This window comes from Caballeronia jiangsuensis (assembly GCF_046030135.1).
In the GTDB taxonomy this organism is placed as follows: domain Bacteria; phylum Pseudomonadota; class Gammaproteobacteria; order Burkholderiales; family Burkholderiaceae; genus Caballeronia; species Caballeronia jiangsuensis.
This window is the reverse complement of record NZ_JAQQDB010000008.1, coordinates 57,672-173,014: the sequence shown is the minus strand read 5'-3', so window position 1 is coordinate 173,014 and position 115,343 is coordinate 57,672. Positions and strand designations below refer to the sequence as shown.

93 protein-coding genes, 3 pseudogenes and 1 riboswitch (1 of these 97 only partly in view) are annotated in these 115,343 nt (G+C 62.6%); of the genes and pseudogenes, 41 read left to right on the top strand and 55 right to left on the bottom strand.

The annotated features are described in order from the left end of the window. Positions 1–202: 202 nt before the first annotated feature. Both PQR08_RS11090 and PQR08_RS11085 read left to right on the top strand, forming a co-directional pair. Positions 203–1,312: an alkene reductase gene (locus tag PQR08_RS11090; protein WP_408161285.1), complete on the top strand. Its 1,110-nt coding sequence runs from the start codon at positions 203–205 to the stop codon at positions 1,310–1,312. A 19-nt stretch (positions 1,313–1,331) separates the two neighbouring features. Continuing rightward, complete coding sequence (locus tag PQR08_RS11085; protein ID WP_250486482.1) at positions 1,332–2,522, top strand: MFS transporter; 1,191 nt, start codon at positions 1,332–1,334, stop codon at positions 2,520–2,522. A gap of 4 nt (positions 2,523–2,526) precedes the next feature. Here the strand turns inward: PQR08_RS11085 and atzF are convergent, their stop codons facing one another. The 7 genes from atzF to PQR08_RS11050 form a co-directional block, all read right to left on the bottom strand. Next, positions 2,527–4,326 carry an allophanate hydrolase gene (gene atzF / locus PQR08_RS11080; RefSeq protein ID WP_250486481.1) on the bottom strand — a complete coding sequence of 600 codons (1,800 nt, stop codon included), beginning with the start codon at positions 4,324–4,326 and terminating at the stop codon, positions 2,527–2,529. A 36-nt stretch (positions 4,327–4,362) separates the two neighbouring features. After that, positions 4,363–7,917: an urea carboxylase gene (gene uca / locus PQR08_RS11075; RefSeq protein WP_250486480.1), complete on the bottom strand. Its 3,555-nt coding sequence runs from the start codon at positions 7,915–7,917 to the stop codon at positions 4,363–4,365. Between the two features lie 164 nt (positions 7,918–8,081). After that, positions 8,082–8,726 carry an urea amidolyase associated protein UAAP2 gene (locus PQR08_RS11070; RefSeq protein WP_035511453.1) on the bottom strand — a complete coding sequence of 215 codons (645 nt, stop codon included), beginning with the start codon at positions 8,724–8,726 and terminating at the stop codon, positions 8,082–8,084. 13 nt (positions 8,727–8,739) lie between these two features. After that, a complete protein-coding gene (locus PQR08_RS11065) occupies positions 8,740–9,447 on the bottom strand; it encodes an urea amidolyase associated protein UAAP1 (protein ID WP_250486479.1) in 708 nt (235 codons plus the stop codon). A gap of 17 nt (positions 9,448–9,464) precedes the next feature. Then, complete coding sequence (locus PQR08_RS11060) at positions 9,465–10,238, bottom strand: ABC transporter ATP-binding protein (protein WP_187606896.1); 774 nt, start codon at positions 10,236–10,238, stop codon at positions 9,465–9,467. After that, positions 10,235–11,059, bottom strand: a complete 825-nt coding sequence (locus tag PQR08_RS11055; RefSeq protein ID WP_250486478.1) for an ABC transporter permease — start codon at positions 11,057–11,059, stop codon at positions 10,235–10,237. The genes PQR08_RS11060 and PQR08_RS11055 overlap by 4 nt, the downstream gene beginning before the upstream one ends. 30 nt (positions 11,060–11,089) lie before the next feature. After that, positions 11,090–12,154: a putative urea ABC transporter substrate-binding protein gene (locus PQR08_RS11050; RefSeq protein ID WP_035511463.1), complete on the bottom strand. Its 1,065-nt coding sequence runs from the start codon at positions 12,152–12,154 to the stop codon at positions 11,090–11,092. A gap of 58 nt (positions 12,155–12,212) precedes the next feature. After that, a riboswitch (guanidine-I (ykkC/yxkD leader) is annotated at positions 12,213–12,320 on the bottom strand. A gap of 264 nt (positions 12,321–12,584) precedes the next feature. Between PQR08_RS11050 and glyA the strand changes: the two genes are divergently transcribed. The 6 genes from glyA (at position 12,585) to PQR08_RS11020 (ending at position 18,822) form a co-directional block, all read left to right on the top strand. Continuing rightward, the gene (glyA, locus tag PQR08_RS11045) at positions 12,585–13,832 is read left to right on the top strand and encodes a serine hydroxymethyltransferase (RefSeq protein ID WP_250486477.1); all 1,248 of its coding nucleotides are present in this window, start codon (positions 12,585–12,587) and stop codon (positions 13,830–13,832) included. A 706-nt stretch (positions 13,833–14,538) separates the two neighbouring features. Continuing rightward, positions 14,539–15,147 (top strand): helix-turn-helix domain-containing protein, encoded by a 609-nt coding sequence (locus PQR08_RS11040; protein ID WP_250486495.1) that lies wholly within the window; start codon positions 14,539–14,541, stop codon positions 15,145–15,147. A gap of 27 nt (positions 15,148–15,174) precedes the next feature. Beyond that, complete coding sequence (locus PQR08_RS11035) at positions 15,175–15,723, top strand: GNAT family N-acetyltransferase (RefSeq protein WP_250486476.1); 549 nt, start codon at positions 15,175–15,177, stop codon at positions 15,721–15,723. Positions 15,724–15,847: 124 nt separating this feature from the next. Further along, positions 15,848–16,972, top strand: coding sequence for an FAD-binding oxidoreductase (locus PQR08_RS11030; RefSeq protein WP_250486475.1), 1,125 nt, complete (start codon positions 15,848–15,850; stop codon positions 16,970–16,972). Positions 16,973–16,985: 13 nt separating this feature from the next. After that, positions 16,986–18,182 (top strand): M24 family metallopeptidase, encoded by a 1,197-nt coding sequence (locus PQR08_RS11025; RefSeq protein WP_250486474.1) that lies wholly within the window; start codon positions 16,986–16,988, stop codon positions 18,180–18,182. Between the two features lie 37 nt (positions 18,183–18,219). Beyond that, positions 18,220–18,822 (top strand): dimethylsulfoniopropionate lyase, encoded by a 603-nt coding sequence (locus PQR08_RS11020; protein ID WP_250486473.1) that lies wholly within the window; start codon positions 18,220–18,222, stop codon positions 18,820–18,822. On the opposite strand, the gene PQR08_RS11015 is transcribed toward PQR08_RS11020, so the two are convergent. From PQR08_RS11015 to PQR08_RS10955, 13 genes are all read right to left on the bottom strand, one after another. Beyond that, positions 18,819–20,624, bottom strand: a complete 1,806-nt coding sequence (locus PQR08_RS11015) for a sigma-54 interaction domain-containing protein (RefSeq protein ID WP_250486472.1) — start codon at positions 20,622–20,624, stop codon at positions 18,819–18,821. The genes PQR08_RS11020 and PQR08_RS11015 overlap by 4 nt on opposite strands. Before the next feature lie 76 nt (positions 20,625–20,700). Beyond that, complete coding sequence (locus PQR08_RS11010) at positions 20,701–21,834, bottom strand: branched-chain amino acid ABC transporter substrate-binding protein (RefSeq protein WP_238212380.1); 1,134 nt, start codon at positions 21,832–21,834, stop codon at positions 20,701–20,703. Further along, a complete protein-coding gene (locus tag PQR08_RS11005) occupies positions 21,831–22,550 on the bottom strand; it encodes an HAD family hydrolase (protein WP_250486471.1) in 720 nt (239 codons plus the stop codon). Before PQR08_RS11005 ends, PQR08_RS11010 begins: the two co-directional genes overlap by 4 nt. Further along, entirely contained in the window at positions 22,547–23,317 is a 771-nt protein-coding gene (locus PQR08_RS11000; protein WP_250486470.1) for an enoyl-CoA hydratase/isomerase family protein, read from the bottom strand. The genes PQR08_RS11005 and PQR08_RS11000 overlap by 4 nt, the downstream gene beginning before the upstream one ends. Next, positions 23,314–24,657 (bottom strand): phenylacetate--CoA ligase family protein, encoded by a 1,344-nt coding sequence (locus PQR08_RS10995; RefSeq protein WP_250486469.1) that lies wholly within the window; start codon positions 24,655–24,657, stop codon positions 23,314–23,316. Before PQR08_RS10995 ends, PQR08_RS11000 begins: the two co-directional genes overlap by 4 nt. A gap of 27 nt (positions 24,658–24,684) precedes the next feature. After that, positions 24,685–25,089, bottom strand: a complete 405-nt coding sequence (locus tag PQR08_RS10990; protein ID WP_250486468.1) for a thioesterase family protein — start codon at positions 25,087–25,089, stop codon at positions 24,685–24,687. A gap of 172 nt (positions 25,090–25,261) precedes the next feature. Beyond that, positions 25,262–26,281 carry an alcohol dehydrogenase gene (locus PQR08_RS10985; protein WP_187606909.1) on the bottom strand — a complete coding sequence of 340 codons (1,020 nt, stop codon included), beginning with the start codon at positions 26,279–26,281 and terminating at the stop codon, positions 25,262–25,264. 203 nt (positions 26,282–26,484) lie between these two features. Continuing rightward, positions 26,485–27,816 carry an epoxide hydrolase family protein gene (locus tag PQR08_RS10980; protein WP_408161284.1) on the bottom strand — a complete coding sequence of 444 codons (1,332 nt, stop codon included), beginning with the start codon at positions 27,814–27,816 and terminating at the stop codon, positions 26,485–26,487. 196 nt (positions 27,817–28,012) lie between these two features. Next, positions 28,013–29,434 carry a purine-cytosine permease family protein gene (locus tag PQR08_RS10975; protein ID WP_250486466.1) on the bottom strand — a complete coding sequence of 474 codons (1,422 nt, stop codon included), beginning with the start codon at positions 29,432–29,434 and terminating at the stop codon, positions 28,013–28,015. A gap of 77 nt (positions 29,435–29,511) precedes the next feature. Beyond that, entirely contained in the window at positions 29,512–30,675 is a 1,164-nt protein-coding gene (gene argE, locus PQR08_RS10970) for an acetylornithine deacetylase (RefSeq protein WP_408161283.1), read from the bottom strand. After that, the gene (locus PQR08_RS10965) at positions 30,668–31,345 is read right to left on the bottom strand and encodes a DUF1028 domain-containing protein (protein ID WP_250486464.1); all 678 of its coding nucleotides are present in this window, start codon (positions 31,343–31,345) and stop codon (positions 30,668–30,670) included. The genes argE and PQR08_RS10965 overlap by 8 nt, the downstream gene beginning before the upstream one ends. A 20-nt stretch (positions 31,346–31,365) precedes the next feature. Next, entirely contained in the window at positions 31,366–31,800 is a 435-nt protein-coding gene (locus PQR08_RS10960) for a RidA family protein (RefSeq protein WP_035500367.1), read from the bottom strand. Between the two features lie 31 nt (positions 31,801–31,831). Further along, positions 31,832–33,181, bottom strand: coding sequence for a flavin-containing monooxygenase (locus PQR08_RS10955; protein WP_408161282.1), 1,350 nt, complete (start codon positions 33,179–33,181; stop codon positions 31,832–31,834). Between the two features lie 175 nt (positions 33,182–33,356). Between PQR08_RS10955 and PQR08_RS10950 the strand changes: the two genes are divergently transcribed. The 6 genes from PQR08_RS10950 (at position 33,357) to PQR08_RS10925 (ending at position 39,967) form a co-directional block, all read left to right on the top strand. Next, positions 33,357–34,283: a LysR family transcriptional regulator gene (locus PQR08_RS10950; protein WP_029672430.1), complete on the top strand. Its 927-nt coding sequence runs from the start codon at positions 33,357–33,359 to the stop codon at positions 34,281–34,283. Positions 34,284–34,456: 173 nt separating this feature from the next. Further along, on the top strand, positions 34,457–35,596 hold the full coding sequence (locus PQR08_RS10945) for an SRPBCC family protein (RefSeq protein ID WP_250486462.1): 1,140 nt from the start codon (positions 34,457–34,459) through the stop codon (positions 35,594–35,596). Between the two features lie 19 nt (positions 35,597–35,615). Beyond that, entirely contained in the window at positions 35,616–36,797 is a 1,182-nt protein-coding gene (locus PQR08_RS10940; protein ID WP_238212394.1) for an ABC transporter ATP-binding protein, read from the top strand. A gap of 1 nt (position 36,798) precedes the next feature. Beyond that, the gene (locus tag PQR08_RS10935) at positions 36,799–37,845 is read left to right on the top strand and encodes an ABC transporter substrate-binding protein (RefSeq protein ID WP_029672433.1); all 1,047 of its coding nucleotides are present in this window, start codon (positions 36,799–36,801) and stop codon (positions 37,843–37,845) included. A 26-nt stretch (positions 37,846–37,871) separates the two neighbouring features. Beyond that, positions 37,872–39,125, top strand: a complete 1,254-nt coding sequence (locus tag PQR08_RS10930; RefSeq protein WP_238294892.1) for an ABC transporter permease — start codon at positions 37,872–37,874, stop codon at positions 39,123–39,125. 14 nt (positions 39,126–39,139) lie between these two features. Next, the gene (locus PQR08_RS10925) at positions 39,140–39,967 is read left to right on the top strand and encodes an ABC transporter permease (protein ID WP_238212398.1); all 828 of its coding nucleotides are present in this window, start codon (positions 39,140–39,142) and stop codon (positions 39,965–39,967) included. Between the two features lie 632 nt (positions 39,968–40,599). Here the strand turns inward: PQR08_RS10925 and PQR08_RS10920 are convergent. Then, positions 40,600–41,328 (bottom strand): Crp/Fnr family transcriptional regulator, encoded by a 729-nt coding sequence (locus PQR08_RS10920; RefSeq protein WP_029672391.1) that lies wholly within the window; start codon positions 41,326–41,328, stop codon positions 40,600–40,602. Positions 41,329–42,107: 779 nt separating this feature from the next. Between PQR08_RS10920 and PQR08_RS10915 the strand changes: the two genes are divergently transcribed. Beyond that, the gene (locus PQR08_RS10915; RefSeq protein ID WP_250486461.1) at positions 42,108–42,959 is read left to right on the top strand and encodes a class II aldolase/adducin family protein; all 852 of its coding nucleotides are present in this window, start codon (positions 42,108–42,110) and stop codon (positions 42,957–42,959) included. A 76-nt stretch (positions 42,960–43,035) separates the two neighbouring features. Next, positions 43,036–43,290, top strand: a pseudogene (locus tag PQR08_RS10910) (MFS transporter); the annotation flags it as partial. A 160-nt stretch (positions 43,291–43,450) separates the two neighbouring features. Here the strand turns inward: PQR08_RS10910 and PQR08_RS10905 are convergent. The 5 genes and pseudogenes from PQR08_RS10905 to PQR08_RS10885 all read right to left on the bottom strand — a co-directional run bounded on the left by PQR08_RS10905 (position 43,451) and on the right by PQR08_RS10885 (position 50,627). After that, the gene (locus tag PQR08_RS10905) at positions 43,451–45,031 is read right to left on the bottom strand and encodes a hypothetical protein (RefSeq protein WP_250486460.1); all 1,581 of its coding nucleotides are present in this window, start codon (positions 45,029–45,031) and stop codon (positions 43,451–43,453) included. 82 nt (positions 45,032–45,113) lie between these two features. After that, positions 45,114–45,473, bottom strand: coding sequence for a hypothetical protein (locus tag PQR08_RS10900; RefSeq protein WP_238212401.1), 360 nt, complete (start codon positions 45,471–45,473; stop codon positions 45,114–45,116). 9 nt (positions 45,474–45,482) lie between these two features. Then, positions 45,483–46,496, bottom strand: a pseudogene (locus tag PQR08_RS10895) (ShlB/FhaC/HecB family hemolysin secretion/activation protein); the annotation flags it as partial. A 25-nt stretch (positions 46,497–46,521) separates the two neighbouring features. Continuing rightward, positions 46,522–49,200: pseudogene (locus PQR08_RS10890) on the bottom strand (two-partner secretion domain-containing protein); the annotation flags it as partial. Between the two features lie 467 nt (positions 49,201–49,667). Continuing rightward, complete coding sequence (locus PQR08_RS10885; RefSeq protein ID WP_238212409.1) at positions 49,668–50,627, bottom strand: hypothetical protein; 960 nt, start codon at positions 50,625–50,627, stop codon at positions 49,668–49,670. Between the two features lie 48 nt (positions 50,628–50,675). Here PQR08_RS10885 and PQR08_RS10880 point away from each other — a divergent pair, with 48 nt between their 5' ends. Together PQR08_RS10880 and PQR08_RS10875 are read left to right on the top strand one after the other, a co-directional pair. Beyond that, positions 50,676–51,140 (top strand): hypothetical protein, encoded by a 465-nt coding sequence (locus PQR08_RS10880; RefSeq protein ID WP_250486459.1) that lies wholly within the window; start codon positions 50,676–50,678, stop codon positions 51,138–51,140. 96 nt (positions 51,141–51,236) lie between these two features. Further along, positions 51,237–51,569: a hypothetical protein gene (locus PQR08_RS10875; protein ID WP_238212411.1), complete on the top strand. Its 333-nt coding sequence runs from the start codon at positions 51,237–51,239 to the stop codon at positions 51,567–51,569. A gap of 1 nt (position 51,570) precedes the next feature. Here the strand turns inward: PQR08_RS10875 and PQR08_RS10870 are convergent, their stop codons facing one another. Further along, positions 51,571–53,355: a recombinase family protein gene (locus PQR08_RS10870; RefSeq protein WP_408161281.1), complete on the bottom strand. Its 1,785-nt coding sequence runs from the start codon at positions 53,353–53,355 to the stop codon at positions 51,571–51,573. Between PQR08_RS10870 and PQR08_RS10865 the strand changes: the two genes are divergently transcribed. From PQR08_RS10865 to PQR08_RS10850, 4 genes are all read left to right on the top strand, one after another. Continuing rightward, positions 53,282–54,355: an MFS transporter gene (locus PQR08_RS10865; RefSeq protein WP_313761200.1), complete on the top strand. Its 1,074-nt coding sequence runs from the start codon at positions 53,282–53,284 to the stop codon at positions 54,353–54,355. The two genes, PQR08_RS10870 and PQR08_RS10865, sit on opposite strands and share 74 nt — an antisense overlap. A gap of 103 nt (positions 54,356–54,458) precedes the next feature. Continuing rightward, entirely contained in the window at positions 54,459–54,779 is a 321-nt protein-coding gene (gene ppnP / locus PQR08_RS10860) for a pyrimidine/purine nucleoside phosphorylase (protein WP_250486458.1), read from the top strand. Between the two features lie 82 nt (positions 54,780–54,861). Then, positions 54,862–55,881 carry a type IV toxin-antitoxin system AbiEi family antitoxin gene (locus PQR08_RS10855; protein WP_250486457.1) on the top strand — a complete coding sequence of 340 codons (1,020 nt, stop codon included), beginning with the start codon at positions 54,862–54,864 and terminating at the stop codon, positions 55,879–55,881. Beyond that, the gene (locus PQR08_RS10850; RefSeq protein ID WP_250486456.1) at positions 55,859–56,731 is read left to right on the top strand and encodes a nucleotidyl transferase AbiEii/AbiGii toxin family protein; all 873 of its coding nucleotides are present in this window, start codon (positions 55,859–55,861) and stop codon (positions 56,729–56,731) included. Before PQR08_RS10855 ends, PQR08_RS10850 begins: the two co-directional genes overlap by 23 nt. A 3-nt stretch (positions 56,732–56,734) precedes the next feature. On the opposite strand, the gene PQR08_RS10845 is transcribed toward PQR08_RS10850, so the two are convergent. Beyond that, complete coding sequence (locus tag PQR08_RS10845) at positions 56,735–57,751, bottom strand: 1-aminocyclopropane-1-carboxylate deaminase (RefSeq protein WP_238212418.1); 1,017 nt, start codon at positions 57,749–57,751, stop codon at positions 56,735–56,737. A 144-nt stretch (positions 57,752–57,895) separates the two neighbouring features. On the opposite strand from PQR08_RS10845, the gene PQR08_RS10840 reads away from it, so the two are divergent. Together PQR08_RS10840 and PQR08_RS10835 are read left to right on the top strand one after the other, a co-directional pair. Then, on the top strand, positions 57,896–58,438 hold the full coding sequence (locus PQR08_RS10840) for an Lrp/AsnC family transcriptional regulator (RefSeq protein ID WP_250486455.1): 543 nt from the start codon (positions 57,896–57,898) through the stop codon (positions 58,436–58,438). A gap of 89 nt (positions 58,439–58,527) precedes the next feature. Then, positions 58,528–59,355: a cupin domain-containing protein gene (locus tag PQR08_RS10835; RefSeq protein WP_238212422.1), complete on the top strand. Its 828-nt coding sequence runs from the start codon at positions 58,528–58,530 to the stop codon at positions 59,353–59,355. On the opposite strand, the gene PQR08_RS10830 is transcribed toward PQR08_RS10835, so the two are convergent. The 3 genes from PQR08_RS10830 to PQR08_RS10820 all read right to left on the bottom strand — a co-directional run bounded on the left by PQR08_RS10830 (position 59,333) and on the right by PQR08_RS10820 (position 62,532). Then, positions 59,333–60,682 carry an amino acid permease gene (locus PQR08_RS10830; RefSeq protein WP_250486454.1) on the bottom strand — a complete coding sequence of 450 codons (1,350 nt, stop codon included), beginning with the start codon at positions 60,680–60,682 and terminating at the stop codon, positions 59,333–59,335. The two genes, PQR08_RS10835 and PQR08_RS10830, sit on opposite strands and share 23 nt — an antisense overlap. 123 nt (positions 60,683–60,805) lie before the next feature. Next, a complete protein-coding gene (locus PQR08_RS10825; RefSeq protein WP_250486453.1) occupies positions 60,806–61,153 on the bottom strand; it encodes a cupin domain-containing protein in 348 nt (115 codons plus the stop codon). A 14-nt stretch (positions 61,154–61,167) separates the two neighbouring features. Then, on the bottom strand, positions 61,168–62,532 hold the full coding sequence (locus PQR08_RS10820; RefSeq protein WP_250486452.1) for an NAD(P)/FAD-dependent oxidoreductase: 1,365 nt from the start codon (positions 62,530–62,532) through the stop codon (positions 61,168–61,170). A gap of 332 nt (positions 62,533–62,864) precedes the next feature. On the opposite strand from PQR08_RS10820, the gene PQR08_RS10815 reads away from it, so the two are divergent. Beyond that, positions 62,865–65,231: a penicillin-binding protein 1A gene (locus PQR08_RS10815; RefSeq protein ID WP_408161280.1), complete on the top strand. Its 2,367-nt coding sequence runs from the start codon at positions 62,865–62,867 to the stop codon at positions 65,229–65,231. Positions 65,232–65,517: 286 nt separating this feature from the next. After that, a complete protein-coding gene (locus tag PQR08_RS10810) occupies positions 65,518–66,729 on the top strand; it encodes a GDSL-type esterase/lipase family protein (protein ID WP_250486450.1) in 1,212 nt (403 codons plus the stop codon). 70 nt (positions 66,730–66,799) lie between these two features. On the opposite strand, the gene PQR08_RS10805 is transcribed toward PQR08_RS10810, so the two are convergent. Then, on the bottom strand, positions 66,800–68,008 hold the full coding sequence (locus tag PQR08_RS10805; protein WP_250486449.1) for a hypothetical protein: 1,209 nt from the start codon (positions 68,006–68,008) through the stop codon (positions 66,800–66,802). Positions 68,009–69,100: 1,092 nt separating this feature from the next. On the opposite strand from PQR08_RS10805, the gene PQR08_RS10800 reads away from it, so the two are divergent. Next, positions 69,101–69,664 carry a serine O-acetyltransferase gene (locus PQR08_RS10800; RefSeq protein ID WP_187606933.1) on the top strand — a complete coding sequence of 188 codons (564 nt, stop codon included), beginning with the start codon at positions 69,101–69,103 and terminating at the stop codon, positions 69,662–69,664. 209 nt (positions 69,665–69,873) lie between these two features. Further along, positions 69,874–71,259 carry a murein biosynthesis integral membrane protein MurJ gene (gene murJ / locus PQR08_RS10795; RefSeq protein WP_250486448.1) on the top strand — a complete coding sequence of 462 codons (1,386 nt, stop codon included), beginning with the start codon at positions 69,874–69,876 and terminating at the stop codon, positions 71,257–71,259. A 49-nt stretch (positions 71,260–71,308) separates the two neighbouring features. Here murJ and PQR08_RS10790 read toward each other — a convergent pair whose 3' ends face one another. The 10 genes from PQR08_RS10790 to PQR08_RS10745 all read right to left on the bottom strand — a co-directional run bounded on the left by PQR08_RS10790 (position 71,309) and on the right by PQR08_RS10745 (position 84,874). Continuing rightward, positions 71,309–73,243, bottom strand: coding sequence for an acyltransferase family protein (locus PQR08_RS10790; RefSeq protein ID WP_250486447.1), 1,935 nt, complete (start codon positions 73,241–73,243; stop codon positions 71,309–71,311). Between the two features lie 123 nt (positions 73,244–73,366). Then, positions 73,367–74,377, bottom strand: coding sequence for a polysaccharide deacetylase family protein (locus tag PQR08_RS10785; RefSeq protein ID WP_250486446.1), 1,011 nt, complete (start codon positions 74,375–74,377; stop codon positions 73,367–73,369). Between the two features lie 5 nt (positions 74,378–74,382). Further along, positions 74,383–75,465 (bottom strand): hypothetical protein, encoded by a 1,083-nt coding sequence (locus PQR08_RS10780; RefSeq protein WP_250486445.1) that lies wholly within the window; start codon positions 75,463–75,465, stop codon positions 74,383–74,385. Between the two features lie 47 nt (positions 75,466–75,512). After that, on the bottom strand, positions 75,513–76,532 hold the full coding sequence (locus PQR08_RS10775; RefSeq protein ID WP_250486444.1) for a hypothetical protein: 1,020 nt from the start codon (positions 76,530–76,532) through the stop codon (positions 75,513–75,515). Continuing rightward, a complete protein-coding gene (locus PQR08_RS10770) occupies positions 76,532–77,695 on the bottom strand; it encodes a glycosyltransferase family 4 protein (protein ID WP_250486443.1) in 1,164 nt (387 codons plus the stop codon). The genes PQR08_RS10775 and PQR08_RS10770 overlap by 1 nt, the downstream gene beginning before the upstream one ends. A gap of 10 nt (positions 77,696–77,705) precedes the next feature. Next, the gene (locus tag PQR08_RS10765) at positions 77,706–78,872 is read right to left on the bottom strand and encodes a glycosyltransferase family 4 protein (RefSeq protein ID WP_250486442.1); all 1,167 of its coding nucleotides are present in this window, start codon (positions 78,870–78,872) and stop codon (positions 77,706–77,708) included. Then, entirely contained in the window at positions 78,869–79,942 is a 1,074-nt protein-coding gene (locus PQR08_RS10760; protein WP_250486441.1) for an SDR family oxidoreductase, read from the bottom strand. The genes PQR08_RS10765 and PQR08_RS10760 overlap by 4 nt, the downstream gene beginning before the upstream one ends. Continuing rightward, entirely contained in the window at positions 79,935–81,146 is a 1,212-nt protein-coding gene (locus tag PQR08_RS10755; protein ID WP_250486440.1) for a glycosyltransferase family 4 protein, read from the bottom strand. Before PQR08_RS10755 ends, PQR08_RS10760 begins: the two co-directional genes overlap by 8 nt. 115 nt (positions 81,147–81,261) lie before the next feature. Further along, positions 81,262–82,539, bottom strand: coding sequence for a Vi polysaccharide biosynthesis UDP-N-acetylglucosamine C-6 dehydrogenase TviB (tviB, locus tag PQR08_RS10750; protein WP_187606941.1), 1,278 nt, complete (start codon positions 82,537–82,539; stop codon positions 81,262–81,264). A 94-nt stretch (positions 82,540–82,633) separates the two neighbouring features. After that, positions 82,634–84,874 carry a polysaccharide biosynthesis tyrosine autokinase gene (locus PQR08_RS10745; RefSeq protein ID WP_187606942.1) on the bottom strand — a complete coding sequence of 747 codons (2,241 nt, stop codon included), beginning with the start codon at positions 84,872–84,874 and terminating at the stop codon, positions 82,634–82,636. A 782-nt stretch (positions 84,875–85,656) separates the two neighbouring features. On the opposite strand from PQR08_RS10745, the gene PQR08_RS10740 reads away from it, so the two are divergent. Then, positions 85,657–86,787 carry an MraY family glycosyltransferase gene (locus tag PQR08_RS10740; RefSeq protein WP_187606943.1) on the top strand — a complete coding sequence of 377 codons (1,131 nt, stop codon included), beginning with the start codon at positions 85,657–85,659 and terminating at the stop codon, positions 86,785–86,787. A 368-nt stretch (positions 86,788–87,155) separates the two neighbouring features. On the opposite strand, the gene asnB is transcribed toward PQR08_RS10740, so the two are convergent. The 8 genes from asnB to PQR08_RS10700 form a co-directional block, all read right to left on the bottom strand. Then, the gene (gene asnB, locus PQR08_RS10735) at positions 87,156–89,177 is read right to left on the bottom strand and encodes an asparagine synthase (glutamine-hydrolyzing) (protein WP_250486439.1); all 2,022 of its coding nucleotides are present in this window, start codon (positions 89,175–89,177) and stop codon (positions 87,156–87,158) included. Between the two features lie 46 nt (positions 89,178–89,223). Continuing rightward, positions 89,224–90,357 carry a glycosyltransferase family 4 protein gene (locus PQR08_RS10730; protein ID WP_250486438.1) on the bottom strand — a complete coding sequence of 378 codons (1,134 nt, stop codon included), beginning with the start codon at positions 90,355–90,357 and terminating at the stop codon, positions 89,224–89,226. A gap of 271 nt (positions 90,358–90,628) precedes the next feature. After that, positions 90,629–91,969, bottom strand: coding sequence for a glucosamine inositolphosphorylceramide transferase family protein (locus PQR08_RS10725; RefSeq protein WP_250486437.1), 1,341 nt, complete (start codon positions 91,967–91,969; stop codon positions 90,629–90,631). A 331-nt stretch (positions 91,970–92,300) separates the two neighbouring features. Beyond that, entirely contained in the window at positions 92,301–92,489 is a 189-nt protein-coding gene (locus tag PQR08_RS10720) for a hypothetical protein (protein WP_187606947.1), read from the bottom strand. Positions 92,490–92,948: 459 nt separating this feature from the next. Next, positions 92,949–93,077 (bottom strand): hypothetical protein, encoded by a 129-nt coding sequence (locus tag PQR08_RS10715; RefSeq protein ID WP_255503871.1) that lies wholly within the window; start codon positions 93,075–93,077, stop codon positions 92,949–92,951. 208 nt (positions 93,078–93,285) lie between these two features. Then, the gene (locus PQR08_RS10710) at positions 93,286–93,801 is read right to left on the bottom strand and encodes an NUDIX domain-containing protein (protein ID WP_238216915.1); all 516 of its coding nucleotides are present in this window, start codon (positions 93,799–93,801) and stop codon (positions 93,286–93,288) included. 264 nt (positions 93,802–94,065) lie between these two features. Then, positions 94,066–96,171 carry a phosphocholine-specific phospholipase C gene (locus PQR08_RS10705; protein ID WP_250486436.1) on the bottom strand — a complete coding sequence of 702 codons (2,106 nt, stop codon included), beginning with the start codon at positions 96,169–96,171 and terminating at the stop codon, positions 94,066–94,068. A 30-nt stretch (positions 96,172–96,201) separates the two neighbouring features. Next, positions 96,202–96,471 (bottom strand): hypothetical protein, encoded by a 270-nt coding sequence (locus PQR08_RS10700; RefSeq protein WP_408161279.1) that lies wholly within the window; start codon positions 96,469–96,471, stop codon positions 96,202–96,204. Between the two features lie 197 nt (positions 96,472–96,668). Here PQR08_RS10700 and PQR08_RS10695 point away from each other — a divergent pair, with 197 nt between their 5' ends. Further along, complete coding sequence (locus tag PQR08_RS10695; protein ID WP_250486492.1) at positions 96,669–97,874, top strand: YbfB/YjiJ family MFS transporter; 1,206 nt, start codon at positions 96,669–96,671, stop codon at positions 97,872–97,874. Between the two features lie 49 nt (positions 97,875–97,923). Here PQR08_RS10695 and PQR08_RS10690 read toward each other — a convergent pair whose 3' ends face one another. After that, positions 97,924–99,330 carry a replication initiation protein gene (locus PQR08_RS10690; RefSeq protein WP_238294866.1) on the bottom strand — a complete coding sequence of 469 codons (1,407 nt, stop codon included), beginning with the start codon at positions 99,328–99,330 and terminating at the stop codon, positions 97,924–97,926. Between the two features lie 645 nt (positions 99,331–99,975). Between PQR08_RS10690 and PQR08_RS10685 the strand changes: the two genes are divergently transcribed. The 3 genes from PQR08_RS10685 to PQR08_RS10675 all read left to right on the top strand — a co-directional run bounded on the left by PQR08_RS10685 (position 99,976) and on the right by PQR08_RS10675 (position 105,594). Next, the gene (locus PQR08_RS10685) at positions 99,976–101,187 is read left to right on the top strand and encodes an AAA family ATPase (RefSeq protein WP_187606952.1); all 1,212 of its coding nucleotides are present in this window, start codon (positions 99,976–99,978) and stop codon (positions 101,185–101,187) included. Continuing rightward, positions 101,184–102,161 (top strand): ParB/RepB/Spo0J family partition protein, encoded by a 978-nt coding sequence (locus PQR08_RS10680; protein WP_250486434.1) that lies wholly within the window; start codon positions 101,184–101,186, stop codon positions 102,159–102,161. The genes PQR08_RS10685 and PQR08_RS10680 overlap by 4 nt, the downstream gene beginning before the upstream one ends. 1,354 nt (positions 102,162–103,515) lie before the next feature. Further along, positions 103,516–105,594, top strand: coding sequence for a TonB-dependent receptor (locus PQR08_RS10675; RefSeq protein WP_250486433.1), 2,079 nt, complete (start codon positions 103,516–103,518; stop codon positions 105,592–105,594). Positions 105,595–105,615: 21 nt separating this feature from the next. On the opposite strand, the gene PQR08_RS10670 is transcribed toward PQR08_RS10675, so the two are convergent. Next, positions 105,616–106,089 (bottom strand): hypothetical protein, encoded by a 474-nt coding sequence (locus PQR08_RS10670; RefSeq protein WP_250486432.1) that lies wholly within the window; start codon positions 106,087–106,089, stop codon positions 105,616–105,618. 28 nt (positions 106,090–106,117) lie between these two features. Then, the gene (locus PQR08_RS10665) at positions 106,118–106,585 is read right to left on the bottom strand and encodes a zinc-finger-containing protein (protein WP_187607133.1); all 468 of its coding nucleotides are present in this window, start codon (positions 106,583–106,585) and stop codon (positions 106,118–106,120) included. Positions 106,586–107,011: 426 nt separating this feature from the next. Between PQR08_RS10665 and PQR08_RS10660 the strand changes: the two genes are divergently transcribed. The 5 genes from PQR08_RS10660 (at position 107,012) to PQR08_RS10640 (ending at position 110,538) form a co-directional block, all read left to right on the top strand. Further along, a complete protein-coding gene (locus tag PQR08_RS10660; RefSeq protein WP_250486431.1) occupies positions 107,012–107,233 on the top strand; it encodes a hypothetical protein in 222 nt (73 codons plus the stop codon). Positions 107,234–107,609: 376 nt separating this feature from the next. Further along, positions 107,610–108,014: a hypothetical protein gene (locus tag PQR08_RS10655; protein ID WP_187606956.1), complete on the top strand. Its 405-nt coding sequence runs from the start codon at positions 107,610–107,612 to the stop codon at positions 108,012–108,014. Between the two features lie 33 nt (positions 108,015–108,047). Next, a complete protein-coding gene (locus PQR08_RS10650; RefSeq protein WP_250486430.1) occupies positions 108,048–108,389 on the top strand; it encodes a c-type cytochrome in 342 nt (113 codons plus the stop codon). Between the two features lie 59 nt (positions 108,390–108,448). Further along, a complete protein-coding gene (locus PQR08_RS10645; RefSeq protein WP_250486429.1) occupies positions 108,449–109,498 on the top strand; it encodes a catalase in 1,050 nt (349 codons plus the stop codon). A 119-nt stretch (positions 109,499–109,617) separates the two neighbouring features. Further along, positions 109,618–110,538 (top strand): AEC family transporter, encoded by a 921-nt coding sequence (locus PQR08_RS10640; protein ID WP_250486428.1) that lies wholly within the window; start codon positions 109,618–109,620, stop codon positions 110,536–110,538. A 7-nt stretch (positions 110,539–110,545) separates the two neighbouring features. On the opposite strand, the gene PQR08_RS10635 is transcribed toward PQR08_RS10640, so the two are convergent. Further along, a complete protein-coding gene (locus PQR08_RS10635) occupies positions 110,546–111,511 on the bottom strand; it encodes a LysR family transcriptional regulator (RefSeq protein WP_035500298.1) in 966 nt (321 codons plus the stop codon). Positions 111,512–111,531: 20 nt separating this feature from the next. Next, entirely contained in the window at positions 111,532–112,377 is an 846-nt protein-coding gene (locus tag PQR08_RS10630; protein WP_250486427.1) for a helix-turn-helix domain-containing protein, read from the bottom strand. 334 nt (positions 112,378–112,711) lie between these two features. Here PQR08_RS10630 and PQR08_RS10625 point away from each other — a divergent pair, with 334 nt between their 5' ends. The 3 genes in view from PQR08_RS10625 to PQR08_RS10615 are tightly spaced (at most 25 nt apart) and all read left to right on the top strand, a layout consistent with a single transcriptional unit that may run on beyond the window. Continuing rightward, on the top strand, positions 112,712–113,566 hold the full coding sequence (locus tag PQR08_RS10625; RefSeq protein ID WP_250486426.1) for a transporter: 855 nt from the start codon (positions 112,712–112,714) through the stop codon (positions 113,564–113,566). Between the two features lie 25 nt (positions 113,567–113,591). Beyond that, on the top strand, positions 113,592–115,316 hold the full coding sequence (locus tag PQR08_RS10620) for an FAD-dependent oxidoreductase (RefSeq protein ID WP_250486425.1): 1,725 nt from the start codon (positions 113,592–113,594) through the stop codon (positions 115,314–115,316). Continuing rightward, on the top strand, positions 115,313–115,343 hold the 5' portion of the coding sequence (locus PQR08_RS10615) for a c-type cytochrome (RefSeq protein WP_250486424.1). The gene runs 347 nt beyond the window's last position; 31 of the gene's 378 nt are visible here — the first part of the coding sequence; it begins with the start codon at positions 115,313–115,315; the stop codon falls past the right edge of the window. Before PQR08_RS10620 ends, PQR08_RS10615 begins: the two co-directional genes overlap by 4 nt.

The following is a 115,343-nucleotide window of genomic DNA, read 5'->3' as shown; positions in this document are numbered from 1 at the left end:
ACAGCGACATGACTGTTCTGCTCACCCAAACAATCGCCGCTTCGCCGCCACGGCTGGGCGAGGCGCGATTGCGGACACGCGTGTCCGGGGTGCCTGAACTCGCGGGCGGTTTTTCTCGGGGCGCGCCGCGTCTACAGTCCGGGTCAAGCGTCGCCGGTCGTCGGCGTCACGCAACAGCTACCCGGAATTGTGGAGAAACGAAATGTCCAGACTGTTTTCGCACGTCAAAGTCGGCTCGTATGAATTCGGCCATCGCGTCGTCCTCGCCCCGCTCACCCGCATGCGTGCCGAATCGGGCGCCCGTCCCGGCCCGCTGATGGCCGAATATTACGCACAGCGCACTTCGCCCGGCGCGCTCCTGATCGGCGAAGCGACCATCGCCGCGCCGGAAGGCAATGGCTATCTCGGCGCGCCCGGCCTCTACGACGACAGCCAGATCGCCGGATGGCAAGCCGTCACCGATGCCGTACACGCCAGGGGCGGCCGCATCTTTCTTCAGCTTTATCACGCAGGGCGTCAGTCGAACGCGCAGTTGCAGCCCGATGGCGGCCGCCCGGTCGGGCCGTCGGAAGTGCCGCACGGCGGCGTCGCGTACACCGAGGCCGGCTGGGTGCCGAACACGCCGAATCGCGCGCTCGAAACATCGGAGATCGCGGGCATCGTCGAGAGTTTTCGCGCGGCGGCGGCACGCGGCGTCGCGGCGGGCTTCGATGGCGTCGAACTGCATGCGGCCAACGGCTATCTCTTCGACCAGTTCCTTCAGGACGGCAGCAACCGTCGCACCGACGCATACGGCGGCACGATCGAAAATCGCGCGCGCCTGCTGCTCGATACGGCGCGCGCCGTGATCGGCGTGTGGGGCGCGGACAAGGTCGCGGTGCGACTCGGGCCGAGCGGCTCGTGGGGCGATATGTCCGACAGCGATCCGCAGGCGCTCTTCGCCTACGTCGCGACGGAACTCGACAAGCTCGGCATCGCGTATCTGCATCTGATCGAGCCGCGCATCGCGGGCAATGTCGAGGATGAGACGCGCGATCAGACGCCGCTGGCAGCGAAGTCGCTGCGCGCGCATTTCCGTGGCCCGATCATTGTCGCGGGCGGCTTCGACGGCGCCAGCGCCGAATCGATCCTCCAGTCCGGCGACGCCGATCTGGTCGCGTTCGGCCGCCACTTCATCGCCAATCCCGATCTGCCGGAGCGCCTGCGCAAGCACCTGCCGCTCAATCGCTACGATCGCGCGACCTTCTTCGGCGGCACGGATGCGGGCTACACCGACTATCCGTTCCTCGACGAGCAAGCCATCGCCGCGTGATATCGCCGGAGTTCCCAATATGACTACGTCTTCGTCCAGCGCCAGCCGGCGCTGGCTCGCGGTGCTTTCCATCGCGCTCGGCTCGTTCGCTTTCGTGACGACCGAATACATGCCCGTCGGCGTGCTGCCGGCGATCGCTTCGGACCTCGGCGTCACGCCCGGCACGGCTGGCCTGATGACCACGACGCCGGGCATCATCGCCGCGATCTCGGCGCCCGTTCTGCTGCTCGTCGCGGGACGCCTGAACCGGCGGCTGATCCTGCTTCTGCTGTCGATCGCGCTCGTCGCATCGAACGTCGTCTCGGCATTCGCGACCGACTTCACGACGATGCTCGCCGGCCGCGCCCTGCTCGGCATCAGCCTCGGCGGATTCTGGACCGTCGCGCTCGGCGTCTCGGGGCAGATCGTCGCGGAAGAAAACAGCGCCCGCGCGAGCGCGACCATCTTCATGGGCATCACGCTCGCGACCGTCATCGGCGTGCCGCTCGGGACGTTCATCGCGGGGTTGTCGTCATGGCGCGTGTCGTTCTTCGCGACGGCCGCGCTCGCGCTCGCCGCGCTGCTCCTTCAGGCGATGCTGCTGCCCGACCTGCCGCCGCGCGCCGCCGCACGCATCGGCGATTTCGGCCGCATGCTCGCGCGCACGACCGTGTTGCGCAGCCTGCTGCTCGTCGCGTTGCTGTTCGGCGCGCACTTTTGCGCCTACACGTATATCGCGCCGTTTCTCGAAGTCGACGCCGTGCTCGGCGCGGCCTGGGTCACCGCGTTGCTGCTCGGTTTCGGGATCGTCGGTTTCCTGTCGAACTTCGTCGCGTCGGCGTTCGTGAAGTCGCATCCGCGTCTCGCGCTCGCTGCGACGACTGCGCTCGTCATCGCTTCGCTGCTCGCGCTGCCGGCCTTCGCGCACGTTGCGGGCGCGGTCGTGGCGGGCGTGCTCGCGTGGGGCGTCGCGTATGGCGCGATTCCGCTGTGCCTGAGTGTGTGGATGCAACTGACAGCGCCGAAGCAGCCGGAAGCGGCATCGGCGCTCTTCGTCAGCGCGGTGCAGACCGCGATCGCGGCGGGCTCGCTCGCGGGCGGCATCGCGGTCGATCACGCGGGCGCGACCGGCGCGATGCATCTCGGCGTGCTGCTCTCGGCGCTGGGGCTGGCCGTGCTCGCATCGTTCGGCACGAAGCGGCACACGCTCGCCGCCGTGCTCGGCCGATGATCGCTCACACGGCGCGCTCGAGCCAGGCGCGCCAGCCGCCGTATCGTGTGATGTCGACGGCGCCTTCGAGCGCATGCGCCTCGCACACGAAGCCGGTTTCCCAGCGGCCGTCCGCGAGTTCGACCTTGCCGAGCGCGAGCGGCGCGGGAATGCCCGCGAGGAAGGAGCCGACCTCCGCGCTCGGCAACGTCCACACTTCGACCGCGATCGCCGCGCCGTTCGCTTCGTCGCGTGTCATGCCGGGCCGCTGAACCGCACCGCCCGCGAGCGCGTACAGGCGGTAACGCGGCGCGCTCGATGTCGCTTGGACGAGGCGCGCGCCGCGTGCGGTCAGTTGTCCGTTCAGCGGCAAGCCCGCGAGATGCGCGCCGCACACGACGAGCTTCATCGTGTCGTCACGCGCGGCGCGCGCGGGCGCATCGGTGTCCTGGCGCGCGCCGCCGACGATCAGCACGTCGAGCTTGCGATGCAATGCATCGGCGACGCTCAGCAGATATTGATCGGTGAAGGCGCGGCCAAAAAGCGTCACGCCCCACGGCAGGCCATTGCGCATGAAACCCGCGGGCGTCGCGATGGCGGCGTAATCGAGCAGATTCATGAAGTTCGTGTAATGCCCGAGCAGCGAGTTCGCACCGATCGGATCGCGCTCCAGCTCGGCGAGCGTGACCGCGCGCGGAATCGATGGCGTCAGCACGCAATCGAGATCCGCGAGCACGGCGTCGCAACGCTGCTTCAGTGCCTGAAGCTTGTATTGCGCGCGAAACGCATCGACGGCGGTGGCGCCCGGCGCCTTCGCGAGCACGTCGCGGATCACGGGCAACACGGCGTCGGGCTGCGACTCCATCAGCGCGCCGGCGACGCTATAGCGCTCCGCGACCCACGGCCCTTCATAGAGCAGACGCGCGGCTTCGAGGAAAGGCGCGAAGTCGATGTCGATCGCCTCGCCGCCGAGCGCTTCGAGCGCCGCGCGTGCGTCGGCGAAGAGCGCGGGACTTTCATCGCAACCCGCGAATTCGAGTTGACGCGGCACGCCGAAGCGAAAGCGCGCGACCTTGCCGAACGCCGCCGCATCGTTCCATTGCGGATTCGCGCGACTGTATGCATCGGCGGGATCGTGGGCGGCCGTGAGCGCGAGCAGCGTGCTCGCCTCGCTCGCGGTCGCGGTGAAATACGTCACGCAGTCGAGCGTGCGGCACGCGGGCACGACGCCCGCCGTCGACAACAGACCCTTCGTCCCCTTCGTGCCGACGAGATTGTTCAACGCGGCGGGCACGCGGCCCGAGCCGGCCGTATCGGTGCCGAGCGCGAAGCTCGCGACGCCCAGCGCGACAGCCAGCGAAGACCCCGCGCTCGATCCGCCCGACGGATAGTCCGCCAGCACGCTATTGCGGCACTTGCCGTAGGGCGAGCGCGTGCCGTTCAGGCCGGTCGCGAACTGGTCGAGATTGGTCTTGCCGATGGGCACCGCGCCGAGCGCGATCAGCTGCGCGACGAGCGTCGCCGACTGCTCCGGCGTGTATGCGAACGCGGGGCACGCGGCCGTCGTCGGCACGCGCGCGAGATCGATGTTGTCCTTGATCGCGAACGGCACGCCGTAGAGCGGCAGCGAATCGATATCGCGTGCATCGAGCGCAGCGAGATACGGCTCGATTTCGTCATCGTTCAGCAGATGAATGAAGAGCCGATAGTCGGCGTTCAAGTTAGCCGCACGCGTGCGCAACGCGCCGATCAGCGCGCGCGGCGTCGTGCGGCCTTCGCGATATGCGGCGCGCAGTGCGGGAAGACGCAGGTCGAATGAATCCATGTGCGATGTTTCCTTTGGTATGAAGTGCGTCAAGCGTCAAGCGCGCTGTTCGATCACGGCGACGCGCTGCCCCGCGCGAACGGACGAACCCGGCGCGACATGAATCTCGCCGATGATGCCCGCGCACGGCGCGATCACCGATATCTCCATCTTCATCGATTCGATGACGACGAGCACGTCGCCCGCTTCGACGCTCGCGCCGGCCTCGACGCGCACCTGCCACAGATTGCCCGCGATCTCGCTATCGACGGCGATCTGGCCATCGGCGAGCGGCGCGATCTCCGCATCGACGGCGACGGGTGCATCGAGCGCCGTTTCGTCGCTGCCCGCTTCGTGCCAGCGTTGCCGCTCGTCCTGAAACGCCGCTTGCTGATGCGCGCGAAACTGCGCGATGCCGTCTGCTTCGCGATCGAGAAAGGCCTGATAGTCGGCGAGAGACAGCTCTGTCTCCTCGATCTTCAAAGGATAACGCCCGAGCGGAAACGTCTCGCGTATGCGCAGCAGTTCGTCGCTGGAGACTTCGTAGAAGCGGATCTGATCGAAGAAGCGCAACAGATACGGACGCCCCGCGAAATCCGCGACTTCGCGATAGCGGTTCCACATCTGCAACGTGCGCCCGACGAACTGATACCCGCCCGGCCCTTCCATGCCGTAGACGCACAGATACGCGCCGCCGATGCCGACCGAGTTCTCCGCCGTCCACGTGCGCGCCGGGTTGTATTTCGTCGTTACGAGCCGATGACGCGGATCGAGCGGCGTCGCGACCGGCGCGCCGAGATAGACATCGCCGAGGCCCATCACGAGATAGCGCGCATCGAAGACGACGCGCTTCACGTCATCGATCGAATCGAGCCCGTTGATGCGGCGAATGAACTCCAGGTTGCTCGGGCACCACGGCGCGTCCTTGCGCACGGTGGTCATGTACTTGTCGATGGCGAGCTGGCACGCGGGATCGTCCCACGACAGCGGCAGATGTACGACACGCGACGGCACGCGCAGGTCCTTTTGCAGCAGCACGCTGCGCCATGCCGACGCGACGTGTTCCAGCAGCGTGTCGAGCGCCAATCGTTCCGGCTGATAATGAACTTGCAGCGAGCGGATGCCCGGCGTCAGATCGACGACGCCCGGCAACCGCGATGCTTCGAGCGATTGCATCAACGCATGGCCGCGAAAGCGCAACACGAGATCGAGTTCGGGCGGACCGAGTTCGAGCAGCAGATGCGTGTCGCCGGAGAGCCGCGCGACGAGCCGTTCATCGCCTTCACCGATGTCGAGCACGACCGGCGATTGCAATGTCGTTTGCGGCACAGGGTCCGTGCGTGCGGTCGCGATATCCACAGGAACGAAGCGCACTTTGTCGCCCGCCTTCAACTGGCCGATCTGCCACAGGTCCGCCTCGATCACCGTGACCGGACACACGAAACCGCCGAGACTCGGGCCATCGGGACCGAGAATCACGGGCATGTCGCCGGTGAAATCGATCGCGCCGACAGCATACGGATTGTCGTGAATGTTCGACGGATGCAGCCCCGCTTCGCCGCCATCGGCGCGCGCCCATTCGGGCTTCGGACCGATGAGACGCACACCTGTGCGGCTCGAATTGAAATGGACTTCCCAGTCGGTGTCGAGGAAGCGGTCGATATAGGACGCCGTGAAGTACTCCGGCGCGCCGTGCGGACCGTAGATCACGCGCAGCACGCGCACATCGTCGAGACGATGCACGAGTGAATCGGACAACGTCGCGCCTGCTTCGCGGTTCGTGAGCCCATGAACATGCAGCACGTCGCCCGCACGCAATGCACGCCCGCCATGCCCGCCGAACTGGCCGAGCGTGAACGTGCTGCGGCTGCCGAGATAGCGCGCGACATCGAGCCCGCCGCGCACGCACAGATACGCACGCGCGCCCGCGCCGCGGATCGTGCCGAGCGCGAGCGTCGAGCCGGCCGCGACGAGGAATGTCGTGTTCATCGGCTGCGCGATGTCGTCGAGCATGACGGGCAGCGTTGCGCCCGTCACCGCCACGATCGCATTCGTGTTGAAGCGCAGCGTCGGACCGCTCATCGTGATTTCGAGCGCGGCAGCATCGTCGTCGTTGGCGAGCAGGCGATTGCCGAGGCGCAGCGCGCGATCGTCCATCGGACCGGAAGGCGGCACGCCCACCGCCCAATAGCCCGGCCTTCCCGGATAATCCTGCACGGTCGTTTGCGTGCCGCCGCTCAGCACTTCGAATGTCGATGCGCGATAGCGCAAGCCTTCGAGACAACGCGTCCACGGATGGCCGCTTGCGAACGGCGTATCCGCGAGAATCTGCCGCAGATAGCCGCGATTCGTTTCGACGCCGTAGATGCGCGTCGCGTCGAGCGCGGCATCGAGCGCGTGACGCGCCGCCTCGCGCGTAGGTTGCCATGCGATCAGCTTCGCGAGCATCGGATCGAACCACGGCGGCACCTCGCAGCCGGCTTCGATCCATGTGTCGATGCGAAGCGCTCGGCCATCGGATGATGGAAACGACACATCGGTGAGCAATCCCGGACAGGGCTTGAAATCGCGGCCCGGATCTTCGGCATAAAGACGCGCCTGGATCGCATGGCCGCGCGGTTCGAGATCGCGAGCGAGCGTGTCGAGCGAGGGCAAGGTGCCCGCTGCGAGCTCGATCATCCAGCGCACCAGATCGACGCCCCACACCTGCTCCGTCACGCCATGCTCCACCTGCAGGCGCGTGTTCACTTCGAGGAAATAAAAGCGCGCCGCCTCGCTGTCGTAGACGAATTCGACCGTGCCCGCCGAACGATACGACACTGCACGCGCAAGCCGGATCGCGGCTTCGCAGAGCGCGGCTGCCATGCCTTCGGGGAGATTCGGCGCGGGCGTTTCTTCGAGCACTTTCTGGTTGCGCCGCTGCACCGAACAGTCGCGCACGCCGAGCGCGATGGCATCGCCCTTGCCGTCGCCGAAAACCTGCACTTCGAGATGCCGCGCGCGTTCGATGTACTTCTCCAGGAACACGCCCGCATCGCTGAAATTGTTCTGACCCAGTCGCTTGACGATATCGAACTGCGCGGCGAGCTCGTCGGCGCTACGGCACACGCGCATGCCGATGCCGCCGCCGCCCGCCGTGCTCTTCAGCATCACCGGATAACCGACGCGTTGCGCCGCTTCGAGCGCGGCGTCGATGTCATCGAGGAGGCCCGTGCCTTCGAGCATCGGGACGCCTTCTTCAGCGGCGATCGCGCGCGCGGTGTGCTTGAGGCCGAAGGCGCGCAACTGCGCGGGCGTCGGTCCGATGAACGCGACGCCGGCCGCTTCGCATGCTTCTGCAAACGACGCGTTCTCCGACAGAAAGCCGTAGCCCGGATGAATCGCCTGCACGCCTTCTTCGCGCGCGATAGCGAGAATCTTCGCGATGTCGAGATAGGTGATGCTCGCGGCGCCATCGCCGAGACTGCATGCGGTATCGGCGAGACTGACATGGCGGCTCGCGCGATCCGCTTCGCTATAGACGGCGACACCAGTTACATTCAGCTCGCGCAGCGTGCGCAAAATGCGGCACGCGATCGCGCCGCGATTCGCGATGAGGACTTTGTCGAACATGAGTGGATGTTCAATGCGTGGGCGGGCCGTCCCGCCACGTGAGCATGCATGCCGGGGTCGTCCCCGGCAGGTCGGCGTTCATCAGCGCCTGGCGCGGCCTTCGAACTGCAGCAGACGCTGCGCGCGCGCTTTCATCACCGTGTAGAGCCAGCGACGCAAGGTGCTCAGTTCCATATCGTCAGCTCCGCCGGCGTCGGGTTATACGCGTTGCACGGGTTGTTCAGTTGCGGGCAGTTCGAGATCAGCACGATCACGTCCATCTCGGCGCGCAGCTCGACGTACTTGCCCGCGCCCGAAATGCCGTCCTCGAACGTGAGGCCGCCTTCGGCCGTCACCGGCACGTTCATGAAGAAGTTGATGTTCGCGGCGATGTCGCGCTTCGAGAGCCTGCCATCGTGCGCGCAGGCCCGCAGATAGTTATCCCTGCAACTGTGCATGTAGCGTTTCTCCAGCGCATAGCGCACGGTGTTGCTTTCCTGCGCGCACGCGCCGCCGAGCGTGTCGTGCCGCCCGCATGTGTCAGCGATGATCGTCAGCATCGGATTGCCGAGGTTCGAATAGAGCACGGTGCCCGTCGTCAGATAGAGGCTTTGCTGACGGCGCAGCGTGCGTTGCGCGTCGTAGCGCTCGCGCGGATCAGCCGCGCTGTAGAAGAGCGTATCGATGGCCTGATTGCCTTCGACGTCGCGGATGCGCAGCGTCTGCCCCGCTTTCAGCTCCTTGAGCCACGGTTCGCCCGCGGGCAAGGTCTCGCGAAAGATCGCGTTGACTGGATCGAGCGTGCTCGCCGTGAGATTGGATGTCGTCATGCGCGTCTCTCGCTCAGAGAAAGAATCGTTCGGTATTGATGAAGCCGCGCGCGTTTTCATCGCACGATGTACGGCAGATTTCCGCGACTTGAGCATCCGCATTGCTCAGCGCGAGCTTCACGGGCTTGGGCGCGTATTCGGGATTCGGATCGAGCGGATGCTGGACCGCCGTCAGCACGACGAGCGTGTTCATCGGCGCATACAGTTCGATATAGTCGCCCGCCTGCGAATTGCCCTGCACGAAGTGCAACGCGCCCGCATCGGTCACGTCGACGCGGCTGAATAGATTCAGCGTCATCAGCAAGTCCGCGATGCCGAGGCCCCATTTGCCCATTTCGACGAGCAGGTTGTCCGTGCCGTTGCGATAGAACGCGTTGCACAGTTCCTGATAGCGGCCTTCGCCGTACTTCTCCAATACTTCCGCCGCATTCGATACACCGGCGAGGCTGTCGTGCCATCCGCACGTATCCGCGACAATCGCCGCGAGCACGCGCCCCATGTCGGAATAGAGGCAATGGCCTTTGGTCAGCTTCGCGGTGTGCTGGCATTTGAGCGTATCGGGCAGGTTCAGACGCTCGCTCTTTTCTGCGGCATTGAAAAGCAGCATCGCGACGTTCGCGCCGCCGCGCACGTCCGTGATGCGCAGCAACTGGCCGCGCTTCATGATCAGCGACGCGTGGCCGCCACCGGGAATCGTTTCTTCGAGCAGGATTTCGTTCATGTGTTATGTCCTTTCGATCATGCGGGCACGGCGAGCAGCGGCGGAACTTCCATCGCCGGTTGCGCTTCGCGCACGCCGTTGCGTTCGAGCGGAATGTCGTAAGTGATGCGCGCGCCGTATGCCTGCGGCGCTTGCGGGTCGATGCGCACCTTGTCGAATACCAGCACGCGGCTGCCGAGCGTGAAGCCTTCCTTCAGGTCGTGCGTGACCATGAAGACGGTCAGCTTCGCTTCGCGCCAGAGGCTCGTCAGCAGTTCGTGCATGTCGCGGCGGATGCCCGGATCGAGCGCGCCGAAGGGTTCGTCGAGCAGCAGCACGCGCGGCTTCATCACGAGCGCCTGCGCAAGCGCGAGGCGTTGCTGCATGCCGCCCGAGAGTTGATGCGGGTATTTGTCGAGCGAATCGGCAAGGCCGACGCGCGCGAGCATCGCGACGGCTTCATCGCGTGCGAGACGGCGGCGCGCGCCGAACAGACGTCCCGTGAAACGCGCATGCGGCAGTTCGAGCCCGAGCATCACGTTGCGCAACACGGTCAGATGCGGGAACACCGAATAGCGTTGATACACGACGCCGCGATGCGGGTCCGGCTCGCTCGGCAAGGGCTCGCCATCGAGCAGGATCTCGCCGCGCGTCGGACGTTCCTGGCCTAGCAGCATGCGCAGAAACGTCGACTTGCCGCAGCCCGACGCACCGACCATCGAGCAGAATTCGCCTTCCGCGATGCGCAGATTGAGCCGCTCCAGCACGACCTGATCGTCGTACTGCTTCCACAGGTTGCGGATTTCGATCATGCGCGGCCTCCGCGACCTTCCTGATACCAGGGGAACGCCCATTGCGTGAGACGGCGCAGCGCTTCGTCGATGAGCCATGCGAGCAGCGTGATCCACGCGACATACGGCAGGATCACGTCCATCGCGAGATAGCGGCGCACGAGGAAGATGCGATAGCCGAGACCATCCGTCGATGCAATCGCTTCTGCCGCGATCAGAAAGAGCCACGCGGAACACAACGCGAGCCGCAGCGCGATCAACAGACGCGGCAGCAGTTGCGGCACGATCACGCGCAGGATCAGCGTCCAGCTCGATGCGCCGAGCGTCTGCGCCTTGATCCACAATTCCTCGGGAATATCGCGCGTGCGCTGTTGCAGATCGCGGATCATCATCGGCGTGATGCCGATCACGATCAGCACGACCTTCGACAGTTCATCGAGGCCGAACACGATGAACAGAATCGGCAGGACGGCGAGCGGCGGGATCATCGATATCACCGTGATGAACGGCGACAGCGTCGCGCCAACAAGCGGAATGCTGCCCGTCACGATGCCGAACACGAGCGCGATGGCCGCACTCGAGACGAGCCCGATGCCGAGCCGCTTCATGCTCGATACCGTGTCGCTCAGCATCAGATGCTCGCCCGTGCGCTTGTCCTCCGTGAACGCGTACTCGTTGAGCGCGGCCTTCATCTGCGTGGCGGACGGCAGCAGCTTGTCGTCGGGATTCGCCTGCAGGCGAATCGACGAGCCCGTGAAATACACCGCGACGAGCACGATGAACGGCAGCAGCAACAGCATCAGACTGGCGGTGCGGCCGGGGTGTCGGTTGATGAGCCGCATGGGCCTCTCCTCTTCAGAACGCCGCGCCGCTCACAGCTTGCCTTGCGCGGCCATGCGCACGTAGGTCGGATCGAAACGCAGCTTCAGATTGCTCTTGCTGCCGACGACCACGTTGTTCTCGAACGCCATGCCGACCGCGCCCGCGTTCGGCGCGCCCTTGCCGAGCAGACCGTGATCGAAGGAGAACTGCGCAACGCGCGTCATGATCTTCGGCATGTTCGGGCTCGTCGCGAAGTCGAGCGCCTGTTGCGGCGTGTAGAACAGCGCGGTGGTCGAGAGCTGCGACTTGTAGCCGGCGAGATCGGTGCCCGACGCCTTGGCCATCGATGTAAGCGCGGCCTCGCTATCCGGCGACGTTCCGTGCATCGTCTGCATGATCTCGAACCATGCGCCCGTGAGCGCCTTGCCGAGCGCGGGGTTGTCGTGCAGCGTCTTCGTGTTGACGACCATCATGTCCATGATTTCGCCGGGAATACGGCTCGAATCGAACACTTCGGTGACGTTGGGCTTCGCCTTGAGATCGGCGAGCATCGGGTTCCATGTGACCGCGTTGTGCACGTCGGCGGTTGCGAATGCGCCGGAGATATCGGCATCGGACGTGTTGACGGTCTTGATGTCGCGCTCGCTCATCCCTGCCGATTCGAGCGCGCGCGCGAGCAGATAGTGCGACACCGAAAGCTCGACGAGATTGACCGGCTGGCCCTTGAGATCGGCGACCTTCTTGCCCGCACCCTTGATGAGCACGCCGTCGTTGCCGTTGGAGTAATCGCTGACGATCAGCGCGGTGCTGTCCACGCCGCCCGTCGCCGGGATGGTCAGCGCGTCCATGTTGGTCATCGCGCAGCCGTCGAACTTGCCGGCGGTGTATTGATTGATCGATTCGATGTAGTCGTTGAGCTGCACGACATCGACATTGATGCCGTACTTCTTCGCCCACTTGGACATGATGCCCTGAGTCTTCGCGTAGCCCCACGGCATCCAGCCGGCGTAGATGGTCCAGCAGACCTTGAAGTCCTTGCGGGCCTGAGCGAATGAGGGCGTGGAGAAGCAGACGGAGAGAGCGACGGCGGCAGCGGCGAGAAAACGGACGCGCATGAGGTTGACCTCGCATTGAACGGTTATCGACGGCAGGAGCGGCGCGACGCATCGCGTTCTCTCCCGGGCTTTTGTCCCGCCGTGTAACCTCGTTCGAGGTCGACAACTCTCGGACCAGCATCGCGCATCGACATCGATGCGGACCGGAACCCTAGTCATCCATTGCCAGATTGTGACTGCCACTCCTGAAGCTCTTTATGCGATAAGCGTGCCAAGGCTGAAAGTACGTGGCTTCGGCGTCAATCGCGCGGATTCGTGCACAGATACGAAGCGCATCCGCGATGTGCCCGACGCACGGGCGCACCAAACGGGTGCCCGCATTCCAGCGTAATGTCGGAATTCTTCTATCCGGATGCGCCGGCTTTCGATGGAATACGGGACAGTCGGAGTTCCCGCAGCAACCCGTTCTCTTCTCACATGGGTAACCATCATGTTCAGTCGCGCAGCCAGCACCGTTGAAAACGTCGATCCGGAACTCTGGGCCGCCATTAACGATGAAAATCGTCGTCAGGAAGATCACATCGAACTGATCGCGTCGGAAAACTATACGAGCCCGGCCGTGATGGCCGCGCAGGGCTCGCAACTCACGAACAAGTACGCCGAGGGTTATCCGGGCAAGCGCTATTACGGCGGCTGCGAATATGTCGATGTGGTCGAGCTGCTCGCGATCGATCGCGTGAAGCAGCTCTTCGGCGCCGAAGCCGCGAACGTGCAGCCGAACTCCGGCTCGCAGGCCAACCAGGGCGTGTTCTTCGCGATGCTCAAGCCCGGCGACACGATCATGGGCCTGAGTCTCGCGCACGGCGGCCACCTCACGCACGGCTCGCCGGTCAACATGTCGGGCAAGTGGTTCAACGTGGTGAGCTACGGGCTGAACGAAGCCGAGGACATCGATTACGAAGCGGCCGAGCAGCTCGCCAACGAGCATAAGCCGAAGCTGATCGTCGCGGGGGCGTCGGCGTTTGCGTTGAAGATCGACTTCGAGCGTCTGTCGAAGATCGCGAAGAACGTCGGCGCGTATCTGATGGTCGATATGGCGCACTATGCCGGCCTGATCGCGGCGGGTGTGTATCCGAATCCGGTGCCGCACGCGGACTTCGTCACCACAACCACGCACAAGAGCCTGCGCGGACCGCGCGGTGGTGTGATCCTGATGAAGGCCGAGTATGAGAAGCAGATCAATTCTGCGATTTTCCCGGGCATTCAGGGCGGGCCGCTGATGCACGTGATTGCCGCGAAGGCTGTCGCGTTCAAGGAAGCCTTGTCGCCGGAATTCAAGGAGTATCAGCAACGCGTCGTCGATAATGCGCGGGTGCTGGCCGAAACGCTGGTGAAACGCGGTCTGCGTATCGTGTCGGGCCGCACGGAAAGTCATGTGATGCTCGTCGATTTGCGTGCCAAGAAGATCACTGGGAAGGCTGCCGAAGCTGCGCTCGGCGCTGCGCACATCACGGTCAACAAGAACGCCATTCCTAACGATCCGGAAAAGCCGTTCGTCACGAGCGGCGTGCGACTCGGCTCGCCGGCGATGACCACGCGTGGATTTGGTACGAAGGAAGCGGAGATCGTTGGGAATCTCATCGCCGATGTGCTGGAAAGCCCGGAAGATGCGGGTAACCTCGAACGCGTGCGCGCGCAGGTCGCTGAGTTGACGAAGCGGTTTCCTGTGTACGGTTGAGGTTGGGGGTCGGGGTCTTGGCGGGAGCTTGTGGCACGCTGCAGGCTTTTGCCGGATCCCGGTTTCGCGGTGGTCTATTAGCACTGCCCCTCCCCGGGGCGGGGGTCACTTTCTTTGCTGCTGCAAAGAAAGTAACCAAAGAAACAGCTATCCCCAGCCTAAGCACTTCACGCCGGCCGCGGCACAGGCGATTGGCCTAATGGCACGGCAGTAGCGAGTGCCCCCACAAGCAGATAAGGGCTTGGACCGCGCACGGTCTGCGCCACCAAATGTTTTTCCTCACTGGTTCAGCACCAAATAGCTCCGGCCCGCTTCGCGGCCGACGGGTCAATCGGGTCCGTGCGCGCTTCTTCTTCGATGCTTTCCTTCGCATACCCAACGGCAGCGCGTAGCGCTGTGCCGAAGCTATTTCGTGCTGAACCAACACGCCAAAACATTTGGTGCGGCAGACCGTGCGCGAGCCAAGCCCGATTGGGCCTGTGAGGACGACACTTAGGCGAGTGCCACGGGCGGCTGGCAAGCATAGCCAACGTGCGTGTGACCGCGGGCCTGAGCGAGCTGCTTTCTTTGGTTACTTTCTTTGCTGCTGCAAAGAAAGTGACTGCCGCCCCGCACAGGGGCAGAGCTAATAGACCACAAAGAAACCGGGATCCGGCAACGACGAACCTTGACAACAACATCTAGTTTACTGGACACTACATCCACTATGCTAGACACAACGCCCGAAGAACCCCCCGCCAGCGGCGACATAAACCAACGCATCGCCGATCGCATCCGCGAGTTGCGCGCCGCCCGCGCCTACACCCTCGACGCGCTAGCGGCCCGCTGCGGCGTAAGCCGCTCCATGATTTCGATGATCGAACGCGGCGCCGCCAGCCCGACGGCGGTGGTACTCGACAAGCTCGCCGCCGGCCTAGGCGTATCCCTCGCCAGCCTCTTCGGCGGCGAACAGGAAGGCACGCCAGCGGAACCACTCGCCCGCCGCCGCCAGCAACTGAAATGGCGCGATCCCGAATCCGGCTACACGCGCCGAAACCTTTCTCCACCCGGCTGGCCGTCCCCATTCCAACTCGTCGAGGTGGATTTCCCGCCCGGCGCGCGCGTCGCCTACGAACGGAGCGGACGCGAATCGACGATGCATCAGCAAGTCTGGGTGATGAGCGGACGCATCGACATCGTGATCGGCGACGAGCTTCACGCGCTCCAGCAAGGCGACTGCCTCGCGATGCGGCTGGACCGCCCGCTGATCTTCAGCAACCCCGCTTCGAAAGCAGCGCGCTACATCCTCGCCATCGGCGACGCGCCCGCGACCTGATTCATCCTCAGCCTGAACGGATACCGAATGAACACCATCGCCCCGCACGACGACGTGCGCCTGATCGACTGCAACGAAGCCGAGCACGCGCTCGCCATTCTCGAGATCCTGAACGAAGCCATCGTCAATTCGACCGCGCTGTACGACTACAAGCCGCGCCCCGTCGAAGCCATGACGACATGGTTCGCGGCGAAACGCGCAGGCGGCTTCCCGGTCGTCGGCGCATTCGATACATCGGGCAAGCTGATGGGCTTCGCGAGCTGGGGCACGTTCCGCGCATTTCCCGCGTTCAAGTACACGGTGGAGCACAGCGTCTACGTGCATCGCGATTGCCGTGGACTCGGGCTCGGCGAGCGGCTGTTGCGCGAACTAATCCATCGCGCGAGGCAAGCTCAGGTGCATGTGCTCGTCGGGTGCGTGGACGCGTCGAATGAAGGGAGCATCCGCCTCCATACGCGGCTGGGCTTCACGCATTCCGGAACCGTCAGGGAAGCCGGATTCAAGTTCGGCCGCTGGCTGGACGCGGCGTTCTATCAGCTCAATCTGGAGACGCCCGCGCAACCCGTGGACGGCTGAACGGACCAGCCAGCGTCCCGGAACTACGCATAATTTGAAGTAATGGAAAACGGAAAATAAAGCGCGTTGACGGTGTTTTTGCGCGCTCCAATACTGCGCTCATCGCAAACGCACTTTGAGCGCCATGAACTCCGTAGACAGAAACTTCGCTCCTGCTCTCGATCTCACCGACCGCCTCGCCGATGCCATCACCTGGGAACACGGCGGCCGGCTCTGGCCGAGCGGCGAGCAGCAGACGCTGACATGCTGCCGCGTCATCGATGAAACGCACGACGTCAGAAGCTTCGAATTCCGCACGGAAGACGGATTGCCCGTGCGGTTCGAGCCGGGTCAGTTCATGACGATATCGGCGAACGTGCAGGGACAATCGGTCGAGCGCTGCTACACGATTTCATCCGCGCCGACGCGTCCGTTTCTGCTGTCCATCACGGTCAAGCGCGTTCCGGGCGGGACCGTGTCGAACTGGCTGCACGACAACATGAAGCCCGGCAGCACCTTACGCGCGTATGGTCCTTCCGGCGCCTTCACGCCGACCGCCGCGCCCGCGACGAAATCTCTCTACCTGTCCGCAGGCTCCGGCGTCACGCCGCTGATGTCGATGACGCGCGCGAGCATCGATCTCGGTCTGGACCGCGACATTGTCTTCATCCATAGCACGCGCACGCCCGCTGATATCGTGTTCCGCGATGAACTCGCGCGGCTCGCGAAGCTTTCGCCACGACTGCGCGTGTTTTTCGTGTGCGAAGGCATCGGCGACGAAGCGGACTGGAATGGTCCGACAGGCCGCCTCAGTCTTCAGTTGCTGTCGCAGTGGGCGCCGGACTATCTGGAACGCGAAGTCTTCACCTGCGGCCCGGCCGGATATATGAACGCGGTGCGCACGATGCTTCGGGAAGGCGGTCACAATCCGGCGCGCTATCACCAGGAAAGCTTCGATATCGGCGCGGGTGTCGCGGCGGAGCCTGAAGCCGCGCCCGCCGCGTCGGACACGTTCACGGTCAGGCTCTCGCGGTCGTCAAAGTCATTCACGATGAACGCGTCGCAGACCGTGCTGTCGGCGGCGAAGAAGGCGGGCGTCACCGTCGCGTCGTCGTGCAGTCAGGGCGTGTGCGGCACGTGCAAGACCCGCGTGCTGGAAGGCACCGTCGACATGAAACACAACGGCGGCATCCGCGACAGGGAAGTCCAGAAAGGCTTTCGCCTGTTGTGCTGCAGCCGTCCCACTTCGGACCTCGTGCTGGAACTGTGAGGAGACAGGCAGCGTGATCGAAACCGAAGACAAGGCGCAAACCCTGCGCGACGTGAGGACATACCGTCTCGCGCGCGTGCTGGAGCAGTTGAGGCAGCATCGATGCCCCGCGATCCTGCTGTACGACCCCGTCAACATCCGCTACGCGACGGACACGTCGAACATGCAGATATGGACGGCGCGCAATCCGTCGCGCTACGTCATGGTGTTCGCCGATGGCCGTATCGTCGCGTGGGAGTTCCATAGTTGCGAGCATGTGTGGGACGCGCTCGACTTGGGTGTCGAATTGCGCGGCGCGGTGAGCTGGATCTACTTCAACGCGGGCCACGAAGCCGAAAGCCGCGCCGAACTCTGGGCGAACGAAATCATCGACGTGTTCCGCGCCCACGCGCGCGGTGAATGCCGGCTCGCGGTCGACCGGCTCGATCCCATCGGCACTGCGCTTCTCGTCAAAGGCGGCCTCACGCTGCTCGACGGACAAGCGATGATGGAAGACGCCCGCGCGATCAAGTCGGCGGGCGAGCTCGTGCTGATCGGCGAATCGCTGCGCGCATGCGAGAAAGGCATAGAGCGCATGCGACGCGAGCTGCGGCCCGGCATGACCGAGCAGGAGCTATGGGCGCATCTTCACTTCGAGAACATCCGTCACGGCGGCGAGTGGATCGAGACGCGGCTGCTCGCTTCCGGCGATCGCACCAACCCGTGGATGCACGAATGCTCGTCGCGCGTGCTGCAAAACGGCGAGCTGCTCGCGTTCGATACCGACATGGTCGGACCGCACGGCTACTGCTCGGATATTTCGCGCACGTGGATCGTGGGCGACGCGCGGCCATCGGACGAGCAGCGCAGGTTGTACGAACTCGCCTGGTCGCAAGTCCACTTCAACATGGATCTGTTGCGTCCCGGCATGACGTTTCGCGAATTCAGCGAGAAAGCGTGGAAGATTCCCGAGTTGTATCTGAAGAACCGGTATAGCTGCGTGGCGCATGGAATCGGCATGGTCGATGAATATCCGTCGATCGCTCATCGGGTGGACTGGGACAGCGCAGGTTATGACGGCCGTTTCGAAACCGGAATGACGCTATGCGTGGAAAGTTATATCGGCGCGGAAGGCGGCAGCCAGGGCGTCAAGCTGGAACAGCAAGTCGTGCTCACGCAGCACGGCTGCGTGCCGCTCACGACATGCAGCTTTGAAACGGACTGGTTGTGACGGAGAATCGAAGCACCAGGTTACGAGGGAGCCTCTTATGAATCGTCGTCCGGATACCGTGGCGGCTTTCATCGCCATTGCGGAGAAGCTGTTCCAGTCGGAGAAACTGCCGGAAGGTGGACGCCGCGTCGCCGCGCGCGTGTTCGAGCGGCTGCAGACCCCATCCGACGACGGCGTGCGGCACCACACGCGCTATCCCGCGTGCGAGTGGCTCGACGCCACGCTTGCGCCTTTCATCGACGACGACTCCGCCTTCGGCGCCGCCGCACGCGCGATCAAATCGCTCGAACCCGATCTCGGATGGTCTCGACGCTCATCGGGCGTGAATGGCAGCGACGATTACATCGACGCGCACGTGCACGGCATGATCTGCGGGCCCGGTGGCGCGGAAAGCCGCTATGACGTGCAACTGGGTTTCTCGCTGATGCTGCCGCACACGCGCTATCCCGACCACAGCCATCCGCCCGAGGAAGCCTATGTGCTTTTCACGCCCGGTGAATTCCGGCAGGACGGCGGCGAATGGATCGATCCGGGTATCGGCGGGGGCATTCATAACGTTCGCAACAATCTGCACGCGATGCGATCCGGTTCCGTGCCTTTTCTCGCCGTCTGGTCGCTGCTGACGAAAGACGGCGACTAGCCAGGCTGCCGTATCGACCTCTCGATACGAATCCCATGCCGCTTCATCTTCGCGTACAGCGCCGGCTTCGACACCTGCAACAGCTTCGCGCAGTTCGTCACATTGAAGCCGCACGCTTCGAGCGCGGCCTGTATCGCGATGCGTTCCGCTTCCTTCAGCGAAACCGGCGCGCCAAGATGCGCCGCCGACGCGCCGCCCGTCTGCGCGACAGACGCACCGCCAAGCAACGACGACACATCCGCGATCCGCTCGCCTTCATTGAAATTCACGATCTTCTCGACGAGATTCTCGATCTCGCGCACATTGCCCGGCCAATTGTGCGCTTCGAGTTGCCGCAATGCATCTTCCGCGATCTCGGGCGTCGGCTTGTGCATGCGCGTGCAGTATCGATCGAGAAAAAATGCCGCCATCGCACGGATATCCTCGCGACGCTCGCGAAGCGGCGGGATCGTGATTTCGATCACATTGCAGCGGTAGTACAAGTCTTCGCGGAAGGTCTTCGCGAGCACCATCGACGCGAGATCGCGATTGCTCGCGCAGATGATGCGCACATCGACGGGAATGCCGCGCGTATCGCCGATGCGCGTGACTTCGCGCTCCTGCAGCACGCGCAGCAGCTTCGCCTGCACGTCGATGGGCAGCTCCGATATCTCGTCGAGAAACACCGTGCCGCCATCGGCGGATTCGAACTTGCCGGGACGGCCATCGCGCGCCGCGCCGGTGAAACTGCCGGGCGCATGGCCGAACAGCTCGCTTTCGATCAGCGCATGGGGCAACGCCGCGCAGTTGATCGCGATGAACGGCTGCGCGGCGCGCGCGCTCGCGTTGTGGATCGCCTGCGCGAAGACTTCCTTGCCGACGCCGCTCTCGCCCGACAACAGCACGTTCGATGCACCGCGCGCCGCCTTCTTCGCGGCATCGACGGCGCGCTTCAGACCCGCGCTCGATCCGATCACGCTGCCGAACGTGAAGCGCGCGTGATTGCCCGCGTAGCGCCCGGCCATCTTGCGCACGCGGCGCATCTCGCGAAACGTGTTGACGACCGACACCACTTCGCCGCAACGGTTCTTGATCGGAATGGCGGTGTCGAGCAGATGCAGATGCCGCGCCGGCGAATCGATGATCAGCTCGCGATCGACATAGCCCACGCCCGTGCGATAAATCGGTCCGACGATCGGCTCGAAGTCGATCACCTCGTTGAGCGTCTTGCCGATGCTCGTCTTCGGATCGATGCCGAGGATGCGCCCCGCGACCGAATTGACGTGCCTCAGCACCTGGCCTCGCCCGATGACCATCAGACCATCGCCGATATGATCGATGATCGCGCGCTGTTCCTCGACGAGCGTGTCGTAGGCGGCGAGATCGAAGGCGCTGTGCAAAAGGACGTCGAGCGTCGCGCCGAGCAATGCGATCCACGGCGCGGGCGTCGGATCGTCGGATGAAGGCGAACGCAGCGCGACGAGAAAGACACGCCGCCCGTGCGCATCGACGCGCAGCGCGAACGCCTGCGCCACCGACGCGGCCGCGCCTTGCAGCGAAAGCATCACGCAGCGGCCGTCCGATGTCGCCGTCGCCGCTTCCGCGAGCGCTGCCAGCCGCTCGGACGGACACTGCGCGAAGAACGCATCGAGCGTGGCATCGGCGATATGCGCCGCGCCTTCGAGCACATGGCCGCCGCGATCCAGCGTGCAGATGCATGCTTTCGCTTCACGCGCCGCGAGACGGCGGGCTTCACGCCAACGGGGAGACGCGAGCGCACTCTCCAGCGTGGCGATGTCGGGATCGAGCGCGACGGTGGCCATGTCTCCCTGCGAACGGTCGGGCAACGGCTTCGAATATATCAGGACAAAATGCCGCCGCCCGGCGTCGCGTGGCGCATCAGTCCTTCTGCGCGATCGCGGTCAGCGCGCCGCCGTTCAGCCGATACACCGTGACCGGCGCATCGATCCAGTCGCCGTTCGCATCGAACTTCACGGGGCCGAGGATGCTCGCGAACGACTGATCGCGCAAGGTCTTCACGAACACCTCGGGTTTCGCCGATCCCGCCTTCTGCATCGCGTCGGCGACCACGAGCGTCGCTGCGTAGAACGCGGGCGCGTAGGTATCGACATCGGCGCTGAACGCGCTCTTGAACTTCGCGCGGAAGGTCTTGCCGTCGGGCAGCGTGTCGAGCGGCGCGCCGCCCTGCGCGCAAAACATGCGCTTGTCCGCGACGCCCGCCGAGAGCTTGTCGAACTCGGGCGAACAGATGCCGTCGCCGCCGACGAGCGTCGCGTTCACGCCGAGTTCGCCCATCTGCCGCGCGAGCGTCGCGGCCTGCGCGTAGTAGCCGCCGTAGAACACGACCTGCGGATTGCGCGACTTGATCTGCGTGAGGATCGCCTTGAAGTCGGTCGACTTGTCGGTGCTGTATTCGCGCGCGACGATCTGCAAGCCCTCTTTCTGCGCGGTCTTGATGAACACATCGGCGACGCCCGTGCCGTATGCGGTGCGGTCATCGATCACGGCGGCGCGCTGCGCGCCCAGCACCTTCGACGCATAGACCGCCATGCGCCCGCCCATCACGTTGTCGTTGGTGGCGAGGCGAAACACGTAGGGATAGCCGAGATGCGTGAGATCCGGATTCGACGATGCGCCCGTCATCATCACGACATGCGCATCGTTATAGATGCGCGCCGCCGGAATGCTCACGCCCGAGTTGTAATGGCCGATCACCGCCGACACGCCATCGTCGACGAGCTTCTGCGCGACGTTCACGCCGACTTTCGGATCGCCCTGATCGTCCATCGAGATCAGCTCGAATTTCACGGGCTTGCCGGCGATCGTGAAGCCTTTCGCGTTCAGCTCGTCGATGGCGAGGCGCACGCCGCGCTCGTCGTCCTTGCCGCTTTGCGCCGCGCTGCCCGTGAGCGGCCCCGCCACGCCGATCCTGACCACTTGCTGCGCCTGTGCAACGTTGCATAGCATCGCAGCGGACGCGACGCACGCCATCGCCATCTTCATCGGTTTCATATCGTTTCCCCAGTCGCTGTGAATGACAGACTATCCAGAACGTCCCGTACCGGCGACAACGTGTCGAACTCGAAATCCGGGCGCGGCTGCCACGTGCCGAGCGTATCGCCGCCGCGATTGATCCACGCGACCGCCATGCCGAGCGGCTTCGCGCCGTCGATATCGGCCCAGCTCGCGAGCGAGCAATGCAGCACGTCCTGCGCGGGCAGCGCGAGGCGGTCGAGTGCGAGCGCGAAGATTGCCTGCGACGGCTTGTACGCCTGCGCCATCTCCGCCGTCGTCACGTGCTCGAAGTAGCGCGTGAGTTGCGTGCGTCGCCACAGGTCGCTGTCCATGTTGGTGATCGGCATGAGCGGATAGCGCGACGCGGCCCAGTCGAGAAACGGCGCCGCGTCCTCGTGCGCGGGCGATGCCTCGACGAGATGCGTGAGGAACACGTCGGTCAGCGCATCCATCGTGTGACCGCGGCGCGCGCCGGGCCAGCGCGCATCGAGCACGGCCGCGAGCGCCTGCTGCGCGACATCGCGATAACGCGCGTACGCCTGGCCGCGATAGAGCCGCACATTGCGGATGTCCCAGTCGAGATAGATGTCGAACGGCGCGTCATCGGTTTCGACGGACAGCCGCCGCAGCACTTCCGCCATGCCGAGCGTGCCGCCGCGATCGACATCGACGAGCGTGCCGAAGTAGTCGAAGGTCAGGGCTTTCGGGTTCATCGTGCATTCTCCTTGCGTGTCGCGAACGCCTTCACGCGCTCGGCGGCGTCGGGGTCCGCGAAGGCGTCGATGGTCGCCGCGAATTCGAGTTCGAGACTGCGCGAAAGCGTGTCCGATAGTTCCGCGGTGACGAGCCGCTTGAGGCGCGCAATCGACGTGTGCGACTTCTCCGCGATGCGCGCCGCGAGCGCCATCGCCGTGTCGAGCATCGCGCTGCGCGGCACGACGCGATTGACGAGGCCCATCGACATAAGCGACTGCGCGCTCTGCCGTTCGCCGAGCAGCCACAGCTCCATCGCGCGTTGATGACCGGTCGCCTGCGGCAGCAGATGCGTGACGCCGCCCGTGACGAACTGCCCCCACTCCATCTCCGGAAAGAACGCGACGAGATCGTCGGACGCGACGACCATGTCGCAATTGAGCATCCATTCGAAACCGCCGCCGACGGCGAAGCCATGCACCGCGCCGACGACCGGTTTCGCGTTGAACATCAGATCGCGCGTGATGCGCTGAATCCGTTCGATATGGCTGCGGATGCTTTCATCGCTCGCGCTCTGCTCGCCGAATTCCTTCAGGTCGTCGCCCGCGCAGAACGCGCGTCCTTCGCCCGTCAGCACGATCACGCGGCAGGCGGCGTCATCGTTCGCGCGTTGCAGTGCGTCGTGCAGGTCGTCGAGCAGCGGCCCGCTGATCGCGTTCATGCGCTCGGGACGATCGAGGGTCACGATGCAAACGGGTCCATCCATGCGTGTCGTCACGTAGCTCATGCGGGCTCCTTGTCGATCCAGCGTGTCTTGCCTTCGGTGCGCGGAAAATGTTCGAACGGGACCATGGTGACGCTTGCACTCGCGCCGATGCGTTCGCGCACGGCCGCTTCGATGCGCGTCGCGGCATCGTCCCAGCGTGGCACGGGCAAGCCGTTCGCGGCCTCGACCGTCATCGCGATGCGGTCGTACGGACCCGGCCCTTTCAGCACGATGCGGAACATGCCCGACGCCCATTGCGGCAGCGACTCGACCGCGAGCCGCACCGCGCCCGGGAACACGTTCACGCCGCGCACGTTGAACATGTCGTCGGTGCGGCCCGTCACGCGAAAGCGCCACGCGCTGCGGCCGTCCGGGCCGGGATCGGTGGCGGTCACCGTGACGACATCACGGGTGCGATAGCGCACGAGCGGCTGACATTGCTTGCGCAAGTGCGTGCAGACGAGTTCGCCCGTCGTGCCCGCTTCGACAGGCAAACGCGCGAGCGTCTGCGGATCGATGATCTCGGCGAACACGACATCGCCCGCGTGATAGAGCAGATCGTTGGTCCAGCCGGTCTGTCCGCCGAGAATGCTCAGCACTTCCGAGAGACCGAAGTTCGCGTTGCGCACCTTGAAACCCCACTTCTCTTCCATCGCCGCGCGCAGCTCGGGATTGTCGAGGCCCGCTTCGCCGCCGAACAGGCCGAGCTTCAGCCCGAGATCGCGCGGCGCGGGGCCGCCGGTCTCGCGCAACACCTGCTCGATCAGCGCGGGATAAGACGGCGTGCAGGAAATCGCGTTGATGCCGAGGTTCAGGATCGAGTCGATCAAAAGCCGCGTATTGCCGACGCCGAACGGCACGACCGTCGCGCCGGTGGCTTCGAGGATCGTGTGATCGGTGAAGCCGCCGGTCCACATGCAGTAGTTGAGGCAATGCACGACGCGATCGTCCGGGCGCAGGCCGGCGGCCCACATCGAGCGCGCGCCGACGCGAGCGATATCCGCGGCATCGCGCGCGCTGTTCGCGAGAATCAGCGGCCGGCCGGTCGTGCCCGACGTGCGATGCAGCCGCGCGATTCCGCTTTCCGCGCACGCGGCGTAATCGCCGTAGGGCGACGCGTTTTCCTGGCTCACGCGCAGTTCGTCCTTCTCGGTGAAGGGCATCTCCTGAAGCGTGTCGAGCGTGACGTCGTCGCGGCCGATCCAGTGCGCGAGCCTCGTCCGGTAGAACGCGGACATCGCGCGCAGATACGGCCAGTGCGACGCCCAGAGCGCGTCCTGATGACGGCGCACGTCGGCGGGCGGGAGCGTTTCGAACGCTTCATCAAAAAAGACGCCGTGCGTCGGGGAATGGTCAGCCATGTGTTTTTCTCTCGTCGTGTGGATGCGTCATTCGGTGCGGCGGCGTTTCGCGGCGCGCGCTTCGATCGCGGATCGCTCGACGATGGCGCGCGCGTGGCTCGCCGTGCCGACCGGGCCACCGGCATCGGAAGCGACGATGTCGAACCAGTACAGCGCGCCTTCGAGATCGCGGAAAGTCGCGGTCGCGGAGACTTCGGCGCCGAGCGGCGTCGGCGCGAGATGATTGAGATGCGTCGTCACGCCGACGGACAGTTGCCCATCGCCGACGGCATCAAGCAGCGTTTCGGCGCATGCGCGCTCGATCAGCGACAGCAGCGCGGGCGTGGACAGCACGTCGGGATAGCGCTCGCCCGCGCCTTGCGCGTGAGCGGATGCGAGATCGGCGGATGTGACGGTGTGGGTGAGCGTGGCGGCTCGGCCTCGTTCGATCATGTGCGGCTCCGGGTTGTCTGGAGCGCAATCAACGCAAGGCGCGGGCCATATGCGTCAAAGCCCCGGCTGGCGGGGCTTTGCGGGTTTTGCGGATGCCGTGGACCGGCGTAGTGGAAAGATTCTTAACGTTGCGATTCGAAACGGTCGTCGGGTTGCTTTACGTTGATGCGCTTCACTTCCCCGGCGTCAACACCACCCTGAACCGCGCCTTGCCGCTCATCATCCGCGCGTACGCTTCGGCCGCGCGCGAGAGCGGGAACTCCTCGATCATCGGCTTCACGCCCGACAGCGCGCTGAATGCCAGCGTTTCCTGCGAATCCGCCGCCGTGCCGGACGGCCAGCCCTGCACCGAGTTGCGGCCCATGATGAACTGGGTGATCGGCACCTCGACCGGCTCTTCCGATATCCCGACCATGATCAGCTTGCCGTTGAGCCCCAGACCGCCGATGGCCGCGTTCATCGCCTTGCCGCTCGTGGCCGTCGCCAGAATGACGCGCGCGCCGCCGAGCGCCTTGAGCGCGTCGGCTACGTTCTGCGATTCGCTGTCGATGTAGTGATGCGCGCCGAGCTGCTTCGCGAGCGGCTCCTTGTCCTTGCCTCGCGCGATCGCCGCCGTCACGAAGCCCATCTTGCGCGCGAACTGCACGCCCAGATGACCGAGCCCGCCGATGCCGAGAATCGCGACGACATCGCCCGCGCGCGCCCCGCTGTTGCGCAGCGCATTGAAGGTGGTGATGCCCGCGCAAAGAAGCGGCGCGGCATCGACGTCGGAGAGATCGTCAGGCATGCGCGCGAGCGCTTCCTGCGGCGCGACCATATAGTCCGCGTAGCCGCCGTCGTAGCTGATGCCCGGCACCAGCGCGCGCTGGCAAAGCACGAAGTCGCCGTGACGGCAATGCTCGCAATGTCCGCAATGCCCGCCGTGCCAGCCCACGCCGATGCGCTGCCCCTTCTCCCATCCTTCGACGCCCGCGCCGAGCTTCTCGATCACGCCCGCGATCTCATGGCCCGGCACGCGCGGAAACTGAAGGCCGGGCCACAGACCCTCGACGGTCAGGGAATCGCTGTGGCAGATCCCGCAGGCCTGCACCTTGATCAACACGTGTCCGTCGGGCGGCTCGGGCACGTCGCGCTCGACGACTTCCAGCGGACCGTTCGCTTTCGCTACCTGCACTGCCTGCATCGTTGGCATCGCTTGCTCCTTGTCATGGGAGAAACACGCGCGGCGCGGCTGGCACGCCGCAATCGGATGACACGGCCCGGCAAAATCGCAATCCCGACCGCATCGTCGAGGAACGTCGGAGATTGCGATTGTGACAGGTCTCGCGCCGATGCATGCGCCGCGCGGCCAGACCAACGAAAGCACGCGATGCCGCGAAGGCATCGCGCATTGCCTTACGCCGAACGCAGCGAACGGAAGCTCGCACGAACCTCGTCCGAGAACGCTTGCGGCTGCTCCCACGCCGCGAAGTGCCCGCCTTTCGGCAGACGGTTGTAGTGAATCAGCTTCGGATACGCCTTCTCCGTCCAGCTTTTCGGCGCGGCATAGATCTCGTCCGGGAACACGCTCACCGCGACCGGAATCGCGATGTGCTTCGGCGCGAAGAAATTGAGCTTGTTCTCCCAGTACAGACGCGCCGAGGAAATCCCCGTGTTCGTGAACCAGTAGAGCGAGATGTTATCGATGATGTCGTCGCGCGAGAGTCCTTCGGTCTGCCCGTCGAACACGCGTGCGATAAGCGCCTGGCTCGCCGCGTCGTGATCGATCATCCATGCGGCGAGGCCGATCGGCGAATCCTCGATGGCGTACAGCGTCTGCGGCCGATTCGCCATTTCCTGCGCGTAACCGAGGCCGTGCTTGTAGAAGAAGTCGAGTTGCTCGAACGCGTGGGCCTCGTCCGCCGAAAGACCCGCGGGCGCGGGATCGCCGAACTTGAGCGCATGCGCGATATCGTCGGGAACCGTGGCCGGCATGTTGGTATGAATGCCGACGAGTTCCGGCGGCGCGATGAGCGCCATCTGCTCGGTCACCGCGTTGCCCCAGTCGCCGCCCTGCGCGACATAGCGCGTATAGCCGAGACGCTTCATCAACGCGATCCACGCGCGTGCGATGCGCTGCGGGTCCCAGCCGGTCGCCGCCGGCTTGCCGGAAAAACCGTAGCCGGGTAGCGACGGAATCACCACATCGAACGCGTCGGATGCCTGGCCGCCGTGTGCCGTCGGATTGGTCAGCGGATCGATGATCTTCAGTTGCTCGATGATCGATCCGGGCCAGCCATGCGTGACGATAACCGGCAACGCGTTCGCATGTTTCGAGCGAACGTGGATGAAGTGGATGTCGAGACCGTCGATCTCGGTGACGAAATTCGGCACCGCGTTCAGCCGCGCTTCGACCTTGCGCCAGTCGTAATCCGTCACCCAGTGGCGCGCGAGCTTTTGCATCGTCGCGAGTTGCACGCCTTGCGATGCATCGGTGACGGTTTCGCGCTCGGGCCAGCGCGTGGACTTGACGCGCCGCTTCAGATCGGCGATTTGCGCATCCGGCACATGCACGCGAAGCGGGCGAATGGCGGTCTGGTCGCCGCCCTTCACCTGCACGATTTCCGCGTTGCCTGGCGCCGGTTCGGCGAAGGCGAGGCTGCTCAATGCGCCTGCGGCGAGCGTCGCCGCCGCGATGCCGATGAAATGACGGCGCGACGGCGTTTCGAGAGAAATATCGTTCGACATACAAACCTCCTGGATACTTGAGCGAGGAGGGGCGATGCATGCCGACAAGCCTTATCGTCACCGCCTCGATGCGCCGCGAAGGGTTTTCGCAGCAGGTGACGCGATTATGTGCATATGCACATGACGCGTAAACGCAGGCGGACGTACAACACTTTTGTCGGGCGGGAAAAAGTCCCGCCCGGCATGGCTTCATTTGTTACCGCGACGCACCGGACGCCACCTGCGCGCCGTTCTGCCGACGCCGATAAACCGTATCGCGCGACGCAAGCCAGTAATAAACCGGCGACGTCAGCAGCAATCCGACGACCCATGACAGATCCGCGCCGTCAAGATACTTCGGCACCGGGCCCGCGTACATCGGCGTATTCATGAACGGAATCTGCACGGCGATGCCGATCGCGTAAGCAATCAGCGCCTGCGGATTGAAGCGTCCATAGATGCCGCCGTCCACCTGAAAGATCGACTGGATATCGTACTTGCCTTTGTGGATCACATAGAAGTCAATAAGATTGATCGCGGTCCACGGCACCAGCACGACGAGCAGCGCGAGCACGAGATCGACGAGATTCGCGACGAAGTTCGTCGATGCGCCAATCGCGAAGTAGCAGCACGCGACCAGAATCACGCCCGACAACACCGCGCGCGCCTTCGCCGTCGGAATCCAGCGATACGCGAAGGTTTGCAGCGACGTGATCGACGCGAGCACCGCGCCGTAGAGATTCAGCGCGTTGTGGCTGATCACGCTCAACAGGAACAACACGAGCATCGGCAGGCCGAGCGGTCCGGTGGCGAGCTTCACGGCATCCATCGCATCGGCGCCGGGCGGCACCGCCAGCACCGCGACCGCGCCGAACACGAACGCGAGCGTCGAGCCGATCGTGCAGCCGAGATACGTCGCCCAGAACGTCGATGCGACGCGCACGTTCGCCGGAAGGTAGCGCGAATAATCGGAGACGTAGGGCGCGAACGCGATCTGCCACAGCGCCGAGAGGGAAACGGTCGCGAGCCAGCCGGCGAAGTCGAAGCCGCCGCGCGTGAGGAAATCGTTCGTCGAGATATGCGTGAGGATGTAGCCGAAGCCGACGCAAATACCGATGCCGAGCACCCATGTCCCGATGCGGTTCAGGATATGAATGAACTTGTATCCGATGATGCCGATCAATCCCGATCCCACCGCGCCGATCACGATGCCGACAGGCACCGACACCGACGACTCGATCCCATGCAGCGATTTTCCCGCGAGCACGATATTCGACGCGAAGAAACCCACGTACATCACGCCTGCTATGACGGTCACGAGCAGCGCGCCCCACGAGCCGAACTGCGCGCGGCTCTGGATCATCTGCGGGATGCCCATTTGCGGCCCCTGCGCCGAATGCAGCGCCATCAGCACGCCGCCGACCGCCTGACCGACGATGATCGCGACGATGCCCCACAACAGGTTCAGATGAAAGATCTGCACGCCGAGCGCGCCGGTCACGATCGGCAGGGGCGCGATATTTCCGCCGAACCATAGCGTGAAGAGATCGCGCACCTTGCCGTGACGATCCTCGGGCGGCACGTAGCCGATGGTGTGCTTCTCGATCAGCGGAGCAGCATTGCGTTGCGCGTTAGTCAAAGTCGTCTCCTTAATGCGCGCGGCAAAGCGATGCCCTGACGCTCAGGGCGTCGGGGTCGCTTCAGGCGCTTGAGTAATCAGGCTATGGTCGAGAGATGGTCCGCGAGCCGTATCAGCATCGCGTCGCAATCGCGGAGTTGTTCGACGGTCACGAACTCGTCGGGCTTGTGTCCCTGATCCATGCTGCCGGGACCGCATACGACCGTCGGAATGCCGGCATGATCGAAGAGTCCGCCTTCCGTGCCGAACGCCACCGTGCCGAAATCCGATGAACCGCTCAGCAACGCGAGCAGACGCGCGGCTTCGCTGTCGGGCGGCGTCGCGAGTCCGGGATAGGCGGACAGCGCTTCGAGCGTGATGTCGGTGTCGGACTTCACGGCGCGCATCTTCGGCAGCAGTTCGGCTTGCGCGTATGTCTCTAAATCATCGGCAACCGTGCTGGCATCGAAGCCCGGCAGCGCGCGCACTTCGAAGTCGAATTCGCATTCCGCCGGCACGATATTGAGCGCGCGGCCGCCCTTGATCGTGCCCGTCTGCACGGTGGAATACGGAGGATCGAAACGCGCGTCGTGATGCTCGGGTTGCGCGAGCTTCTCGCCGATCTCTTCCAGACGATTGATGAGGCGTGCCGCGTACTGAATGGCATTGACGCCATACGGAGCGTATGCGGAATGACAAGGCGCGCCCTTCACCTGACATCGCATCGCGAGCTTGCCCTTGTGCCCGAGCACCGGTTTCAACGACGTCGGCTCGCCGATCAGACACAGCACGGGCTTGTGCGCGCGTTGCGCCAGTTGCGCGAGCATCGGCCGCACGCCGAGGCATCCGACTTCCTCGTCGTAGGAGAAGGCGAGATGCACCGGCAACCTCAGTTCGCGCTTCAGCAGCATCGGCACCGCGGCCAGCACCGACGCGAGAAAGCCCTTCATATCCGCTGCGCCGCGGCCATACAGGCGACCATCCTTCTCGGTGAGGCGGAATGCATCGACGGTCCACGGCTGGCCATCGACCGGCACCACATCCGTATGTCCCGACAGCACGATGCCGCCGCGATCGCGCGGTCCGATCGTCGCGAACAGATTCGCCTTCGTGCGCTCCGCGTTGTAGAACAGCTCGCTTTCGACGTCATGCTGCGCGAGGTAGTCACGAATAAATTCGATCAACTCGAGATTCGAATCGCGGCTGACGGTCGCGAAGCCGATCAGCCGTTCGAGCAGATCGCGGCTCGTCATGTCATTCATCGCCCGGCACTCCGTAGCTCGGCGCGGCGGTCGGATTCAATGCACGGGTCACGTAGTCCTGCATCTGCGGCTTGTACGCCTGCCAGAGACCATCGAGCTTGCCGATAGGATCTTCATCCGCCCAGTCCACGCGCAGATCGACGAGCGGCCAGCTTTGCTCGCCCGCGATCTTCAGCGCCGCCGAATGCACGGGGCCCGCTTCTCCGCCCGCTGCGATCGCCGCATGCATCGCGGCGAGAAGCCGGTCCGCGAGATGGCCGGAGGCGTTCTCGAACGCGGGAATCATCGCTTCGATCACGTGAACGCCCGCGAGCATGTTGCCCGCCGCGACGCATTGCGAACCCGCGACGGCGTGATATGTGCCGAGCGCCTGCTTGCCGCTGAAGAACGCGGTGCGGCCCTGCGCATCGACCACCGTCACTTGCCGATACTCACTCCATTCGTTCGCGGCCAGCGCCCGCTCCAGCGCCGCCGAGGGATCGAGCTTCGCGCTTTCCATGTGGTCGAGAATCTGCGAACCGAGCGCGGGCAGCGTGATGTTCTGCGTCGCGACCGCACCGACGCCCGCGCGCACCCACGGACAACGCGCACCCACCGCGATGCTCGATGAACTGATCGCGATGCCGAGTTGCCCTGTCTCTTCACATCGTCCGACGATAGAAAAAGTCATGTGCCCTCCTTTTGCGTCGCTCAGGCCTGAGGCGTCCATCCATCGGGAATGACGGCGATCACGTCGATCTCCATCAGCCATTCGGGCTGACCGAGCGCCACGACGGTGAGGCCCGTCGAAATCGGAAACACGCCCTTCAGCCACTTGCCGACTTCGCGATACACCGGCTCGCGATAGCGCACATCGGTGAGATAGGTCGTCGTCTTGACGATGTGCGAGAGATCGCTGCCCGCCTCTTCGAGCAATTGCTTCACGTTTTTCATCGCCTGCTCGGCCTGCGCGCGCGGGTCGCCGAGACCGATCAGATTGCCATCGAAATCCGTGCCGATCTGACCGCGCACATAAACGGTATTGCCCGCGCGCACGGCCTGGCAAAGATCGTTATCGAGCGTCTGATTCGGATACGTATCCTTGGTGTTGAACATGCGGATACGGGTATGCGTGGGTTGGCTCATCGAATGCACCTTGATACGGGATTGTTTGAAATCAGTTGACGCCCATCTCGCTGACCTTGTGCACGCGCGATTCGTCCGGTGCGGCCTCGACGCTTTCGACGCGCGTCTCGTCTTCGTGATGTTGCGGCGCGTCGTAATACGCGAGGTATTTGCGCTGCGTGACAATGTGATCGGCGATATGTTTCGCGTCGTGCCACACGCCCCAGATGAACGCGGAGCCACGACGCGACAGCCACGGCAAGCCGAGAAAATAGATGCCCGGCTCTTTCGCGACGCCGCGCTGATGTTTCGGCTTGCCTTTGTCGTCGAATGCATCGACTTGCAGCCAGGTGAAATCGACGGCATAACCTGTCGCCCAGATGATGGACGTCACGCCTTCCTTCGCCAGATCGAGCTCGAAAAGCGGATGCGTCATGCACTCCGGATCGCCGGGAATGTTGCGGGCTTCGGGCTCTTCGGGAAGATCGAGTCCGTTGCGTCTTGCATAGGCGTCGGCGGCATCGAGCAGCGACAGATAGTTCTCGTCGCCACGGCGGATGTTGTCCGCGAGATCGGCTTCGAACGTGACGCGGGTATCGTCGAATGATTTCGTCAGGCCGACGAGCGTGATGCCTTGATGCGCGAGACGCCTGAAGTCCACCGTATGACCGCCGCGCGCACCGCTCACCGCGATCGTCACGTGCTCGCGGCCAGGCTTCATCACTTCCGCGTCCCATTCGCCGAGCACACCGAGCCACCAGCAGAAGTCGCGTCCGCGATAGCCGCGCGGCGGACGATCGTGCGCGCCGACCGACAGATACACGCGGCGGCCCGCGCGCTGCAATTCATCGGCAATCTGCACGCCCGACGATCCCGCGCCCACGACCAGCACGCCGCCTTCGGGCAATTGCTGCGGATTGCGATAGTCGGCGGAATGGATCTGCGTGAGCGAAGCGCTCGTCGGCGCGATCGGCGGAATCACGGGGCGCTGGAACGGCCCTGTCGCCACGACGACGCGATTCGCTTCGATCGTTCCTTCAGATGTATCGACGGTAAAGCCCGGCCGACCTGCATTGCGCACGACCTTTTTCACTTCGACGCCCGTGCGAATGGGCGCATCGAACTTCTTCGCATAGTCGACGAAGTATTCCGCGACCTGCTCTTTCGATGCGAACGCGTTGGGATCGAAATTCGCGAATTCCAGATTAGGGAAACGATCGTGCCATGCGGGACCATTGGCGACGAGCGAATCCCATCGGCCCGTGCGCCAGCGCTCCGCGATGCGATCGCGTTCCAGCACGAGATGCGGCACGCCGAGCTTGCTCAGATGTTCGCTCATCGCGACGCCCGCTTGTCCTGCGCCGACCACGAGCGTGTCGATTGATTTCCTTTCCACTGTCATGGCTATGTCCTTCCGAAAGGCCGTTGTATCCGTGATGTCTTGGTGAAAATCTACGCGCCCCGTCCAAATCTGAAAAATATATTTAAAAAATGCATAGCATCGGATTTGGCTATGCAGTGAATTTTGAGCGCTTCACAATGCGGCCCATCGAAGCATGATCTCTGGAGCATCGTCGATGGAAATTCATCCCCTGCGCTACTCGCTGCGGCAGCTGCGCTACTTTGTCGTCACGGCGGAAGCGTTGTCGTTCACCGCGGCGGCGAAAAGACTGCATATTTCGCAGCCGTCGATATCGACCGCCCTCGCCGATCTCGAAGAATCTTTCGGCGTGCAGCTATTCATCCGACGTCACGCGAGCGGTCTGTCGCTCACGCAGGCGGGCCGCGATCTGCTCGGCCAAGCGCGCAATCTGCTGAAGATCGCGGAAGAACTGCAAATGGCCGCGAAGGAAATGGATGGCGGCATGACCGGCTCCATCGCGCTCGGCTGCCTCGTTTCGCTCGCGCCGCCGTTGATGCCGGGTCTCATCAGCCATTTCACGGCCGGGCACGCGGGCATTTCGTTTCGCACGGTCGAGGCGCATCAGGATGGTTTGCTGCGCGGTCTGCATGACGGTTCGCTCGATATCGCGCTGACCTATAGCCTGGACCTAACCGAAGACATCGCCTTCACGCCGCTGATTTCCTTGCCGCCGTATGCGATCCTGCCGAAGACGCATCGCCTTGCCCGGGCGCGCAAGGTATCGCTCGCCGACTTGCTGCCGGAGCCTTATGTGATGCTGGATCTGCCGCATAGCCGCGAGTATTTCGCCGCGCTCTTCGATGCGGTCGGCAGCCGCCCTGTGCCCGCCTTTCGTTCATCGCAGCCGGAGGTCGTGCGCGGCATGGTGGCGAACGGTCTCGGCTATAGCATCCTCAATTTTCCGCTCAAATCGAATCGCACGGTGGACGGCGAAGACTTCGTGATTAAGCGCTTCAAGGACAACGTCAACGCGACGACGCTGGGCATCGCGCAATCGCGCACGATGCGCCCGAGGCAGGTCGTGCATCGCTTCTCGTCCTTTTGCGAGACTTATATCCGGCGGCTGCATATCGATACATGATGCGCGCATCGAATGGAGAAGTTATCCGCGCTGCATAGGCAAAAGCTTTGCTTTGTATCCGAAAACAATATTTTGGCTGGCAATTTGGCTTGATAGATTGATGTCCATGTCGTGCGCAACGCCTTGAAACCTCGCGTTGGCGCGCTTCCACGGGAAGGCACATGGAGAGCCTCATGACAAGGACGATCGCGGTGCAAACGCTCATCGACCAGTTGCGGTCGAATTGCGAACGACCATTCAGCGATGCGCGCGCCATGCCGCCCGGTGTTTATACATCGCCCGAGTTTCTGTCGCTCGAAGAGAGTGAAATCTTCGCGCGCGAATGGCAGTGTGTCGGCCGCGCAAGCGCGTTGAAAGAGCCCGGCGACTATTTGACGGCGCAAATCGGCGAACAACCGATCGCCGTGTTGCGCGACGAGCAGATGCAGCTCAAGGCGATGTCGAACGTGTGCCTGCATCGCATGTCGGTGCTGCTCGAAGGGCGCGGCAACAAGCGCCGTATCGTGTGTCCGTATCACGCGTGGAGCTATGGGCTCGACGGCGAATTGAAGGGTGCGCCGCTCATGGACCGGCAAGAAGGCTTCTGCAAGGAAAGCTATACATTGCCCGCTATTCGCTGCGAGGAATGGCAAGGCTGGATCTATGTGACGCTCGATGAAAACGCGCCGCCCGTTCAAAAACAACTGGCCGAATTGAGCGAACTCATCGGCGCGTACGGCATGACGGACTACATCGAAACTTTCTATGAAGAGCACGTGTGGGACACGAACTGGAAAATCCTCGCGGAAAATTTCATGGAAAGCTATCACTTGCCGATGCTGCATCGCGCAACCGTAGGGCCGCATTCCAGACTCGAAGAAATGGAATGTCCGCCAGGCTATCCCGCGTTCAACTATCACTGGATCACGAAAGAAGCGAGCTTGCCGATCGGCAATGCGCATCCGGACAACACGCGCTTGTCGGGTCACTGGCGCAAGACGACCGCGCTGCTCGCGATCTACCCGACGCATCTCGTGACGCTCACGCCCGGCTACTTTTGGTATCTCGTGCTGCAACCGCGCGGCGTCGGGCAAGTGCATATCCGCTTCGGCGGCGGGCTTGCGCCTGAATTCATCGCCGATCCGGAAGCGAACGCGCACATGACGACATTGAAGAAGCTGCTCGACGAAGTGAACGCGGAAGACAGGCGCGGCGTGCAGGCAGTGTTTCGCGGCGTACATGCGCCGCTCGCAAAGCCCGGCAACCTGAGTCATCTCGAACGGCCCAATTACGACTTCGCGCGCTATATCGCGTCGAAGCTCGCACAGCACTGAAAGACAGGACGCGATCACGATGTCAGACCCTTCCTTCATCTCCTTCTCGGGCGTGAGCAAATCGTACGACGGCGCGCACTATGTCGTGGAGGACCTGAACCTCGACGTGCGCAAGGGAGAGTTTCTTTCGCTGCTCGGACCGTCGGGATCGGGCAAGACGACCACGCTCATGATGCTCGCGGGCTTCGAAACGCCGACGCAAGGCGAGATTCGCCTCGATGGCAGGCGTCTCGACGACAAGCCGCCGCATCAGCGCGACATCGGCATGGTGTTTCAGAACTACGCGCTCTTTCCGCATCTGACGATTGCGGAGAACGTCGCGTTTCCCCTTTCCGTGCGGCACGTGAGCCGCGCGGAGCAGAAGACGCGCGTCAAACGCGCGCTGGAGATGATCGAGCTGCCGCATCTCGCGAACCGGCGTCCCTCGCAACTTTCCGGCGGCCAGCAACAGCGCGTCGCGCTTGCACGCGCACTCGTGTTCGAGCCGAGCGTCGTGCTGATGGACGAGCCGCTCGGCGCGCTGGATAAACGCCTGCGCGAAACGATGCAATACGAAATCATGCGGCTGCATCGCGAGCTCTCGCTGACGATCGTCTACGTGACGCACGATCAGGCCGAAGCACTGACGATGTCCGACCGCGTCGCCGTCTTTTCCGATGGCCGCATCCAGCAGGCCGCCACGCCGAGCGAGCTTTACGAGAACGCGCAGAACGCATTTGTCGCGAACTTCGTCGGCGAGAACAACGGACTCACGGGGCACGTCACCAGCGTGAACGACGAATGGGCGACGCTCGCGCTGTCGGACGGCAGCGTCATTCGCGGGCGCTGCGAACACGGCCTGCGCGCCGGCGACGAAGCGATGCTCGCGTTGCGTCCCGAACGCGCGCATATTCCGGGCGCGGACGGCGCACAAGCCGACGAGCACAGCAACGTCGTGCGCGCCTGCGTCGAGGAACTCGTGTATTGCGGCGATCATCATCGCGTGCATCTGAAGCTGGGCTCGCGCGATTCTCTCGTCGTGAAAGTGCCCAACACGCAGCGTCATGCGTTGCCCGCAGCCGGCAGCACGATCGAAATTGCATGGCGTCACGACGACTGCAAGATTCTCGCGATGATGGCGCCGAAGAGCGCCCCCGCGATTGCCCCAACCACACCGCCGTCACCTTCCCTCATCTCGACCGCACCCGCAGGAGCCAACTGACATGCGCACTCACATCAAAGCACAATGCGCCGCACTCGCAGTATTTGCGTTTGCAACCATCCCGACACACGCGGCGGAGACGCTCTCTGTCGTGACTTTCGGCGGCGCGTACGAAGCCGCTGCAAAGAAGGCCTGGTTCGAGCCGTTCACACAGGCTACGGGCGTGAACTTCTCGACCGAATCGTACGACGGCGGCCTCGCCAAGCTATCCGCGATGGAGCAGGCGAAGAACACGACGTGGGATCTGATCGATCTCGAAACCAACGACGCGATCACCGCATGCGATGAAGGCCTGCTGCAGAAGTTCGACAAGAAGTCGATCGGCAAGACGAGCGATTTCATCCCCGGCTCGATCAGCGATTGCGCGGTCGCGAGCATGGTGTGGTCCACCGTCTATGCCTACGACGCGAGCAAGCTGAAGACCGCGCCGAGCACCGTCAACGATTTCTTCGATTTGCAGAAATACCCCGGCAAGCGCGGGCTGCGCAAGTCGCCGAAGGTGTCGATGGAATGGGCGTTGATCGCCGATGGCGTCGATCCGAAAGACGTCTACAAGGTGCTCGGCACGCCCGCCGGCGTCGATCGCGCCTTCAAGAAGCTCGACACGATCAAGAAGAACATCGTGTGGTGGGAGTCGGGCGCGCAGGCGCCGCAACTGCTCGCCGATGGCGCGGTCGTGATGGTGCAAGCCTATAACGGTCGCATCGACGATGCCGCGAAGAAGGACAACAAGCCGTTCAAGGCGGTCTGGGACGCGCAGGTCTACGACTTCGAATGGTGGGCGATTCCGACGGGCGCGAAGCACGCCGACACCGCCGCGAAGTTCATCGTGTCGCAAGCGCAGCCGAAGGCATCGGCGGATCTGTCGAAGTACATCGCTTATGCGCCGCCGCGCAAGGATGCGGTTGCGCTCGTCGACAAGCAGCGTCTCGCCGACATGCCGACCGCGCCGGATAACTTCAAGCGCGCCGTGCAGATCAACGCGAATTTCTGGGCCGATAACGCCGACCAGATCAACAAGCGCTTCCAGGTGTGGCTGACGCAGTAACGCCGTTCAAGGACCAGAGAGACCTCATGCCTGCATCGATCCACGCGCCCGCCTCCGGTTCTCCGACGAGAGCCGATGGCCGCGCCTCGTTTCAAAGAGCGCGCCGTCGCGCATCGGTGCAGGCGTTGTTGCTTGCATTGCCGCTGATCGTTTTTCTGCTGTCGACGTTCATCGCACCGATCGCGCTCTTGCTCGCGCGCAGTGTCGAGAACAGGGAAGTGCCGGGCAGCATGCCCGCGCTCACCCGCGCGCTCGATGCGTGGGACGGGCGCGGCGTGCCCGATGAACATGTGTTCGCGCTGCTCGCGGCCGGGCTCAAGGACGCGCAGCAGAGCGGACAGCTCGGCACCGTTGCGCGCAGGCTCAACTTCGCGCAGCCGGAATTTCGCAGCCTGTTGATGCGCACCGCGCGCAGCGTCCGCGACGAGACGCCGCCCGCGTGGAAGCCCGCGTTGATCGAGATGGACGAACGCTGGAATTCCCCTGAAATATGGCGTCTTTTGAAGCGCGCGGCCACATCGCCGACGCCCGACTATCTGCTCGCCGCCGTCGATGCGCAAGTGACGCCGCAAGGCAACCTCGCCTTCGTGCCGGATAACTCGTCGGTGTATCGGCAGGCGTTTCTTCGCACGATATCGATCAGCGCATCCGTCACGCTCCTGTGCCTCGTGCTTGGTTATCCGGTCGCGTGGCTGCTCGCCAATCTTCCGGCGCAGAGCAGCAACCGCCTCATGCTCTTCGTGATCGTGCCGTTCTGGACGTCGCTGCTCGTGCGCACGACGGCGTGGTATGTGCTGCTGCAACCGGGTGGCGTCATCAACGGTTTGTTGGCGGGTCTCGGCCTCGCGACGCATCCGGTGCCGCTCATCTTCAATCGCACGGGCGTGTTGATCGGCATGACGCATGTGCTTCTGCCGTACATGATTCTCGCGATCTATTCGGTGATGAAAGGTGTATCGCCCGTGTACGTGCGCGCGGCGCAATCGCTCGGCGCGCATCCGTTCACCGCGTTCGTGCGCGTCTATATTCCGCAGACGCTGCCGGGCGTCGGCGCGGGTTGCTTTCTCGTCTTCGTGCTCGCGCTTGGTTACTACATCACGCCCGCGCTGCTCGGCGGCGCTGGCGATGAAATGATCAGTCAGCTCATCGCATTGCAAACGAACACGCAGCTCAACTGGGGACTCGCGGGCGCGCTATCGGCGTATCTCGTGATCTTCACGGCGATCTTCTATTTTCTGTTCAACCGCATCGTCGGCATCGACCGGTTGCGCTTCGGTTAAGGAGTCTTTCTTCCATGACAGAGCAACGCAACAAGGTGCTGACCGAACGCATCGCATCGCGCTGGGTGCGCGTGCATACCGCGATCGTGCTGTTCTTTCTCGTCGCGCCGATTCTCGCGATCATCCCGCTTTCGTTCAACTCGGGATCGTATTTTTCGTACCCGTTGCAGGGCTTTTCGCTGCGCTGGTACGAGCAGGCGTTGACGAGTTCAGACTGGCAGCGCTCGCTATTGAACAGCATCGGCATTGGCGCGGCATCGACGTTGATCGCCACGTGCCTGGGCACGCTCGCGGCGCTCGGTCTTTCGCGTTCACAGTTTCCGCTGCGCTCGGTGATCATGCCGATCATCATCTCGCCGATGATCGTGCCGATCGTCGTCGTCGCGGCGGGCTTCTATCTGATCTTCGCGCCGCTCGGGCTCGTGAATTCGTATCCCGGCGTGATTTTCGCGCACGCGGCGCTGGGTACGCCGTTCGTCGTGATTACGGTGACGGCTTCGTTGTTGTCGTTCGATCAGAGTCTCTTGCGCGCGGCTTCCGGTCTCGGTGCGAAGCCTTGGACTGCGTTCCGACGCGTGACCTTGCCGCTCATTACGCCGGCGGTCGCCACGGGCAGTGTGTTCGCTTTCGCGACTTCGTTCGATGAAGTGATCGTGATTCTGTTTATCGGCGGGCCGGATCAGCGGACCGTGCCGCGGCAGATGTGGAGCGGTATCCGCGATTCGATCGATCCGTCGATTCTCGCGGTCGCGACGATGTTGATCGTGTTTGCTGTGGTGCTTTTTGCTAGCATTAATTGGTTGCGAGGGAGGGCGGCTGCGGCCAGTCGTGGGGTTGTTTGATGGGCTTTTTTGCCGCCGGATCCCGATTGCTTTTTGGTCTATTAGCTCTGCCCCTGTGCGGGGCGGCAGTCACTTTCTTTGCTGCTGCAAAGAAAGTAACCAAAGAAACAGCTATCCCCAGCCTAAGCACTTCACACCGGCCGCGGCACAGGCGATTGGCCTAATGGCCCGGCAATAGCGAGTGCCCCCACAAGCAGATAACAGCTTGGATCGCGCACGGTCTGCGCCACCAAATGTTTTGCCTCACTGGTTCAGCACCAAATAGCTCCGGCCCGCTTCGCGGCCGATGGGTCAATCGGGTTCGTGCGCGCTTCTACTTCGGTTTCCCTTGCATACCCAACGGCAGCGCGTAGCGCTGTGCCGAAGCTATTTCGTGCTGAACCAGCGCCCTAAGCCTTCTAGCTTGTCAGACCGTGCGCGAGCCAAGCCCGATTGGGCCTTTGAGGGCGACACTTAGGCGAGTGCCACTCGCGGCTGGCAAGCATGGCCAAACTGCGTGTGACCGCGGGCTTAAACGAGCTGCTTTCTTTGGTTACTTTCTTTGCAGCAGCAAAGAAAGTGACTGCCGCCCCGCACAGGGGCAGCGCTAATAGACCGACACGAATACGGGACCCGCGGCGAAAGAGACATCCTTAAACCACCGCTTCAGCCCGCCGCGGCAACATCCGATCAAACTCCCGCTTGACGATGCCATAACACTCGCAAGCACGCTCCTCGAGCCCCGCACGATCCAAAATCTTGATACAGCCACGGCTGTGATGAATAAGCCCTGCATCATGCAGCTTGCCAGCGGCCTCAGTCACACCTTCACGGCGCACGCCCAACATATCGGCGATCATCTGCTGCGTAACGCGCAGTTGATCCGACGGCGTGCGATCCGTCTGGATCAGCAGCCAGCGGCACAGTTGCTTCGACAGCGAGTGATGACGATTGCATGCCGCCGTCTGCGCGACTTGCGTCAGCAGGGCTTGCATGTACAGCAACATCACGCGACGCAGGAAGTCCGAGCGGCCGAAGTGCTCGCGCAACGCGCCCGCGCTCATGCGATACGCGAAGCCCGCGCATTGCACTTGTACGCGCGTCGGCATGGTGTCGCCGCCCGTCAGCACCGGAACACCCGACATCCCTTCGCGTCCGACCGCCGCGACCTCGACGGAGCCGCCGTCTTCCATCGTATGCAGAAGCGAGATGATCGCCGTGGTCGGGAAATACACGTGGTGAATGCGCTGGCCCGAATCGCACAGCAACTGCTCCGTGCGCAATTGAACGAGTTCGAGATGAGGCGCGATGGCTTGCCATTCCTGTGCCGGAAGCGCGCCCAACAGATGATTGCCGTGCAGGTCTGATTGAAGAGTCAACATTTTATTAGTCTCGTGCGTGTGCGCTTCGCGCTTTTGATTTCTTCTGGCTCGCAACAGGATTCGTGTATGCATCTGTCGGCGTACATCGAACCCTGTTGCGACCAGCCCCGTAGCACGAATTCACCGCTCTTATCTGTTGTTGAAGGATCGCGGTGACCTTCGTGCGTGGTCATACATTAGCGAGAGGTGTGCCAGCGCACGCCAATCCTTATACCAACTGGGGTTTGCGCGAGTCCGCACGTAGCGCGCGGCAACGTGCGCTCAAGTACGAACAAAATTGATTCAATCGTGAAAGGCGTCCTTCATACGGATCGCACAGGAAGCTCAACTGACGCCAAACGTTTTCGTCTGGCTAATACCTTGTCGCAACGGGCTTCCGGCTAAGCGGCTGTCGTCAAAACGCTGCCGATTGCACCCCTCAAAGCCTTGTCGCGGTGGAAACGCGCTCCGCTCCCAAAATGTTGCAAACGTGGTTAACGGCTTTGCGCGCCGCTTTTGAAGGCCTTGCGTTGCGTTGGCGCCGAGCCTTATGTGGCGGGCCTCTGCGGGATTCGCCCAAGTATTGGTCCCGGGGCTCGCGTGATCGGGGGCGGATTTGCGGCGACGCGAAAAACGTTGCATTGCTTATACCTAAGGGCATTGGCAACTCCGCAGAGGCTTCAAAAAAGCCCAAGCATGAATGTGGCTCATGTTTCCTTGAACAACCTTCGTTTGTGCGCAAGCATCGCTCGCGGCACCATGCGTGGCATACCCACTTTGATCCGCATGGAGCGAAAAAGATGAGCGACGTCATGGAGACTCCCGCAAAGAGCGATTCGGCAATCGACCTTAAAGGCCGCGTGTCGATTTATCAGCCGGAACAGGAAGGCCTGATCTTCCCCGAGGTGCCGACGTTTTCGAGCCACGCCGAACATCGCAAATATCTGAAGGAGCGCCTCGTCGCCGCGTGCCGCGCGTTCGCGTTGCACGGCTTCGATTACGGTTTCGCGGGCCATCTCACCGTGCGCGATCCGGAAAATCCGTCGCTTTACTGGACCAATCCGATGGCCGTTCACTTCGCGCAAGTGAAAGTCTCGAACCTGATCTGCGCCGATCATCGGGGCAACGTGGTCGAGGGCAAATACGCGCTCAATCGCGCGGGCTTCGTGCTGCACGCCGCCGTGCATGAGCAGCATCAGGACATCGTCGCGATGTGCCACGCGCATACCGTCTACGGCACCGCGTTCGCGGCGCTCGGCAAGCCGCTTATCCCGATGTCGCAGGACGCCTGCGCGTTCTTCGAGGACCACGTCGTGATCGGCGACGAAGCAGGCAAGGTCGCGGTCGAAGTGAAAGGCGGCAACAAGGTCGCGAATGCGTTCAAGGGCGTGAAGGCCGCGATTCACCAGAACCACGGGCTGCTGACCGCGAGCCGTCACAGCATCGATTCGGCGGCGTTCTGGTTCATCGCGCTGGAGCGCTGCTGCCAGCAGCAACTGATGATCGAAGCGACCGGCATCACGCCGAAGCTCGTGCCCGAAGACCGCGCGCGTTACAGCCGCGAGCACGTGGGGAGCGACTATATCGGCTGGCTGCACTTTCAGACCATCTGGAATGATCTGGTTGCGACGCAGCCCGATATGTTCGACTGATCGATCGTTTTTGCCGCAATACCTCGCCTTCGGAGAAAGGCGAGGAGATTCCCTTACAAGATTCGGAGACATCCCCATGACTACGTCGAGACAAGCGTTCCCGGCGTCGCCCGAGTTCGAGCGGGTGGACACCTCGGTGTCCGCGCTCTACGCGAAAGTGACGTGGCGCCTCATCCCGCTGTTGTTCCTCTGTTACGTCGCGGCTTATCTGGACCGCGTGAACGTCGGCTTCGCCAAGCTGCAGATGCTGAAGGATCTCGGCTTCAGCGAAACCGTCTACGGTCTGGGCGCGGGCATCTTCTTCATCGGGTACTTCATCTTCGAAGTGCCGTAAAAGAGTGTGGATATACCGCTGCGGCATGCCACCGCCGCGTGGCCTCCCGCCCTTCTGCCTACGCAACGCCTGCCGAACGTGGAGCTTTCTCTCCTTGGGTGCCGCAGCGACTGCCGTGCCCAATTCCCTCCAGCGGTCCGGCGGACTGCGGACGGCGTCAGGCGTCCCGCTCATAATCGTAACGCTGGCGCAAATGCTGCTTCTTTGTCCGAGTCAGGATGGCGCAGTTCGGGCACCAGGTCTGCTGATTCAGGACGCTATCAGCATTGGCGTCCCAGACGTGCCCTCGATCGCACTCCCACCTCAGCCGCTCCTTTGCGCCAACGTATTCGGTGCTTACACAACGTCCTCCGCGCTCCTGCGCGATGCGCTGCATATCCTCGAGCGTGTGGCGTCTGCCGAGTCGAGCGCAATGCGGGCACCATGTTCCGCTGAGTACGCGACTGCCGCGTGTTTGCCACTGATGTCCGCGATCGCATCGGAAGGTGTAGCGTCCACTGGTACCAAGATACGCCGATCCGATCACTTCGCCACCGTGAGCAGCGGCGGCGGCTTGGATTTGCTTCAGCCCGTCGTCGATCCGCCGCGCTTCTGCGCCGGTCTTCACTCCACACGACCGGCACCAGACGCCGCCCATGATTGCGCTGCCGGTCGCCTGCCATTCGTGGCCCTCTGCGCAGCGAAATCCGTACTTGTTGTTCACGCCCGTGTACTCGGTATCGAGACATCGACCGCCGCGCGATGCCGCTGCTGCCTGAATGCGCACGAGGCCGTTCGGATCGGTCAGCGCATCACCGTGTCGGCGCGCAGCACACGCGCGGCACCAAATTCCCCTGAGCACCGTCGCGCCGGTCCCGCTCCAGCGGTGCCCGTTCGCGCACTGCCATTCGTAGCTCGCCAGCACCCCCGAATAAATGTCCGTGAGACATTGACCGCCATGCTCGCTGGCAGCCCGTTGCAGCCGGTCGAGCCCATCAGCGTGTTTGTTCATTTCCGCCACGCGGGCATTCGAGCACTTCGGGCAGCCGCTGCCTTCAAGAATCTTGGAAGCCCGCGTCTCCCAGACATGTCCCGCGCCGCATTGGAAGCGATGACGGCCCGTCGCACCGGAGATAGGCAGATCCAGACAGACGAAGCCGCACTCGCGCAGCGTGTCGGCAAACCGCTGCGCCAATTCATCGCGCACGCATTGAAGACAGCGCGTCGAGCCGCGCGTGATGACCTGCGCCTGACGGTCGAACTGGTGGCCGTTGGCGCACTGAAACCGATATGAGGATGTGGCTCCGAGCCACTGCGTCGACAGCAATTGCAGACCGTGAGCCGCCGCGGTGTCGGTCAGCCGCACCAGCAGCGAAGCGTCTCGCATCTGCGCGTGCTGGCATCGCCGGCACCAACTCCCTTCGCTGATCTTGCGGCCCTGCGCTTCCCATTCATGTCCGCTCGCGCAGCGCAGACGATAGCGCTCGAGCAGTCCGGTGAACGTGCCGAGCAAGATTCCAACGCGCTGCGCGACGTTGGCGAGCCACCGCTGCTTGATATCGTCAGCCTCGCAGGCGTCACATCGGGATTTTCCCGCCATAAGTGCGCAACGAAGAAATGCTCCGCCCTGCCGGTCGAAGCGATGTCCCTTCGCACATTCAAAGGTGTAGTGTGCGCTGTGCCCCGACCATTGCGTCGCGTGGCAGCGCCATCCGAGTTCGGCAGCGCGCACGTGCAACTTCGTCAATGAGGTATTCACAAAGCATTCCTTCCACGTGAACTTGATGTAGCCCAGCCTCCGCTTGCTTCGTCGTGACGCACCGCGACGACTCAACACCGTGTCATCGCGTCGGATCCTTGCGCCGTACCCGCAGAAGACCGCCGTCTCTCGCCGCGGTTGAATTGTCGATACTGGCATCGGACTGACTCGGCACGCTCCTGCGCCGCTTGCGCGTCACGATGACAGGCACCGCCGCCACGGGGTTCGCCGGGCGCGCTCGCCAGTCCGGCGCAGATGTCTCGTGGCGTTCCAGCATCACGCCAGCGTTTCTCATCTTGCATCGCGTGGGCGATGTCACGCGCAACGGCCGGTTATCGATGGACTCCGAAATCGGTCCGTCGGTCGCGTTCAGGGTGGACGCATCTTTGGATAATTTAGCCTCCACGTAGTAGCGGCGACGATAGTAGGGGTGATTGGCCATGCCAGGTCCTCAGAACTGCGCGGTCATCTGAAAACCGAGCGTCACACGCGACGTTTCAAATGCGGCCGGTTTGTAGAACGGCGTGCCGGCGAACAGGTCGTAGCTGAAGCCCGCGTACTTCGAGGGCACACCACCGCGAATTCCGATTACCGCACCGACGAGTTGCGTGCCTGCAAGAAATGCGGTGTTCGGTCCGAACACCCGCCCGTAGTCGATGCCCGCGTAGAGCGTATGCCCGCTCTTGCCGATCGGCGCTTGCAGTTCGTTGCGCCAGAAGAAGCCCTTCTCGCCCGCCAGCATCTGCTCGCCGTCGAAACCGCGCACGGTGTATCGGCTGCCGATGGTCAGATCGTCGATATAGAACAACGTATCGTTGGTGTATTGCCCATGAAACGTCGTCACGTAACGAAGCGGTTGCGACGCGATCGCAAACGGCACCGACAGGTTCGCATCGAGCACCGCCAGATGGAAACGGTAGGTCGGACCGTCCGGCTTCGTTGCGGGCGTCGGCGCGATGTACGGATCGGGCGGCAACAACGGGTCCGGCGTCGCGCCGAGCCCACCGATGCCCTGCCGGTAGGCGAGCGTGCCGTCGAACTGCGCCGCGCCGAAGTAATGACGGTCGGTCAGGCCCGCTTCAAAGAACGTGTTGTTGCGATGCTGGAGTTCGATTTCCGTGTCGTCGATGAAACTCGCACCGAAGCGCTTCGACAGTTGCGCGTAGCCGCCGAACACGTCGTTCTGGCTGCGGCGAAGCACGCGGGCCAGCTTGAGCCCTGCGGTCTGCGCGTTGCCGCTCGACACGAAAGTCTGGTTCACACCCGCGATCTGCTGATAGTAGGTGTTCGTATTGCCGAAGAGCGTCGCGGTCCAGTAACCCCATGGGATCGAGTACGAGCCGTTGAAGCCGTGTGAGCCGAGGCCTTTGTCGCCGAATTCGAGGTCTTGATTCGCGCCGAGGCTCAGGATGTCGTTCAGTCCGAGCGGATTGTCGATGCCGAGACTGAGGTTGCCTTGCAGCTTGCGTGAGCTTGCCGCCACGGTTCACCAGCTCGCCCGAGCTCGACACGGAAAGCGCGTCGCCATCGATGCTGCCCTTGGTGTTGTCAATCGATGAAGCGGAAACGGTCGTGCTCGCGCCCGACAGCTCGCCACCCACGTTGTTCAGTGCGCCGGTCGTGGTGGCATTGAGCGCACCGCCTGCGCTCACGCTGCCCGCATGGTTGTCGATGCTTTGCGCGTTGAGCGTGGCGTTCGTGGCCGCGTTCAATTGCCCTTGATTCGACAGCGTTGCTGCGCTCAGATCGAGGTCGCCGTTCGCGCCGATCATGCCGCCCGCGCCGTTCACAAGCGCGCCGGTCGTTGTCACGCGCATCCCATCGGCGTTCAACGAAACGATGCGGCCTGCGGTATTGTCGAGCGATGCGCCGCCGATATCGGCGCGCCGTGCCGCCTGAATCGTGCCTTGGCGGTTGTTCAGCGCGAGCGTGGCCTGAAGCGCCAATGCCCCATTGGTGACGATCTGCCCATTCGCGTTCGAGAGCGCGCCCTTCGAATTCACGGTGAGCATGCCCGTGCCCGAGTGCAGCAGCGAGCCACCGTCGTTCGTCATGCCCTGCGATGCAACGCTCAGGTTGTTCGCATTCGATGCAATCGTGCCGCTCGTGTTGTCGAGCGCGCCGCCCGCGGTGATGCTTTGATCGTTCGCGCCGTACTGCTTGATCTTGCCGCCGCGATTGATCAACGCGCCGGGCGTAGAGACGGCGAGCGCGTCGCCGTCGATCGTGCCGTTCGTGTTGTCGATCGACGCACCCGCCACCGTCGTCGTGCCGCCCGACAGCGTGCCGCCCGCGTTGTTAAGCGCACCAGGCGTCGTCGCCTTGAGCGCGCCACCAGCGGTCATGCTGCCCGCGTGGTTATCGATGCTTTGCGCGTTCACGCTCGCATCGCCCGAGGCCGTGAGCTTGCCCTGATTCGACAGCGTGCCCGCCGACACTTCAAGCGCCCCGTTCGTCCCGATGGTGCCGCCCGCGCCGTTCACGAGCGCGCCAGTGGTCGTGACCTGCATGCCGTCGCCATTGAGCGACAGCATGCTGCCTGCCGTGTTGTCGAGCGAACTCGCATGAACCGTCTCGCGGCCTGCGGCCTGCATCGTGCCGCCACGGTTGTTCAGCGCGCCGCTCGCACTCACATCGAGCGTCGATTGCGAGACGAGTTGACCCTTCGCGTTGGACAGACTGCCGGCCGCGACTTGCATCGCCGCGCCGCTCGACAGCTTGCCGCCGTCGTTGCTCAGCGTACCTGCCGTGTTGGCGACGAGTGTGCCGCCTGCCGTCGAACTCGCGCCCGACAGGTTCATGTCGCCGTTCGTCGCGCTCAGGGCCAACGCGCCATTGGCCGAGGTGTTGCTGCCCGCGAGATTGAGCGACGCGCCCTGAATCGTCGTGTTGCCACCGCCTTCATTGCGGCCTGTCGCCGATACCGCGCCGCTCGATGTCACCTTCAGGTCGCCCGAACTGACGATCGTCCCGTCGCTGTTCACGCCCGCGCCGAGCGTGCCGGTCGAGGCGACGTTGCCCGCCTTGATCGTCGTGTTGTTCTGCGCGGCCAGCACGCCGCTGTTGGTCAATGCGCCGCCGGTGGTAGCGACCACATCGTGCTGCGCGTACGTCGTGCCGCTGTTGTCGATGCCTTGCGTGGCGCTCGCATTGATCGAACCGCTCGCGTTCGTCGTACCAGCGAGCACGAGCTGACCGTTCGATTGCAGCGTCAGATCACCCGCTTGCGCCGCGAGCACGCCCTTGTTCGAAACCCCAACACCAAACTCGTTCGATACCAGATAAATCCGGTTGGCATACATTCCACCCAATGCACTCACATCGATTGCAACCGACGGCGCAGGACCATTGCCCGCGATGGGCGTCGCAGCGAGCGTGTTGTGATCGATCTGATTCGAACCGGCGATCGCGTTCAGCGTATTGGCATAGATCGCCGCGTTCACCTGTATCGCACGGGCGAGCAAGTCGACCTGATCGACGTTTGTGGCGTTCAGCCCCGCGCCTTGCACGGTGATATTGCCGCCATTGACGCTGAAGCCCGTCAGACTGCCATTCGCCCCGTAGTTCGGTGTGCCGGTCGTCAGAATGGCTCTCGACGTGTTGATAAAACCGCCGCCATTGACCACCAGCCCGTTCGGGTTAGCGATGACGACCTCCGCGCGCTGTCCGGCCACCTCTAAAAAGCCGTTCAGTTGCGAAGGCGAATTGCTCAACACCTGATTGACGATGATGCCCGCCGAATGTCCCGGCGCGAGATTCGGGTTGCCATTGACATAACCCGCCTGCTGCGTCTGAACGATCGTCGGAGAATTATTGAGAATCGCGCCCTTACCCGGCACATCGAATTGTGAATAATTGTTGACTGAAACGCCGGCAGCAGACGGCTTGGCGATGTTGACTTGCTGGCGGCCGTTTTGCGTCTGCACCACTTGCGCACTCGAACCCGGAGCGGCGACGATCTGCGCCACGGCGAGGGGCGAAGCAACGCTCAGCAGGATCATTGCGGCGAACGCCATGGCACGGATCGGCAGCGTCAATGCAGTGCTCCCCCCCACCGACGTGCTTCGCGGCGCGTGTGGTCCCGTACCATGCGCCCGCGCGAACTCCACAACCGGGACCATCAAACCTCGGAGGCGGCAAAATATTAGCTTGTAGCAGTTCTGATTCATTTTTATGGTGATAAACTTTACGCATAGCGTGTACTCCTAATTAATGGAGACCGCTAATAGGCCACGTGGGCCTAGCGTCACTGCTCGGGCAGATGTGGACGCATGAGCGTGCAATCTGGCGCGCTCAAATTTCGCAACAGCTGCGAGCCGTTACTTCCCCTGTCCGGCGAACGTGCTAGAACATTGCAGCGAATGGAACCAAGTTTAGAAGCTGCCAACAGTCAGACGAATCGGAGCGCTCCTAAACGCAGCACGATGCGCGTGAGCACTCTTCGGGTGGACGGGCGATGAAGGCCGACGCGTCCGGCGCGGTCATCTCTGGCCATGTCAAGCGTCCGTGGTGATTGCCGCTGTCACCGACGCTGTTCGAGTTGCCTTCGATCTTGATGACCGTGCAAGCCGATAACAGCACCAGCGCCGTCGTGGCGAGTGTTCTCCAAAGCATGGTGTTCCCCTCCTCGATGCGCTTACGCGACCTTGGTGAGCGACAAGCGCCCGCGGATCATGAGCGGCGTTTGCGTGTTCGCGCCGAGCACTTTGGTAAAACCCGCCCACACGTGATCGCCCGCCGATATCCATAACGGTCCCGCGAGGATGAGCGAACCGAGCGTGCCGCCCTTCTTCTGCGTGCCCAGTGGCAGGTCGGGGAACCGTCGCACCGCCTGCTGATAAACGCCGGGATACCCGTAGCCGTTGCAGACGGAGAAGGTCATCTGTGCAGGGATCTGCCAGTCGTCCTCGACCGGCGCGTTGATCTCGGCGTCGGCGTCGACCAGGTACATGCCGGTGGGCACCGAGATCGAGTTGTCGCTGTTCACCGTGAACTGGAAGCCGCCGAAGGTGTTGGTGGCCATCGTGAAATCCAGTTCGTAGTGGTCGCCTTTGTCGATGCCCCGGTCGTTGGGTTGATAGCCCAGTTCGATGTGCACGCCCGACAGGCCGCCGAGCGATGACGGCTTATTCAGGATTTGCGCCACGCCAGAGGTGGCGTTCCAGTCCGCGTTGACCTGCGCGGCAGGAATTGTCGGCTTACCGGAGAGGTCGCTGTACTTGCCCGAGGTCGCCACCGCAGCAAAGTCAGGCCGATTCAGAATCTGCGCCGCGCCCGAGCCGGCGTCCCAATCCGCATTCACGGGCAGACGCGTCACCAGCACGTCGTATTCGCCATTCACCCGAGACAGGCACCACGCGAACTCACCCGGCTGCAGCACGACGCTCGGCGCTGCAGCCGGTCCGCCCGTCCAGAGGAAATCGCCGCCCTGTGCGAGCAGGTTCAGCGCACCCGCGCCGTGGTGGTAGATCAGGAACGCGACCGCATTGAGCGGCAACGTCGCGGTGGGCGCGAGCGTGATCGCGCCGCCATCAGCCCCCGCCCACTGGATCGCCATGCCCGCGTGGCTGGCGTCGAGCGTCGTATCGTCGCTCATGTCCCCACTCAGCGTCACCTGGCCCGAGAAGCTGCCGACTGGCACGGCATGCTGCTCGACTTCTGCGGCGGGCAGGTGCGTACTTGGAGCAGCGCGCCCGTGCGCGCCGCCGCCGTGCTGACCATGATGAACGGCGGCGACATCGACTACGTGCTGCTTGTTTATCGCGCGCTCGTGACCAACGATCTGGGCGACATGACGCCTTCGGCGCACGCGCTCGTGCGCGCCTACATGCGCGGCCAGATCAAGGCCGCCAACCCCTATGACCTGTTCTGTCGCCCCTTGCGCGTGTTTGACGTGACGCGGCGCAATCTAACAAGAATCGAGATTCGCGATCAGGCGATGATGATTGCCGACATGCGCCACGTCGTCACCGCGAAGCTGTTTGGCGAGCCAGCCGGAAAAAGCGTTGGGCCGCAGGACACGAAGCGTTCCGCGTTGAACGGCGCGAACGGCGCGAAGGCCCCGCGCCAGCGTCACGCTGCGCATGGCGCCCGGTCGTCACTTTACTGAACCAGACGTGCGCCACCGTTTGCACGCGCGCGGTGGCTACGCTCTACGTGAAGGGGTGAATGAGCGCAGCGAAATACACTCGGAGGGAGACCCGTGATGGCGAAGCACACAACCTACATGTCGCCGACTGATCTCGAACATCCAGCGACGCAAGGTCCACAAAACGAACAGATCGACCGCGCCAGGCTCGAGCACTCGGTGATCAGCGCGCGGGCGTGGGAGGGCTTCACCATCACGACCGAGGACGGTCGCCCGGCGACGCTAGCCGTGGTCGATGACGCCGGTCACATCGTCGAGAGTGGGCCGGAACTGGTCGATGAACTCTGGGACGTGGCCGTACTGTCGTACCGACGCTTTCTCGTGGGCGAAACGGCTCTGCACGTATGGTCATCGCCGTCGGGCCTGTTTCAGGAAAAGGAGGAGCAGTAGATCAGGCGGCGCGCTTGCGTCCGCGTCGCTCCTTCGCCAGCGCCGTATGATGCGTATTTTCCACGGTAAGCTGATCACGCCGCTCGCCCGTTTTGCGATCGATCCAGAGAATCCGCACGATATCGCGTTTTGACACAAGTCGAAGTCCGATCATGCCCCGGTCCTGAAGGCTGACTTCGATCCGTGCGAACGTGTCGGCGATCAGCTGGCGGGCCTTCGTGCGGGCCACCTCGTCGAGCCGATCGACGCCTTCGCGCAGCGCCCCCCATACTTCCGACACAGCCGGCGTGCAATGCCGATGCAAGGCTTCAAGGTCATGTTCCAAGGCGGTCACCCGCGATTTTTCCTGATCCAGCCGGGGTGACAGCCTCGTCATGTGCTCAAGGATCATGGCGGGCGTCGACGCGCCGCCGATCGCCTTCACGCCCAGATAGGTGCGAACCTCGTCTGCCGTCTGATCGACCTGCTGACGGGCAAGCGCCAGCGCACTGTTCAGCTGACGCGTCTTCTCGTGGTCCTCCACGAACAGCGACGCGAGGTTCAACTGGTCGCTGCAAAACGCCATCAGCGCCCGCTCAACCGGCACGATCGAACACGAGCCGACGGTGCAGCGATCTGCCGCCTTCTGGGCACCCGTGCACACGAGCCGCCGATGTCCCTCGTGGGGTAAGCCATCCGCTCGCTTTGGGCGGCTCATGATATTCTGATTGCCCATCGCATAACCGCAACGCGCACAGAATGTAATGCCAAGGCCAGTCATGAAACTGATGACTTCGGCGCGGCCCACGCGGCGACCGCGTTGTGCGCGCAGGTATTGCAGCGATGCGAATTCCGCCTCCGTCAGCAGCGCCGGATAATAGCCGGGCAACAGATACGTCTCGCCCTCGACCTTGATCGTTTTCTCGCCGACAAGATTGCGGTTCGCAAGGATCGCGTGCAGACGCGGCACATTGCTGACGCAGGGCGGTAGCGCAATGCCTGCTTCGCGCATGCGTTCGAAAGAGCGTGAAGGACTATGACCCGCGCGGTAAAACCCGATGAGCGCGCGCAAGCTCTCGGCGTACTCGCCGACCAGTTCGAACTGGTTCCGGTTGCGATCGAATCGAATCCACTTCGGATCCTTGCCGACCGCGATATGGCCGCGCCACGTGCCCTTCAGCCAGCCCTCGCATTGCAGTCGCAAAGAAGCCTTGACGCGTTTGCTCTTGATGTCGCTCTCCTGATGCGCGCGCATCATCTCGATCATTGAATACATCAGGCTCCACGGCTTGTCCTTGATCTGTTCGCGGCTGTACACCTGTCCGTCATTCGCCGTGACGACCGTAATGCCCGAGTGGATGATGTTCAGCAGTTGCGCAAGCGCGACATCGACTTCGGCGCGGCTCAAGCGGTCGTGCGATTCAACGACGAGCACCGACCCCGATGGCACGCGGCCCGAGTCGATCGCCTTGAAGAACGTGCCGAGCGCGCCCTTGGTGACGTTCTTGAGGTGGTAGGCGGAAAGACCCTCGTCGCGAAGGTTGAGCGAGGTGTCGAGCGTGAGGCCGTGATCGGCAGCCCATTTGGCGGCGTATTCCTGCTGATGGGCAATACTGGTGCCGGCCTTCTGTCGCACGTCGCTGAAGCGCAGATAGCTAAAAACGCGGGCGTTTTTCATGTGGTTGGGGAAAACGAGTACCTGGACTTTCAGTATATACAGAGTCTCCTTAGGCGTGCCGAGCAACATCATCCTGCACAAGGTCGGCGCGCGGCTCTGGATCGCACGCGTGATGATCACCTGGGCCATCATCTCCGCCGCGATGATGTTCGTGCAGACGCCCACGACGTTCTATGTGCTGCGCTTCCTGCTCGGTCTCGCCGAAGCGGGCCTGTTTCCGGGCGTCATCCTTTATCTGACGTATTGGTATCCGTCGGCGCGACGCGGCAGGATCATCGCACTCTTCATGACGGGCATTCCGATTTCGGGCGTCATCGGCGGTCCGCTGTCAGGCTGGATTCTCCACGCGATGAGCGGCACGCACGGACTCGCAGGCTGGCAATGGCTCTTCCTGCTCGAAGCGATTCCGTCGCTCGTGCTGGGCTTCGCCATCATCTTCATGCTCGACAAGGGCATCGAGCAGGCGAAGTGGCTCACCGACGACGAGAAGAAGATTCTCGCCGCCAACGTCGCAGCCGATGCTCAGGGCGTCGAATCTCATTCGTTCAAGGACGGCTTTACGAATCCGATGGTCTGGGCGCTGTCCGTGATCTATCTGTTCTTCATCATGGGCCTGTACGGCGTGGGTTTCTGGCTGCCGACGCTCATCAAGGGATCGGGCGTGAAAGACCCGCTGACGATCGGCTTCCTGACGACGCTGCCGTATGCCGCCGCCGCGATTTCGATGATCGTCGTCGGGCGCAGCTCGGATGCGCGGCGCGAGCGGCGCTGGCACGTCGCGGTGCCGGGTCTCATCGGCACGCTGGGCTGGATCGTCGCGGTCATGGCGGGCAGCGGCAACGTCACGCTCGCGATGATCGGGCTCACCGTCGCGACGATGGGCGTCATGACCACGCTGTGCCAGTTCTGGTGCCTGCCGACGGCGATTCTCGCCGGCGCGGCCGCGGCGACCGGCGTGGCGGTGGTGAACTCGTTCGGCAATCTCGCGGGCTTCATCAGTCCCTACGTAATCGGCTGGATCATCGACAAGACGCATTCGACGGATCTCGGCGTGTACACGCTCGCGGCCTGTCTCGCGATCGGTGGCTTGCTGGTGTTGTTCATGCCCAAGCGTCTCGTGAACCGCTGATTCGACGATGCTTCGTTCAGAACGGGCGATGCGCTGGAAACCGCATCGCCCTTTTTTGTATGATGGCGGACCAACCATTCCCGACAACCGAAGGACCACCGCCATGACCGCCGCAACGCAATTCGATCAGGTTTCCGTCATCAAACGCGCCAACGTCTACTTCGACGGCAAGTGCGTGTCGCACACCGTTCTCTTCGCCGACGGCACCAGAAAGACGCTCGGCGTGATCCTCCCCGGCACGCTCAACTTCGGCACCGACGCGCCCGAGCTCATGGAAGTGCAGGCCGGCCAATGCCGCATCCGCCTCGACGGCAGCGACGAGTGGAAGACGTATGGCGCGGGCGAATCGTTTTCGGTGCCGGGCAAGAGCCGCTTCGATATCGATGTCGTCGAAACGCTCGATTACATCTGCAGTTACCTCTGAGCGAATTCGCATCGATTGTCCAATTTTTTGCGATGTCCACGTTTCGTGTACACTCCATAAAACTGGACAACGAGCCGCACTCATGCCGCCGAATGCCGAGCAACTCGTCGAAGCCGCCGCCGCCGCCTTCAGCGACGCGACCGGCCTCGCCGCGCGCCGCGTCAAACCGCCCGCGCGCGGCGAATACGACGCCGCCATCGAATTTCGCATCGGCGGCGCGCGCGTCAAGCGTCCCGTCATCGTGCGGGAAAACATCGACCGGTTCAGCGCGCTGTCGGCGTTCGGCGCATCGGCCACGCGCGACGGCGGCGCGAATCCCACGCTCGTCACCCTGTATCTGTCGCCCGACATGATCCGCGCGTGCCGCGATCTGGGCATCGATGCGCTCGATCTCGCCGGCAACGCGAGCCTCGTCGAAGGCAATAGCGTCGTGATCGTTTCGGGCCGTCCGCGCGCCGCGAAAGGCAAGGCGCATCGCTCCAGAACCTGGACCAAATCGACACTGCGCGTCACGCTGGCGCTGCTCATCACGCCTTCGCTGCTCGAGCGCGGCTATCGCGACATCGCGCAGAACGCGGGCGTCAGTCACGGCACGGTGCAGAACGCCGTGCGCGCGCTCATCGATCATCGCGATGTGTTCGAACGGCCCGATGGCCGCGGCCTGCAATTCGCCGACAAGGAACGGCTCATCGACGAATGGGTCACGCTGTATCCGCGGCAATTGCGCGAATCGCTCGTCATCGGGCGATATCGCGCGGAGTCGAACGACTGGTGGCGCGATGCGCCCGATCTGCCGGGTCAATGTCAATTCGGCGGCGAGCCCGCCGCGGCGATACTCACGGAGTATCTGAAGCCGGCGACGGTCACCGCCTATTGCACCGAAGCCGCCGTGCCCCGCGAGTGGATCATGCAGGCGCGCTTGCGGCCCGATCCCGCCGGCAACGTCGAATTCCTGCGCGCGCCCGTCGCGCTCGCGCCCATCGACGGATTGCCGCCGAACGTCGTCGCGCCGCTGATCGTGTACGCCGATCTCGTCGCGAGCGGCGACCCGCGCAATCTCGAAACCGCCAGGATGCTGCGTGAACGCTACCTCGCCGCTTGAATTGCTGCCGCATCGCCCGCTCGTCGGCGTCATGTCGACGATGCTGCGCGAAGTCGTCGCCGCATCGGAGGCGACCGGCATCGCGTGGTTCGTGGGCGGCGCGAGCGCGCGCGACATCCTGCTCACTCACGTCCACGATATCGAGGCGACGCGCGCAACCGCCGACATCGACATCGGCATTTCGATTCAGAGTTGGACCGGCCACGACGCGTTGCGGCGCGCGCTGCTCGCGTCGGGCAATTTCACCGCGCCGAAGGGCTCGGCGCATCGCCTGAATTACAGCGCGCCGCAGACCGGCGAGCGCACGTGGCTCGATATCGTGCCGTTCGGCGGCGTGCAGGACGAGCACGGCGAAATCGCGTGGCCGCCGGACGGGTCGGTGCGGATGAACGTCGCGGGTTTCAGGCAGGCGCTCGATACGGCGATCGCCGTGCGCATCGACCGCGATCTCATCGTGCCGGTCGCATCGCTGCCCGCGCAGGCGATGCTCAAGATCGTCGCGTGGCAGGACCGGCACGCGGCGGATCGCAAGGACGCGATCGATCTGCTCTTCCTGATGGCGCATTACGCGCAGGCCGGCAATCTCGACCGCCTCTATTCCGACGCCTTCGATCTCGTCGAGCGCCACGGCCACGATCCGGATATCGCGGGCGCGGCGCTGCTCGGGCGCGACGCCGCGGCCATCGCGAATGACGGCGACATCCGCGCGCAGATTCTCGCGATCCTGCGCGCAAACGATCCCGCGCCGCCGATCCTCACGCACATGCTCGGCTCACGCACCGCGGTCTTCGAAGCCGATACGTCGGAACGCGTCGCCGCGTTGTTTTACGCATTCCGCGAGGCGTTTTAGCGCTCAGCCGTTGCGGAACAGATAACTGTACGCGTTGAGCGCGGGCACGCCGCCGAGATGCGCGTACAGCACCTTCGAGCCTTCGGGGAATTCGCCGTTGCGCACCATCTGGATCATGCCGTCCATCGATTTGCCTTCGTAGACGGGATCGGTCAGCACGCCTTCGAGCCGCGCGCACAGACGAATCGCCTCCAGCGTGCCTTCGTTCGGCAGGCCGTATTCGGGGCCGCCGAAGCGCGTGTCGAGAATCACGTCCTCGCGCGTGATGTCCTGGCCGAGATCGACGAGTTCCGCCGTGTGCTTCGCGATACGCAGAATCTGATCGTGCGTCTGCTGCGGTTTCGCCGATGCATCGATGCCGATCACGCGCCGCGCGCGCCCGTCCGCCGCGAAGCCGACGACCATGCCCGCCTGCGTGCTGCCCGTCACCGAGCACACGACGATGTAATCGAAGCTGAAGCCGAGTTCTGCTTCCTGCGCGCGCACTTCCTCCGCGAAACCGACGAAGCCGAGACCGCCCAGCGGATGCTCCGAGCAACCCGCCGGCACGGGAAACGGCTTGCCGCCCGCCGCGCGCACGCTGTCCATCGCGTCCTGCCAGCTTTTGCGGATGCCGATATCGAAGCCATCCGCGACGAGCCGCACGTCCGCGCCCATCATCCGCGACATCTGGATATTGCCGACGCGGTCATAGACGGCATCGGAGTAATTGACCCAGTTTTCCTGCACGAGCACGCATTTCATGCCGAGGTGCGCCGCGACCGCCGCGACCTGGCGCGTCTGGTTCGACTGCACGCCGCCGATCGACACGAGCGTGTCGCAGCCTTCGGCGATCGCTTCGGGAATCAGGTATTCGAGCTTGCGCGTCTTGTTGCCGCCGAACGCGAGACCGCTGTTGCAGTCCTCGCGCTTCGCATACAACTCGACCTTGCCACCGAGATGCGCGGACAGGCGCTTGAGCGGCTGGATGGGCGTCGGTCCGAAGGTCAGCGGATAACGGGGAAAACGTTGCAGGTTCATGATCGGCGTCCTCGTGAGGGTGGAACACCATCGTAAAGATTGTCGCGATCAGCCGGGTTGCGAAAAAAATGCTCCTGGCCTAACGTTTCTGGAGATGCTGATGCCAATGCAAATTTTTATTTCGCCCGACACCGAAGACACGCAATGAAAAAAACCTCATCCGCGCCGAACCCGCATCCGGCGGGCGTTCAGACCGATCGTGTCGATCGCGCGATCTTGCGTCAGTTACAGCGCGACGCGTCGATCTCGAACGTCGCGCTCGCGGAGAAGGTCAATCTCAGCCCGCCCGCGTGTTTGCGGCGCGTCGAGCGACTGCGCGAAACGGGACTGATCCGCGCGACCGTCGCGTTGCTCAATCCGAAAGCGCTCGACGCGGGCATGCTCGTGCTGATCGGCGTGATCCTCGACCGCTCGACGCCGGATTCCTTCGCCGATTTCGAAAAGGCCGCGCAGAAAGTCCCCGGCTGCACGGAGTGCCATGTCGTGACGGGCGAGTTCGATTTCTTCATGCTGATCCGCACGCGCGACAGCGAAAGCTTCAACCGGCTCCATGCCGAGAAGCTGCTTTATCTTCCCGGCGTGCGCCAGATCCGCACGTTCGTCGTGCTGCGCGAGATTCTTTCGACGACCGCGTTTCCGATCGGCGACTCGGCCGGCGCGCGCACGCAGGACATCACTCGAGCATAGGGCGACCGCTCGATACAAAAGGACTCTGTAAAATGCAGCCACATCATGATCTCTGTCTGAGGGCACGCTGCGAAAGCCGAGGTTCATAAGTGACACTACACCGTATTACCGACGTAGCCCGCCTGACAGGAACCAACGTATCCACGCTTCGGTTATGGGAACAGCATGGACTGGTATCGCCGAAACGGTCGGCAGTCGGGCAGCGTGTTTTCGATCAGGCCGATATCGAAAAGATTCGGGCTATACAGCACATGCGGAAAGTCGAAGGACTGAACATGTCCGCGATCCGCAAGGCGCTTGCGGAAAAAGACCTCGACACTGCGCCTCAGTCCCTTGAGCGCGAGCCCGAAACGGAAGGGCTCAACGAAAGCGGACAAAACGGACTGGGCAGCCGCTTCCGGCTGGCCAGACGAAAAGCCGGTTTGTCTTTGCGCGAAGCGGCAGAATCGACCGGGCTCGCCATCTCTTTTATCTCGACCTTCGAACGCACTTCGCAAGGCGCCACCGTCGCGAGCATGCAGGCGCTGGCGCTGTGCTACGGGACCACGGTAACGGACCTGTCTCAACCGTCACGCAGCAAGCCTCACCGCGAGGTCGTTCGAAGCGGGAAAGAGCGCAGTATTGCCGGCTTCGGCAAGAACATCCGCATCCTTCAACTGGCCGAATCGCTCAGCTTGCTCGACTGCCAGAAGTGGGTGCTTCAGCCTGGCGCGGAAAGTAGCGGGTTCTACTCCCACGAAGGCGAAGAGTTTATCCACGTTCTATCCGGTGCATTTCATATCGCAGTGGACGATGTGCAACACGTCCTCGGGCCTGGCGATAGCATCGCTTTTCCGAGCCAGCATCCGCATAGCTGGAAGGCTACGGGTGACGAGCCAACGGTGCTTATCTGGGTCAACACACCCAAGAGTTTTTAGTGGTGTGTGCTTTGCCCTTGCCAATTCCGTAACGCTGCGCGATCAGCCCCATGATCACGATGACGGCCGCGAGACACGACGTGGAGAGCACCTCCGCGCGGTAGGTTCCTTCCACTGTCATGGTGACCAGCGCGCCAATCACGAAGGCGATAACAGCCCAGGTCAGCCACGGAAACAACCACATCTTCAGCTTCAGTTCGACACCTTGCGCCTCCAGTTGCCGACGCATACGCAACTGGCAACAGGCTATCGTCAGATAGACGAGCAACGCGACGCAGCCTGTGGTCTGCATCAGGACGTCGTAAAGATCCATCTTGGAGCTTGCCATCATATAAACCGCGGTGAAGGCAAAGACGCTCGATATCACGACGGCCACATAAGGCGTACCGGTCCCGTTCGCGGTCCTGGCCATGATCCGGTGTGCATCGCCACGGCCGGCGAGCGAAAAGAGCATGCGCGACGCCGTATAGAGCGACGAATTGAAGCAACTGCAAACCGAAGTCAGCACCACGCAGTTGACGATCAACCGGGCATGGGGAATACCGAGCGCATCCAGTGCGACGGTGTAGCTTCCGCGCGTAGGATCCACCAGCGCAGGATCGTTGTACGGCACGAGGCACACAACCAGAAAGATCGATCCGACATAAAACAGGATGATGCGCCACACAACCGAGCGAATCGCCTTGAAGATCTCTTTCCCGGGATTGACGGACTCGCTCGCCGCCACCGTCACGACCTCGGCCCCGATCATGGCGAACATCACGCCGAGCAATGCGGTGATGACCGATTTGGGTCCGTTCGGCATGAAACCCGAATCGCTCAGATGGGAGAAGCCGCGAGCATGTCCGAAAGGCCAGAGATGCACGACGGCGAGACTGCCGATCACCAGAAACAAAATGATCGCCGTCACCTTGATCATGCCGAACCAGAATTCGAACTCGCCGTAGTTCTTCACGTTCATGAGATTCGTGCCGATAAACGCGAGGGTGAGCATCAGCGCGAAAGCCCAGTCGGGTATCGAAGCGAACCAGGCATGCAGAATCTGGCCAGCGACGTAGGCTTCCCAGCCCATTAACATCGCCCAGAAATACCAATACAGCCAGCCGATCGTGAAGCCCGCCCAACGGCCGATGGCGCGGTCCGCGTAGGTCGAGAACGAACCGGTATCGGGCTGGGCGATCGCCATCTCACCCAACATCCGCATGACGAGAAAGACGAGAATGCCGCCTGCCACGTAAGCGAGAATGACCGATGGTCCCGCGAGCGCGATTTGTTTGCCCGACCCTATGAACAGAGCGGCGCCAATGACTCCCGCGATGGAAATCATGGTCATATGACGTGACTGAAGGCCGCCCTTGAGCGTTCCGTCATGGGAGTTAGACATGGTGTCTCCTTTTGTACTTCTAAATAACTGCGTTTCAATCCGATGCGTTGCCGATCGCCTTTGAAATCAGTCGATGATCAAATAGGATTTTCGGATGTCCTCGCGGATATCCCAGATTCCATTGCAGTTCGCAGGAAAATAGACACTGTCCCCCGCGCGCAACTCGATTGGCGCCTGGTCGTCCGGCGTGAAGAAGCAATGGCCGGCAAGAATATGGCTGAACTCGCGCTTCGTGACTTGCCGACGCCACACTCCACGGCTGCACTCCCAAACGCCGAATGCAACCCCCTCCTCCTCTGAACGCCCATCGTGCGCGGTTCTCGTTCGGGACACTGGGTCGCCAATGGGCGCGGCAACGTCCACCCAAGGTGAAAAGCGCGTGCTGTCTTCATATCGGTAAACAACGGGCTTCATATACTTCGACATCCTTATGATTTATCTTCCAATCCAGACGGGGCAAGCTTTGCCAGCGCGACGTCGAACGTCCTTGGCACCGCGCCCGCCGCTTCCCGGCATTCCTTTCTGCGCACCGCGCCGCGTACCAGCGACCCGCCGATGTATTTGATCGGCTCCGGCGGGAACGTCCGCGCCCGGCGCCCGACGAGCGCGCAACCGCTCCACTCGTCTTTTCGCTCGAGCGCAAGACTGGCGAGAATCTTTCCGCCGATCCGGCTGGGTCCGACGCCATTACCGCTCCAGCCGACGCCATAGTGAATATGCTGCGTGCCGGAGAGCGTGCCGAAGACCGGCAAGCTGTCGTAGGTTCGGTCGATTGGACCGGACCACGCGTGCGTGACGCGCACGCCGGCAAGCATCGGATAGGTACGCCGGAAGTCCTGCTCCGTCATCGCACAACTCTCGGCGTGGTGGCTGAACGTTTCGTCGATGATCCCGCCTCTGGAGAGCGCCCCGGTTCCCTTGCCGAAGGCAATGCGTCCGTCACGAGTCGTCCGGTAGTAGTTCACCATCAGTTGCGAATCGGTGATCGCCTCGCCTCCCGTCCAGCCGATCGAACGCAGTCGTTCCGGGATCGGCTCGGTCACGACGATGGAACTGTTGACCGGCACGATCAAGCGTGCGATCTCGGGAATGGCCGTCGCCCATGCATTCGTTGCCAGTACAACGGCGTTCGCGCGCACCTGAGCTTTATCGGTGCGCACGATGGACGGACACTCACGGCTGATTTCCAGAACGGGCGTGTTCTCATAAATGCGGATGCCGCGCTTCAATGCGAGCCTGCGCATGCCTCGAACCAGCGCCGCCGGCTGTACGGTGCCATTGCTGCGCTCGAACACGCCGGCCCGATGAATACCGGAGCCCGTTCTGCGAGCGACTTCCTCTGAAGCGACATGTTCGAAGGGACGCACGCACAGTTTGGCGCAGGCCTCGACCGTCGCGGTCCATGAGTCGCCCTGCGCTTCCGATGTCGACGTCCACAGCCAGCCGGCGCGCCGGAAATGCGCATCGATAGCGTGCTGCTCGCAGAAGTCTCCGAGTTCCTCGATCGCACGCTCTGACGCACGGGCCAAAAACAGCGCCTGCTCGACATCCATGAACGCCAGCAGCGACGCGATCTTGGGCCACCACGACATCACGAAACCGCCGTTACGCCCGGACGCGCCGCCGCCGCAAACATCACGCTCCAGCACGACGACCTTTGCCGCCGGACTCAGCTCGCGAATGGTCAGCGCCGTCCAGAGCCCGACGAACCCACCGCCCACAACGACGACATCGGCGTCCTCGGATGTGGACAGCGGCGCGGCCACGTCCAGTTGCGGCTCGGCGTCGAGCATCCAGAAGCTTCGTTGGAGAGACGTGATCTCCCGCCGCGAAGAGGTCGAAACTTTCATAACACCCTTAGTCAATTGTGCTTTTCCCCGAGAGAACCGCAGACCGGCCCGATCCTTCTCAAACAAAAAGGCTACATGTTTTCTGTAGAACAGGACAATAGGGAAATGTTTGCGATGAGAGAATCAGGGTTTTCCCGCGAACGATCACGCCAGCGTAGCCGTGACGCATTGCGACGCGCACGCACGCCGTCGCCCCGATGACAAATTTGCGAAAGACCTGCTGAAAAATTACGCTACGATTCAGGGTTTTCCATGTCCGGGCATCCCGTTTCGTTGTGACCGCGTCTGATTTCAAAGCCCTGGCCAAGGCGATTCTGGCTCGCCTCGCGTCGCGGCTGCGTCCGCATCTGCGGCCGCGCACGCTGCTTCTGCTGCCTGCCCTCTTCCTGCTCTACGTGCTGGTGCTGATTCCGTTCACGCCCGGCATCCGCGATATCCGTAAGGCAAAGGTCGACCAGCCCGCGCAGATCTATTCCGCCGATGGCAAGCTGCTCGCCGAGTTCAAGCCGACGCATCGCGAATGGGTGAGCCTCAAGGAAATCTCGCCGCAGGTGATCGACGCGCTCATCGCGACGGAAGACCGGCGTTTCTATCAGCATCACGGGATCGATTTCAGGCGCACCGCGGGCGCGGCGCTGCATACGTTCTCGGGCGACCGCCAGGGCGGCTCGACGCTCACGCAGCAGCTCGCGCGCAATCTGTATCCCGAGGAAATCGGCCGCTCGCAGACGCTCACGCGCAAGCTGAAGGAAGCGATCACCGCGTTCAAGATCGAAGCGCTCTATTCGAAGGACGAGATTCTCGAAACCTATCTGAACACGGTGCCGTTCCTCTACAACGCCTACGGCATCGAAATGGCCGCGCGCACTTACTTCGACAAATCCGCGGGCCAGCTCGACGTGCTCGAGAGCGCGACGCTCATCGGCATGTTGAAGGGCAACAGCTATTACAACCCGGTGATCAATCCCGAGCGCGCGCTCGACCGGCGCAACATCGTGCTCGGGCAGATGGTGAAGTTCGGCCACTTGCAAGCGGCGAAGCTCGACGCGCTCAAGAAGCGTCCGCTGCGCATCGACTTCGAGCGGCAGACGGAGGAGCCCGGCCGCGCGCCGCACTTCGCGCAGCAGTTGCGCAAATGGCTGATCGGCTGGGCCGACGACAACGACTACAACATCTATTCGGATGGTCTCGTCGTGCGCACGACCATCGATTCGCGTCTGCAGACGATGGCGACGAACGCGCTCGCGCTACAGGGCAATCAGTTGCAATCGATCGCGAATGCGGCGTGGGGCGGACGAGGTGGCTGCGCGAACACGAACGCGGATCTCGCGCACGCGTTCATCCGCGAGACGGATCAGTATCGCGCGCTGCGCACGAGCGGCGCGAACGATGCCGATGCCATCAAAAATCTCGGCTCGGACCGCGCGTTCATGCAGGCGCTGTGCGAGAACAAGACGCGCGTGCAGGCCGCGTTCCTCGCGCTCGATCCGCGCAACGGCCAGATCAAGGCGTGGGTCGGCAGCCGCGATTTCACGCAGGACCCGTTCGATCACGTCGCGCAGGCGCGCCGCCAGCCTGGCTCGACGTTCAAGCCTTTCGTCTACGGCGCGGCGTTCGAGCGCGGCGCGAAGCCGACCGACACGTTCATCGATCAGGCCGTGGAGATTCCGGTGCGCGGCGCCGAAACCTGGCGTCCGACCGACGATTCGCCTCCCTCCGGCCGCCCCGTGAGTCTGCGCGACGGCATCGCCTATTCGAAGAACCGCATCACCGCGCAACTGATGGAACAGGTCGGGCCCGGACGCGTCGCGCGGCTCGCACGCGACATGGGCGTGCGCGACAGCCATCTCGATGTGGTGCCGTCGCTCGCGCTCGGCACGAGCCCGGTCACGCTGAAGGAGATGGTGTCGGCGTACGGCACCATCGCCAATGACGGTAGTTATATAGAGCCGCTGCTCGTCACGCGCATCGAGAACAAAGACGGCGACGTGCTCGCGCAGTTCGAGAGCGCGCCCGAACGCGCGCTGTCCGTCGATGCGACGCGCAAGCTCGTCGATGTGATGCGCGACGTGATCAACCGCGGCACCGGCACGGCGATCCGCACGCGCTTCGGCATCCGCGCGGACGTCGCGGGCAAGACCGGCACGACGCAGGACAACGCCGACGGCTGGTTCATCCTGATGCATCCGCAACTCGTCGCGGGCGCGTGGATCGGCTTCAACGACAGCCGCGTCACGCTGCGCAGCGACTACTGGGGACAAGGCGCGCATAGCGCACTGCCGATCGTCGGCGATTTCGTGCAGCGCTCGCTGCGTTCGCATCTGATCGACGCACGCGCGCGCTTCGACACGCAGGAAACGCCGGGCCTATGGCAGACGATGACCACCCGCGTGCGAACCTGGTTCGACGAAACATTCTCGAAAGCGCCGAAGCCGGGCAAGCCGAAGACCGCGCAGACGGCGGCGCAGCCTCCGGCGCGCACGAAGCGCGCGCCTTCGGAGCCGGTGGCCGAAGTGACCGAAGAAACGCCGCAACCGCCGGTATTCACGACGATGCCGCCGATCCTGCCGTCGCCGAACGAAAGCGCGAGCGACACGGCGGCGGCATCGGCGCCCGAGACCGCGTCCGGCGCGCAGCAATAACGCCCGGCGGGCGTCCACCGAGGCCGGTTAGTTGCGGCGCAATCGTTTCAAAATCGCCCTTCCGCCCTTATGCGCGGTCGCGCACAGAGCATGCGCGGAAATGGTGCTTCGATGCATCAAGGCGAAACAAGTCCACCGAAGATTTCGCCGACACAATGGCGCGCTGTGGCCACACGCGCCAGCCAAACAGGAACGGAAACCTGGCCTTCCAGGGTTTCCCGCTCCACGGACGTCCCCATGTCACGCGATACGTCCTTTCCATGCCCGGCTGGTTTCGGAGAACGAGTTGAACAAGCAATTTCCCCGCGTCAAGCGAGCCCTCGTGGCCACCGCGCTCGTCCTGCCGCTTTCGTCGTCCAGTTTTGCCCAGAGCATCAGCGCGACCCTGCCGTGGACCGGCACGTGGAGCACCGCGCCGATGGCCACTCGCGACGGCGGCTTCAATAATCAGACGATCCGGCAGATCGTGCACACGAGCATCGGCGGAACGGCCGTCGGCGTGCAGTTCTCGAATCTGTATGGCAGCGATCCGCTCGTGATTGGCGACGTGCGTGTCGCGCTAAGGGCGAGCGGCCAGCGCACCGTACCCGGCACCGACAAGGCCGTCACCTTCGACGGGCAGCCCTTCGTCACGATCCCGCCAGGCCGCGTGATGATGAGCGACCCGGTCGCGTTTCAGGTGCCGGCGCTCACGGATATCGTCGTCAGCGCCTATCTGCCGCAGCAGACGCCGAGCGGAACGACCGGTCACGTGGACGCGCTTCAGGACGTGTACATCGCACCCGGCGACGTCAGCGCCGACCCGAACTTCACGGGCGGCGTCGTCAACGCACTCGGCGAGCAGTCTTATTACTACCTCACCGACGTCGTCGTGCAAAACGCCAGTGCGACGGGCGCCGTCGTCGCGTTCGGCGCATCGATCACAGAAGGCGTCGCGTCGCAGCCGAACACCAACGGCCGCTGGTCGAACCTGCTTGCCGCGCGCCTTCAGCAAGCCGGCATGACGGTCGGCGTGCTCAACCAGGGCATTTCCGGCAATGACTTCTTCACGAACGGTTCCGGCGAGGCCGGTCTCACGCGCTTCCAGCGCGACGTGCTCGACCAGTACAACGTGAAGTGGGTGATCATTTCCGACGACGCGGTCAACAATCTGATCGGTGGCGCGCCGCCGACAGCGGCCCGTCTGAACAGCGCGTTCAGCGAGCTCGCGCAGAGCGCGCACGCGGCGGGCGTCGGCGTGATCTGCTCGACGCTCACGCCGTTCGAGGGCGTGTCGTCGTGGACGCCCGACATCGAAGCGACGCGCGCGGCGGTGAACGCATTCGTCGCCAGCGCCGACAGCGGCTGCGACGCCGTGCTCGATCAGGCCGCCGCGATCGGCGATCCTTCCAATCCGCCCGTCATACTCGGCGCGTACGACAGTGGCGACAACCTGCATCCGAATCAGGCCGGGATGCAGGCCATCGCCAATTCCGTGAATCTGGGCTGGTTCAAGTAGGCGGCGCGAAAACGCAAAAACGCCATGCGAAAGATGCTCCTTTCGCATGGCGTTGTTCTTTCGCCGTCGATTACGACTTGACGATCGTCGGGTTCTGCACGTTGATGCGCGGACCCGCGTTGTCCCACTGCTCGACGATCAGCGGGTACTTCCACTTCGGATTCGTGCTGCTGATCTGGCCGTTCACGATGTAGCCGTCGAGCGACAGACCCTGAACCGCGAACGAACCGCCCGGGCTCGTCGTGTCGACGTGGTTGTTGATCGCGATCGTGACCGTCTTGCTGATCGGACCCGGCAGCGAGCCGAACCACACGTTGATGCCGCCGCCCTTGCAGTTCGCGGTTGTCGGGCTGTTGATCGTGATGGTCTTGAACACGGCCGAGTTGTCGTTCGGTTCGAAGTCGAGACCGCACGCCGGCGCCGTGCCGTTGATGTTCTGCCACACCGGGCTGTTGAACGTGATCGTGTCGCCCGAGATGATCGACACGCCCTGGCGACGGCAGCCGTCGGCCTTGTGGTTGTCGACCGTCAGGTTGTACGTCGGGGTGTTCTTCTTGGTCTGGCTATCGTTGATGTAGATGCCGTCGCCCCACGTGTTGATCGTGGTCGGCGCGACCAGATGCACGTTCGTCGCGCCCATGATCGTGAAGCCCATGCCGTGCTCGCCGCCCGACGCCGAGTTCAGTTCCTTGCTGCCGTCGAGGTACGCGTTTTCGACGATGACGTTGTTCACGTCGACGATACGCATCATCTGATAGATGTCGGCGTTGTGCGCGAGCAGCTTGATGGAAGCGCCCGACGCGAAACGGATGTGGCTGTTCGTGCGCAGCGTGAGACCGGTCGTGTCGATGCGGACCTGGCCGGAGATCAGCAGGATCTGGCCGACCGAACCGTCGATGGCGGCTTGCAGCGCGGCGCGGTCGTTGGTCTTGCCATCGGCCTTCACGCCGAACGACGAAGCGGCGATGGTGCCGGCGGTGTTATCGGCCGCGGCGGACGTCGAGCTTGCCGGTGCAGCAGGGCTGGCGGGAGCCGCCGCGCTGGCGGGCGCCGCGGAAGAGGCCGAGCTCGCGGGCGTCGCCGTCGAGGCGCCACCGTTGTTGTTCCTTCTTCTCCAGCGATCGGCAACAGAATCAGCCGCGCCGCCGTCGCTGCCACCGCCGCATGCGGCGAGCACGAACGCGCCGCTGCCCGCGATGAGCGAGGTCAGCAGCTTGCGACGGGTTGCGATACGGGTGTTGTCTGCCTGGTTGTCTGCCTGAGTGAGGTTCGGAAGCATTGTCTTTCCAATAGGTCGTACGTTATCTACGGGCGAACCGGTTCCTGCAACATCGGTCGCACGCAACGTTTCTTTATGGGCAATGAGATGACCGACGCGAATAGAGCAGGCGCAAACGATTGCGCCGCCCAGCGCTCGACAGCCGCACACGGCGACTCCGAAAGGCATCTCGGCGAAAAACAGTTTCGACTTCGGGATTGAGGAACCAGATATTCCGGAAAACCTGACCAGCCCATGCTCGAACGATCCGGGTACGGCCCGTCGAAGCACTGAAGTCTGACGGCAGTAATTACCGTCTTTTATTAATACTACAGATTGCTACAGAGTATTCCTACCCGTTACTTGTAACAGAATGTACGCTTGTAACTATTCCTTTTATTTTTTCGACGCTTTATCGCGGCGTATTTTCTGTTTCATTCTTCCGGGAGTGAAATGAACTACGCCGGTTTTAATGTTAATACCGTATATGAATAACACCACTTTAATCCACATTCGATAAGACGATTAATATTCATATGAACATTCGATTTTAAGTACACGAACGTTCACGCGAAGACCCCGTGTCAGGTCCTCGCGGGAGGCCATACAAGGCCTGACGGAGCGCCTTTCGTATGCCGAAACGATCATCAATAGGCTGATTATTTCGCTTCATTTACCGCTCATGCCGCGGACAATTCTCATTTAGCGGCTTCGATTTACCGTCTTCACCACCCCGCATATGCAAAAATTACAAAATGAAAGTGACTTTTTCTACTTTTCGACTGAGGAATCAGATTTTGTAAGCGTGGGCTGCAAACTTTTTTTCGATTAAAAAACGAAAGACCCTACGGTGAATACCCCTATCGGGTTTATACCAAGTTACCCTGCTTCTTCTCGTTTTCCCATGTCGGCTGGGCTTGCGCCAGATCTCTAATAATCTGATTAAATAAAATCGCGATATTCAGCAGACAAAATAGATGAAATCGGAAATCCTTTCCGTTGCGAAACAGTCCAGTGTTTCATTGCGCACTGAACTCGATGGCCGCAATCCCTAGTCTTAAGGTCGGGTCGAAACCGCCCCAAGCGTCCACGCAACCAAAAAGACACGCTGCAATGAAGACCTTCGATCTGATCAAAAGCGATCTCTACCGCTACAGCGGCGAGTACAGCTTCATGCTCCTCCTCGAGCAACTGGTGTTGAACGAAGGGTTCAACTACATGTTCTGGCTGCGGCTGGCGAGCGCCGCCTCGTCCCGGCCGGTGCGGCTCGTGCTCAACCATGTCATCCGCCTGAAGCAGCGCAGGTTCGGCTTCGTGATCAGCCCGCGCACGAAGATCGGGCCGGGCTTCTACATCAGCCACGTCGGCTCGCTCGTGGTAAATCCGACCGCGGTCATCGGCGCGAACTGCAACATCTCGCAGGGCGTGACGATCGGATCGAACCACGGCAAGGCGGCGACGATCGGTAACAACGTATATATCGGGCCGAACGTGTGCATCGTCGAGGACGTGACCATCGGCGATAACGTCACGATCGGCGCGGGCAGCGTCGTGACCCGCGACATTCCGCCGAACGTGACGGTGGCCGGATGCCCGGCGCGGATTCTGACGGACGATGCATCGCTCCACCGCGCGGCGCGCTACATCATGCGACCCTGGGCGGAACACTCATCGTAAGAAATACCTCTTCCACGCGTTTTCCCTGAAGACAGCACGCGCCGCCATCGGCGTTGCCGGGTGCCTTGGCGAACAGTCGAGGCGCCCGTTTTCGTGCATGCTCGTCACTCTCACGCGAAAGCCGCTGGCCTTCGCGTATCCGATCGCATGGCGATTTCGACCCGACGTCCGGCCACGCGACGAAAGGCTCCAACGCAGGAGGAGTACACGTGCTGAGCGCAGCTGTGCAATCGGTAAGACGACGTCTCGGCGGCGTGCATCAGGATCACAAGCGAATCGCGAGAAGCGCGGTCGTCCTGCTGATATTCGTGATCGCCGGGAAATGCATCGGCGCATCGAAGGAAATGGCGATCGCGTATCGCTACGGGATCAGCGGCACCGTCGACGCCTATCAGTTCGCGCTCACGCTCGTCACCTGGCTGCCTACGATGCTCACGAACGTGCTCGCCGTGCTGCTCGTTCCTGCGCTCGTGTCGCTCAAGGAAGACAAGTCACAACGCGACGGCTTTCTCGGCGAGCTCGAAGGCATCGGGCTCGTCATCGGCCTCTCGTCCTCTCTCCTGCTCTGGCTGTTCTGGCCTTATCTCGCGGATGTCATCGCGGGCAGTCTCGCGGAATCGACGCGCGACATGTGCCGGGCGATGATCATCAGCATGACGCCGGTCGGCCTCTTGACCTTCACGATCTGCATTTCTTCCTCACGTCTGCAGGCTTCGGGCAAGCACATCAATACGTTGCTGGAATGCGTGCCGGCCATCGGCCTCCTGGTCTTCGTGCTCGCCGCGCGCAACAACACGTCGATCACGCCGCTCGTGCTGGGCACGTCGCTCGGCTTCGTGGTGCAGGCCGCGTGGCTGCGCGTGCTCGCCAAACGCGCCGACGCGATGCCCGTGCTGCCGCGCGTCTCGGCACGCGCGAAGCAATGGCCGTCGACGATCCGCTCGATGGGCATGCTCACGATCGGCTCGGTCGTGGCGAGTCTCTGGCTTCCCATCGATCAATATTTCATGGCGCAGCAAGGCGACGGCGCCATCGCGACGCTCGGCTACGCGAACCGGCTGCTCTCGCTCGTGCTCAGCATGGGCGCGCTCGCGATCACGCGGGCGACCTTGCCGATCCTCGCGGAGATTCTTCATCGCGGCGATCATGCACGCGCGCGCAGCACCGCGCTGAAGTGGTCGGGCATCATGACGATGCTCGGTCTCGTCGGCGGACTCTTCGCGTACGCGCTCGCGCCGTATGTGGTCAAGCTGCTGTTCCAGAAGGGCGCCTTCACGCCCGAGGACACGATCGCGGTCACCACGCTCTTTCGCTACGGGCTGCTGCAGGTGCCGTTCTACTTCGGCATGTGCGTGCTCGTGCAGTTGTTCGCGAGCGAAACGCGCTATCGGGCCATCTCCGTCATTTCGCTGATCGGCTTCGCGGCCAAGATCATCGGCAATGTCATTCTCGTGCGTCTCTACGGCGCTCAGGGCGTGCTGCTCGCAACCGGCATCGGCGCAATCTCCGTGCTCGCGTGCTACATCTTCTGGACGCGCTTCGCGCCGCCCTTCACCGGTAACGGTCCGACACCCGATACCGCTACGCCCCAATGAGACACGGCCTCCCGAGGGAGGCCGCGCGCTCGCATCATCCTGCTGTCTCTCAGCTCTGCTCGAAGACCCGCCGGAACATCGGCACGAGGAAGCGGTTGCCGTATTCGCTCATGTGGTGGTAGTCGGAATAGAGCGGCCGACCGTCGTGCGAGCCCATGCATTTGCCGTCCGGGCACAGGAACGGGCGCGGGTCGAGCAGATGGATGCCGCATTGGTCGTGCGCCTGACGCATCGCCTGCAGCAAGCCGCCGTTGCGCTGGGCGTAATCGGACAGCGTGATCGACAGATCGGGCGCGTGCGGGTCCTTCATCTTCTCGCGCGCGAGCATCAGTGGAACATTGAAGTCGAACTCCGGAATCGGCTCCACCAGATAGACCGGCCGGATCTTCGAGATGCGGCAGACCGTCGAGAGCAAGTGCTCGCGATACCGCTCGGTGGAAAACGGCGCGGGCGTCTGCGCGGGCTGCTCGGGATTGACGAACGCGAACTCATCCATCGTCGGACCCGACCAGTACTGCGACCAGTGATTGGCGATGATCACGGGCGTCTTCGCGGTCTCGTCGCGGCTCAGGATGTCGATGTACTTGCGGTCCTGATCGAAGCAATCGCCGTTGCCGCGACGGATGCCGTAGATCGTCGGACAGCCTTCGATCGTGATCAGCAGGACATCATCCGGCTTGCCGTTGGGCACCGCATCGACGACCGCTTCGGCGATGGCCTCCGCGTGACTGTCGCCGAGGACCACCACGCGGCTATCCTTCTGCTTGTTCGCGACGTCGCATGGATCGATCATCATGTGACACTTCGTGCGGTGCGGATTCGTGTCGTAGGTCTCGCTATCGGCGATGAACACCGAACGGTCGAAGCGATTCGGTACGCCCTGGCTCGCATAGATGCTGCCGCCGCCGACAGCGAGCAGCAGCGTGAACGCGAGAATCGGACGCAGCGTGATGAACCTCGGGAACGCGCGCGGCTCGCCTCGCGATGGCTTTCTCGTCTTAGACTCGACGAGCGCATACGAGATATATCCCATCGCGAAGCCGCCCGCGATGGCGCCCACGCGCCAGGGCAGCGAGCCGTCCTTGTCGAAGTACGTGAGCGCAACGACGAACGGCCAGTGCCAGAGATAGACCGAATACGAAATCTTGCCGATGAATTGCGCAAGCGGATTGCACGTGAAAATCGAATGCTTGCGCGCCGCGAGAAGCACGAGCGCCGTACCGAGAACCGGCACGAGCGCGAGATAGCCGGGCCACGCGTTGCTTTCGTTGAAGGTGAGCGCGCCGTACACGATCATCGCGAGACCGGCGAATTCGATCGTCCGGCGAACGGACCTGCGCGGCGTCACCGGGAACAGGTACACGAGACCGCCCGCGAGCATCTCCCATGCGCGCGTCGGCAGCAGGAAGAACGCGGCCGTCGGCCATTTAGTCGGATCGGAGAGATAGACGCACACCGCAAGCGACGCGAGCGCGACGCCGATCAGCGCGATCACCGTCCCACGTTGCCCAACGAGCTTGCGCACGAGCAGAATGCCGAGCGGATACAGCAGATAGAACTGCCATTCGACGGAAAGCGACCACGTATGCAACAGCCATTTCAGATGCGAGCGGACATCGAAGTAACCCGCCTCACGCCAATAAACGATATTGGAAAAGAACCCGAGGCTCGATCCCGCCGCCTTGCCGTACGCGCGAAACTCGGAAGGCAGGAACACGAGCCAGCCGAGCACGCCGAGTGCGAAGCAGAGAAACGCGAGCGCGGGAATAATGCGCCGCGCGCGATCGGCATAGAACTCGAGCACCGAGAACCTGCCCTTCTCCATGCGCCTGAAGATGATGCTCGTCATCAGGTAGCCTGAAATCACGAAGAACACGTCGACGCCGAGATAGCCGCCCTTGAAGCCGGGCACATCGAAGTGAAAAAGGACGACCGCGAGAACCGCGAACGCGCGCAAGCCGTTTATGTCGTTACGGAAATTCATCGCACTTCCCCCTTTGTTCTTATCCCGCGAACGCGCCGACGCACTGCAATGGCCATCGCCAATGCAGCGCACCCGCGGTACGCGGTGGTTTTCTAGTGTCTTGTTACCGTCTTTCGTACTTCGTCAAACGAACAGCCCGAACTCCATCTCCGCAAGCCTGCTCTCTTCCGATTGCGTCGCCCGCGCGACTTCTGCCATGGTCGCGGGCTGCACACCGTAGGTGTCTCTCAGATGCGCATGATGCTTGAGCACCGCTTCGAGCACCGCGAGGTTTTCAGCGAGATTCGCGCCGAAGTTATGCGGATGCCACCACAGGTGAAACGAGCGTCCCGTGCGCGCCGCCGAAGTCATCGACTGCTTGATCCGATGGATGCGCAGCCATTCGAGCGCCCGCTTGTTGCGCGCATACGGACGCAGGAAGCGGCTGGAGCGCACGTCGACGAGCCCGCGCGAAGGGCGCGGATCGAAGGCGTGATCGCCTGAGAGATTGACATAGGCATCGGCGAGACGCGCCGCGCGACGCAGCGCAGCTTCGTCGGCGCGCGATGTTTCGCGATACATCCAGTTGCGCTCGGTGCCCCGGTACGCGATCAGCCCCTCCTGCGCGCAAACCGATAGATACGCGTTGTTCACCTGATTGCGCGGAAACACGATGCTCGCGGGCGGATCGGCGAGACGCCGGATCGCCGCGACGGACGCGTGCATGTCGGCGGCGAATTGCGCCTTGTCCTGCCCCGCTTCGAGACAGTAGTAATGACAGAACGTGTGACTCGCGAGCTCGCTGCCTTCCGTATCGACGATCTGCCGCGCAAGCGAAAGGCCGTAATGGTACGGATCGCTCTTCTCGTCCGCGCCGATCGAATCGAGATAACCGTTCGTGTAAGGGCTCAGTTTCGCATCGGTATAAGTCGGCCGGACATCGGGCAGATTCGCGAGCAGATCCTTCTTGTTATCGAAGAGCAGCATGCCGACGGTCGCCCATGTCGCCTTCACGCGATACTTCGTGAACATCGCGAGCATGGCCGGAATCGCCTCGCGCACGCCGAGGATATTCTTGCCGTACGTAGCGATCGTGCGATGGTCACGCACGCCCCACATCAATTCGAAATCGAGTGAAATCAGGAAGTAGGACATCGTCGTCAGGGCATCAGGAAGTAGTGATAGACGCCTTCGAAATAACTCTTCGTTGCGTCGGCGGCGACCGCCACGAACACGCCGAAGGTGATGACGAGAACGGCCGCGTTCTTGAACTTGATCTCCGGCGCGAGGAACGGCAGGAGCAAGGGCACGCAATACCAGACGCGGCCTTTCGCGAACGGAAACACGAAGAACGCGACGACGAGATAAACGAACAGGCCGAAATGCATGATCGACAGACGCGTGTAGTTGATCTCGCGCTTCGTTTCAGGCGAGCGCCACGTCGAGTACAGCACCATGATCGACGCCATCGTGTAGAAGAACAGCAGCGCCAGCAGCTTGATCGTGAAGTTCTCCTGATAACCGGTGTATTCGTCGATGCGGCGTCCGCCGTAGGTCGCGAACAGGAACTTCGCCGCCGACGCCAGCACGATCGCCGTCACGCTGACCACGATGAGCGAGCGCTTCTTCTCGCCGCCGAACCCCGCGGCAAGAAGAAGCGCGGTCGGCACCGCGAAGGTCGTATGCACGAAGCTCGCGAGACCCATGCCGAGCGTCGGGCGGTTGAAGCGGCAGGCGAACAGCATCGCGATCGCGAGCCCGAAGCCCTGGCGGATCTGGAACAGTCCGACGGTCGCGAGCGCGTAGGGAATGACGAGCCACAAGAGCAGGCCGATCAGCGGCCGCCGCGTCTGCAGCAGCGAATACATCACGATCAGGTTGAGCAGCACCACCGTCGTGCGAATGCCGCCTTCGGGCGTCACGCCGAACGCGTTGAGCAGAATGACCCACGAGCGCCATCCGAGCTCCTCGGTGATCAGGCTGATGAGAAAGCCCATGTCCGACTCGCGGTTCTGATAGAACTGCACGAGCCAGTGCCAGTCCGTCGAGCGGAAGTACTGGATGTACGCTTCCTGGTCGAAGATCAGCCCGACGCTGCGCTCGCGAAACGCGACGATCGAAATCGCGGCGGTCGCCAGCACCAGGAACGCCCATCCGGAGGGCGTCATGAAGTACGCGAATCCGCGTATCCGCTTCGCGGGTGCAACTTGCTGCGCGGTGTTGTCCATTGTCGTTGATTGCATCGTATTGGCCTTGTTCCGCTTTAGTTATTGTCCTTGGGCGCGGGCTGTCATGGCACGAGCCTCAGGTTGGTGACGACGATCTTCGGTCCCGCCTTGTCGTAATCGATGCTCTCGACGGTGGAAAGCCGCGGGCTGACCCATGTCGGCGAATGGCTGGCGATCTGCCCGGATACCTTGCGCCCGTTCAGCTTGAGCGCCGACACCGCGAACGCCGCATCGCTCGCGCCTTCGTCGCGATGATTGGTGATGCCGATATCGATATGCTTGGGCATCGGCCCGACGATCTCCTCCAGCCAGACGATGATGCCGTACCTGCACTTGCGCGTCGTCGGATTGACGATGCGGATGTTCTCGAGAATGTCCGCGTTGCTGTTCGGCTCCGCGTCCAGCCCCGCTTCCGGCTGCGTGCCGCCGATGTTCTCCCACAGCGGATTTTCGAACACGATATTGCGTCCGCTGATGATCGACACACCCTGTCTGCGGCAGCGGTCCGCATGATGATTCACCACGCGAATGCCGCTGCTGTACTTGAATCCGACGTTGTAGCTGTTCGCGATATAGATGCCATCGCCCCAGCATCCGACCGTCTTCGGCGAGATGAGCGTCACCTCGGTGCTGCCCGCGATCGAAAAGCCCATGCCGTGGCCGTTCTCGCGCAGCTCCGGCTTGGCGGCGTTCAGTTCCTTGCTGCCGTCGAGCACCGCGTTCTCGACGAGCACGTTGTTCACGTCCCAGATGCGAAAGATCGAATAGAACGACGTGTCGTGCGGCAACAGCTTGATCGACGCGCCCGGCGCGAAACGCACGTGACTGTTGCGACGCAGATTGAGCCCCTTCTCGTCGATGCGGCACCGGCCCGTGATCAACAGCGTCTGATCGACGGACCGGTCGATGGCCGTTTGCAGCGCCACGCGATCATTGGTCTTGCCATCGCCCTTCACGCCGAACGACTTGTCGGTGACGACGTCGCGCCGCTCGGCCGCGCGCGCGTTCAGGCCGAGCGCGCCCGACCCGCCGGCCACGGCGCCCATCAGCAGCGAGTGGATCACGCGTCGCCGGTCGACCATTACGCTTTCTCTCCCGTGATCGTGCGCCGATAAGCCGTGCTCTTGCTTTCGTCGCCACGCGAGCGCGCGCCGAGTTGCGCGAAGATGGCGTCCCACTGGCGCAGGATCGCCGGCGACGAGTAGCGTTGCCGCACCGAAGCCGCAGCCTTGCGTCCGAGTTCGACGCGCAGCGCTTCGTCCGACATCACGCGGCGCAGCGCATCGATCAGCGCGGCCTTGTCGCCGGGAGGCACGAGCACGCCGTCCTGACCGTCGCGCGTCAGTTCGCGCGGGCCGCTCTTGCAGTCGAACGCGACGGTCGCAAGTCCGAGCGCCATGCCTTCGAGCATCGCCATCGGCAGACCTTCATAACGCGACGACAGCACGAACGTATCCGAGCGCGCCATTTCTTCCCAGGGACTCGTGGTCTTGCCCGGCATTAGCACGCGTTCGCCCATTTGCAACTGCGCGACCTGCGCTTCGAGCACGGCGCGTTCCGGGCCTTCGCCCCAGATCCACAGGTCCCAGTCGGGAAACTCGGGCGCGAGCGTCGCGAACACGTCGATCAGCAAATCGAACTGCTTCTGCGTGTTGAGACGCCCAACCGCGACGAGGCGCTTGCGGGCGCTCTTTTCGATGGTCTCGGGCTGCAACAGCAACAACTCGTCCGGCAGCGGATTGGGCACCACTTCGATGCGCTTCACCCGCGGCACCATCTTTCTGAACGATGCCTCCATGTTGTCCGTGAGCAGCGTGAGCAGATCCGCGCTCGGATAGACGAAGCGGCACATCTGACTCATGAGCTGCGAGCGGCCATCGGCGGAAGGGTCGATGTGCTCGCACGCGATCACCGGAACGCCCAGCCCGCGCGTGGCGAGAATCGTCGTGATGTTCACGTTCGAGAGGAACGACACGACGACATCCGGCGCGCTCTCGCGGATCAGCCCGCGCAACGCCCGAAAGCGCGCGGGATATTGCAGCATGCGCGCGCCGGCCTTCACGCGATCGGCGAGAAAGATGCAGCGCACGTTTTCGGCGAGCGGATAGAAGCACGCGCCGCGGCCGCTGTACGTGATCACGAGCGTCACGGTGTCGCCGCGTTGCGCCCATGCATTGACGAGCGAAGCCGCGACGCGCTCGGCGCCGCCGCTTCCCATCGAACTGACGACGAGCATGATTTTCATCGTTGGCTCCTCATCGTTCGACAACGGGCACGCGCAGGTCCGCGCGCAGCGGAACCTTCACGCCGGACTCTTCGAACACCTCCTGCCACAGCGCGATGGTCTTCGGCAGCGCGAACGTGTCGTTGACCGAGGTCGCGCACAGCGCCATGCGATGACGCTCGGCGTCGTCCCGCATCAGCGTTTCGAGCGACTTCGCGAGCGCATTGGAATCGCCGACGGGATTCACGAGCAGGCCGTTCGTGCCGTGCGTGACGATCACGCGCGGCCCGGAATCGCAGTCGTAGCTCACGGCCGCGCAACCGCTCGCCATCGCTTCGACGAGCGTCATCGAGAAGCCTTCGAAGTGCGAGCTCAACACGTAAAGATCTGCGCGCTCGTACCAGTCCGCGACGTTTCCCGCGCGGCCCGGCAGGAACACGCGGCCATGCAGCTTCGCCTCCTCGACGCGCCGTTCGAGGCTCGCGCGCGCAAGACCTTCGCCGACGATCACGAGGTCCCATTGCGGCAGCGAGCCGGCGATTTTCCTGAACGCGTCGATGAGACTGTCGAAGCCCTTTTCCGGCGACAGCCGGCCGACTGCGAGCAACACACGCCGCTCGTCGCCGACGACACTGCGCGGCTCGATCATCGGATTCGTTTTCGCGATCGGCAGCGTGAACGGCGGCGGAATCACTTTCACGTCGGTGCAGCGGCAATGCGTTTCGATCCATTCGCGGGTTTCGTCGGTGAGCGCGACGACCTTGTCCGCGAAGCGATACGTGAGAAGCCGCAGACGTTCCCAGAACGGCGTGAGCGGCGCTCTCGGCGGATGCGTGTGTTCGCTCGCGATGATCTTGTACGGCAAGCCGATGCCCGCGAGGACGGCGAGCACGTTGGCGGTCGCCATGACGCCGAGCGCGACCGTCGGCTTCGTCTCGCGCAGCACCTTGCGGAAGGCGAGCACGCGCTTCAGGTTCGACAGCGCCGTGCGCAGCAAGCCGCCGCCTTCGACGCCGCCCGCAAGCCCCAGCTCGATGCGCTTCACGCCCGGATGGAACGGATAGACGTCGCCTTCACCGGCTGTCAGCGTGACGACGGTCACTTCCCAGCCGAGCGCCGCCCACTCGTTCGCGAGATTGGCGGTGACGCGCTCCGCGCCGCCGCCGTGCATCGAGTAGATGAAAACGACGATCTTCATGCGGTCCTCGTCGCCATTTCGGCTTCGACCGGCTCCAGCCGCCGTCCGGAAAGGAAGCGGATGTACCAGGGCATCGCGATCGCGAGACCGTCGGCGAGCGCAATGGCGTTCGCGTAGCCGAGCAACTGCGCGGCCTTGTCGACGTTGGCCTGCGAATGGCGCACATCGCCGGCGCGAAACGGCGCGTACACCGGGCTGCCGTCGTTCAGCACGCCGTTCTCGGCGAGCACGCGCTTGAGGCCGTCATAGAGCTGATTGAGCGTCGTGCGATCGCCGACCGCGACGTTATAGACCTGGTTGCGCGCCTGCTCGTCGGACAGCGCCGCGAGGATGTTCATCTGCACGACGTTGTCGATGAAGCAGAAATCGCGGCTCGTTTCGCCGTCGCCGTTGATGGTCACCTGCTCGTCGTCGATGAGCGCGGCGGTCCACTTCGGAATCACGGCCGCATAGGCGCCGTCCGGGTCCTGGCGCTTGCCGAACACGTTGAAGTAACGCAAGCCGATGGCGTTCAGGCCATACGTGCGCGCGAATACCGATGCGTACAGCTCGTTCGCGTACTTCGTCACCGCGTAGGGCGAAAGCGGCTGGCCGATGCGATCCTCGACTTTCGGCAGGCCCGGATGATCGCCATAAGTCGAGCTCGACGCCGCGTAGGTGAAGCTCTCCACCTTCGCGTCGCGCGCGGCGACGAGCATGTTCAGAAAACCGCTGATGTTCACTTCGTGCGTCGTGATCGGGTCGTTCACGGAACGCGGCACCGAGCCGAGCGCCGCTTCGTGCAGCACGTGGGCGGCGCCCTTCACCGCGGCGCGGCAATCGTCGAGATTGCGGATGTCGCCCTCGATGAAGCTGAAGCGGTCCCATTGCGCGGGCGTCACGAGCGAGCGCACTTCGTCGAGATTGCGCTGATGACCCGTCGCGAAGTTGTCGAGCCCGACCACTTCCTGATCGAGCTTCAAGAGCGCTTCGAGCAAATTCGAGCCGATGAACCCGGCGACGCCGGTGATCAGCCACTTGCGCGGCGTGCGCGTCAGTTGCTGGCGGATCGATTCGTAACGATCAGACATGAAAGTCTCCAAGATTACCGACGGGCGCGGCGTGTTCGCGGCGCTCGCCTTCTATCGCGATCGAGGGCACCAGCTCGCGATACACGGCCAGCGTCTTCTCGATGACGATGCGTTCGTCGAAATTCTTCAGTGCCTTTTCCCGCGCGGCGAGGCCCAGCTTTCTCGCGAGCGCGCGGTCGTCGTCGAGCTGGCGGATCGCGTCGGCGAGCGCGCTGGCATTGCGCACCGGCACCTGCAAGCCATCCACGCCCGACTCGCTGACCACTTCGCGACAACCCGGCGCATCCGTCGTGATCAGCGGCAACGCGCAACCGGCGGCCTCGATCAACGCTTTCGGCAAGCCTTCGCGATAGCTCGGCAGCACCATCACATCCACTTCGGCGAAGAGCTTCGGCATGTCGCTCACATGACCGAGCCATTCGACGAGCCCTTCCTTCACCCAGCCCTGCACCATCGCCGTGCTCACCGACGCCGGATTGCCGTCATCGGGCGAGCCCGCGAGGAGGAAGCGCACGGTGCGATTCTCGCGCCGCAGCATGCGCGCCGCCTCCACATATTCCTCGATGCCCTTGTCCCACACGAGCCGCGCCGCCAGCAGGATGCGCAGCGGCTTGACCGCGTCCTCGGGCGACTCCTCGCGCACCTTGAAGCGCGTCAGATCCACACCCGATCCCTTGATGAGGCGGATCCCCTTCGACTCGACGATGCGCGCGGCTTCGAACAGCTTGATGTCGTCCGGATTCTGCAGGACGAGAATGCTGTCGCGGCCGTTCAGCGCCGTGCGCATCACCTGGCGTACGACCGGCTTCAGGATACGCGCCTTGAGGTCGCGGCTCGTGAAGACGTAGCCCATGCCCGCGACCGCGTTCACGCGCGCGGGGACGCCGGCGAGCTTGCTCGCGAACGAGCCGTACACCGCGCTCTTGATCGTGAAGCCGTGCACGAGCTGCGGCTTTTCGCGCCTGAAGAAGCGCGCGAGCCACAGCACGAGCGCCAGTTCGCGAAGCGGATTCAGGCTGCGACGGTTCATCGGCACCGCGTGCCAGCGAAAACCGAGATCGCGCAGCTTCGGGCCGTATTCGCCGTCCGGTGATAACAGAATGACTTCGAAACCCGCATCGCGCAGTTTGCGAGCGAACGAAAGGCGAAAGTTAAATAGATACCAATCGGTGTTGGCGTACAGAACTACCTTGGGCATCTTCATTGCGAACTCCGAAGGTCCGGTTGACATCGCCGCGGGCAACCCCCGAATTTTCGAGGGCCGAACCGCGGCGATGTTGTGCGACGGCCTGCATCGGCTGACCCGATGCCACCGAGCTTCAGAGACGCATGTCGCTCGCCTCGGCCGGCAGGATGTACTTGAGGTCGCACAGCACGTGCTTCGCCTTGCCGTAGGCGTGGATGCCATCCGCGCCTTCATCGGCGAACTGGCGGTGCGCCACGGCGAGCACGATCGCGTCGTAGACGCCCTTGGCAGGCTGCTCGATCGGATCGATGCCGTACTCGTGATGCGCCTCTTCCTTCGACACCCACGGGTCGTACACGTCAACCTGGACGCCGTATTCCTTGAGGTCGGCGATGATGTCGACCACGCGCGTGTTGCGCAGGTCCGGGCAGTTCTCCTTGAAGGTGAGGCCCATTATCAGTACGCGCGCGCCCGAGATGGCGATTTCGCGCTTGGTCATCGTCTTCACGAGTTGCGAGACGACGTAGTTGCCCATGCTGTCGTTCAGACGGCGCCCGGCAAGAATGATCTCCGGGTGATAGCCGATCGCCTGCGCCTTGTGCGTCAGGTAATACGGGTCCACGCCGATGCAGTGGCCGCCGACGAGGCCCGGGCGGAAAGGGATGAAGTTCCACTTCGTGCCGGCCGCGAGCAGCACCGATTCGGTATCGATATTCATCTTGTTGAAGATGATCGACAGTTCGTTGATGAGCGCGATATTGACGTCGCGCTGCGTGTTCTCGATCACCTTGGCCGCTTCAGCGACACGGATGCTGCTCGCCTTGTGCGTGCCCGCGGTGATGATCCCGCGATACAGCTCGTCGACGAAATCGGCCACTTCGGGCGTCGAGCCGGACGTGACCTTCTTGATGTCCGGCAGACGGTGCGATTTGTCGCCCGGATTGATCCGCTCCGGGCTGTAGCCGACGAAGAAGTCCTCGTTGAACTTCAGGCCCGACATCTTCTCGAGCACGGGCACGCATTCTTCCTCGGTCGCGCCGGGATAAACCGTCGATTCATAGATGACGACATCGCCCTTCTTCAGCACGCTGCCGATGGTCGTCGACGCACCGATCAGCGGCGAGAGGTCCGGACGCTTGTAGTGATCGATCGGCGTCGGCACGGTGGCGATGAAGACCGTGCAGTTGCGCAGATCTTCGACTTCGGCGCTGTACTGCATCAACGTCGCGGAGGCCAGCTCGGCATCGTCGACTTCGAGCGTCACGTCGCGGCCTTCCTTCAGCGCGTTGATGCGCGCGCGGTTGATATCGAAGCCCACGACAGGATGACGCTTGCCAAATTCGACGGCTAGCGGCAGGCCGACATAACCCAGGCCCACGATGCCGAGTTTCAACTCTTGCGGCGAGAACATATTCACTTCTCCTCGTTATACGACTCAGGACGTTTATTTAGTACTACTTTTTGATTCGGGGTCCAGCACGAGTGTATGCCGGATGAGTCAGGCTCTAGCCTTCGTTGTCGGCCTTGTAGGCAGCGTAGGCGTAGCCGCCGTACTGACGCGCCTGGGCGTAGTTGCCGTAATGCACCTTGAAGCCGTTGAGCAGCACGCCGGTCACGCTTGCGCCCGACTGTTCAAGCCGCTTCACGGACTCCGAGATTTCCCCGGAGCGCGTATCCCCATAACGCGCAACCAGGAAGATCGAACCCGCGACGGGCGCCATGATCGCCGTGTCCGACACCGCCAGGATGGCCGGTGCGTCGAGCAGCACGATGTCGTAGTTCTCCGATGCGCGGCTCACCGATTCCGTGAACGCGTTCGACAGAAGCAGTTCGGCCGGGTCCGGCGGATAGAAGCCGCACTGCACGAAGTCGAGGTTGTTCAGCACCGAGCGATGCACGGTTTCTTCGAGCGTGCTGGAGCCGTTGACGATATCCACGAGCCCCTTGCCGCGCGGCAGGCCGAAGTACTGGTTCAGGTGGCCGCGGCGCAGGTCGCAATCGACGAGCAGCACGCGCTTGCCGCCGGCGGCCAGGAGCGTCGCCAGATTCGCCGACACGAACGACTTGCCGATACCCGGCAGCGGACCCGCCAGCATCACGACGTTGTTCGGCGCATCCATCAACGCATAGTGCAGGGACGAGCGCATCATGCGCAGGCCTTCCACGGCCGGGTCCGTCGGATAACGCGAGGCGAGCGCGAGCTGTTCCGGCCGCTTGTCGGCGATACGCTTTGCGAGTTCCTTCTGGCGTTCGCTGTCCGGAATGGTCGCGAATACCGAAAGACCCGTCTTCGATTCCAGTTCCTTCGGATCGAGCACGCCCTTGAACAGGAAGTCGCGAGCGAAAGCCAGCACGATGCCGATGAACAGTCCGATACCTGCCGCGATCACGAGCACCAGCGCCTTGACCGGCTTGACGGGACGCTCGGGCACTTCGGCGCGGTCGAGCAGTTCCACGGTCGGCACGCGGCCAGCCCGGATGAGACGCATCGTTTCGATGTTGTTGCGCAACGCCGAATAGACATCGGTGCTCACACGCACGTCGCGTTGCAGGCGCAGCGCGCCCTGCTCGGCCGCCGGCATCGCCTTGACGCGCGCCGCGAGGTCGTTGATGTACTTCTCGGTCGCCGCGATCTGCTGATCGATCACCACCACGCTCGGATGCGACGGCGAGAAGTGAACGGCCAGGTCCGAACGGCGGCGCTTCAGGTCGAGCAACTGCGCGTCCGCCTGCGAAGCCTGCTGCATGACGATGCGGCCTTCTTCGTCCGGATTGAACATCGTCCGGCTGTTGCGATACGCGTTGTAGTTGTCCTCGGCCGATTCCATCTGACGTTTGGCGTCGGGAAGCTGCTGCTCGAGGTATTCGAGCGACTTCTCGGCGTTGATCCCGCGACGATCGGCGTTCTGCCGGATGTACATCTGCGAGAGTTCGTTGATGGTCGCCGCGACGAGCACCGGGTCCTTGCCTTCCAGCGACGTGCTGATCACGCCCGACTTGTTGCCTTGCTCGGCGATCGTCAGCGAGTTCTGCAGGCGATTGATGGCCGACACGCGTGAATTGCGGGTGAGATCGAACTCGACGCCCTTTTCGCCATGAATGAAACCGACGAGCAGCGAGATCGGGCCTGCTTCAGTGTCGAAGCGCTGCACGGTGCCGGTCTGGCCGCCGACGCCCGTTTCGATGCCCGGGCCGCGAACCTGATACTGGCCGTTGCCGAGATAGCGCAGCGTGTATTCCTGGCCTTCGAACTTCTTCGGCACGTCGAACGCGGACACGTCGATCGATTCGGCGCCCCACGCGTAACCGCCGCGACCGAACAGACCCGGCGTGGACGTTTCGTCGGTGGTACGCGCGATCATCCCGCCGATCAGCGGGAAGCGATGCGGCGCGGCTTGGATATACAGCTTGAGCGCATCGACGACGGGACCGAGCACGAACTTCGAGCCGATGACCTGGATCTCGCCTTCGGCCGTCGCCCGCTGGTCGAACATCGAGGCCGCGGTCCTCACCATGTCGCGTGAGTCGGTCGGCGGCGCGCTGCTCGAGTCGTCGACCCGGACGAGCATGCCTGCCTGATAAATCGGCGCGGAGAAATACGCGTACACCACCCCGATGCTGAAGACGACCGCCACGGTCGTCGCGATCATCTTCCAGTGACGGCCCAGCGTTTCGAGAATCGACGTGAGCTCGATCTCTTTGTCGGTCTCGGCCGTTACGGCTGACGCCTGATTTTTAACTTTCATGGAACGTCTCGTTACAGGCTCTTATGGGACCGGCGCGCGGTATGCGCACCGGATGCGGATCGAAACACTTGCAGCGCACCCAAAAGGGCGCAAACACCATTTCCTTATTCTTGAATTCAGGCCGGCATTCAGGGCCGTTAATATCCCGCCCCGGCATTGCAGTCGTATTGAAACACACGACTCAAAAAAAGAGAAATTCCCACAGACGATTTTTGTTGTTTATCGAACCTTTCAACGCGGCCGAGTGTTCTATAACCCACTTTTAAAAATTTATTGAGTATGCGGGCCATTTGAGCAAATCGAAAATTATCACAACGGGTCTTGTTGTATGCGCGGCACCGCACATATAATTGCTTTTAATCGAACTGCTAATTTTATGAAGAAAGCCGGTTTAGCCGGGGTTCGATTTCCGGACATTTTTTCGCCTACCGGTGAGGCTCCTTCCGGCCTATGCTAGGCATAGAGACAGCCCCAGGCCCTCCCTCCGTGGCAAAACGTACCGACCCCCCAAAAATCTGCGTGCGAAGGTGGGCTTGCGCACCGACTATGCACGATTCTTTTAAAACGGATTTTAAGTCCTTTATATGAAAATCGTGTTTTTATGGGATATTAAAATCGCGTTTGTATGAATAATCGGGGGAAGTCCCAATATAATCCCGGTAGGCTCGGTTTCACACATTAAAGCGCCATAAATGCGTGGACAATGACAGGGGTTGTACCTACCATACGCTTTCGGGTTTTGATATTCGAAAAGAGATGCGCCCTCTTCGTGAGTGAAAAAAATGTTAAACCTTGCGCTTGGCTTCATCAGTTCTTTCTGCATGACGCTACTTATAGTTCGATTCGCGGGGCGCTACGGGGCGCTCTCCCTGGATCATGATTTGAACGGGGTTCAGAAGAATCATTCTCATCCGGTCCCCAGGATCGGCGGCATCGCATTGATGGTCGCGGCTTGCGTGACCTTTCCCATCGCCGCGATTTTCGGGGGAAATCCTCGCGACGAATCCCTGCTGCTGCTGCTCTGCGCGGCGCCGGCATTCGGAAGTGGCGTAATCGAGGATTTGACGAAGCGCGTCAGCGTCCGTGCGCGGCTTCTGAGTGCGATGCTGGCGGCGCTCCTCGGCGCGTTTCTGCTCAACGGCGTGGTCGGCCGTGTGGATCTGCCGCTCGTCGATCCGATCCTTTCTGTCGCGCCCATCGCGATCGGCCTGACGGTGCTGGCGGTCGCGGGGCTCACCAACGCAGTCAATATCATCGATGGTTTCAACGGACTCGCTGCGGTCGTGTCGATTCTGATCTTCGGCTCGATCGGTTATGTCGCGCATGAAGTCGGCGATCTGCTCGTGATGAGCACCGCGCTCACGATGATCGGCGCGATCGGCGGCTTTGCGATCTGGAATTATCCGGCTGCGTCGATTTTCCTCGGTGATGGCGGCGCGTACTTCATCGGCTTCACGATCGCGGAGCTGCTCGTGCTGCTGGTCGCCCGGCACCCGACCGTCTGCGCGTGGTATGCGATGGTCGTCGCGATCTATCCGCTCTTCGAAACGCTGTTCTCGATCTACCGCCGCAGGATCGTGCGCGGCCGGCCGGTCGGCGCGCCTGACGGCATCCACCTGCATACGCTGATCTTCAAGCGCATCGTGCGCAAAGGAAGCGATCCGCGTCAGCGCCAGCGCCGAAACGCGCGCACGTCGCCGTATCTGTGGGTGCTGAGCATGATCGGCATCGTGCCGGCCTCGCTCTTCTGGCACAACCCGGTGGTGCTCGCGGTGACCGCGGCCGTGTTCGTCGTCGCGTACGTCTGGCTGTACACCGCGATCGTGCGGTTCAAGACGCCGCGCTGGCTCGTGGGCAGCAGACAGGCCGTCGTTCCCGCCGCCGTGCCCGAGCAGACGACGCATCACAAGTAAATCGAAGTCACACGATTCCGGCGCGATGCGCGCCGGAGATGGCAGAAAGATGAAAGGCCCTGGTCGATACAACCGGGGCCTTTTTGCTTTGGGCTTTGGGCTTTGGGCTTTGGGCTTTGGGCTTTGGGCTTTGGGCTTTGGGCTTTGAGCTTTCCGTCATGTGCCTTTATCGCTTCGGGCCGGCCGTCATGAGTTGCGCATCGGCATACGCTCTCCGCGCATATCCGACCGCCATGAAACGCGATACGACTACGGCGCGTCGATCATCGCAGCAGTCTGCGCACAAAGAAAAAGGCCCTGGTCCGTTAGACCAGGGCCTTTCGCTATGAACATCGTCATGAGCGGCGCGTGAACGCCGCCCGGCGATATCAGCCTGCCATGCCGGCGAGATCCGCCGTGGGGGACGTGAAGAGCGGGATCGACGAAGCGTTCTGATGCTCGAGCCACTGCTGGAACATCAGCACGTTCCACAACTGCCGATGCCAGTTCTGCTCGCCCGACAGATGCTGTTGCCATTTCGCCCGCACCATCTCCGGATCGAAGAAGCCCTCGCGACGCAGCCGCGATTCGTCGAGCAGCGCTTCAGCCCAGTCTCGCAGCTCGCCGCGCAGCCAGTGCGTGATCGGCACGCCGAAACCCTGCTTGGGCCGCTCGATCATCGCGCGCGGCACATGACGATAGAGCACCTGGCGCAGCGCCCATTTGGTTTGCCCGTCGCGCACCTTCATCGATTGCGGCAGGCGCCACGCGAACTCCACGACACGATGATCGAGGAACGGCACGCGCGTTTCGAGCGAGACGCCCATCGCGGCGCGATCGACCTTCGTGAGAATGTCGTCGGGCAGATAGGTGATCATGTCGAGCGCCATCATGCGCTGCACGTCGTCGAGGCCGGTGAAGGCCGGCGCGTTGCCGGTCATCAGCGTGGGCGGCTGATGACCGCCGATCACGAGCGCCGCCGGGTCGTTCCATTGCGACATCAGATGCAGATACACTTCGTCGCGCGACTGGCACGACAGCAATTGCGCGCCCTTGTGGAGCTTGTCGCCGACCTTCACGCCGCGCAGGGACGACGGCAGTATCGGTTCCATCAGCCCGGCCATGCTGTTCCAGCGCTTCGGCGAAATCCCGACGATGCCGGATGCCGCCAGCTTGCGCAACGACGCCGGAAGCACCGTCATCTTGTCCCACATGTCCGGCGCGGTGCGGTAGCGCTGATAGCCGCAGAAGAGCTCGTCGCCGGCGTCGCCGGACAGCGACACCGTCACGTGTTGCCGGGCGAGTTGCGATACGAGGAACGTCGGGATCTGCGAAGAATCCGCGAACGGTTCGTCGTAGAGTTCGGGCAGACGCGGAATGACATCGAGCGCTTCACGCGCCGTCACGTACAGCTCGGTATGTTCGGTGCCGAGATGCGCGGAGACGGCCTTCGCGAGCTTTGCTTCGTCGAAGTCGCTTTCGTTGAAGCCGATCGTGAAGGTCTTCACCGGACGCGACGACTGCTTCTGCATCAGTGCGACGATCGTCGACGAATCCACGCCGCCCGAGAGAAACGCGCCGAGCGGCACGTCGGAGAGCATCTGCTGGCGGATCGCATCGCTGAGCAAGTGCTCCAGCTCTTCGACGGCGTCCTCGGCAGTGCCCGCAAAACCGCGCGCGGCGCCGTTGACGGCCGCCTCGACGCCCGACCAGTACGCCCAGATGCGCGGCTCACGCCGTTCGAGCGACACGGTGAGCATCTTGCCCGGTTCGAGCTTGTAAATGCCTTCGAAGATGGAATACGGCGCGGGCACGCAGCCGTGGCGAATCTGCAGCGTCAGCGCGCCGCGATCGACGTTGTTCTCGAACGCGGGATGCTCGCGCAGCCCCTTGAGTTCGGAGCCGAACACGAACGCGGCTTCATCGCCCTGCCCCTGCCATCCGTAATAAAGGGGCTTTTCTCCGATCCGGTCGCGCGCGAGCGTGAGCTGGCATTCCTGCCGGTCCCACACCGCGAACGCGAACATGCCGACCGCGCGCTCGATGGTCGCCTGAATACCCCACGCATCGAAGCCGGCCATCAATGTTTCGGTATCCGAACTTCCTCGCCAGAAGGGCGCGCGCTGCGTGTCTTCGAGTTCCTCGCGCAGATCGAGATGGTTATAGATCTCGCCATTGAAGACGATCACATAACGGCCGCTGCCCGACGACATCGGCTGATGCCCCGCCGCCGAGAGATCCAGAATCGCCAGCCGGCGATGACCGAGCGCGATGCCGCGCAGATCATCGGTCCAGTCGCCCGCGTCGTCGGGTCCGCGATAGGCGATGGCAAGCGCCATCTTCCGGACCGTTGTCTTCGAGTCGCCCGGGCCGAAGCCGCGACCACCCAGAAAGCCGACGATACCGCACATGTTCGTTCTCCTTCAGATGCGGCCAGAGGCCACGCTTATGCGATGCTCACTTTTCTTGGACGAGCCGCAGGTAGATATCTTCGAAACGCTCGCGCGCGCGCATCATCGTGAATTCGGCGTGGATGCGGGCCTTCGCCATCTGGCCGAGACGGATACGCTCGTCGGGCGTCATGTCGACGACGCGGGACAGTCCGGCCGCGAGCGCGTCGGTGTTTTCCTTCGCGACGACCACGCCCGTGTTGGCGACGAGCATGGCCGCATCGCCGACGTCGGTGACGACGCATGGCAGCGCCATCGCCATCGCCTCGCCGACCACGTTCGGGAAGCCTTCCGTGCGCGACGAAAGACAGAACACGTCCATCGCCGACAGACACGCGGGCACGTCGCGCCGCTCGCCGAGCAACACGAAGCGCGACGCGAATCCCGTCTTCGCGATCCAGTCCGCGAGCTCGCGATTGTTCGCGTCGAGATCGCGGCCGACCATCATGAAGCGCACGTCGGGATGGCGCGCGGCCAGCATGCCCGCGGCGCGCACGAAATTCTCATGATCCTTCACGGGGTGAAAGCGCCCGAGAATGCCGACCACGACCGTGCCGTCCTCGAATCCGCATTGCTGGCGGATCGTGGCGCGTTGCTCGGGCGTCGCGGACAGGCGCGCGACATCGAATCCGTTCGGCACGACCATCATGCGGCTCGCGTCATAACCGACCGACACGTGCGCCCGGCGCGATGCCTCGGCCGCGCACACAATCGCCTGCGGCACGGAGTACGAAAGCCACGCACAGATCTTGCGCAACAGCACGGTCACGCGCGAGCCGCCCGATCTCACGTCGGTGGTGCGCACGCCCCACACGATGCGCTTGTGCGCCGCGAGCCGTCCCGCGAGTCCGCCGAGAAAGTCGGCGTGGTACATCCACGTCTGAATGATGTCGGGGCGCACCTTGCGGATCAGCTTCACGAGGTGCCATAACGCGCGCGGAAAGCCGAGCGGCGAACGCATGCCGAGGCTATGCACGTCGATGCCGCGAGCGGCCAGTTCTTCACCGACCTTGCCGGTCGTCGTAAGCGAGCAGACGACGTGACGAAACCGCGGATCTTCGATGTGCGACTCGATGAGGCGCTGAAGCATGCGTTCAGCGCCGTCCGCATTGAGCGCAACGATGACATGGAGAAGCTTCATGGTCCCGGCTGCCGTTTTTCTGCGATGGGCCCGTCTCCAGGCAACCGGCGCGCGCGCTGCTGGCGGAGATGCTGGTGCTGACGGGTGTGTTTTATGGCGATGGGCTGCCTCACCGGATGACCTGTGTGACGCGCGCGCAAAATATTGCCCGATGCGGCTTCCAGTCTCCGATGAGTCATCAATGTAAGCCGGCGCCCGTGGCACGCACTGTGCGACGCGCCACACGCCGGTTGTCTTGCCCGCGCGCTACTGGCCGCGGGCGCCGTTTGCGTCATGCGCGCCTCATCGGGCCGCGCCACGGATTCCATTTGCGAAGCTGCGTCTTCAGATCGATGACCGTGATTCCGCCGACCGCATTCCACGTGTGAAGTCCCTGATGGCCGCGCGGCGGCGTGCGAATCGACACGGTCCGTTCGGCGTAGGTCGTCGTCGTGAGTTCGGTGATCTCGCGGAACGTCAGCGCGGCGCCGTATTCGCGCTCGCAATTCTGCGCGGGACGGATCAGGCGGTTCTGTCCATCCTTGAACAGGTTGCCGGCCATGCGCGCGAGACGGCAGTCGGAGACGACCGGGTTCATCGGATGCGCGGTCCATTCGCCGAACGGGCTGTCGGAGTGGAAGATCGACAGTTCGTCCCAGTTCGATCCGCCGTCTTCGGTCATGCTCGTGAACATCCACCACGTCTTGCCGTCGTGATAGAGCGTCGTGTCGGCCGCGACGACGTCGCGCATGATGACCTTGTGCAGCACCCAGTCGGTCGGAAACGAGGCGGCGCGGTACATTTCGATCGTACGATTGCCGCACGTCTCCGGGATCATGAAAACCTCGCCTTCATGCTCGAAGAGAAACGGGTACGACAGGTGATAGCTCTTGTCGAGCACGACGCGCGGCGTCTCCTGCCACCTTTGCGTGACCGGATCGAACGCGATATGGCTGATCGTGCCGCGGTTCGTGTCGTAGGGAAGGCTCTCGAAGAACAGGTGATAGTCGCCGTTCTTGCCGCGCCAAAGGAACGGATCGGCGTGAAACTGCGACGTCATGCCGGGAAGCGTGACCCAGTTGCGGCTTTCGTCTCCTTCGACGCTGTTCTCCGCGCCCGTGCGACGATATGCCAGAACCCAGTGCCCGCGCTGAATCAGCAGCTTGAGCGGCTGGTTCAGCACCTTGCGGCCGAGATGCCTCAACGCGAAACACGCCGACGTGAAAGCCGACAGACGCGCCGTCCGCGCCTTCGCCTTGACGAGCGGCAAATCACGAGGCGACGAGGCCGCCTCCAGACGCTTCTGCGCCCGCTCGACGAGAACGGCGACGCGCCGCAGACTCGTCTGCAGCGACTTCAGGAAGAAAAGCTTCTCCGGTATCGCGACATACGATTCCGCCAGCAGACGCATCTCGTCCGATTCGGGCGACTTCCATACGACCTGGATATGCGGAGTTCGGCATTGGAGCAGCGCTTTCCACAGCGCCTCGATGTTCTCGCAGCCGTCGTACAGGACCATGATCGGTGCACGGGAATGAGAGGGGATCCGCGGTGTCTCGTCGGAGTCACCGTAGATCCGCTTTTCGACGCGCGTCCACCACTCGAGCACGGAAGGATATGCGGGTTGCGCCATTTCTTTTCCCTCAGACAGCAGCGATTTGCCAGCCGATCGCACTTCCATCTTTAGCTAAACGCTTAACTGTCTTTATATGTTTTGTGGTCCGGCATTTGAAATGATGAACAGTCCATTTCATGTTGATGCCGGCGAAGAAAGACTAGAGTCTGGGGAATGTGCGTGCGGTGCGCTATCGCACACTGTTGCGACAGCTAATTAATGCGAGGGATTTGAACGGCTGTGCCGGAAATGCGGCGTTGCGTGATGATCGGCGGCTTGGCGGGAGGCTGCTTCGCCGATGGCGGCGGAGATCCTAACTTGTTGGCGGAGCAGGAAAATTTTTCGTGAATCAAGGCTCATCACGGCGCACGGCGACTTCGCGCCTGCGAAACCAGGTCTGCCGCTTGTGACCCGGCTCGCTCGTTTCATCTGCCTTATGTCTGGAAGAAGGCGAAAAGATAATTTCGAACACGGCCAGCAATGCAAGACCGATTATTGCGAAAAAAACAATTGCGCCTATAACACCGACTACTGACATGCTTCCTCCGCGCTCATCCGCGATGAATCAAGCATTAGATTAAACCCGTGGCTGAAAGTTTGACCGAATGACTTTGATTTATTTCTGATTATATCACATGGCTAATCGGCCGATTTCCGCCACGCGACCTCCAGCATGATTTTCCGACGCATCCGGTGCGCGCAAATCCCTGAACAAATGGGTGAAAGCACGTCTGTTCCGACGACCGGCGGCGCAAGGAGCCATGCCCGGCGCGCTCCGCAGGACGCAGGCGTCGTGCACGTCACCCCGCGCCGTGCGACGGACGCGACCGCGATTAATCGAATTTCGATACGCGGTGTATTAATTATTGCGGCCAATTTTCGAAAGACAGCATTCCGCCATTCGAATGTCTTCAACTGATATACGACGTTTCTTCGACAGTCGGCCACCTATTTGACCGACAATTAACCGGTCATTCGGCTATAAGAAGGCCAAAACTCACGCGAGGCGTTCTTTCTCCGTGGGTTTGTCGGATGTTGTCAAGAGAATGTCCGCGACCGCCAACAATGAGAGGCCCACCACGGCCACGAATCCGACGGTCCCGGCGAACATGCTGACGAGCTTCATGGTTTCCTCCGCCAATCAAAGGGCGAATGCCTCCGTTGCTCAAGGCTGCAACGGGCGCTCGGCGATACACGCACGAGCGCCCGCAAGCGTTTCAAACGGTAGCATAGGCGTAACTTCGCCGAAAAAGTATTCATTTCGCAGCGAAATACGCGCCCGCGCGGTTTGCGCAGACAAGAAGAATCGTCAGTCGAAGGGAAACCGGTCCGCGCTAGCGGCCACGTCGGCTAAAGCCAGCCGCCACCTCCGACTCCGCGCCACCGTGACTCCACGCATGCCTCGGGGAATCACGGCCGCCGCCCATCGCACGCGTCAGGATGGCCCTGGTGCCGGGCGTCGCGCTGACGTTCGCGAGCTGACGCGCGTCGATCCACAGCAATTCGTGGAATCTGGCGTCGGCTTTCGGCCGCACATGCACGTCGTCCGGTATCGCAATGCGAAACACATGATGCAGATGATGCGCCGATACCTGCTGAAACAGAAAAGCGGCGGCGCTCGCCTGCACCCCGGTGTCTTCGTGCAGCGCTCGGATCGCCGCAATAATCGTCAATTCGTCGAATGCTACCGCTCCGCCTGGCAGCAACCACGGTCCGCCACGCTCCCGGACCAGCAGCACTGACTGGTGACGAACCAGCAGCACTGTTGCTCGTTCTCTCATCCCCGTCTCCGTGTTGCACCCCAATTCGTTGTTGGATTTGATGGTGCGATACGACGCGCGGCGTGCCATTTTGATTTCACCGTCGCCCCGATCTTAAGCATGAACTGGCGTGCACGCTCGATCTTCACAGGCTTCGTTGCGCTTCGCAATGCGTGATGTCCCACGTATGTGCGCTGCCTGACGAGGCAGGATCGGAAAAAACGTCCGAGATGGCAGGAATGTCAGGGAGTGTGGTCGGGAGAAGATGCGTTCGACGCGCGGCCGTGCGCAAGTGTTGAATGCGCACGGCCGGCGATACCTACTACGATGAGCAAGCCATTGTTGCCGTCGATGTCATTCGCCGAGCGCCGGATCGCTCATGCTGTCGCGTCCGGTCTCGACGTGACCCGCGAGGCGCCGCAAGAACGCGCGATCGGTGTCGACCTTGATTTCGACGTCGTACCAGCCGTGGGCGTCACGCAGATCGAGGTAGACCTGCGCGGTGTCTCCGCCGCGCACGCGCCGCGTGATGGTCTTCGACGGATCGTACGCATTGGTCACGCTGAAGGTGCACGCGGCCGTTCCGCGATTCACGAGCCGCAGTTGCAGATTGCCATTGGCGACGTCATAACCTTCCGCGACTTCCGGCGCGGCCTGTTCGCGCGACCACCAGCCGGACGGGGCGTCCGCCGTGCCCGCGATCCGCCGCAGAAATCCGTTCGGGCCGTGCACGACGAAGTCGAAGCTGCCGTCCGGATTCGCCGCGACGCGGTCCGCGAGACGCTTGCGCGCCTCGACCGTGTAGGTGCGCGGCGCATCGGCGCTCGCGTTGCGATAGAGCAGAAACACCGCGCCCACGCCGCCGGTGTTGACGAAATCGAACGACACGGCGCCCTTCGACGGACGTGTGCGCACGAACAGCTCGTACGGCAACGCGCGCGCGGCGCGCACGCCTGGCTCCTGCTTCGGGATCGCCTGCGTAGTCGGCGGAACGGGCACGTAGTCCTGATGGCGCAGCTTGTCGGGCGGCACGTAGCCGCTCGTGCCGGGCAGCGTGGGCATCGCGGTGTTCGGATTGCGGAAGTCGAACGCGGATGTCAGGTCGCCGCAGATCGCCCGGCGCCACGGCGAGATGTTCGGCTCGGCGAGACCATGCGCGCGGCCGAAGCGCTTCTGGATGAAGCGGATCACGGAAGTATGGTCGAATGTTTCGGAGCACACCCAGCCGCCTTTGGACCACGGCGACACGACGAGCATCGGCACGCGCGCGCCAAGGCCATACGGACCGCTCGCGTATTTCGCGCTGCCCGGAAAAATCTCGGCGGTCGTATCGACGGTCGAAAGGCCGTTTGCGCTCGAAGTCGGCGGGAACGGCGGAACGAGGTGGTCGAAGAAGCCGTCGTTTTCGTCGTAGTTGATGAGAAGCGCTGTCTTGCTCCATACCTCCGGGTTCGACGTCAGAACCTGCAAGACCTGATCGATATACCAGGCGCCGTAGTTCGCGGGCCAGTTCGGGTGTTCGGAGAACGCTTCCGGCGCGACGATCCACGAGACCTGCGGCAGCGTGTTCGCTTGCACGTCGCGCTTCAGGATCGCGAAGTAATCGTCGCCGGCGGCCGCGTTCGTGCCGAGACGCGCCTTTTCGTAGAGCGGACTGCCGGGCTGCGCGTTCTGATATTGCGTGAAGTAGAGCAGCGAGTTGTCGCCGTAGTTGCCGATGTACGCGTCGTCGGTCCAGCCCCACGAGTGCTTGGCGTCGAGTCCGGTGCCGATGTCCTGATAGATCTTCCACGAGATGCCCGCGCGCTCGAGCACTTCGGGAAACGTGGACCAGCCGTAGCCCGCTTCCGCGTTGTCGACGACCGGACCGCCGCCGGCGCCGTCGTTGCCGACGTAACCCGTCCACATGTAGTAGCGGTTCGGATCGGTCGATGTGTTCGTCGAGCAGTGATAGGCGTCGCAGATCGTGAAGGCGTCAGCGAGCTGATAGTGGAACGGGATATCGTCGCGTTGCAGATACGCCATCGTCGTCGTGCCCTTGAACGGCACCCACTGATCGTACAGACCGCCGTGGAATGCGCCCTGCCCGCTCACCCAGTCGTGCGGCAGATCCTGCAGGAACTGCAGGCCGAGGTTCGACGCGCCGGGATGAAACGGCAGCACTTCGCCCGCGCCCGCCGCGATCGGCTGGTTGAAAACGGGCTTGCCGCCCGGCAGCGTCACCGCGCTCTTGTCACCGAAGCCGCGCACGCCGCGCAAGGTGCCGAAGTAATGATCGAACGAACGATTCTCCTGCATCAGCACGACGATATGCTCGATGTCCTCGATCGATCCATGACGGTTGTTCGCGGGAATCGCGAGCGCCTGGCGAATGCCGAGCGGCATCACGTTCAGCGCGGCGGTCGCGCCTGCGGCCTCGACGGCCGCGCGCAGAAAATCACGACGGTTCTTGTTTTTCATTCGTTTCGCGGGGGAAGTGAATAGGAAAGGTCAGTCCACCGTGTGAATCACGGGTGTTGCGAGCGGCTCCGATGCAACCCGTGCGACGGCGGCTCGCGCGGCTGGTTCGGATGCGCCTGCCGTGGCTTGCTTCGCCCAGTCCTGAAGCTCGCTCGTTGCTTCTGTCGCGTTCGTCGCGCTCATGGCGGGTGTCGCGGACGGCTCGCTGGCCGTTTCCTGCCTGCCGCATCCGCAAACGATTGCGCAGACGCAAACGGCAAAACACGCCACCACGGCGTGGCGGCTCGGGACGATCGACATCGGGATTCTCCGGCGGGGTCGCGCATATCGATACAGCGCTGCGAAGCTTAGCCACGGCTTGTGTAAGCAATGTGACCGGTCCGCGATACCATAGACATGACAAGACGAATCGCCATCCAAAGGACGACAAGAGCGTGATACAGCACGACGATGCGAGCGGAGACCTTCGCGAGAACAAGCCGGCCCATTCCAGCGGGATCGTCCACGAAGCCGATCGCAAGCACGCGCTCCTGCTCGCGGTGGCGTTGTCGCTCGGCAGCGCCATCGCACTCGGGCTCGCACGCTTTTCCTACGCGCTTCTTCTTCCGCCGATGCGGCTCGACCTCGCGTGGAACTTCGCCCAGGCCGGCGCGATGAATACGGCGAACGCGTTCGGCTATCTGCTCGGCGCGCTCGCGTTCTCCCGGTTGTCAAGGCGCGTCGCCTCCCGGACGCTGTTCATTGCCGGTTGCGCGCTCACGGCTCTTCTGATGGCGGCGAGCGGCGCAACGACCGATACCAACGCGCTGCTCGTGCTGCGCGTGGCGACGGGCATCGGCAGCGCGCTCATCTTCGTGAGCGGCGGTGTGCTCGCTGCACGGCTTGCATCGATGTCGCCGCGCGACGCGGGGCTCGTGATCGGCCTCTACTACGGCGGCACGGGCTGGGGCATCGTGATTTCGTCGGTAGTCGTTCCGCTCACGGTTTTGCCGGTTGCGCACGGCTGGCGCTTCGCGTGGTTCGCGCTCGCCGCGGCCTGCGCCGCGTTTTCCGGCGTTGCGGTCTGGGCCGCGCGGCGGATCGAATCCGCACACCCGCTTTCGTCGGCGCGTCACGGTGCGGAGTCCATATCCGGCGCGGCGGTGCAACGCCGGCGCTTCGCGCTCGCGCTCGCCGGATATGGATGCTTCGGCATCGGCTATATCGGCTACATGACGTTCATCGTCGCCCTGCTTCGCAATGCGGGCATGAGGGCGGAGGTGGTGAGCGGCTTTTACGTCCTTCTGGGTGTGGCGACGGTGGTATCGGCGCGGATGTGGTCCGGGCTGCTCGATCGCATGCGCGGCGGTCAGGCACTGGCGATCCTGAACGGCCTGCTCGCCGCGGCAACGCTCATTCCTGCGATGCTCGTGCATCCGCTGGCGGCATTCGTTTCGGGCACGCTGTTCGGTGCGACGTTTCTGTCGGCGGTGGCATCGACGACGGCGTTCGTGCGGCACAACCTGCCGGCGAATCAATGGCCGACGGGCATCAACGCATTCACGATCGTGTTCGCGCTGGGGCAGATCGTCGGGCCGGTGGTGATCGGGCGGGTGTCGGATAGCGCGGGGCTCACTCGCGGCCTCGTGTATTCCGCGCTCGTGCTGGCGGCGGGCGCGGTGCTCGCGGCGTGTCAGAAGCCGCTGAATCGGCCTGCCAGATGAGGCTGAAGGATATTTCGGATTCCAGATGAATTCGCGGCGTTCGCGAGAATCAGATCCGGCTGCCCGCGCGCGCTTTTTTCATCTTCGCGTAGACATGGGCACAGAACGCGTCGGCGACCACGCGATTGACCGTGAGAATATTTTCGGCGCTCACGCTCTCGCGTGAAAGGCCCTGCTTTTCGATGAGCCGCTGCGGAATCAACTGGCTCACGAACGAGTGGCAAAGCTCCTTGCGCGCGGAAGCGTCGACCGACTCGAAGTACTCGCGGCCGGCCTGGATCTCTTCGCTCATCTTGGCCTTGGCCGTGTCGTTCTGAACCTGGATGCTGGCCTGAAGATGCGCCTGCGCCGTATCGCGCGAGCGACGGTCCTTTTTGTCGTCTTCGAGTTGCTTCGCCTTGATCGACGCCATTCTCCGGTCCGCTTCGCCGATGCGGTAATTCCCCTCCAGCGCCTTGAAGAGATAGCCGCGCGGGCTGACCGTCACCTTGCCCTCGTTGAGCTTGAATCGCGTGTATTCGATAGCCTGCTCGAGCCGCTCGTCGGTCCAGACGTCGCGGCGCTTGGCGAGGCGCTCGAAGTCGGGCGTATCGAAGGCGAACTCGTTGTGCAACAGGAGATACATCGAATCCTGAATGCCGGCGCGCGCGGCGTCCGCGCCCTGCTTCTTCGTGAAGCGGAAACGGATTTTCAGCTTCTCCGCCGGAACACGTTCGGCGTTGGGCTCCCAGCTGACATCGAAATCCGAGACGTCGTTGAGCTGATCGATAGCGGGCTCGAGGAAGCGCTTCTTGAATTCCTTCACTTCCTTGCGCGATTCGCCGACCTTGCCCGGCCATTCCAGTACGTCTTCGAACGCGAACCACTCCGTCACGCCGTGGCCTTCGCACGGGATCAGGCGGTCGTAGATCGCGCGGGCGAGCGAGAGCGAGAAAGCCGTCGATGCACGCAGGCTCAGCCAATGCGCCTTATACGGGCTGATCAGATACTTGATGACGCGTCCCGCGAGCAGGATGCAAACGACGTTACGCTCGATGTAGCAATCGCCCAGCAGGCTGATGGTTCCCCACGAGTCCTTTTCGGTCAGTTCCTCGATCGACGGCGCCGTCATGATTTCGACGCGCGCCCGGGCAGCGGATCGCATCTGCGCAATGAGGTGGCTGTGATTTCGGCTGTCGTAACGCATCAGCCACTTGAAGTAGTTGATGTCGGCCGTGAAGGTATAGACCTTGTCGTCGATGAGCTCTTCAGGCGCCTTGGTCGCGACGATGAAGTACGCGGCATCGAGCACGCGCCGCGCGGCGATGCCCAAGCCGCCGACCCGGGTGAAGATGTTGTTGCGCAGGAAACCAATGTCCCTTGTCGATTCGCAGATCGCCGAACCTTGCGCGGACATGTCTTCGTAAATGTCCAGCGCCAGTTGTTTCGGCGTGACGGTGAGGTCTTGGTTTTCCATGCTTCCGATTCGGCTTCGATCCCCGGCACTCTATCAGGCGAGCGAGGGGTGTCAACACAAAAACCACCCCGGGGATCCTCAGGATTATCCGCACAAAAACCGTCCCGATTGCCGGTAGCGATCACAATTTCCGCCCCGGTCGCCACAATTACCGGCCCCATTTGCCCAATTTGCGAATCCTGCGTCACAAAAACCGCCCCACGCTTCACAAAAAGCGTCCCTATCCACAGGGTTTGTGATTGATTTTTAAGGGAAATGGGTGGTTCTGTTTGTTGGTGGGTGGGTCTAGGTTTACAAAAAACATGACAGACGGTGCCGTAATGTTTACTTGGAACGACGCAGCAAAGTCGTTAAGTCATTGAATATTTAGGGGTATTTTTCGGGGCGGGACTTACACAAAAACCGCCCCCGGGGTGGTTTTTGTGCGGCGGGAATGCGGGGTTGAGAAAACTGCGGAAGCGAGACGCAAAAGTGCGGTTGTAAAAGTGGTCGATTGAGTACGCGGCGGACCATAAAAAAGCCCGAAAAATCAATCGAATGCGGGCTTGGTCCTGTCCGAATAGTCAATTCTCCGCGCAACACAACCTTGTTTACGCGTATTCGTGTATTCTGCGCTTCGGCGTCAATACTTGGAGAAAGCGCAGAATGGCAAACGTAGGCACCCTACCTATGGAAGACCGGAAAGTTACCCTTCGCGAAGTGGCGGAGTTCGCCGATAACCTCGAGCCCTTTTCGGACAACCTTCGGGAGCAAATTCTCGCTCCACGGCCGCGCAAGCTCGCGCCTTTCTACACGATCAGCGAGTTGGCTGAGATGTGCAATCTGACCCGGCAGCAGATTCAATATCTGGTGACAAAGGGCGAAGGAGGTTTGCCACCGGGAACGCTCAACGGGAGCGGCCGGAGCCGAACGTTTACTCTGCCCGAAGTGCGCATGTGGGTGAAGATGGCTTCCGACATTTACCAGACGCGCCTCGGCGACGGCGATAGTGCTTTCCGCGGCAAGGTTCTGACGACTGCACAATTGAAGGGCGGTTCGGCAAAGACCACGACGACGGTTTGTTTGGCACAAGCGTTGACCCTTCTCGGCCGCAAGGTGTTGCTCGTTGACCTCGATCCGCAGGCTTCGGCGTCGGAGTTGTGTGGTCTCTACGCCGAGAAGGAAATATCCGGCGACGACACCGTGCTGCCCTATATCTACGATCAAAACGTCGAGGGTGGTCTCGGGGCAAGTGTGCAGTCGACGTACTGGGATGGCCTCGACATCATCCCGGGTCATACCTTCCTATATGGAGCGGAGTTCCTTCTGCCCGCTCGCCAAAAAACGATTCAGGGTTATCGATTCTGGGCGGTGTTGCGCGAGGGCCTCGAACCGCTGCGTTCGCAGTACGACTACATCTTGATCGACACGTCGCCGTCGCTGTCGTATATGAACCTTAACGCGTTGCTTGCCGCAGACGCGCTCGTCATGCCGATGATTCCCGAGAATCTCGACTTCATCAGTTCCCTCGCTTTCTGGCGATTGTTCTCCGACGTCGCGGAAGATTTTCTTCCATATGAAGAAGACAAAGTTTATGACTTCATTTCCATCCTGTTGTCAAAGGTGGACTATGGCAAGACATCGTCGGCGCCGGTCGTGCGTCAATGGGCGCAAAGCGCATATGGTCGTTGGCTCGATCCGTTCGAGATTCCTGCTAGCTCCGTGATGAGCGGTGGAGCCCTTTCGTTCTCGACCGCTCTTGACGTCGTCAGTACGCACTCCACGGCGAAGTCACTTCAGCGGGTGCGCCAGCCCATGATTCAATATGCCAAATGGCTGGATGATATGTTCGTCAAATCGTGGAAGGAGCCGGCATGAGTAATAACATCCGAGAACAACTCATGGCCAAGACGGCCAACCTTCCGAAGCCAGCGGATTTCAAAGGCGAGAACAAAAAAGATAAGACGAACCGCGGTCCGCAGACGATGCCGGGCATCACGAGCGCTTTGGCTGCTGCCCAGCTTCGGATTCAGGAACTCGAGGCGCGGGGTGTCGAAACCGAGATTTCCGTCGACATCATCGTGCCGAATCCATGGCAGCCGCGTCGTCAGTTCAGCGAGGCCAAGCTCGCGGAACTGGCGCGATCGATTGGCGAAGTCGGATTGCTGCAGGCAGTCACGGTTCGACGTGTCGGAGAGGCGTTTCAACTCGTCGCGGGAGAGCGACGTTGGCGCGCACATAAGCTGATCAACAAGACGACGGTTCGTGCGGTTGTGATCGATTGCACAGATCAGGATATGGCAGCTCTTGCGCTGATGGAAAACGTCACGCGCGATGATCTTTCCGATTACGAAATCGCGATCGCGATTCGCCGGGCTGAAGCAGAGTTTCCCAATCGGACGAGGCTTGCGGAAGCAATGGGCATCACTCGAAGCGACCTTTATCGATTTCTTGCGTACGATTCGTTGCCGGACTTTGTGAAGCGAGACTTGGATTTGAATCCGTCAGTGCTTGGAGCATCGTCGGCACAGGATATCGTCAACGCGTTAAAGAAGACTGGCGAGCAGGGTATCAAGGCGTTGCGGGAGTTGTGGCCGCAGGTTCTTTCGGGCGATCTGGTGCAGACCAAGGTCGCGGCGAGTCTTAGCGCGCAGGCGAGTCGCGGAGAGCCGGCGACAGATGCAGGCGGCCGAAGCATTCTCAAGATATTCGCAGGAAAAGTTCAGGCTGGAAGCATCACCAAGGATGTGAAGGGGCTGACTTTTAAGTTCAAGGCGGGTGTTATGACGGAGGAGCAGGAAAATCAGCTGAGGGAACACATAGGAAAGATGTTCTCCATACAGTCTGAGTGATCAGATCCAAGACCCGCTTCGGCGGGTTTTTTTATCTCTGGTGGTGGTGGTTTGGACCGGTCTTTTCGACCCTGGACTTAGCAGCACTCAGATCGAGTGTCCGAATTCGGACACTCGAGACGGGGTTGGACAAGATGTTTGGCGCTCAGTGGGAAGGCCTTAGTTTTGATGGGGCATTAGTGTCCGAATTCGGACACTTTGATCGCTCCGTGGGAAGGGGTCTAGCCCTACGCCTGAGGCGCAGCAGAATGCACGGGCGAACACGCCAATTTTAAGTCCGGGTCAGCGCTAACTTCATCCGCACCCGTTAAGGTAAGCGCAATTGGTACGCAACCTCCTTACGCCGCAGGACCTCACGCACTGCGAAAACGACGGTCTACCATCCCCTTAGCTCAACCGCCGTGCCCCGTCCTTCAACACCTCAACGTGTAGATTTGCACGCTCGATGAATCGAAACGAGAATTTCGAGCGTGAGCCTTGAACTAGCCTTCCTGGGCAGAGAAACGCGTGAAGGGGACTGCCCATCCAGTCAGACAGTTCGCTATCGTCAGACTGCGTAAGAGCGGCCCAGAACGGCGCTCACAGCGACGGCAGTAGGCAGCGGTGTGGTAAATCAAAAACAACTCGAGAGCAGAAGCCTTCCTGCAGACGCAGACGTGAAATGCAGAGGCAATGATGGAATGTGAGATCGCGTCGACTACGCTTGGAATGTTGCCGCTGTTTATGGAGCGCTCGCACAGTAATCTGGAAATCGTCCAGCACTCTTTGGGCGCAACTCTCTATCATCTGCGCACCGCTTTAAACGCCCATCTTCAAAGGGAACGCCCAACTGTTCTCAATTGGTCCTACGACGGCGGAACGAGTCCGTCGCACGCGCTCGACAGCGCATGAATATACGCAGCGATCGCACAGCGCGACGATCGGTCGAGTGCACGTGCTCCATCACACTGAAGCATCTCGACGCCGCCTCTCACAGACCGATTTCGACCCAGCGGACCATGCTCGTACCGTGAAACAGTTAGAATAAAATTCATCGCGAATTTATCGACTTAAAATCAACGAGTTACATCAGATTTCGGAACTTGTTTCACGGACAACACCCCTTGTGCTGTGCGACGTGTTCTTCTCCGCTCGAAGACGAAGGAGTCGCTGCTTGAACAGCCATCTAATTGGGCATCTGTAACGAACGATACTGATTGCGTATCGCTTGGATCAGGCTAATAAACTGTCGTATTTAGCTATTCCAGACCCCAGTCGCCAAGATCATATGATACGTTATATCATCACGTCGTGCCCTGACAGACTATAAACAGGCGTATATATTTGATCGACAAAAGAAACGTTATAACATTACATGACGACCAACGAAAACAAACGCAACCCATCCACCACGCCCGGCTCAAAGTTCATAGCCCTGACCGCGCTCCTTCTCACAACACCTGCCCGAGCCCAATCGACCGCGATCGAAGACACCCCGATCCCCCCGATCTTCGTCACCGCCAACCCACTAGGCTCGAACACTTTGGTATCTCCAACGAGTTCGTTAGAAGGAAACGCACTCACCCTGCGACAGGCGAATTCCCTGGGCGAAACGCTCAACGGTCTACCCGGCGTCTCCACGACAACGTACGGCCCAATGGTCGGCCGACCGATCATCCGCGGCATGGACGGCGACCGAATCCGCCTACTCCAAAACGGCGTCGCGGCTTTCGACGCATCGTCGCTGTCATATGACCACGCCGTGCCGCAAGAGACCTTGTCCGTGGAACGCGTGGAAATCGTGCGCGGACCAGCCGCCTTGCTCTACGGCGGCAACGCGATCGGCGGGGTAGTGAACACCATCGACAACCGCATTCCGCGGGAATCGATCGAAGGCGTAACGGGCCAGGTCGATGCCAGCTACGGTGGCGCCAACGACGCCCGCGCCGGAGCGGCGCAAGTCGAGGGCGGCAACGGACGTTTCGCGTTCCACGTCGATGCCTTCGACCGCGAAACGAGCAATGAACGCATCCCCGGATTCGCGCATTCCGACCGTCAGCGCGCGATCGACGGACCCGATGTCCCGCAACCCTACGGCAGCATTCCGAACAGCGACGGCCGCTGGCACGGCGGCGCCGTCGGTTCGTCGTACACGTGGGCGGACGGCTACGCGGGCATCAGCTACAACGGTTACGACGCGAACTACGGTTCGGTCGCCGAGGACGATGTGCGTCTGCGCATGCATCAGGACCACATCGCCGCGGCATCCGAGATTCGTAATCTGCAGGGCCCGTTCAGCCAGTTGAAGTTCAACTTCGCCTACACCGATTACGAGCACAAGGAAATCGACAACGGCGAGACCGGAACGACCTTCCGCAATCACGGTTACGAGGCGCGCATCGAGGCGCGGCACAAAAAAATTGGCCCGCTCGACGGCGCGATCGGCGTGCAACTGAGCCAGAACACGTTCTCGGCGCTCGGCGACGAAGCGCTCGTGCCCACGTCGCAAACGACCAATGCGGCGCTTTTTGGTCTCGAAGAATGGACCGTCACCGACGCGCTCAAGCTGAGCATCGGCGCACGCTACGAACACGTGAACATCGACCCGACGTCCGGCGGAAACGAAAAGTTCGCCGATTCGCCAAAGCGCGATTTCAACGCGGGCAGCATCTCCGCCGGCGCGCTGTTCAAGTTGAACGCGGCCTGGAGCCTGGCCGGCAATATCGCGTACACGGAGCGCGCGCCCACTTACTACGAGCTCTACTCGAACGGCCCGCACGATGCGACAGGCCAATATCTGATCGGCAACCCCGACGCGCAGAAGGAAAAGGCGATATCGACCGATCTGTCGCTGCGTTTCGCGAGCGGCCCGAACAAGGCGAGCGCGGGCGTCTTCTACAGCCGCTTTCGCAACTACCTGACCGAGTTCAATACAGGCCGCCTGGTCAACGACGACGACGAACCCGTCGCGCCCGGCACCGACGACGCGCTCAACGAAGCTGTCTATCGCGGCGTGCGCGCGGAGTTCTACGGCGTGGAGCTGGACGGAACCTGGCGCGTCTTCGATAAGGGCGCGCAGCGTCTCGACGTCGAATTCGTCGCGGACTACACGCACGCGCGCAATCTCGATACCGGCGAGGCGTTGCCGCGCATCTCACCGCTGCGCGCGACGCTCGCGCTCGACTACGCCTACGGACCGTACGGCGCAAGAACCGAGCTGGTTCATGCGTGGGCGCAGCATCGCGTTCCCGAAAACGACCTGCCGACCGGCAGCTACACGACGCTCGGCGTCATCCTGACGTACAAGTTCCGCTTCGGCTCGACGAACTGGCTCGCCTACGTGCGCGGCCAGAACCTGACGAATCAGGAAGTGCGCTACGCGAGCTCGGTCGTGCGCGACATCGCGCCCGAAGGCGGCCGCAGCGTGATGATCGGCTTGCGGACCGCCTTCTGACGGCAAGGCGAGCGGGCGCCGTCAGAGCGGCGCCGACTTGCGCGCCGGAAGCGGCTGATAGGGTTCGCCCGCCTTGAAGCGTTCGAGCCGATCGCTCGCGACGGAAAGCGCACCCATCGACGCGCGCCGCAACTGATGATCGTAAAGCGACACGATCGCGGCGAGCCGGTCGAAGTCGTCCGCCGCGAGCGTCCAGGAACCAGACGTTCGGCCGGCGTCGAACACGGCGGCCATCGTCTGATCCGCGCGAAGCAGTTCGTCGTGAGAGAAGTCGCCGTGGCCCGCTTCCGCGAGGAACTTGGCGAGATACATCGCCTCGGTGATGTGCTGCGCGGGCGCGATATCCGGCGAGCCTGAACGCAAGGCCGTCAGCGACATATGGGCCGCGAGCGCGAGCTCGTCTGCCACCGCGCGCGGAATGGGAAGCAGCTGCGCCTTGCTGAGCCGCGCGCGCGTCGCCTGAGGCGAGCGCTGGAAGGGAAGAGTGCGTGACATGCGAGCATCGATGGTTGACCTTCTCAGGTTAACGTTCATCGATCGCCGAATCTGAAGGGTGCTGACCGCGTTCCTGTGCGAAATGTTCGACGACCGCAATCGCGCGCTCGCACTGATCGGCGTCGAGCGTGTGGATGCTGCACTTGTCGGGCTCGACGCCGATCGTCTGCGCGAGCCACTTCATTCCCTTGGACCGCGCCTCGAAAACATTGCAGCCGTCGCGCCGGACCTTGGCCTGCACGAGCGGTTCGAGCGCCGCATGTAGTTTCACTTTCAGATCGCGCAATCGCGCATCGGCGAGACGGCCGAGCGGGACATTGCGCGTGCTGCGCGGAAAGATGCCGATCCACGCCTGACAATCGGCGCACATCCAAAGCGGGCCGTGATCGTCGCGATACGGATAGGCTTCGTCACCCGCGCGCGTCAACGTCGCGGGCGCGCCGCAGTAGTCGCAGTTCGGATGGGGAAGCGGTTTGACAGGTCGGCCGACACGCATTGCCAGAAACTCACGAGAGGGAAAACCAATATAGCAAAACTGGAAGTCCGCTTCGAAATGCATGCTCCCCGAAAGTTCCGGACATCGAGCGATATCGCAGCCCGCTTAAAGCAAGCTCGTTCGCAAAGAGCTCGTCACGCGCGAGTGCAAAGGAGCCCTTCGATCGGGAATTTACTTTTCCGATCCACGGTATAGGGTAAGGAGTGCGTGCTACAAGCCACGCGCTTCTTCGGAGCCTACAGGCCCCAACCCTCAAGTTCGATCAGAAGCCTGGAAGGCGCACCGTCCTCGCGCCCGACCGGGTCCGTGCATGTGTGCCCGCAAGCTCGTCGCAAGCTTGCAGTCCTCAATTGATTAATGATTCGAGAGGTGATGGCGATGAGAGCAAATTATTTATTGGCAGCAACGGCAGCTGGCATCTTCGCGATGAGCACTGTCGCCCAGGCGCAAGACATGCAGATGTCGCCGGCACAGGGCAGCGCCGCGCAGCAAAGCGCGCAAGACAGCAGCACCGCAACGAGCGATTCGAGCTACGGCGGAGCGATGTCGACGAGCAAGTCGGGCAGCGCGTCGCGCGATGCCTGGACGGGCAGCACGACTCAGCTCTGCACGCCGGGACTGAGCTGCAATATCTATAGTGGTCAATAAGGCAGAGTTTCCGTAGCGACATATCGAAGGCGGCGGGGACGCCTTCGATCTCACTTCTTCCTTCAGTCCGTTCCCGTCCATTTCGCAGTCCCCCGATGGCGGGGTGCCGCCCCTCCCGATGCGTGGTTTTTCCCGACGATCGTTCGGTCGATAGTAGAGCCCATCACAAGACGGCCACTCATCGGCCACGCGTGGGTTCTCCACACGACAAACTCCCATCTGCGGCGAAGCGGCAGAACGCGCGGCATGCGCGACGCTCAGTTATTGCCGACGCTCGCGGATTTCCTGGCTTCACATTCGTCGAGGCCACGTTCGTTCTCTATGCATGAGCCCATCTGGACAGCCGCCGTGACGCGGCCAGCAAGGAGGTACCGAAATGAGATCCCATCTGACGAAGTACGCGATGTTCCTCGCGATCACCCTGGCGGCGTTCGGCGCGACATGCGAAACGAGCCTCGCCGCGAACGGCACGGACGATGCCGATGCACGCCTCATCGCCGTCGACGGCGGTCCGCTCACGCTCACCGTTCAGACGCCGTCGGGTGGAACATCGCGCCTGATATACGCCGATGAAGACGGCTGGCGGCTCGACGATCGCGACGCCCGTCTCAAGCCCACGGAAGCGCGCATTACACAAGCGTCGGCGGAACCGCAAAAGGAAGCGTCCGCCAGCGAGCGTCCGATGACCGTCTTCATCGACGGCCCGACGGGTTTCACCTATGTATGGATGCGCGATCAGGGCTGGAAATACGTCGGCCGGCTGGCCGATCGCAAACATTGAGCGGTCCTCGTGACGCGACCCTCGATTTTGTGCTTGATTGCGTGCATGGTCGGCGCGTCGCTGTCCGCGCATGCGCAGACGCAAGGTCCCGACGCCGCGCTCGCCGATGGCTGGCGCGCGGTGCGTGTCGCCGACTGCGCGCGTTGTCACGGCAAGGATCACGAGGGACTCGCCGCGCCGTCGATCGTCGGCTTTGCGCGCACGCAGAGCCGCGAGCGCTTCATCGCCGCGATTCTCGACGGCAATCCGCAAATGGGCATGCCTGCCTACCGCGGCAATCCGCTGATCGAGAATCATATCGACGATATCTACCGCTACTTCGCCGCACGCGCCGATGGCAGTCTCGCTGCCGGCGCGATGCCGGGTCGCGAGTGAGATAACGCAACTAGACTTTAAATGCGCGCTTTCAATCGAAGCGCGAACGGAGGTGAATCATGAGCTTCACTCAATCAATCAGCGACGGCACCGGCTGGTCCGACAAGCTCGACGATGCGACCACGCTCGCCATGCTAGTGACGGCGATCGGCACGCAGCAGACGAAGCTCGCCGCCAGCAGCCACACGGGCCTGAACGGGCTGATCGACCGCGCACAGCATCAGAAGCAACTGCTCGGTGCGTTCGGCACGCTTCGCATTGCAGACGAAATCCCCGAGGCCGCACGCTTCGGACCGTTCGCATCGGCGGGGCCGGCCACGTATCGCGTCGCGTGCCGCATCTCCAACGGACAGCCGTGCCCGCAGGCTGATACGTCATCCGATGTTCGCGGTATCGCGCTGAAGTTTTTCACGCGGGAGGGCGTCGAAACCGATCTGCTGATGACGAACGAAGGCGGGCGCTCGCATGCCCGCGATGCGGCGCAATTCATGGCGGTGGCCGATATCATCGTCGCGTTGCTTGCCGAGGGAACGGTCAGCGGCATCGCGCAGGGCTTGCGGGAGATGATGATGGCGCGGCTCGGGCCCGTCGAGGGCGCGCGCATTCTGGCGATCCTCTTCAAGGAAACCAAGGTGCATCACGTCGGCAGCGTGGCGACCGAACACTACTGGGGATCGGTCGTGCAGCTCGGGCGGGCCGCGATCAAATACTCGCTTCACCCGCACCCGTCGACGCCTGCCGGAACGAATGCCGAGCGTCATGGCGATAACTATCTGCGCGCCGACATATTCAATCGCCTGGAGCAACGTCCGGTGATGTGGCAGCTCGGCCTGCAATTCTTCATCGACGAAGCCACGACGCCGGTGAACGATGCATCCGTCGCATGGAAGTCGGACGTGGTCATGATAGGCGAGCTCGAAATCGATGCGCCGCCGTCGATCGACGAGGAAGCGCGCATCAGCCAGCTCGCGTTCAATCCTGCCGACGGTTTCGCGCCGCTCGGCATCACGCATGCGCGCAAGGACGTGTATGCCGCGAGCGCCGCGAATCGCAAGGGACGGGGCGTTCTTTCGAGCGACGAGGCGCGCACGCTCTTGAGCGGCCACTGAAGTTCGCCCTCGCGCGACTTGCGCAAGATGGCGAGTCGCGCGACGCTTTTCTCCGATAATGGTGCGCATTCAGAAACGGGCCATCGTGCTCGGGCGCTTCACCTACATCGGAGCCCGCCATGCATCTTGCCGGCATGATTCTTCCGATCTTCGCCATCATCCTGACGGGATGGCTGGCGCGCGTCTCGGGCTACATGCCGCATGCGCTGGCGCCGTCGCTGATGCGCTTCGCCTACTATGTCGCGATGCCCGCGCTGGTGTTCCTGACCATCGCCGACGAATCGCTGCACTCGCTGCTCGAATGGCGCTTTCTCGCCGCGTTCGGCGGTGGCTCCATGATCTGCTTCGCGGCCGTGCTGCTCGTCGCGCGAATCGCACGCGGTGCGAGTCTTGCCGCGAGCGCGATGCTCGCCGCCGCCGTGTCGATGACCAATACGGGCTTCGTCGCGTTGCCGATCCTGAAGACGCTCTACGGCAAACCCGGTGTGCTCGCGGCGGCGGTCGCGACCGTCTTCGTCGGCGCGATCATGTTTCCCGTGCTCGTCGTGCTGATCGAAATCGGCCGTCTCGATGCGTCGCGCAAGATCGACGTGACAGCGCTCGTTCGCCAGATCGCGACCAATCCCGTGATTCTCGCGACGATCTGCGGATTGCTGTGGTCGATCGGCGGATTGACGCTGCCCGCGCCGGTCGCGTCGTTTCTCACAATACTCGGCGAAGCGCTGACGCCGTGCGCGCTCTTCGCGATCGGTCTCGATCTGAGCTTCGGCGAGTTGCGCGGGCGCGTGAATCTCTATGCGCTTCTGACCGTGCTCAAACTCGCGATCGTGCCGCTTGTCGTGTACGTCCTGTGCATCGCGAGCGGACTCGGCCACACCGCGACCATCGCCGCGGTCGTCTGCGCCGCCGTCCCGACTGCAAAGAGCGCTTACGTGCTTGCCTCGGAATACGACGTCGAGAAAAGCGTCGTTGGCGCGGTCATTTCGATGACGACGCTCTTCTCGATCGTCACATTGCTAGCTTGGCTTTACATCCTTTAGCGACGCTTCACACATCGCCCAGTTCTTCGTCGACGTTGCGCTCTTCATCGTCGGGCGGCGAAATGCCGAGCGCCTTGTCCCATTGCGGCTCGCTCAGATAGCGCTCGCGCAGGAAATCGACGAAGGCCTTCACCTTCGTCGTCGAGCGATGCGATGTCGGATATACCGCGCTCAACCACAGCGGCGGCGCCGCGTAGTCGGGCAGCACGCGCACGAGGCGGCGTTCGAGCAGATCGCTTGCGGCGACCATCGTCGGCAGATAGACGACACCCGCGCCCGCGCGCGCGAATTCGAGCAGCAAATGCACGCTGTTCGTTTTCAACACGGCGTTGAGCGCGATCTCATAACACTCGTTGCCCTTCATGAGCGGCCAGTTGTCGCCCCACGGATAGTGCGCGTAACGCGCGAAATCGTGACGCAGCAAATCGAGCGGCGTCTCAATGACAGGCTCTTCCTTCAGATACGCGGGCGTCGCGCACAACACGCCGCGCACCGGAAAGAGCTTGCGTTCGACGAGCAGATTCGACGCGGGCGGATAGATCTGCAGCGCGAGATCGAAGCCTTCCTGCACGGGATCGATCACGCGATCGTTCACCGTCACGACGAACTCGATGCGCGGATGCGCCTCGCGAAACGCGATCAGCGCCTGAGAAAAATGCCCGAGCGCGAAGCCAGGCAGCACATGAACATTGAGCGTGCCCGACAGCGATTGCGTCTGCTCGCTCGCGCGGCCCGACAGTTCGCCCACCTTCGAGACGAGCAGCAGGCAATCGCGATAGTACGTTTCGCCGACTTCCGACAACCTCACCGCACGCGTCGAGCGATGAAACAGCGCGACGCCGAAATGCTCTTCGAGTTGCTTCACGCGCGACGTGACGACCGATTTCGCCACGCCGAGCTGACGCGCCGCGCTCGCGAAGCTCTGCGCTTCGGCTGCGCGGACGAAGGCCTCCATCGACATGAAGAGGTCCATGCTTCCTCCTGTTTTCGTCGCTACGCCGCGCCGTTCCGGTAACGCAGCGGCGTCGTGCCGAGACGCTCGGAAAAGAGCGCCGTCATGTGTTGCTGCGACGAGAATCCGCACGCGGCGGCGACATCGACGAGCGGTGCATCGCCCGAACGCAGCATGCGCGCAGCAGCGCCGATGCGCTTTTCCAGCACATACCGATACAGCGAATAACCGGTGCGCGCCTTCACGCCATTGAAGACGGCGCGCACGGGCAGTTCGAGTTCAGCGGCGATATCGGCGCAGGAAAGACTCTGGTCGATGTTATCCGCGACATACGTTTCGAGCGTGGCGAATCCGGCGTCCGTCAGCGCGGATTTGCGCTCGCGCGACGCGCGTTCGAGATGCCGCGTCGTTTCGATCCACGCGAGCGTGGCGACGCATTGCAGCTCCCACGGATCGACCTTGCCCGATTCGCCGGGCGCTTTCTGGCGCGCATAGCGCACGAGATGCCGGATGGAATCGGCGCCGAGATTGCTGCGGCTGCCCGCGCGGCGCAATGGCTCCGTGCTGCGATCCGCGAGGCGATTCACGAACGCATCCGCATAACGAAACGCGATGAAGCCATGCCGCACGTCGTGCGCATCGATGCGCATGCTGCCGCCGCGCGGATGATAGGCGGCCGTTTCGGCGCGAAACGTGAAGGGCGCTGCGGGGCCGTCGTCGTAGCGCGTATCGGAGACGATCGTGCCGAGCAAAAGGCAGATCATGTCCGACGAATTGCTCAGCTCCAGCGAATAGGGGCGCGGGCCCGAGATGCAGTATTCGAGTCCGGGAACGCCTTTGACGGCGCTGAAGCGGTCGATGCGGGCGGGCGCGGCGATGGCGCTCATGATGGTGTCTCCGTGTTTTTCGCGGCTTGCCATTGACCATCGGACGCCGCTGTTCACGCGAGTATAGATGCGCGCGGGAAGCCCTTGCACGCGCGATGGGTCGCCGTTCGCGAACGCCGCGTGCGCGCTTTGCGTCCCGGTGTAAACCCGGATCCGTCAGCAAGCCGCCCGGAATCTGTAATCCGCAAAACCTGAAAGACCGGCGCGCCGCGTCTTCGTAACGTTCGCTCATACGACACGAACGACGGAGACGACGATGCAAAAGCGGCACAAACGAAAGACGATTCGAAGGCGGAGCACTTGCGCACTCGCCCTGCTTGGCGCGGTTTGCTCGATGACGGCGCACGCTTCGGGCATTCCCTTCGCGACGGACCGCCCGCAGACCTGGCAGTTCAGCAGCGACTTCGAAGGCACGTACGATTCCTTCGGCCAGAACCTCGAATGGAATCACGACAACCGCGCATTCGATTCGCACGGCAATCAGGTCGCGGGTCCTGGCACGAATACGTTCGTAGGCCTCTCGACGTTCATTCACTACTGGAAAGTGCCGTCGCTGCCGCATGTCGGCTTCAACGCGAGCATCACGCTGCCCGAGATTCGCACGCAGGGCTCGCAGTTTTCCGCGAGCGGCATCGGCGATCCGCTCATCGGCGGTCTTGTCTGGTACAACCCCGCGCCCGCGACGACGCTCGGTTTTCAGGCCTACGTGCAGGTGCCGATCGGACAGAACGCCGTATCGACGAATACGTGGTCGTTCTGGCCATCCGTCTTCTACGACGACTGGTACGGGCATGTGAACGTCGATCTGCTGCTCGGCGGCATTTTGCGCGGACGCACGCTGCGTTCGGGTCAGGACGACCTGAGTCCGGGCAACACGTTTCATCTGAACCTGCGCGTCGGCTACAGCATCTCCCCGCCGGATAACCCCTTCGCGATTCCGTTCGTCGGTCTCGATTACCAGACGAGCGGCGGCACGTTCAACCAGACCGCGTCGATGCCGCTCTCGAACAGCGCGAGCCGCGAAACGACCGTGGGACTGGGCGTCCTGTTCCAGTTCAAGCCGAACAGCCTGCCGTTCCTGCACCAGAAGATGTACGACCAGCTTTCCGTCCAGTACCAGCACTCGGTTTCGGGGCGCAACACCACGCTCACCAACGGAATTCTCGTGCAGGCGTGGCACTACTGGTGAGCACATTCAAACGATGGAGACGAACATGAGTGACACGAACAAGCTTCCCGCCGCATCGCGGCGCAACTTCATCAAGGCCGCGAGCGCCGGAACGGCGGCGGCCGCATTCGGCGCGGTGTCGCTGACCGCGCGGGCCGCGAGCGAGACCAGATTCGATGCGGAATACGACGTCGTCGTGTGCGGCGGCGGTGGCGGCGGCCTGCCGTGCGCGCTGTTCTCGCGCTGGCTCGGCAACCGCGTCGTGATTCTGGAGAAGGCCGGCAGCGTCGGCGGCACGGCTGCGAAGGCCGCGTTCTGGTACTGGGTGCCGAACAACGAGCCGATGCGCCGCGCGGGCATCGCCGATCCAAAGGCCGATTACATGCGCTATGTCGCGCGCCTGTCGCGGCCCGAGCAATACGATCCTTCGTTGCCGAAGCTCGGCCTCTCGGACTGGGAGTACGAGATGTGCGAGGCAATCTACGACAGCGCATCGCCGGCAGCGGAACTGCTCGCTAGCAAGGGCGCGCTGCCGTATCGGCATGAAGCGGCGGTGCCGGATTACTGGGCCGAACTGCCGGAAGACAAGGCGCCGCGCGGCCGCGTGCTGTTTCCGAAAGACGGCTTGCCGAGCATGTCCGATGGCGGGCGCGTCGCGATCCGCACGATGAGCGCGGCCGCACGGCGCGATGGCATCGACATCAAGACGGGTTATCGCGTGCAGAAGGTGCTCGTCGATGAATCGGGTGCGGTGATCGGCGTCGAATCGCTGACGGAAGAGGGCGAGCTCTTTCGTGTGCGCGCCAAAAAGGCGGTGGTGTTCGCGACCGGCGGCTTCACGCACGATCCCGAATTGCGCAAGAACTTCCTGCATGGCGCGGTGTATGGCGGCTGCGCCGCGCCCACCAACGAAGGCGATTTCGTGCGCATTTCGAGCGCGCTCGACGTGCAGCTGCGCAACATGAACTACTCGTGGATGGCGCCGATCTCGCTCGACAAGGCCATCGCGAAAGACGGCTCGCTCTCCGGCATCTTCACGCCGACCGGCGATTCGATGCTCTACGTGAACAAGTACGGCAAGCGCGTCGTCAACGAAAAGCTCGCATACAACGAGGTCTGCGCGACGTTTTCCGAATGGGACGGCGCGAAGGGCGAGTATCCGAATCTCACGCTCATTTCGATCTGGGACCAGCAGGCGCAGGACCATTGCGCGAGCGATGACTACGGCAGTCTCATCGTGCCGAAGGGTTCGAACGATCGTCACGTGCTGCGCGGCAATACGCTCGCGGAACTGGCGAACGCGATTCGCGAACGCATGGCGAAGTACAAGAGCGCGCTCGGCAACGCCGATCTCTCGGACGACTTCGTGCGCAATCTCGACGCGACGATCAAACGCTTCAACGGCTTCGCGAAGACGGGCGTGGATCAGGACTTTCATCGCGGAGAGCGCATCGTCGAGAAGCTGTTCAACGGGACCGTATCGAAGAAAGCGGATCAGAAGAACGAGACGATGTATCCGCTGAGCGCGAAAGGGCCGTACTACGCGGCGCTGATCGTGGCGGGCAATCTCGACACCAAGGGCGGCCCGAAAACCAATTCGCACGGACAGGTGCTCGATACACGCGGCCAGCCGATCAAGGGCCTGTACGGCGTCGGCAATTGCGTCGCGTCGGCGTCCGCGCGGGCTTACTGGGCGGGCGGCGGCACGCTCGGACCAATCCTCGCATTTGCTTATCGTGCGGCGCAATCCGCCAGCGGAGCTCAATCATGATTCGGATGACTAATGTATTGACGATGC

Bases quoted from the DNA above. Each gene is read 5' to 3' on its own strand.
- PQR08_RS10935 (WP_029672433.1), top strand. From the start codon at position 36,799: ATGCGCACTCACATCAAAGCACAATGCGCCGCACTCGCAGTATTTGCG.
- PQR08_RS10800 (WP_187606933.1), top strand. From the start codon at position 69,101: ATGAAGACCTTCGATCTGATCAAAAGCGATCTCTACCGCTACAGCGGC.
- PQR08_RS11035 (WP_250486476.1), top strand. From the start codon at position 15,175: ATGAACACCATCGCCCCGCACGACGACGTGCGCCTGATCGACTGCAAC.
- PQR08_RS10775 (WP_250486444.1), bottom strand. From the start codon at position 76,532: ATGGTCGACCGGCGACGCGTGATCCACTCGCTGCTGATGGGCGCCGTG.
- uca (WP_250486480.1), bottom strand. From the start codon at position 7,917: ATGTTCGACAAAGTCCTCATCGCGAATCGCGGCGCGATCGCGTGCCGC.
- PQR08_RS11050 (WP_035511463.1), bottom strand. From the start codon at position 12,154: ATGCGCGTCCGTTTTCTCGCCGCTGCCGCCGTCGCTCTCTCCGTCTGC.
- PQR08_RS10665 (WP_187607133.1), bottom strand. From the start codon at position 106,585: ATGCGTGTCGGCCGACCTGTCAAACCGCTTCCCCATCCGAACTGCGAC.
- PQR08_RS10920 (WP_029672391.1), bottom strand. From the start codon at position 41,328: ATGTTGACTCTTCAATCAGACCTGCACGGCAATCATCTGTTGGGCGCG.
- PQR08_RS10945 (WP_250486462.1), top strand. From the start codon at position 34,457: ATGACAAGGACGATCGCGGTGCAAACGCTCATCGACCAGTTGCGGTCG.
- tviB (WP_187606941.1), bottom strand. From the start codon at position 82,539: ATGTTCTCGCCGCAAGAGTTGAAACTCGGCATCGTGGGCCTGGGTTAT.
- PQR08_RS10700 (WP_408161279.1), bottom strand. From the start codon at position 96,471: ATGTCGATCGTCCCGAGCCGCCACGCCGTGGTGGCGTGTTTTGCCGTT.
- PQR08_RS10820 (WP_250486452.1), bottom strand. From the start codon at position 62,532: ATGCTCGACGCCGAGCCGCAACTGGACGTGGCCGCGCCGCTGTCCACA.
- PQR08_RS10995 (WP_250486469.1), bottom strand. From the start codon at position 24,657: ATGGCTGACCATTCCCCGACGCACGGCGTCTTTTTTGATGAAGCGTTC.
- PQR08_RS10915 (WP_250486461.1), top strand. From the start codon at position 42,108: ATGAGCGACGTCATGGAGACTCCCGCAAAGAGCGATTCGGCAATCGAC.
- PQR08_RS10645 (WP_250486429.1), top strand. From the start codon at position 108,449: ATGAGCTTCACTCAATCAATCAGCGACGGCACCGGCTGGTCCGACAAG.
- PQR08_RS10965 (WP_250486464.1), bottom strand. From the start codon at position 31,345: ATGACTTTTTCTATCGTCGGACGATGTGAAGAGACAGGGCAACTCGGC.
- glyA (WP_250486477.1), top strand. From the start codon at position 12,585: ATGTTCAGTCGCGCAGCCAGCACCGTTGAAAACGTCGATCCGGAACTC.
- PQR08_RS10885 (WP_238212409.1), bottom strand. From the start codon at position 50,627: ATGAGCGACGATACGACGCTCGACGCCAGCCACGCGGGCATGGCGATC.
- PQR08_RS10805 (WP_250486449.1), bottom strand. From the start codon at position 68,008: ATGCTTCCGAACCTCACTCAGGCAGACAACCAGGCAGACAACACCCGT.
- PQR08_RS10740 (WP_187606943.1), top strand. From the start codon at position 85,657: ATGTTAAACCTTGCGCTTGGCTTCATCAGTTCTTTCTGCATGACGCTA.
- PQR08_RS10870 (WP_408161281.1), bottom strand. From the start codon at position 53,355: ATGGCCCAGGTGATCATCACGCGTGCGATCCAGAGCCGCGCGCCGACC.
- PQR08_RS10640 (WP_250486428.1), top strand. From the start codon at position 109,618: ATGCATCTTGCCGGCATGATTCTTCCGATCTTCGCCATCATCCTGACG.
- PQR08_RS10690 (WP_238294866.1), bottom strand. From the start codon at position 99,330: ATGGAAAACCAAGACCTCACCGTCACGCCGAAACAACTGGCGCTGGAC.
- PQR08_RS10845 (WP_238212418.1), bottom strand. From the start codon at position 57,751: ATGAACCTGCAACGTTTTCCCCGTTATCCGCTGACCTTCGGACCGACG.
- PQR08_RS11015 (WP_250486472.1), bottom strand. From the start codon at position 20,624: ATGGCCACCGTCGCGCTCGATCCCGACATCGCCACGCTGGAGAGTGCG.
- PQR08_RS11065 (WP_250486479.1), bottom strand. From the start codon at position 9,447: ATGAACGAAATCCTGCTCGAAGAAACGATTCCCGGTGGCGGCCACGCG.
- PQR08_RS11030 (WP_250486475.1), top strand. From the start codon at position 15,848: ATGAACTCCGTAGACAGAAACTTCGCTCCTGCTCTCGATCTCACCGAC.
- PQR08_RS10625 (WP_250486426.1), top strand. From the start codon at position 112,712: ATGACGGCGCACGCTTCGGGCATTCCCTTCGCGACGGACCGCCCGCAG.
- PQR08_RS10875 (WP_238212411.1), top strand. From the start codon at position 51,237: ATGGCGAAGCACACAACCTACATGTCGCCGACTGATCTCGAACATCCA.
- PQR08_RS11085 (WP_250486482.1), top strand. From the start codon at position 1,332: ATGACTACGTCTTCGTCCAGCGCCAGCCGGCGCTGGCTCGCGGTGCTT.
- PQR08_RS10780 (WP_250486445.1), bottom strand. From the start codon at position 75,465: ATGCAATCAACGACAATGGACAACACCGCGCAGCAAGTTGCACCCGCG.
- ppnP (WP_250486458.1), top strand. From the start codon at position 54,459: ATGACCGCCGCAACGCAATTCGATCAGGTTTCCGTCATCAAACGCGCC.
- PQR08_RS10620 (WP_250486425.1), top strand. From the start codon at position 113,592: ATGAGTGACACGAACAAGCTTCCCGCCGCATCGCGGCGCAACTTCATC.
- PQR08_RS10960 (WP_035500367.1), bottom strand. From the start codon at position 31,800: ATGAGCCAACCCACGCATACCCGTATCCGCATGTTCAACACCAAGGAT.
- PQR08_RS11005 (WP_250486471.1), bottom strand. From the start codon at position 22,550: ATGAACCCGAAAGCCCTGACCTTCGACTACTTCGGCACGCTCGTCGAT.
- PQR08_RS11060 (WP_187606896.1), bottom strand. From the start codon at position 10,238: ATGATCGAAATCCGCAACCTGTGGAAGCAGTACGACGATCAGGTCGTG.
- PQR08_RS11000 (WP_250486470.1), bottom strand. From the start codon at position 23,317: ATGAGCTACGTGACGACACGCATGGATGGACCCGTTTGCATCGTGACC.
- PQR08_RS10705 (WP_250486436.1), bottom strand. From the start codon at position 96,171: ATGAAAAACAAGAACCGTCGTGATTTTCTGCGCGCGGCCGTCGAGGCC.
- PQR08_RS11020 (WP_250486473.1), top strand. From the start codon at position 18,220: ATGAATCGTCGTCCGGATACCGTGGCGGCTTTCATCGCCATTGCGGAG.
- PQR08_RS10655 (WP_187606956.1), top strand. From the start codon at position 107,610: ATGAGATCCCATCTGACGAAGTACGCGATGTTCCTCGCGATCACCCTG.
- PQR08_RS10710 (WP_238216915.1), bottom strand. From the start codon at position 93,801: ATGGCACGCCGCGCGTCGTATCGCACCATCAAATCCAACAACGAATTG.
- PQR08_RS10830 (WP_250486454.1), bottom strand. From the start codon at position 60,682: ATGATTTCCATCGCGGGAGTCATTGGCGCCGCTCTGTTCATAGGGTCG.
- PQR08_RS10720 (WP_187606947.1), bottom strand. From the start codon at position 92,489: ATGTCAGTAGTCGGTGTTATAGGCGCAATTGTTTTTTTCGCAATAATC.
- PQR08_RS10925 (WP_238212398.1), top strand. From the start codon at position 39,140: ATGACAGAGCAACGCAACAAGGTGCTGACCGAACGCATCGCATCGCGC.
- PQR08_RS10765 (WP_250486442.1), bottom strand. From the start codon at position 78,872: ATGAAGATCGTCGTTTTCATCTACTCGATGCACGGCGGCGGCGCGGAG.
- PQR08_RS10675 (WP_250486433.1), top strand. From the start codon at position 103,516: ATGACGACCAACGAAAACAAACGCAACCCATCCACCACGCCCGGCTCA.
- PQR08_RS10670 (WP_250486432.1), bottom strand. From the start codon at position 106,089: ATGTCACGCACTCTTCCCTTCCAGCGCTCGCCTCAGGCGACGCGCGCG.
- PQR08_RS10630 (WP_250486427.1), bottom strand. From the start codon at position 112,377: ATGAGCGCCATCGCCGCGCCCGCCCGCATCGACCGCTTCAGCGCCGTC.
- PQR08_RS11070 (WP_035511453.1), bottom strand. From the start codon at position 8,726: ATGACGACATCCAATCTCACGGCGAGCACGCTCGATCCAGTCAACGCG.
- PQR08_RS10760 (WP_250486441.1), bottom strand. From the start codon at position 79,942: ATGTCTGATCGTTACGAATCGATCCGCCAGCAACTGACGCGCACGCCG.
- PQR08_RS10840 (WP_250486455.1), top strand. From the start codon at position 57,896: ATGAAAAAAACCTCATCCGCGCCGAACCCGCATCCGGCGGGCGTTCAG.
- PQR08_RS10880 (WP_250486459.1), top strand. From the start codon at position 50,676: ATGCTGCTCGACTTCTGCGGCGGGCAGGTGCGTACTTGGAGCAGCGCG.
- PQR08_RS10715 (WP_255503871.1), bottom strand. From the start codon at position 93,077: ATGAAGCTCGTCAGCATGTTCGCCGGGACCGTCGGATTCGTGGCCGTG.
- PQR08_RS10980 (WP_408161284.1), bottom strand. From the start codon at position 27,816: ATGTCGAACGATATTTCTCTCGAAACGCCGTCGCGCCGTCATTTCATC.
- PQR08_RS10790 (WP_250486447.1), bottom strand. From the start codon at position 73,243: ATGAATTTCCGTAACGACATAAACGGCTTGCGCGCGTTCGCGGTTCTC.
- PQR08_RS11010 (WP_238212380.1), bottom strand. From the start codon at position 21,834: ATGAAACCGATGAAGATGGCGATGGCGTGCGTCGCGTCCGCTGCGATG.
- PQR08_RS10985 (WP_187606909.1), bottom strand. From the start codon at position 26,281: ATGCCAACGATGCAGGCAGTGCAGGTAGCGAAAGCGAACGGTCCGCTG.
- PQR08_RS10855 (WP_250486457.1), top strand. From the start codon at position 54,862: ATGCCGCCGAATGCCGAGCAACTCGTCGAAGCCGCCGCCGCCGCCTTC.
- PQR08_RS10680 (WP_250486434.1), top strand. From the start codon at position 101,184: ATGAGTAATAACATCCGAGAACAACTCATGGCCAAGACGGCCAACCTT.
- PQR08_RS10755 (WP_250486440.1), bottom strand. From the start codon at position 81,146: ATGAAGATGCCCAAGGTAGTTCTGTACGCCAACACCGATTGGTATCTA.
- PQR08_RS10635 (WP_035500298.1), bottom strand. From the start codon at position 111,511: ATGGACCTCTTCATGTCGATGGAGGCCTTCGTCCGCGCAGCCGAAGCG.
- PQR08_RS10825 (WP_250486453.1), bottom strand. From the start codon at position 61,153: ATGAAGCCCGTTGTTTACCGATATGAAGACAGCACGCGCTTTTCACCT.
- PQR08_RS10730 (WP_250486438.1), bottom strand. From the start codon at position 90,357: ATGAAGCTTCTCCATGTCATCGTTGCGCTCAATGCGGACGGCGCTGAA.
- atzF (WP_250486481.1), bottom strand. From the start codon at position 4,326: ATGGATTCATTCGACCTGCGTCTTCCCGCACTGCGCGCCGCATATCGC.
- PQR08_RS10770 (WP_250486443.1), bottom strand. From the start codon at position 77,695: ATGAAAATCATGCTCGTCGTCAGTTCGATGGGAAGCGGCGGCGCCGAG.
- PQR08_RS10990 (WP_250486468.1), bottom strand. From the start codon at position 25,089: ATGATCGAACGAGGCCGAGCCGCCACGCTCACCCACACCGTCACATCC.
- asnB (WP_250486439.1), bottom strand. From the start codon at position 89,177: ATGTGCGGTATCGTCGGCTTTCTGGGTGGTCGCGGCTTCGGCCCGGGC.
- PQR08_RS10785 (WP_250486446.1), bottom strand. From the start codon at position 74,377: ATGTCCTACTTCCTGATTTCACTCGATTTCGAATTGATGTGGGGCGTG.
- PQR08_RS11090 (WP_408161285.1), top strand. From the start codon at position 203: ATGTCCAGACTGTTTTCGCACGTCAAAGTCGGCTCGTATGAATTCGGC.
- PQR08_RS10660 (WP_250486431.1), top strand. From the start codon at position 107,012: ATGAGCACTGTCGCCCAGGCGCAAGACATGCAGATGTCGCCGGCACAG.
- PQR08_RS10955 (WP_408161282.1), bottom strand. From the start codon at position 33,181: ATGACAGTGGAAAGGAAATCAATCGACACGCTCGTGGTCGGCGCAGGA.
- PQR08_RS11040 (WP_250486495.1), top strand. From the start codon at position 14,539: ATGCTAGACACAACGCCCGAAGAACCCCCCGCCAGCGGCGACATAAAC.
- PQR08_RS10745 (WP_187606942.1), bottom strand. From the start codon at position 84,874: ATGAAAGTTAAAAATCAGGCGTCAGCCGTAACGGCCGAGACCGACAAA.
- PQR08_RS10685 (WP_187606952.1), top strand. From the start codon at position 99,976: ATGGCAAACGTAGGCACCCTACCTATGGAAGACCGGAAAGTTACCCTT.
- PQR08_RS10950 (WP_029672430.1), top strand. From the start codon at position 33,357: ATGGAAATTCATCCCCTGCGCTACTCGCTGCGGCAGCTGCGCTACTTT.
- PQR08_RS11055 (WP_250486478.1), bottom strand. From the start codon at position 11,059: ATGCGGCTCATCAACCGACACCCCGGCCGCACCGCCAGTCTGATGCTG.
- PQR08_RS10725 (WP_250486437.1), bottom strand. From the start codon at position 91,969: ATGGCGCAACCCGCATATCCTTCCGTGCTCGAGTGGTGGACGCGCGTC.
- PQR08_RS10940 (WP_238212394.1), top strand. From the start codon at position 35,616: ATGTCAGACCCTTCCTTCATCTCCTTCTCGGGCGTGAGCAAATCGTAC.
- PQR08_RS10930 (WP_238294892.1), top strand. From the start codon at position 37,872: ATGCCTGCATCGATCCACGCGCCCGCCTCCGGTTCTCCGACGAGAGCC.
- argE (WP_408161283.1), bottom strand. From the start codon at position 30,675: ATGAATGACATGACGAGCCGCGATCTGCTCGAACGGCTGATCGGCTTC.
- PQR08_RS10900 (WP_238212401.1), bottom strand. From the start codon at position 45,473: ATGGCCAATCACCCCTACTATCGTCGCCGCTACTACGTGGAGGCTAAA.